Below are 115343 nucleotides of genomic sequence, written 5' to 3' on the forward strand. Positions count from 1 at the left end.
AATCCCGACAACGTGAGCAAGCTGGCCAAACTGTCTGGCGCCAAGCCTGCCGACATCCCGGTGCTGCTGCAGGGCAACGTCTACCCGCTGGCCGCCGACCAGGCCAATGCACTGGGCGCACCGACCACCCAGGCGCTGACCGACACGGCCACCTTCCTCAAGCAGCAAGGCAAGGTCGACGCGGTGCTGCCGGACTACTCGCCCTACGTCAGCGCCAAGTACCTCCCCAACTAAGCCTGTAGAAACCGACCGGAGCCTGCCATGGCCTTGCTCGAACTGGAGCGCATCAGCGCACAGTACCCCGGTGCCGAAACCCCGGTACTGGCCGACATCAACCTGAGCCTGGGGCCGCGCCAACTGCTGGTGGCCCTGGGTCCTTCCGGCAGTGGCAAGACCTCGCTGCTCAACCTCATCGCAGGCTTCGTCGCCCCCAGCGGCGGGCGCATCACCCTGGACGGCGTGCCCGTCCAGGGCCCAGGCGCCGAGCGCGGCGTAGTGTTCCAGGACGATGCGCTGCTGCCCTGGCAGAACGTGCTGGGCAACGTCGCATTCGGCCTGGAACTGGCCGGCGTGCCACGCGCCGAGCGTGAGGCCAAGGCCCGCGAAATGCTGGCCCTGGTGGACCTCGACGGCTTTGGCGAACGGCGTATCTGGCAATTGTCCGGTGGCCAGAAGCAGCGTGTTGGCCTGGCCCGGGCGTTGGCAGCCGATCCACGAGTGTTGCTGATGGACGAACCGTTCGGCGCACTTGATGCCTTCACCCGCGAGCAAATGCAGGAGTTGTTGCTGCAGGTATGGCAACGCACCGCCAAGCCGGTGTTCCTGATTACCCACGACATCGAAGAAGCCGTGTTCCTCGCCAGTGAACTGGTACTGCTGGCGCCCAACCCGGGGCGCGTGGTGGAGCGCCTGCAACTGGACTTCGGCCAGCGCTACGCAGCGGGTGAATCGGCGCGGGCTATCAAGTCCGACCCGGCTTTTATCGAAACCCGCGAGCACGTACTTGCGCGGGTGTTCTCTCAACGCCAAAGCCTGCAGGAGCGCGCATGAGCAGCCTGGACCTGCCGGTCACCGGCAAGCGCAATACCCAACCCCGGCCAGCCACCAAGCTGCGCCGCCCCCTGCCCACCCGCTGGATCAGCACCCTGACCCTGGCCAGCCTGCTGTTGGCCTGGTGGCTGGTGACCGCGGCCGGCTGGATCGAGCCGCTATTCCTGCCCTCGCCCGCCGACATCCTGGCCAAGGCCGGGACCCTGCTGACCCAAGGCTATATGGATGCCAGCCTGTGGCAGCACCTGGGTGCCAGCCTGGGGCGCATCGGCGTGGCCCTGCTTGCCGCCACCCTCACCGCCATCCCGGTGGGTATCGCCATCGGCTACAACCGCGTGGCCCGCGGCATTCTCGACCCGCTGATCGAGTTCTACCGGCCGATCCCGCCGCTGGCCTACCTGCCGCTCATCGTCATCTGGTGCGGCATCGGCGAGCTGTCCAAGGTGCTGCTGATCTATCTGGCAATCTTCGCCCCCATCGCCATTGCCACCGCTACCGGCGTGCGCACTGTCGACCCGGCCAAACTGCGTGCAGCGCAGTCACTGGGCGCGACCAAGGCCCAGCTGATCCGCCACGTGATCCTGCCCAGCGCCCTGCCCGACATCCTCACCGGCATCCGCATTGGCCTGGGGGTTGGCTGGTCGACCCTGGTGGCCGCCGAGCTGATCGCCGCCACCAGCGGCCTGGGCTTCATGGTGCAGTCGGCGGCGCAGTTCCTGGTTACCGATGTGGTGGTGCTGGGGATTTTGCTGATCGCCCTGATCGCCTTCGCACTGGAAATGAGCCTGCGTGCCCTGCAACGCAAACTGGTGCCTTGGCACGGGCAGAGCCACTGAATCCTGTTGACCACGCCAGCAGCCTGGCGCCTGATTGAAGAGACCGACATGAGCCTGACCATCACCCCCCTCAGCCCGGCGCTCGGCGCCCAGATCAGCGGCGTGGACATCAGCCGCGATATCACCGTCGAAGAACGAGACGCCATCGAGCAGGCACTGCTGCAGCACCAGGTGCTGTTCTTCCGCGACCAGCCGATCAACCCGCAGCAGCAGGCGCGGTTTGCCGCCCGCTTCGGCGACCTGCACATCCACCCTATCTACCCCAACGTGCCGGAAACCCCGCAGGTGCTTATCCTCGACACGGCGGTGACCGATGTGCGCGACAACGCCGTGTGGCACACCGATGTGACCTTCCTGCCGACCCCGGCCCTGGGCGCGGTACTCAGCGCCAAGCAGTTGCCGGCCTACGGCGGCGACACCCTTTGGGCCAGCGGCATCGCTGCCTTCGAAGCCTTGTCGGCGCCGCTGCGCGAGATGCTCGACGGGCTGACAGCCACCCATGACTTCACCAAGTCGTTCCCGCTGGAGCGCTTTGGTACCACGCCGGAAGACCTGGCGCGCTGGGAAGCAACCCGGCGGAACAACCCGCCGCTGTCGCACCCGGTGGTGCGCACGCATCCGGTGAGCGGGCGCAAGGCGCTGTTCGTCAATGAGGGGTTCACCACGCGCATCAATGAGCTGGGCGAACTGGAAAGCGAGGCACTGTTGAAACTGCTGTTCGCCCATGCGACGCGGCCGGAGTTCAGCATTCGCTGGCGGTGGCAGGAGAATGACGTGGCGTTCTGGGACAACCGCGTGACCCAGCATTTTGCGGTGGATGACTACCGGCCGAACCGGCGGGTGATGCATCGGGCGACCATCCTCGGGGATGCGCCCTTCTGATAGAGATGCATCAGCAGTGCCGGCCTCTTCGCGGGTAAACCCGCTCCCACAGGTACCGCACCGGTATTGAAGCCAGTGTTATACCCGCGAAGAGGCCGGTACAGGTTATTACCTGACCAGATGCAGAAACTGCATGTGCCTTTCGTACTGGTCGAGGATGTCGTTGATGATCTGCTCCTTGCTGTAGCCCACCAGGTCATAGTTCTGGCTGCCTTCGCTCAGGTGCACCTCCGCCCGGTAGTAGCGGCGGTTCTTCAATTCCTGAGTACCCAGCCCAGCCAGGGCGAACGATGGCGTGAAATAGCCACGCATCTGCACCTGGTAAATGAACGGCTGTTCCTCGCCATGGCCAATCTTCAGGCTGACGTTGTCGTGGCTCGGGTCGTCCTGGGTAATCAGCACCAGGCCCTTCTGCTCGAACACTTCACGCACATCGGCAATTGCCGGGCGCACCACGTCGTCCATGAAGCGGTACACCTCATCACGCGACGGGAAGTGCACCGCCTGGCTCAGGCGCTGGCGCCAGCCACCACGGCCGCGGCGTGACTGGGCGAACGGGGCCAGCGAATGCATCTGCGCGATCTGCCGTTGCGACTCCAGGTAGAACGCCTTGTGCAGCCCCCACATCATGCACAGCAGGATCAGCGAGAACGGCAATGAGGTCAGCACCACCGCCGACTTCAGCGAGTCGATGCTGCCGGCGAACAGCAGCGCGCTGGTGATCAGCGCGGTCATCGCCCCCCAGAAGATACGCAGCCAGTTCGGCCCATCCTCGTCCGCATCACCGCCCTTGGCCGACAAGGTCGACAGCACCACGGTGCCCGAATCGGCCGAGGTGACGAAGAACACAAAGCTGATGAACACCGTCACGGCGATCACCGTCTTGCTCCAGGGGTAGGTCTCCAGCAGCAGGTACAGGCTCATCGACGGGTTATCCAGCGCCGACTGGCCCAACGCTGTCATACCGTGGTTGATGACTTGGTCCAGGGCACTGTTGCCGAAGATCGACATCCACGCCAAGGTGAAGCCCAGCGGAATCAACAGCACGCCAAAGACGAACTCGCGGATGGTGCGGCCACGGGAGATGCGGGCGATGAACAGGCCCACGAACGGCGCCCAGGCAATCCACCAGGCCCAGTAGAACACCGTCCAACCGCCCAGCCAGTCGCGGTTCTCGCCGTAGGCATAAACGTCGAAGCTCTTGCGCGGCAAGGCACCCAGGTAATCGCCGAGGTTCTGGATCAGCGTGTTGAACAGGTGCTGGGTAGGCCCGGCGAACAATACGAACAGCAGCAGCGCGCAGGCCAGGAACAGGTTGATGTCGCTCATCACCCGCACGCCCTTCTCCACCCCGGCGACCGCCACGGCCACCGCCGCGCCCATCATCAGGGTGATGAGCAGCACTTGCACCCACTGGCTGTGGTCGATGCCGAACAGGTAGTCGAGGCCGGCGTTCAGGTGCAGCACGCCAAAACCCATATCGGCACCCAGGCCGAACACCGTTGCGATGATGCCGAAGCCGTCCACTGCATAACCGATCGGCCCGTTGATGCGCTTGCCGATCAGCGGGTACAACGCCGATCGCAAGGCCAGCGGCAGGTTGTGCCGATAGGCGAAGTAGGCCAGGGCCATGCCGACGAAGGCGAACACCCCCCAGCCATGCAGGCCCCAGTGCAGAAACAGGATCTGCATCGCCTGACGCCCGGCCTCGGCCGTGCCCGCTTCGCCCTGGGGCGGCTGCAGCATGTGGGTCAGGGGTTCGGACACGCAGAAGAAGAACAAGGTGATGCTGATGCCGGCGGCGAACAGCATGCCGGCCCACGACAGGTAGCTGAACTCGGGTTCGTCGTGGTCGGCACCGAGCTTGATCTTGCCGTAGCCGGACAAGGCGGTGACCACCACGAAGACCAGATACAGCGTCATCGCCAGCATGTAGTACCAGCCGACCGTGTTGGCCGCCCAGTTCTGCGCCGCCAGCAACCAGTCGCCTGCTGCTTGCGGATAGGAAATGACCACGAGGCCGAAGATGAGGATGAAACTTGCCGCGAAATAGAACACGGGGGGGTTCATGCGGATCTTGCCATTGGCAAGGGAAGGGGTCGGTGCACTCATTGGGGGCGCACCTCGTCGAATGACGTAAGGCTCGGAATGAACGGGTTCAGCAAAGGAATCCTCCTGTTGAACACCGGCAGCGGACCAGCGTTTTTTCATTGAACAAGCGTTCAAGTTAAACATGGATCGGATTTCAATGCGAATTGGGGCGCTGATTGGTGCCCTCATGTTCCGGCCCTTTCGCGGGTAAACCCGCTCCTACAGGTACTGCACAAGATTCAGAATCTGTGGGAACGGGTTTACCCGCGAAGTGGCCGGTACAGGCCAATGAAATGCCAGATCAGTTCTTGTCCTGGCAATCCAGCTGCAGGTTGGCCTGGGTAATGTTGCTTTCGGGCGGCACACTGCGGGTCAGCCACACATTACCGCCAATGGTCGAGCCTTTGCCGATGGTGATCCGCCCCAGCACCGTGGCCCCCGCATAGATCACCACATCGTCCTCGACGATCGGGTGGCGTGGCAGGCCCTTGTGCAGGGTGCCCGATTCATCGCTGGGGAAGCGCTTGGCGCCCAGGGTCACCGCCTGGTAGATGCGCACACGCTCGCCGATGATCGCGGTTTCGCCGATCACCACGCCGGTACCGTGGTCGATGAAGAAGCTCGGGCCGATCTGCGCCCCGGGGTGAATATCGATCCCAGTGGCCGAATGCGCCAGCTCCGAGCTGATCCGCGCCAGCAGCGGCAGGCCGGCCTGGTACAGATGGTGCGCCAGGCGATGGTGGATGATCGCCAGGATGCCCGGGTAGCACAGCAGCACTTCATCGACACTGCGCGCAGCCGGGTCGCCGTGATAGGCGGCCAGCACGTCTGTGTCCAGCAGCACGCGCAGCCCCGGCAGGGCGGCGGCGAATCCCTGCACCAGGCTCAGCGCATGGGCATCGACGCCGGCCAGTTCGCCCTTGCGTTGTCGTGCGGCGTAGCGCAGCTCCAGGCGGGCCTGGGCCAGCAAGGCGGTCAGGGCGGCATCCAGCGTATGGCCGACGTAGAAGTCTTCGCTTTCTTCGCGCAGGTCGACCGGGCCAAGGCGCATGGGGAACAGTGCGCCGCACAGTTGCTCCAGGATGTGCCGCATCGCTTCGCGCGAAGGCAGCTCACGCCCGCCCTGCTCGCCGCTGCTGCGGCCATTGCGGGTGCGCCATTGTTCACGGGCGCCGCGCAGGCCGGTGACGATGCTCTGCAACTGCCAGTGCCCGGATGAAGGTTGTTCGCTCACGGTTTTCTCCTGCCTGAAGAGGCCAACTATTTTTATCGCCAGGCCAGGCCTCTTCGCGGGTAAACCCGCTCCTACAGGGACTGCACAGGTTTCGATGCCTGTGCGGTCTCTGTAGGAGCGGGTTTACCCGCGAAGAGGCCGGACCTGCCTACATGCAATTCACTCTACGGCAAATCCATCCCTTGGAAAAAACAACGCTTTATTCCATCCTGCGCTAAGTCAGGCATAAGCCGTGATGACGGAGCAGGCAACCTCGCCTACCCTCAATGCAGCCAGCACCTGGCAAAAACCAAAAGGAAATAACAAAATAATTTTTTAGTATTTCCTGGCCTAAGCAGCCGACCCTATAGTCGCCACCCACTACTTACACAACAAGCGCGGGGCTCTGAAATGTCGAAATTCGCCAAACCGCTACTCAACGCCAGCCTGGCACTCCTGCTGGGTGCCGGCCTGCTCAGTCAGGCCTTCGCTGGCGAGCAGCTGAAGACCATCCAGGAAAAAGGCGTGATCAACGTCGGCCTCGAAGGCACCTACCCACCGTTCAGCTTCCAGGACGAAAACGGCAAGCTGACCGGCTTCGAAGTGGAACTGTCCGAGCTGCTGGCCAAGGAGCTGGGGGTAAAGGCCAAGGTGCAGCCGACCAAGTGGGACGGCATCCTCGCCGCACTGGAATCCAAGCGCCTGGACGTGGTGATCAACCAGGTGACCATTTCCGAAGAGCGCAAGAAGAAGTATGACTTCTCCGAGCCTTACACCATCTCCGGCATCCAGGCGCTGATCCTGAAGAAGAAGGCCGAGCAGCTGAACATCCACAAGGCCGCAGACCTGGCAGGCAAGAAGGTCGGTGTAGGCCTGGGCACCAACTACGAGCAATGGGTCAAGAAGGACGTGCCACAAGCCGATGTGCGCACCTATGAAGACGACCCGAGCAAGTTCGCCGACCTGCGCAACGGCCGTATCGACGCCATCCTGATCGACCGCCTGGCCGCGCTGGAATACGCGCAAAAAGCCAAGGACACCGAACTGGCCGGCGATGCCTTCTCGCGCCTGGAAAGCGGCGTGGCCCTGCGCAAGGGCGAGCCGGAACTGCTGGCAGCGATCAACAAGGCGCTGGACAAGCTCAAGGCTGACGGCACGCTGGCCAAGCTGTCCGAGAAATACTTCGGTGCCGATGTCACCAAATGATCGCTGAAAGCCTGCAACTCGTTGTCGACTCCGCGCCCTTCCTGCTGAAGGGCGCGGGCTATACAGTGCTGCTCAGTGTTGGCGGCATGTTCTTCGGCCTGGTGCTGGGCTTTGCCCTGGCACTGATGCGGTTGTCGAAGATATTGCCCCTGAACTGGCTGGCGCGGGTCTACGTGTCGTTCTTCCGCGGCACGCCGCTGCTGGTGCAGCTGTTCGTCATCTACTTCGGCATGCCGCAGATCGGCATCGAACTCGACCCGATCCCGGCTTCGCTGATCGGCCTGTCGCTGAACATGGCCGCCTACATCTGCGAAATCCTGCGCGCGGCGATTTCCTCGATCGACCGTGGCCAGTGGGAAGCCGCCGCCAGTATCGGCATGACCCGCGTCCAGGCCATGCGCCGGGCGATCCTGCCCCAGGCCTTGCGCACCGCACTGCCGCCGTTGGGCAACAGCTTCATCTCGCTGGTCAAGGACACTGCCCTGGCGGCAACCATCCAGGTGCCCGAGCTGTTCCGCCAGGCCCAGCTGATCACCGCACGCACCTTCGAAGTGTTCACTATGTACGTGGCGGTAGCGGTCATCTACTGGGTGTTGTGCAGCATCCTCGCGCACTTCCAGAACCGCATGGAAGCGCGAGTCAACCAGCATGACCAGGAGCATTGAGCATGATTGAAGTCAAAGGCCTGACCAAGCGGTTCAAAGGCCAGACCGTGCTCAACGGTATCGACCTGACCGTACAACCCGGCGAAGTGGTGGCCATCATCGGCCCCAGCGGCTCGGGCAAGACAACCTTCCTGCGTTGCCTGAACCTGCTGGAAACACCCGATGCCGGGCAGATTCAGATCGGCGATATCAGCATCGACGCCAACCGCCCGCTGGGTGGGCAGCAAAGTGCGATTCGCCGCTTGCGCCAGCAGGCCGGGTTCGTGTTCCAGAACTTCAACCTGTTCCCTCATCGCACCGCCCTGGAAAACGTGATCGAGGGGCCGGTGATCGTCAAGAAGACACCCCGCGAGCAGGCGATCGAACTGGGCCGGCGCCTGCTGGCCAAGGTCGGCCTGGCCGGCAAGGAAGACGCCTACCCGCGGCGCCTGTCCGGTGGCCAGCAACAACGGGTGGCCATCGCCCGCGCCTTGGCAATGGAGCCGGAGGTGATCCTGTTCGACGAGCCGACCTCGGCGCTGGACCCCGAACTGGTGGGTGAAGTGCTGGCGACCATCCGCGGCCTGGCCGAGGAGAAGCGCACAATGATCATCGTTACCCACGAGATGAGCTTTGCCCGGGATGTGGCGAACCGGGTGATCTTCTTCGACAAGGGCGTGATCGTGGAACAGGGCGAGGCCAAGGCGCTGTTTGCGGCGCCGAAGGAAGAGCGTACCCGGCAGTTCTTGCGCAAGTTCCTGGGGACTGCTGCCTCCGAGTAAACCTGCACTGGCCCTATCGCCGGCAAGCCAGCTCCCACAGATACCCCACAGTAATCAAAACCTGTGGCGTCCTGTGGGAGCTGGCTTGCCGGCGATAGGGCCAGTACATCCACAGCAAATCCCTCCTTCTATATATATTCCAAAGAGTTAGTTCATAAACTTTTTATAAAGCATTAGGGTATATAAACCGGACCACCGGACCAGCACACATCTGTCGCGATCAGCTGTTAGCGACACAATTCATTTGCGAGGTCAGGAATGGTCAGGATCACGATCACCCCAGTGCGGAACGCCAGGGCATTGAGTGCAGCCAAGGAGCGGTACTGATGTCCAGCCAACCCGATACCCAATTCCACAGCGATCTCGACAGCTCGCCCCTGCTGCTGCCGGCCAAGGTTCTACGCAACGACGCCGAAGCCTTGCAAGCAGCCCGCGAACTGGCCGAGGTCGCCCGCGAGCAGGCCGCCCGCCGCGACCAGCAACGCAAACTGCCATGGGCCGAGATCGAACTGTTCACCCGCAGCGGGCTTGGCAGCATCTGCGTACCCAAGGCACATGGCGGCCCGGAGGTGTCATTCGAGACCGTGGCTGAAGTGTTCCGCCTCATCAGCGCCGCCGACCCGGCCCTGGGGCAAATCCCGCAGAACCAGTTCGGCATGCTGCAACTGCTGCGCCTGACTGCCACCGAGGCGCAGCAGGCGGTGATCTTCCGCAGCGTGCTCGATGGCTGGCGCATCGGCAATGCCGGCCCCGAACGCAGCACCAAGGACACCCTGACCCTCAAGGCCAGGATCACCCGCGTCGGCGACAGCTATCGCATCAGCGGCGAGAAGTTCTATTCCACCGGCGCCCTGTTCGCCCACTGGGTGGCGGTCAAGGCACTGGACGACGAAGGTCGCCAGCGCCTGGCATTCGTCCGCCGAGGCAGCCCGGGGCTGCGCATCGTCGATGACTGGTCCGGTTTCGGGCAGCGCACCACTGCAAGCGGCACCGTGCTGCTCGACCAGGTCCCGGTGGATGCCGACCTGGTGATCGACAACTGGCGCCAGCGCGACATCCCCAACATCCAGGGCGCTGCCTCGCAGCTGATCCAGGCGGCGATCGATGCTGGCATTGCCGAAGCAGCGATCGAGGACGCCATCAGCTTCGTGCGCGAAAAGGCCCGGCCATGGATCGAAGCCAAGGTCGACCGCGCCAGCGACGACCCTTACGTAATCGCCGACATCGGCCGCCTGAAGCTCGAGCTGCACGCCGCCGAAGCCCTGCTGCGCAAGGCCGCGCGGGTCCTCGACGAGGTCAACGCCGAGCCGATCGATGCAGCAAGCGCAGCGCGGGCCTCGATCGCTGTGGCCGAGGCCAAGGTACTGACCACCGAGATTGCCCTGCAGGCCAGCGAAAAGCTGTTCGAGCTGGCCGGTAGCCGCGCCACCCTCGCCGAGTTCAACCTCGACCGCCACTGGCGCAATGCCCGGGTGCACACCCTGCATGACCCGGTGCGCTGGAAGTACCACGCGGTTGGCGCTTACCACCTCAACGGCACCTTGCCTGCACGGCATTCCTGGATCTGACTTGAGGGCCTTGGGGCTGCTTTGCAGCCCAATCGCCGGCAAGCCAGCTCCCACAGTTCCTGCACTGCCTTCAAGACCTGTGCGGTCCATGTGGGAGCTGGCTTGCCGGCGATTGGGGCGCGAAGCGGCCCCTAGGGTCCCGGAGAGCAATATGACGACAGCAATCATCACCAGCGACACCCAGGCCCTGAACGTCGCCGAAGAAGTCGCCCGACACCTGCGCCGCGACAGCGCCCTGCGCGACCGCGAGCGCCGTCTGCCGCACGCCGAACTGGAACTGTTCACTCGCTCCGGCCTGTGGGCCATCAGCGTACCCAAGGCCTTCGGCGGCGCCGGCGTGTCCAACATCACCCTGGCCAAGGTAATCGCCCGCATCGCCCAGGCCGACGGCTCGCTAGGGCAGATCCCGCAAAACCATTTCTACGGCCTGGAAGTGCTGCGGGTAAACGGCACACCCGAACAGCAACAGCGCTTGTACGCCGAAGTACTGGCGGGCAACCGCTTCGGCAACGCCCTGGCCGAACTGGGCACCAAGACCGCCAACGACCGCACCACGCGCCTGTCCCGCGACGGCGATGGTTTTCGCATCAACGGCCGCAAGTTCTACTCCACCGGCGCCATCTACGCCCAGCGCATTCCCACCTCGGTGGTCGATGAACAGGGCGTGCAGCACCTGGCCTTCGTCCCGGCCAACAGCCAGGGCCTGCAGGTGATCGACGACTGGAGCGGCTTCGGCCAGCGCACCACCGGCAGCGGCTCGGTGGTGTTCGATAACGTGTATGTCAGTGCCGCCGACGTGGTGCCGTTCCAGAGCGCCTTCGAACGCCCCACCCCGGTCGGCCCGCTGGCGCAGATCCTTCATGCCGCCATCGATACCGGCATCGCCCGCGCCGCATACGAAGATGCCCTGCACTTCGTGCGCACCCGCAGCCGCCCCTGGGTCGACTCCGGCCTGGACAAGGCCAGCGATGACCCGCTGACGCTGAAGAGTTTCGGCCATCTGGCGATCCGTCTGCACGCCGCCGAAGCCTTGCTGGAGCGCGCGGGCGAATATCTGGACCGCGCCCGCGACGACAGCACTGCCGAAAACGTGGCCGCCGCGTCCATCGCGGTGGCCGAGGCCCGCGCCATCAGCACCGAGATTTCCCTCGCGGCCGGCACCACCCTGTTCGAACTGGGCGGCAGCCAGGCCACACTGGCCGAACACAACCTTGACCGCCACTGGCGCAACGCCCGCGTGCACACCCTGCACGACCCGGTGCGCTGGAAGTACCACGCCATCGGCAACTACTACCTCAATGATGCCAACCCACCACGCCGGGGGACCATCTGATGGCCAAGCAGATCCTGCTCAATGCTTTCAACATGAACTGCATCGGGCACATCAACCACGGCCTGTGGACCCACCCACGGGACACCTCGACCCAGTACAAGACCCTGGACTACTGGACCAGTCTGGCGCGGCTGCTGGAGCGCGGCTTGTTCGACGGGCTTTTCATCGCCGACATCGTCGGCACCTACGACATCTACGGCCAGTCGCTGGACGTCACCCTCAAGGAGTCGATCCAGATGCCGGTCAACGACCCGCTGCTGCTGGTCTCGGCCATGGCCGCCGTCACCCGCCACCTGGGCTTCGGCCTTACCGCCAACCTCACCTACGAAGCGCCGTACCTGTTCGCCCGGCGCCTTTCCACCCTGGACCACCTGAGCCATGGCCGGGTGGGCTGGAACATCGTCACCGGCTACCTCGACAGCGCCGCCCGGGCCATAGGCCTGGCGCAGCAACCCGAGCATGACCGCCGCTACGACCAGGCCGACGAGTACCTGCAGGTGCTGTACAAGCTGCTGGAAGGCAGCTGGGCTGACGATGCCGTGGTCGCCGACCGCCAGCAGCGCGTCTATGCCAGGCCCGACAGGGTGCGCAAGGTCAACCACCAGGGCGAGTTCTACAAGGTCGACGGCTACCACTTGTCCGAGCCCTCGCCGCAACGTACTCCGGTACTGTTCCAGGCCGGCAGCTCGCAGCGTGGCCTGGCCTTCGCCGGCAACCATGCCGAATGCGTGTTCATCAGTGGCCAGGACAAGGCCGCCACCCGCGCCCAGGTCGACAAGGTGCGCGCCGCCGCCCAAGCCGCTGGCCGCGACCCGCAAGCGGTCAAGGTGTTCATGGGCATCACGGTGATTGTCGCCGCCACCGAGCAGCAGGCCCAGGCCAAGCATGCCGAGTACCTGCGCCATGCCAGCGCCGAGGCCGGGGTCGCGCACTTCGCAGCGTCCACCGGCATCGACTTCGCCGCCTACGCCCTGGACGAGCCGATTGCCTTCAGCCAGGGCAACGCCATCCAGTCGGCCACGCGCCAGTTGCAGGACAACGCCTGGACCCGACGGCGCCTGCTGCAGCAGCACGCCCTGGGTGGCCGTTACGTGACCCTGGTCGGCGCGCCCGAGCAGGTGGCCGAACAGCTGATCGCCTGGGTCGATGAAACCGGCCTGGACGGTTTCAACCTGACCCGCACCGTAACCCCGGAAAGCTTCGAGGACTTCATCGACCTGGTCATCCCGCAGTTGCAACAGCGTGGCCGCTACAAGACCGCCTACGCCGAAGGCACCCTGCGCGAGAAACTGTTCCAGGCCGACCACCCGCATTTGCCCGCCGACCACCCTGGCTCGGCTTACCGCTTTACCTCTACCCCTGCCCCGACTGGAGCCCTGCACCATGCTTGATAAACTGTTCCGGCCCGTCGCGGCCATTGCCCTCACCCTCGGCCTGTCCGCCAGCGCGCTGGCTGCCGAACCGCTGAAGATCGGCACCACCTCGGCCTTTGCCATCCCGCTGGAAGCCGCAGTGGAAGAAGCGCACAAGCAAGGCCTGGAAGTGAAGCTGGTCGAGTTCAGCGACTGGATCGCACCCAATGTCAGCCTCAACAGCGGCGACATCGATGTGAACTACTTCCAGCACATCCCGTTCCTGGAAAACGCCAAGGCGGCTGCGGGCTTCAACCTGGTGCCCTACGCCCCGGGCATCATCAACAACGTCGGCCTGTACTCGAAAAAGTACAAGAGCTTCGCCGACCTGCCCGAAGGCGCCAGCGTGGCCATCGCCAACGACCCGATCAACAGCGGCCGTGGCCTGCAGCTGCTGGCCAAGGCCGGGCTGATCACCCTCAAGCCGGGGGTCGGCTACAAGGCCACCGAGGACGATATCGTCGCCAACCCGAAAAAACTGAAGATCCTTCAGGTCGAGGCCGTACAGCTGGTTCGCGCCTATGACGACGCCGACCTGGTGCAGGGCTACCCGGCCTACATCCGCCTGGCCAACAGCTTCGACGCCGGCTCCGCACTGCTGTTCGACGGCCTGGAGAACAAGGAATACGTGATCCAGTTCGTCATTCGACCGCAAAGCAAGGACGACCCACGCCTGGCCAAGTTCGTCGACATCTACCAGCACTCGCCAGTGGTGCGCGCAGCCTTGGACAAAGCCCACGGCAACCTCTACCAGGCCGGTTGGGAGGGCTGACATGAGCCAGGCCAGCGCGCTGCGGGCGCCCACCGCACAACCACTGCCGCCAACGGCCAGGGAGCAGGCCTTGCGCCCGGAGGTCAATGAAGCCCATGTGCGCTTCATCGGCCTGGGCAAGACCTACCCGGGCCAGGCGCAACCGGCCTTGCAAGGCATCGACCTGAACATCCGCCATGGCGAGATCTTCGGCATCATCGGCCGCAGCGGCGCCGGCAAGTCATCGCTGCTGCGTACCATCAACCGCCTGGAGCAACCCAGCCAGGGGCGGGTGCTGATCGACCAGGTGGACATCGCGCCCGTCGACGAGGAGCACCTGGTAGCCCTGCGCCGGCGTATCGGCATGATCTTCCAGCATTTCAACCTGATGTCGGCCAAGACCGTGTGGCAGAACGTCGAGCTGCCCCTCAAGGTGGCCGGCGTGGCCAAGGCGGAGCGCCAGTGCAAGGTACGCGAACTGCTGGAGCTGGTGGGCCTGCGGGAAAAGCACCACGTGTACCCGGCGCAGCTGTCCGGCGGGCAGAAGCAGCGCGTGGGCATTGCCAGGGCGTTGGTGCATGACCCCGAGATCCTGCTGTGCGACGAGGCCACCTCGGCGCTGGACCCGGAGACCACTGCTTCCATTCTCGAACTGCTGCGCGACATCAACCAGCGCCTGGGCCTGACCATCGTGCTGATCACCCACGAGATGGCGGTAATCCGCGATATCTGCCACCGGGTGGTGGTGCTTGAACGTGGAGAAGTGGTCGAGCAGGGTGAGGTCTGGCGGGTGTTTGGCTCACCACGCCACGAAGTCACCCGTACTCTGCTGGCACCGTTGCAAGCCAGGTTGCCAGCCGCGCTGCAAGCCAGCCTGCGGGCCAGCCCGGCAAGCCGCGACAGTGCCGTGGTGCTGAGGCTGACCCTGCTCGGCGAACCCGAACTGTCTGCCCTGTTCAACGAACTTGGCGGCCGCGTGCGCCTGCTGCAGGGCGGTGTGGAAACCATTGGCGAGCATGCCCTGGGGCAGCTGATCCTGTCGGTGCAGCACTCAACGCACGACACCCATCAATTGCTGGAGCGCGCCCGCCGCTGGGCCGAGGACGTGGAGGTACTGGGCCATGTGGTTTGATCGCCTGCTGGAAGGTTTGCTCGATACCCTGCTGATGGTCGGCGTGTCGTCGCTGATCGCCCTGCTGGTAGGCGTACCGATGGCGGTGCTGCTGGTCACCAGCGACAAGGGTGGGATCTTCGAGGCGCCGCTGCTGAACCGGGTGCTAGGTGCATTCGTCAACCTGTTCCGCTCGATCCCGTTCCTGATCCTGATGGTCGCGCTGATCCCCTTCACCCGCTTGGTAGTGGGTACCACGTATGGCGTGTGGGCGGCAGTGGTGCCACTGACCATTGCCGCCACGCCGTTCTTCGCGCGGATTGCCGAGGTCAGCCTGCGCGAAGTCGACCACGGCCTGGTGGAGGCTGCACAGGCCATGGGCTGCCGGCGCTGGCACATCGTCTGGCACGTGCTGCTGCCCGAGGCGCTGCCGGGAATTGTCGGGGGCTTCACCATTACCCTGGTGACCCTGATCAACTCCTCGGCCATGGCCGGAGCGATCGGTGCCGGGGGCTTGGGGGATATCGCCTACCGCTATGGCTACCAGCGCTTCGACAGCCAGATCATGCTGACCGTGATTGCCATGCTGGTGGCGTTGGTGGCGTTGATCCAGCTGGGTGGCGACCGGTTGGCGAAAGGCTTGAACAAGCGCTGAATTCTTCGCGGGCACGCCCGCTCCCACAAGTACTGCACAGGGCTTGAATACAACGATATCCCTGTGGGAGCGGGCATGCCCGCGAAGGGGCCTTCAACCCCAGCGAAGATGCCCGGCAGGCACCGGCCGCCCGAACCAGTACCCCTGCCCAAGCTGACACTGCTCATGCAGCAGGAAGCTGGCCTGCTCGGCCTGCTCGATGCCCTCTGCATGCACTTGCATGCCCATGCTGCGGGCCAGGGCGATGATCACCCGAACGATCGCGATGTCGTCCTCATCCAGCGGCAACCCGGCAACGAAGCCTTGGTCGATCTTCAGCTTCTGCACCGGCAAGCGCTTGAGCCGCAGCAGCGAAGAATAACCGGTGCCAAAGTCGTCAATAGCCAAGGTCACCCCCAGCTCGCGCAGGCGATGCAACTGCTCCAGCGCCACCTCCGGGTCCTCCATCACCGCGCTCTCGGTCACCTCCAGCTCCAGCAAGGCCGGGGCCAGGCCGGTGTCGTCCAGCACCTCGGCCACCTGCTGGTACAGCTCGTGCTGGCCAAACAGGCGGCTGGAAATGTTCACCGCCACGAATGCCAACTGCCGCCCTTCACCCTGCCATCGCACCATCTGCCTACACGCCTGGCGCAGTACCCAGGCGTCGATCTCGGCAATCAGCCCGGTACGCTCGGCAATCGGGATGAACTCGCCCGGTGGCACCAGGCCGCGCTGAGGGTGCTGCCAACGCACCAAGGCTTCGACGCCGACCTGGCCGCCGGTCGCCAGGTCGTGCACCGGCTGGTAGAACACCCGCAGCTCGTCCTGCTCCAAGGCTCGGCGCAGCTCGCCGGCGGTCTCGACCCGGTGTTGGGCGTGAGCGGTCAGTTCTTCGGTGTACAGCGCATAGCAGGCCCGCCCATTGCTCTTGGCCTTGTACAACGCCGAGTCGGCATTGCGCAGCAACTGCTCGGCACTCAAGGCATCGCTGGGGAACAGGCTGATGCCCACGCTGACGCTGATGAACAGGCGGTGACCGTCGAACTGGAACGGCTCGCGCATGCGCTCGATGATGCCCTGCGCCAGCTTGCCCGCCTGGCCAACCTCATGGCAGTTTTCCGCCAGCACGCCAAATTCGTCGCCCCCCAGGCGCGCCAAGGTCACGCCGCTGCGCAGCACCTCTGCCAGGCGCTCGCCCACCAGCTTCAGCAACTGGTCGCCAATGGTGTGGCCAAGGCCGTCGTTGATGCTCTGGAAATGGTCCAGGTCCAGCAACAGCAGGGCACAACCACGCTTGTTGGCCTGGGCTGCGGCCAGCGCCTGCTCGACCCGGTCGTTGAACAGCAGGCGGTTGGGCAAGCCCGTCAGCGGGTCATGGTGGGCCAGGTAGGCCAGTTCCTGTTCAGAATGCTTGATCGCGCTGATGTCGCTGAACACCGCCACGTAATGGCTGAGCTCGCCTTGATCGTCGCGGATGGCGCAAATGGTCTGCCATTGCGGGTAGATTTCACCGCTCTTGCGCCGGTTCCATATTTCGCCGCTCCACTCGCCCTTTTCCGCCAGCGTGGCGAAGATCTGCTGGTAGAACGCCAGGCCATGGCGGCCCGACTTGAACTTGTTCGGGCGCTGGCCGATGACCTCGTCCTGCTGGTAGCCGGTGATACGCATGAAGGCACGGTTGACGTGCACGATCAGGCCATGGCGGTCGGTCACCAGCACGCCTTCGAGGGTGCTGTCGAACACTGCCGCAGCCATGCGCAGGCGTTCACGGTCTTCACCACGCATACGCGCGCCAACACCGATGAAGTCGAGCAGCCGCACCCGCGACACATAGATCAGCACGGCGCTCAGCAGCACCCAGACCACCACGTTGATCTGCCGGCCCACGGTCAGTGCCAGGGGGTCGTCGGTCATGCCGTGCAACACCACCTCGGCCAGCGTCAGCCAGAGGATCGAGAGCACCACATACAGCGCAGCCATGCGCAAGGCGTCGCGAACGGAAACAGACATGTCGGGTGCAATTGCCCATGAAAAATGATGGGGCATTATAAAGGCTGAAACATGTCGTGACTTCCTATCTGAACGGGTGACTGTATTTATTTCCTGCCCAAGGGATAATCAGCCCCTCCTCCCGCATTCCGAGGGTATTTACACCTATGTGGTACAACGGCCTGCTCGACTTGTCGGCCTGGCAACTGGTCGGCACTACCCTGCTGATGACCCACGTGACCATCGTCAGCGTCACGGTCTACCTGCACCGCTACTCCGCGCACCGGGCCCTGGAGCTCAATGGCGCGCTCAAGCACTTCTTCCGTTTCTGGCTGTGGCTGACCACGGCGCAGAACACCCGCGAATGGACCGCCGTCCACCGCAAGCACCACGCCAAATGCGAAACCCCCGACGACCCCCACAGCCCGCTGTACAAGGGCCTGGGCACGGTGCTGCGCAAGGGTGCCGAGCTTTACCGGGAAGAGGCGCGCAACCCCGAAACCCTGCGCATCTACGGCAAGAACTGCCCGGACGACTGGATCGAGCGCAACCTCTACTCGCGCTACAAGCTGGGCGGCATCGCGCTGATGGCGGTAATCGACCTGCTGCTGTTCGGCACCATCGGCATCACCATCTGGGCAGTGCAGATGATGTGGATTCCGTTCTGGGCCGCCGGCGTGGTCAACGGCCTGGGCCACGCTCTCGGCTACCGCAACTTCGAGTGCCGCGACGCCGCGACCAACCTGGTGCCGTGGGGCATCGTCATCGGTGGCGAAGAGCTGCACAACAACCACCACACCTACCCCAACTCGGCCAAGCTGTCGGTCAAGCGCTGGGAGTTCGACATGGGTTGGGCGTGGATCCGCCTGTTCTGCCTGCTGCGCCTGGCCAAGGTACAGCGCGTGGCGCCCATCGCCCACCGGGTGGCAGGCAAGGCCAGCCTGGACATGGACACCGCCATGGCCATCCTCAACAACCGCTTCCAGATCATGGCCCAGTACCGCAAGCTGGTAATCGGCCCGCTGGTCAAGCAGGAGCTGGCCCGCGTCGATGCTTCGCTGCGCCACCACTTCCGCCGCGCCAAGCGCCTGTTGTCGCGCGAGACCAGCCTGCTGGAAGACCGTCACCATGTGCGCATCGAGTCGATGCTCGCCCACAGCCAGGCGCTGAAGACCATCTACGAAAAACGCCTGGCCCTGCAGCAGATCTGGGCGCGCACCAGCGCCAACGGCCACGACATGCTGGCCGCCATGAAGGACTGGGTACACGAGGCGGAAACCAGCGGCATCCACGCCCTGCGGGACTTCGCGGCACAGCTGAAGACGTACTCCCTGCGCCCGACCAGCGCCTGACCGCCGTTGATCGGCACGCCCCTTTGGCTGGGCGTGCCGCCCGGAACTTCGCCCTCTCGTTTACACTCATATCTGGCACATCGCCCGCGTGGCGGGCCAGATGCTGGCCGCACGCTTTCACGCCGAGATCTGCTCCGTGCACATGGCCAAGAACATTCCGACGACACTGCCCGGCACCCCGCCTCCGGAAGCCGCCCAGACCTTGCTTGCGCTGTTCCACGCCCAAGGCGAGGTTGCCCGCCTGAGCGAGCGCGAACAGCTGTTCAGCTCGCTGCTCGACAGCGTCAATGCGGTGCTATGGGCCTTCGACTGGGAAACCCGTCAGGTGCTGTACGTCAGCCCCGCCTACGAGCGCATCTTCGGCCGCCCGGCCAGCCTGGTGCTGGCCGACTACAACGAGTGGCGCGACAGCATCTACCCCGACGACCTGGAGTTCGCCGAGCGCAGCCTGGCCCAGGTACTGCTCAAGGGCTCGGTGGAAGACCGCGAGTACCGCATCCTCAATGCCGACGGCCAGCTGCGCTGGCTGAGCGACAAGTGCTACATCAACCAGCAACGCGATGGCGACCGGGTGATCATCGTCGGCATCGCCGAAGACATCACCGAGAAGAAGCAGCTCGAAGGTGAACTGCAGCGCCTGGCCACCACCGACGTGCTGACCCAGAGCAGCAACCGCCGGCACTTTTTCGAATGCGCCCAGCAAGCCTTCGACAGCGCCCGCGAAGACGGTACACCACTGGCCTTCCTGCTGCTGGACATCGACGACTTCAAGCGCATCAACGACAGCTACGGGCACCAGGAAGGCGACCAGGTGTTGCAGCAGATCGCCGACAGCGGCAAGGCCGTACTACGCCGAGGTGACCTGTTCGGGCGCATTGGTGGCGAGGAGTTCGCGGCAGTGTTCCCCGGCTGTAGTGCCCAGGTCGCGGAGCAGATTGCCGAGCGCTTGCAGCGGCAGATCCAGCGGCTGAGCTTCAGCCATGGGGAGCAGACCTACGGGGTGACGGTGAGCCAGGGGGTGACCGGGCTGACTGACGAGGATGTGGCGCTGGACAGCCTGTATGCCCGGGCCGATGCGGCGATGTACCAGGCCAAGCGCCAGGGCAAGAACCAGATCGTCCGCGGCTGACTGCCTTACACAGTACTTGCTGGCCTGTACGGTCTCTGTGGGAGCGGCCTTGTGTCGCGAAAGGGCTGCAAAGCAGCCCCTGGATCTCAGCGCAGATGCACAAATGGCTGGGGCTGCTTCGCAGCCCTTTCGCGACACAAGGCCGCTCCCACAGGATCTGCGCCGGGTTCAACGAACCTAGCCCCAAGATCTCAGCCCGAAACTTCACCCTCAGCTAAAGGCGGCTCTTCCTGCTGCGGCTTCACCTCCGGGTTCTCCACCTTGCGCAACCGCCTCAGCTCCGGCAGGCCAAGCTTGAGCAGCCGCGCAGTCTTGCTGCTGGCCACCTTCTCCAGCCCCTGCTCGGCCGACAGCCGCGACAACTGCCCGGCCAGGTTCATGGCCAGGATCTCCCGCGAGTAAACCCCGCCGCCCAGCTGGTATATCGCCGCGATCAACTCGCGCAACCCCAGGGGCAACCGCCAGCGCGTACGCAGCGCCGAGCCGAACGCCGCACCGAACTCATTGAGCGACAGCTGCACCTGATCCTCATCCAGCTCGCCCCCGGCCAGCCGCCATTCCTGCAGGCAGCGCAGCACCGCCAGGTCGCCCAGGCAATGCAGCAACCCCGCGCAATAACAACGCCCTTCGTCCAGCTCAAGCATGCGTGCCAAGGTGCGGCCATATTCGGCAGCGTGCAGCGACAACTCCCAGTAGCGGGCAGCATGCTCCGCCAGCAGCGGGTCGCTGAGGCGAGCGCTGCGCTTGAGGGTCATGCCCAGGATCAGGTTCATGCTCTGGGTGCTGCCAAGCTTGTTCAAGGCCTGCAGCAGCGTCTGCACTGGTGCTTCGCGGTGCAGCGCTGCGCTGTTGGCCGCCGCAATCAGCACAGCGGTGATCTGCGGGTCGCCCTGCACTTCCTCTTCGAGCACTCTCAGGTTCAGGCCCTGGGGGTTGAGCGCGCGCTTGATCGCCACCTGCACATCGGCCAGCAGCGGCCCGCCATCGGCGGTAGCGCGACGCTGTTCGAGGTAGGCCGGCAGGCTGGCACCTGGCTGCAAGGCCGGCACCGGGCAGGCGATTTCTTCGCCAACCGCCAGCAGCAGCTCTTCCAGGCGCTTGCGAAGAGTTTCCAGGTTCAGCGGCTTGCTCAGGTAGGCAGTAGGGTGCAGGGGCAACGCCTCATGCACACTGGCACTGTCAATGCGGTTGCTCATTAGGATGAACGGCAACCTCGAGCCTTTCGCGCGTACCTTGCGCAACAGGTCGAGCCCATCGACACCTGCCAGTTCGCGCGCGGCAATGATCAGGTCGGGCTTGCTCGACAGCGCGCTCAAGGCCTGCGAGCCGTCGGCGCAGAGCTGCAGGCGGGCATCACAGCGCACGCTCAGCAGCATTTCGCTGAGCATGTCACGTACCCAGGGATCGCCCTCGACAATAAGTACGCTTGGTGGGGTGGGGTCTGCAGCATTCATCGCCAACTCCTGAATAGCCCTGCCACACGGTCCGTCGCAGCTTCCTGAGCAAATCCTCCGACAACGATAGCGCCCCAAGGCTTTCCTGGGCACAAAAAAAACCCGCCGAAGCGGGTTTTTTCTGAAGCAGGTCACATCAGGCGATTTCAGCGAAGCACTCTTCGATGATAGCCAGGCCTTTGTCCAGCAGAGCATCTTCTGCGGTAAGCGGAACCAGGATACGCAGAACGTTGCCGTAGGTACCGCAGGACAGCAGGATCAGGCCCTTCTCGCGAGCCTTGGCGACAACCTGGCCAACGGCAGCTGCGTTCGGGGTGTGAGTGCCTTTCTCGAAGACTTCGACAGCGATCATCGAGCCCAGACCACGGACGTCGCCGATGATCGGGTACTTCTTCTGGATTTCGCGCAGGCCGGTGGTCAGGCGCTCACCCACAGCTTTGCTGCGGTCCAGCAGTTTCTCTTCTTCGAACACTTCGATCACGGCCAGGGCCGCGGCGCAAGCGATCGGCGAACCGGCGTAAGTGCCACCCAGGCCGCCAGGAGCGATGGCGTCCATGTATTCGGCCTTGCCGCACACACCGGCCAGCGGGAAGCCGCCAGCGATGGATTTGGCGAAGGTGGTCAGGTCAGGCGCAACGCCCATCTGTTCCATGGCGAAGAAGGTGCCAGTACGGCCAGCGCCGGTCTGTACTTCGTCGGCGATCAGCAGGATGCCGTGCTGGTCGCACAGGGCGCGCAGGCGCTTCATCAGCTCTTTCGGCGCTGGCAGGAAGCCGCCTTCGCCTTGTACCGGCTCGAGGATGATCGCGGCGATGTCGCGCGGCTCGGCGTCGTTCTTGAAGATGCGCTCGACCGAGGCGATGGCGTCGTCAACGCTGATACCGTGCAGTTCGCTAGGGAACAGAGCGCGGAAGATGCCACCTGGCATCAGGCCCATGCCAGCGGAGTACGGCACGACCTTGCCGGTCAGGCCCAGGGTCATCATGGTACGGCCATGGTAGCCGCCGGTGAAGGCGATTACGCCAGCGCGGCCAGTGGCGGCACGGGCGATCTTGACGGCGTTTTCAACGGCTTCGGAGCCGGTGGTGACCAGCAGGGTCTTCTTGTCGAAGTCGCCTGGGACCAGCTTGTTGATCTTTTCGCACAGCTCTACATAGGGTTCGTAGGCCAGCACCTGGAAGCAGGTGTGGCTGACCTTGGTCAGCTGTTCTTGCACGGCCGCAACCACTTTCGGGTGCAGGTGGCCGGTGTTCAGTACTGCGATGCCGCCGGCGAAGTCGATCAGTTCGCGGCCTTCAACGTCGATCACGGTCGAGTTCTTCGCGGTATCGACGAAGATCGGGTGGATCTGGCCAACGCCACGTGGGACGGCGGCGACACGACGTTGCATCAAGGATTCGTTGGTCTTGCTCATAATGCCCTCATTGCGCCGGTTTGGAGTGGCGCTTTTATTCGGGGGTGGCTGGGAGTGCTCGCGAACAGTATTCGTTGATCGACTGCCGTGAACGCCCTGGCCACCAGGTACTGCGATGTAAAAAAGGCCAGCGAGACGTCGCTCTCGCGCCCCGCTGGCAGAGGTAAAGCCTTTACCGTGCTATCAGACGCTGATGCACAGGTATTTGATTTCGAGGTAGTCCTCGATACCGTACTTGGAACCTTCGCGGCCCAGGCCCGAAGCCTTGATGCCACCGAACGGTGCCACTTCGTTGGAGATCAGGCCGGTGTTGATACCTACCATGCCGTATTCCAGGGCTTCGGCAACACGGAACACACGGCTCATGTCGCGGGCGTAGAAGTACGAGGCCAGACCAAACTCGGTGTCGTTGGACATGGCGATGACTTCGGCCTCGTCCTTGAAGCGGAACAGCGGCGCCAGCGGGCCGAAGGTCTCTTCCTTGGCGACGGCAGCGGTCTTCGGTACGTCGACCAGAATGGTCGGCTCGAAGAAGTTGCCTTCGATGATCTTGCCACCGGACAGTACCTTGGCGCCTTTGCCTACGGCGTCTTCGATATGTTCCTGGACCTTGGCGACTGCCTTGCCGTCGATCAGCGGGCCAGTGGTGGTGCCTTCTTCCAGGCCGTTACCGATCTTCAGCTTGGCAACAGCGGCGGCCAGCTTCTGGGCGAACGCGTCGTAGACGCCGTCCTGCACGTAGATACGGTTGGCGCAGACGCAGGTCTGGCCGTTATTGCGGTACTTGGAGATGATCGCGCCCTCGACCGCCTTGTCCAGGTCGGCGTCGTCGAACACGATGAACGGGGCGTTGCCACCCAGCTCCAAGGAAACCTTCTTGATGTCCTTGGCGCATTCTTCCATCAGCTGGCGACCGATTTCGGTCGAGCCGGTGAAGGACAGCTTGCGGACCAGGGAGTTGCCGGTCAGTTCACCGCCAACTTCGCCAGCGCTGCCGGTAACCACGCTCAGCACGCCAGCCGGGATGCCGGCACGGTGGGCCAGCTCGACCAGGGCCAGGGCGGAGTATGGAGTCTGCGAGGCAGGCTTGAGTACCATGGTGCAGCCAGCGGCCAGGGCCGGGCCGGCTTTACGGGTGATCATGGCGGCCGGGAAGTTCCACGGGGTGATGGCCGCGGTAACACCGATTGGCTGCTTGATGACGATCAGGCGCTTGTCTGGCTGGTGGCCCGGGATGGTGTCACCGTAGACACGCTTGGCTTCTTCGGCGAACCACTCGATGAACGAGGCAGCGTAGGCGATTTCGCCCTTGGCTTCGGCCAGCGGCTTGCCTTGTTCGGTGGTCATCAGGCGAGCCAGGTCGTCCTGGTTCTCGATCATCAGTTCGAACCAGCGACGCAGCTTGGCCGAACGCTCCTTGGCGGTCAGGGCACGCCAGGCCGGCAGGGCCTTGTCGGCGGCTTCGATGGCGCGGCGGGTTTCCGCGGTGCCCATCTTCGGCACGGTACCGATGACTTCACCAGTGGCCGGGTTGGTGACCTTGATGGTCTGGCCGTTGTCCGCATCCAGCCACTCACCATTGATGTAGGCTTGCTGGCGGAACAACTGAGCGTCTTTGAGCTGCATGTCGGCTTCCCGAATTGTTGATTGTTGAAAAGCGCCCAAGGCAGGGCATCGAGCGTTTGAAATCTCAAACGAATGCTAAGCGGCTGCTGGGGTGTTGGACAATAGGCTGTTCGAAAAAAAGAACGAATGGTTGAACACCCTGGCGGAAATTTCATCATTTGCATAATGGCAACGGGCCTCTTCGCGGGCCTGCCCACGAAGAAGAGGCCAATACAGGTTAGACGACCGAGCTGTAGGAAATGAGATGGGAGGACCGACGGCCTTGCAGGAAGGGATGAATCAGAACGCCTTGTCGATTAGCAGGGCCCGGTAACCCATGCTACCTGGTTGTCGACTGTGCACCCTCAGCGCCACCAGCACCTCCCCTCCAGGCTCCCGCGCCGCACTTCGCCCTCTTCGCGGCAGAAAGTAAAAACAGCTACAGATCAAGGCGATGGACGCCATCGGATCAGATGGGTATCATGCGTGCGCGTTGCACTCGTAGCTCAGCTGGATAGAGTACTGCCCTCCGAAGGCAGGGGTCGTGGGTTCGAATCCCGCCGAGTGCGCCATACCCCTCACAAAGCCCGCCTTGCGCGGGCTTTGTCGTTTCTGCAAGACAGTGTCGGCCCTGCTCGCGTTATTTCGTTTGGCGCTCACTGAAGCTGGCTTTAGTCCTGATGGCTTTACCTGGTTAGATCCATCCGCCTAGAATAGTGGCATTATGCCTCATCCTTCAGATGGATCGTCGCAAGGTTAACCATACCCTCCAGGGAATCAGGAATGAAAATGCTGAAACACTGTCTGGCCTTGACCATCGCCGCCACCCTCGTGGGTTGCCAGGCGACCGGTGAGCAATACCAATCCGATGTGTTCGATGCCAGCCAGGTAAACACCCAGCAGGAAGCCAAGACTGTGAAAATCATCACGGTCTCGCCGACCAAGATCAAGGTCAGCAACGAGAAGAACCAGAAAGCCGCAATGATGGTGGGTGGTGTACTGGGTGCGCTGGGTGGCGCGGCGCTGGGTGCAGGCCACAACAAGGACACCGCGATCATCGGCGGCGTGGCAGGCGGTGGCGCCGGCGCACTGGCAGGATCCCTGGTCAGCGATACCTCGCTGGTGCCTGGCGTACTGATCGGCTACTCGGAAAACGGCAAGATCTACACCTCCGCCCAGGTTGGCCGCCCGTGCGATTTCGAAGTGGGGGGCATCTCCCTGATGGTCATGACCATCTCCAACGAAACCCGCATCCAGCCAAATGCGACCTGCCCAGATCCGAAAAAGAGCTGAGGCCTGAGCACATGAAGCACATTGTTCTGGGCACCGCCCTCGCACTGTCTGCCGCCACTGCCATGGCAGGCCAGTTCGATCAGCTCTACCAGATCGAACAGCAGACCAAGCAATCCGAAGCCGCTCTGGAAACCGAACGCCTGCGCCAGGCCGCCGCCGCCGAGCAGCGCGCCGAAGCTCGCGAAGCTGCTGCCCGCCAGCAGCGCGCAGCGGCCCAACGTGCCTCCGCGCAGCGTGCCGCCGAGAAACAGCAGGCGCAAGCAGCCGAGCGCAAGCGCGTGCAGACCCGCGAAGAAGCCTACGAGGACGACCTGCGTGCGCTGGAGCTGGAAGAGCGCCGCCTGGCCCTGCAAGCGAAAAAGGCAAAGGTCGCCCGCGCCAACGATTACATCGATGCCGAACTGCGCGACAGCGCCGCACGCACCGACGTGATCCAGTCCAATGCCGACTCCGCACGCAACGTCACCTCGGGCGCCAAGTCGCTGCTCGAGGATTCCGGCAAGGCCGAAGTGAAGCGCGCCGGCAGCCTGTTCGGCGAGTAACCATCCAGGTGCAGTCCCGGCCCGCCGGCCGGGCTGCCCGTTGCAGAGACAACATCATGCTACGTCTGATCATGCTGGCCACGGCCGGCCTGCTGCTGAGCGGCTGCCTGCAGGAAGAAGCCAAGTTCCCCATCGTCGACCTGCACGGTCGCCTGGTCGTAGACCAGGAAATGACCGCATCGCGTCAGGCGCAGGGCATCCAGGGCGAGTACTTCAAGCGCGTCCTCAGCGTGAATGGCCAGGACATGGCCTTCAACGACTTCGTCCAGCAATACTGCCCGGACAGCAATACCCGCAACGAAACCTGCATCAAGGCCTTCCGCATCAAGAAGATCGACGATGTCAGCGGTGCCACGAGGTTCCTGCCCAACGGGCTGTAATCACCGTTGGAAGCACTGGAAAGGCCCCGGCAACGCGCCCGGGGCTTTTTCGTTTGTGCGACATGTCGCGTTTCTGGCACTCCCGTGCCACGGGTCATTGGTGTTAGCGTGGGCGTCTTCCCGTTTCCCGACGGGTAACCCACAACAATGATTGGCGAAGGAATGCGCACAACCATGCACCTGAAAAAACTTACCGCCACCACCCTGCTGCTGGCCAGCATCGGCCTGTTCACCCAACCGGCACAGGCCAACCTTACCCAGCAGCAGTCCGCGGCCATCGTCAAAGCCTTCGACGGCAGCGACCCAAGCGACTTCAAGCAGTTCCTCGGCAAGCTCAAAGGCAGCGACCTGGCCAAGGCCGACAACCTCGCGGCGACCCTGGATGCCTACCTGGCCGGCAAGCCATTGGCCGCCGAGCAGCAGAACGAGATCAACCGCCTGCTCGGCCTGTATACCCGCATCAAGTACGGCAAGGCTGCCAGCGAAACCCTGCGTGAACTGGTGGCCATCCCCACCTTCAACGTCGAAGGCACGCCGCAGCACGAGAACCCCGAGTTCCTCAGGATCGCCGACAAGATCAAGGCCCTGGCCGACAGCTTCGGCCTGGCTTTCCGCAATATCGACAACCGGGTGTACGAGATTTCGCTGGGCAGCGGCAAGGAAGTGGTCGGCATCCATGCCCACGCCGACGTCGTGCCGGTCAACCCGGACAACTGGAAGCTGGCCGATGGCACGCGCCTGGACCCGTTCAAGGTCACCCTGGTCGGTGACCGCATGTACGGCCGCGGCACCGAAGACGACAAGAACGGCATTGTCGTGGCGATGTACGCGCTGAAAGTGGCCAAGGACGAGAACCTGCCGCTGGCCCGCCAGTTCAAGCTGCTGATCGACACCACTGAAGAAACCAGCGGTGATGCCATCCCCTACTACTTCGAGCGCAACCCCACGCCCGACTACAACCTGGCCCTCGATGGCGGCTACCCGGTGGTCATCGCCGAGAAAGGCTACGGTACGATCATGGCCAGCTTCCGTAAGCGCCAGGCCAGTGGCAAGGGTGCCGAGATCGTCAACCTGACCGGCGGCCTGGCCACCAACCAGATCCCGACAACCTCGGTCGCGACCCTGGTCACCGACAACCCGGCGAAGCTGGCCAGCCAGCTGGAAAAAGCCGGCGCCGATTACGTGAAGCGCAATGGCGGCGACTTCAGCATCGCTGCCAAGGCCGATGGCAAGCAGGTGTTGCTCACCGTGACCGGCGTTTCCGCCCACTCTTCGGAGCCGGAGTCCGGGGTCAACCCGGTGGCGCGCATGCTTGGTTTCATCAACGGCCTGGGCAAGGATGTGCCGCTCAAGCACAACCACTTCACCGATGCCGCCCGCTATGCCGCCGACAACTGGGGCCTGGACTACCTGGGCAACAAGCTCGGCGTGGCCTTCAAGGATTCGTTCATGGGCCCTCTGACCGCCTCGCTGACCTTTGTCGGGGTGGATGAAAAAGGCCTGAAACTAGCGGTGAACCTGCGCATTCCGAAAGGCAAGCCAATCGCCACGATCAAGGACGAACTGGCTGACAAGCTGGGTAAATGGACCCGGCAGAGCCATACCTCGGTGGCCTTCGAATACAGCCTGGACGAGCCGATGTACCGCAACCCCGAGGGCGAATGGGTCAAGGCCTTGCTTGACGTGGCCACCGAGAGCCTGGGCATGAAGCACGAGTTCGGTACCTCGGCGGGCGCCACCTCGGTACACGACCTGCCTAACGGCGTGCAGTTCGGCCTGGCCATGCCGGATGTGAAGTACACCGGGCACAACGACAACGAGTTCAAGACCGTGGAGCAGTTCATGCTGGACTTGCAGGTGGTGAGTGAGATGGTGGCGCGGATCGGGCAGATGCCGAAGCTCTGAGCCAACTCTACCGGCCTCTTCGCGGCTAAAGCCGCTCCCACCTCGACCGCATCGGCCTCGAGCCAGGCGCTATCCCTGTGGGAGCTGGCTTGCCGGCGATGAGGCCAGTACAGGCAACACAAGACAGTTGCTCCCACCCTGTGGGAGCGGCTTTAGCCGCGAATAGGCCGGCACAGGCGACAATTCATGACGTTTTTCAATCGACTCGATGCCGTTTCCTGCATTGCCGTGCAGAGCGCCGTGCCGGATGCTTTATTTACTCCGAGACATCGCTTTTTCCCAGCAGAGGCCCGTATGAAGACCGTCGAACAAATCCTCAAGACCAAGTCCCAGCATCAGACCGTGTACACCATCGGCCCGGATGACTCGGTACTCGACGCACTGAAAATGCTGGCGGAAAAAAACGTCGGTGCACTCCCGGTGGTCGAGGCCAACCAGGTGGTGGGTATCGTCAGTGAACGGGACTATGCGCGCAAGCTGGTACTCAAGGGCCGCTCGTCCGCCGCCACCCCTGTGCGCGAGATCATGAGTGCGCCGGTGGTCACCGTGGAACCGAAGCAGAACCTCGAGTACTGCATGAACCTGATGACCAACCGCCACCTGCGCCACCTGCCGGTGGTCAGCAATGGCGAGCTGCTCGGCCTGCTGTCGATCGGTGACCTGGTCAAGGAAACCATCGCCGAACAGGCAAACCTGATCCTGAAACTGGAGCAATACATCCGCGGTGAATGAAGCGCCTCAATGGTAGGCGCGCTCCAGTTCGTCCAGCTGATGGTCGAAGCTGCGCAGGCGCGCCGACCAGGTGTACACCAGCACTTCCAGATCCCGATTGAGCACGGCAGTGTTGCCGTTGCCGCTGCGGGTTGGTTCGCCCAGATCCAGCTGGTAGCGTTCACGGGCCATGGCCTGGGCCACGCTGGACAGGTCGCGGGCATTGGCCAGCCAGTGGTGATGGTGGTCATGGACTTCGCGGTCAAGCAACCGGCACTGGCGTTTCAGGGCATCCAGGCTCTGCTCCAGCGGCGTGCCCTTGAGCTCGCCCATGACCTCTTCGAAGGTGCGCCCCGAATGCCAGTAGCTGCCCCAGAAGTAGCGGTCGAACACCGTCTCGACGCGGCGCAGCGCAACTTTGGTGTTCCAGATGGTCAGCAACGTTCGCCCCTGCACCACCTCGCGCTTGTTCAGGTGCAATTGCTGCCAGGCGATCCAGGTCAGCGCCACCAGTGCAACCGCCACGGTGACAGCGGCAGCGGCATACAGGAAGTGCACTGCCTGGTTCATCTGTTGCGTTTGCCGTATGCCGTAGAAATAACTGGCCGTCAACGTGCCCAGGATCGTCACGGAGCACCAGAAGCCCGGTGCGTAGGGATCTTTCATCGCGCTATCCCCTTGTTGTTTTCCTGAGCATAGCAACGGCCAATCACTCGTCAGGCACCACTCGGCGCTTTATTTTTTGCGCAGGTGCAGCGCCTCGTTCAGTTGGTCGATCATCGGAATCCAATCGTCATCAGCGATGTACTTCTCTTTCAGGAAATCGCGCTGGGAATCGCTCCAGAAAGGCGCATCAACCAGCTTTATATCGTCATCGAGCGGCGAATGGGTGGTGATGAAACGGTCGATATCGACCGGATCGTCAGACAGCCCCAGCTGTTTGAAAATCTCAGACAAAGGATGAATCGTATTATCCATGGTTCCTCCTCGTCGCCAGACCGGTCGTCGACGATGCCGGCCCGGCATGGGTTGAGAGCATCAGCTGAGCTCACGCACTTCGGCGCGCGGCACCAGCTTCAGATATTGCTCCATGCTCATGTGGATCAGGTGATCGTGATCACCCGCCTCCAGATAGACATCGCCTTGGCGGGTAAGACTCGAATCAAGCAGCATCTTTATCTGGTAGGCATCGCCCAGCGCCGGTACGGCACCGCGCTCGCAGTCGCCGAACAGGCTCGGCAGGCCGCTTTCACGGGTCAGTTGCCAGGCCCCGGACATGCGCACCTTGGTCATGTCCAGATGCCGGTTGGCCGGTAGCACGGCCATGATGTAGTTGCCATGACGGTCATCGAGCATCACCGACTTGGCGACCCGCTCGGCGGGCACGCCGGCCGTACGGGCCGACTCCAGGCTGGTGGCCGAATGTGGATGGGGAATGATGTCGTAATCGCAGTTGGCCTTGTCCAGGCGATCCTGCAGGGTCTTTGCCATACGCATGATGCACCTCCGGTTTCGCCCCCCAATTTCCAATTTTAGGCCGGGTACCAGCAGGCAGGGCTAAACTTGTGCAATAGAGGCAAACGAGGTGACGACAGGTGATCGCCCGCTGCTGGCGCTGGCTATTGCTGCTGTTGCTGCTTGGTATCACGCCAGGCGGTCAGGGAGCGCCTGGTGCAGTCTGGGTATTGGGTGTCGATGACGCCATCGGCCCTGCCAGCGCCGACTACCTGGTGCGCAGCCTCGACCAGGCCAAGGCACAGGGTGCACAACTGGTGGTTATCCGCATGGACACCCCGGGCGGGCTGGACAGCGCCATGCGCCAGATGATCAAGGCGATTCTCGCCAGCCCAGTGCCGGTCGCAACCTTCGTCGCCCCCAGCGGAGCCCGCGCCGCCAGCGCCGGCACTTACATCCTCTATGCCAGCCATGTCGCGGCCATGGCGCCCGGTACCAACCTGGGGGCCGCAACCCCCGTGCAGGTCGGTGCTCCGCCAGGCACGCCCAAGGATGACAAGGCCAAAGGCAGCGATGACGATACCCTCGCGCGCAAGCAGGTCAACGATGCGGCAGCCTACATCCGTGGCCTGGCGCAGCTGCGCGGGCGCAATGCCGACTGGGCGGAGAAGGCCGTGCGCGAGGCGGTCAGCCTGTCCGCCAGCGAGGCCTTGAGGCTTGACGTTATCGACCTGATGGCCGATGACCTGAGTGACCTGCTGCACAAGCTCGATGGCAAAACGCTCACTGTCGCTGGCCAGCCCCAGCAACTGCAGACTGCCGGCGCCAGCCTCATCGAGCACCTGCCGGACTGGCGCACACGGGTGCTCGCAGTCATCACCAACCCCAGCGTGGCGCTGATTCTGATCATGATCGGTGTGTACGGCCTGCTGTTCGAATTCATGAATCCCGGCTCGACGGTCGGCGGCGTGATCGGCGGTATATGCCTGCTGCTGGCGCTATATGCCCTGCAGCTGTTGCCGGTGAGCTTCGCCGGGGTGGCGCTGATATTGCTCGGCATCGCCTTCATGATTGCCGAAGCCTTTCTGCCCAGTTTCGGCGTGGTCGGCTTTGGCGGCATTGTCGCCTTCGTGGTCGGCGCGCTGATCCTGATCGACACTGACGCCCCCGGTTTCGGTATCCCGTTGACCCTGATCGGCATCCTGGCGGTGTTCTCGGCGCTGCTGATCGGCGGCGTGCTGGGCATGGCCCTCAAGGCCCGCCGACGGGCGCTGGTCAGCGGTGACGCCGGCCTGGTCGGCAGCCTGGTCACCGTCACACAGGTGATGGCGGGCAACCCGTTCTGTGGCTTTGTGCTGGCCCAGGGCGAGCAATGGCAGGCGCAGTGTGCAACGCCACTGCAAGCGGGCCAGAACGTGCGGGTGACCGCGCGCCATGGCGTCATGCTGGAAGTGAGCGCCGCCGCGCCCGCGGCGCAAGGAGAATGACCATGTTCATGCAATTGGGCTTCGGCGCGGTGCTGATCGTGCTGGCGATGCTGTTGCTGTCGGCGTTCCGCATCCTGCGTGAATACGAGCGCGGCGTGGTGTTCCAACTGGGGCGCTTCTGGCAGGTGAAGGGGCCGGGGCTGATCCTGCTGATCCCGGTAATCCAGCAAATGGTGCGGGTCGACCTGCGCACCGTGGTGCTGGATGTACCACCTCAGGATGTGATCACCCGCGACAACGTCTCGGTCAAGGTCAACGCCGTGCTCTACTTCCGAGTGCTCGACCCGCAGAAGGCGATCATCCAGGTCGAAGATTTCCTCGTGGCGACCAGCCAGCTGGCCCAGACCACGCTGCGCGCGGTGCTCGGCAAGCACGAACTGGATGAACTGTTGGCCGAACGCGAGCAACTGAACTCGGACATTCGCCAGGTGCTCGATGCACAGACCGATGCCTGGGGTATCAAGGTGGCCAACGTCGAGATCAAGCACGTCGATCTCAACGAATCGATGGTGCGCGCCATTGCCCGCCAGGCCGAGGCCGAGCGTGAAAGGCGGGCCAAGGTGATCCATGCCGAGGGTGAGTTGCAGGCGTCGGAGAAGTTGATGCAGGCGGCGCAGATGCTGAGCAAGGAGCCAGGGGCGATGCAGTTGCGCTACATGCAGACGCTGGGGACGATTGCCGGGGACAAGAGCTCGACCATCGTCTTTCCACTGCCGGTGGATTTGCTCAAGGGGCTGGTGGACAAGCAGAAATAGAGGTGGCCCATTCGCGGGCAAGCCCGCGAATGGCCTACATACGGTCTGTCAGACTGGCGCGCGACGCAGAGTCGCCAGGAAGGTGGCCGCGCCAATGAACAACCCGGCGAAAGTCCGGTTCAAACGCTTCTGCTGTTTGGGCGTACGCAGCAGGCGCAACACCCGCGCAGCCAACCCGGTATACCCCGCCATCACCAGCATATCCACGGCGACCATGGTCACGGTGATCGCCACATACTGGGGCAACAGCGGTTCATGCGGATTGATGAACTGCGGCAGCACCGCCAGCATGAACACCAGCGCCTTGGGGTTGCTGACGTTGACCAGGAAACCACGGAACACCAGGCTAAGCGGTTTGCCGATCGGACGCACGGCGGATTCATCGCTCATGTCCAAGGGCAGCGCACGCCACTGTTTGTAGGCCAGGTAGACAAGGTAGGCGACACCGAACCATTTGATGATCTGGAACGCCGTGGCCGAGGCAGCCAGAACAGCGCCGACGCCGGCGGCGATGATGGCGATCTGCAGGATCAGGCCCAGTTGCAGGCCCAGGGCGTTCCAGTAACCACGCCAAAAACCGTATTGCAGGCCACTGGACATCGAGGCAATCGCCCCGGCGCCGGGTGAAAGGCTGATCACCCAACAGGCGGCAAAGAAGCCCAACCACACTTCCATCGACATCACACACCTCGCTCGGACATTTGTTGCAAAACGTTAAGCTAAGGTGTTGGTGAAAAAATAACCAGCGATTTCTGAAGGATTTGTATTGCCTGTGCTGGCCTCTTCGCGGGTAAACCCGCTCCCACAGGTATCGCGCAATCCCCAAGGGCTGCGGAATTCCTGTGGGAGCGGGTTTACCCGCGAAGAGGCCGGTGCAGGTTCAGTCAGCCTCTACAGGCGACTCTTTGTGCATGGACTGCACCTCAGCCCCGCGCCAGCGCCGTACTGACTTCTGGAAGAACTGGCTATTGGGCACCTGCACCAGCGCCCCGCCCGCCTCGGGCATTTCCATCAGCGTGGTGAACAGCAGGTTGATGGCAATCACCCGGCCCTTGACGCCCGGCTTGTCGAGGGTGTCGACCAGTTCGACCACATCACCAATACGAAACGGCCCGACGGTGAAGATCAGCACCGCGCACAGCAGGTTGGACAGCACGCTCCACATGGCGAAGAAAGCCACTGCCGCCACCGCGACGAAGCCGGACAGTGCTGTCCACAGCACGGTCGCCGACACACCCAGGCGCTCCAGCACAAACAGCAACGCGCTGCCCATGATCAGCCAGCGCAGGCCGCCACGCACCGGCACCAGCAATTCCGGCGGCAACGGGTAGCGCTGGCCCAGGCGGCTCAGCCCGCGTGCAACAATGCGCTGCAGAACGAAGGCCGCTACCAGGATCAACAGGATCTGCAAGCCCAGCCAGAAGGTGTCCATCCATTGCCCTGGCAGCAGCGAACGCAGTTCCTCCATCAGGACAGCGCCTCGAGCTCGGCCTGCATGCTTTCGAGGGTTTCCAGCGCTTCCATCCAGGCCTCTTCCAGTTCGCCTTCGCGCTGCTTCAGCTTGGTCTGGCGCGCCAGCAGGTCACGCAACTCGTCCTTGCGCGAAGCGTCGTAGAGGCCACCATCACCCAGCGCGGTCTCGATCTCGGCCAGTTGCGCGTGCACCTGGTTGAGCTCGGCTTCCAGCTTGTCGGCAGCCTTCTTGTGCGGGGCCAGTTGCTGACGCAAGGTTGCGGCAGCCTGGCGTTGGGCCTTCTTGTCGGTCTTGTCCGGGTTGACCGGGGCGGTACTGGCCGGCGCGCTGCGCTGGCGATACTCGACCAGCCAGCGGCTGTAGTCGTCCAGGTCACCATCGAAGATGTCGACCTTGCCGTCGGCCACCAGCAGGAACTCGTCGGTGGTGCTCTTGAGCAGGTGACGGTCGTGCGACACCACCACCACGGCACCGGCAAACTCCTGCAGGGCCATGGTCAGCGCCAGGCGCATTTCCAGGTCGAGGTGGTTGGTCGGTTCGTCGAGCAGCAGCAGGTTCGGTCTTTCCCACGCGATCAGGGCCAACGCCAGGCGGGCCTTCTCACCACCGGAGAAGTTCACCACCGGCTCGTCGACGCGATCGCCATGGAAGTCGAAGCCGCCCAGGAAGTCGCGCAGGGTCTGCTCACGCTCGGTGGGGGCAATGCGCTGCAGGTGCAGCAGCGGGCTGGCCTTGTCGTCCAGCGAATCCAGCTGGTGCTGGGCGAAGTAGCCCACGGCCAGGTTCTCACCCCGTACCAGGCGGCCCGATAGTGGCTCGAGCTCGCCAGCGAGGTTCTTGATCAGGGTCGACTTGCCAGCGCCGTTGGGGCCGAGCAGGCCAATGCGCGCACCGGGGGTGAGCTGCAGCTTGACCTTGTCGAGGATCGCCTTGTCACCGTAGCCCAGGCGGCCTTCGGACAGGCTCAGCAGCGGGCTGGAGATTTTCTGCGACTCGCGGAAAACGAAGTCAAACGGCGAATCGACATGCGCCGCCGATAGCTCCTCCATGCGCTCCAGGGCCTTGATCCGGCTCTGTGCCTGGCGGGCCTTGGTGGCCTGGGCCTTGAAGCGGGCAATGTACTTTTCCATGTGCGCACGCTGGGCCTGCTGTTTCTCGTAGGCCTGCTGCTGTTGCGCCAGGCGCTCGGCCCGGGTGCGCTCGAAGGCAGTGTAGCCGCCCTTGTACAGGTTCAGCTTGCGCTGCTCGACGTGCAGCACATGGTCGACCACGGCATCGAGGAAGTCGCGGTCGTGGGAGATCAGCAACAACGTCCCGGGGTAGCCCTTGAGCCAGTCCTCCAGCCACAGGATAGCGTCCAGGTCCAGGTGGTTGGTGGGCTCGTCGAGCAGCAGCAGGTCGGACGGGCACATCAGGGCCTGGGCCAGGTTCAGGCGCATCCGCCAGCCACCGGAGAAGTCGCCGACGCGGCGGTCCATCTGTTCGTTGGTGAAACCAAGGCCGGCCAGCAACTTGCGTGCGCGGGCGTCGGCGGTATAGCCGTCGGCGCTATCCAGCTCAATGTGCAGGCGCGCCAGGGCGGTACCGTCGTGGGCCTGCTCGGCCGCAGCCAGTTCGGCCTGGACCTTGCGCAGGCGCACGTCACCGTCGAGCACATAGTCCACGGCCAGGCGGTCGAGGGTATCGACCTCCTGGCGCATGTGGGCGATGCGCCAGTCACCGGGCAGCTGGCAATCGCCGGCATCGGGCGACAGCTCACCGCGCAGCAAGGCGAACAGGCTGGATTTTCCGGCGCCGTTGGCGCCGATCAGGCCGGCCTTGTGACCGGTGTGCAGGGTCATCTCGGCGCCTTCTAGCAAGCGCTGCGGACCACGCTGTAAAGTGAGGTTGGATAGTCTGATCATGATGGTCGCGGAGTCTACCAGCTTCCTCGGCCCATAGCGCGAGTGGAACCATGCACACCGACCTGTGGAATCACGCCCTGGCCCTGTACGCCAGGCCCGGCGTGGAAGCCGCCTGCCTTGAACTGCAGGCGCTGGGTGGCGATGTCTGTCTGCTGCTGTGCGCAACCTGGCTGCAGGCGCGTGGCGTGGCCGTGCGGGACGAACGCGTACAGGCATTGCGCGAGGTTACCGAGCCCTGGCAGCGCGAAGTGGTCAACCCATTACGTAGTTTGCGCCAACAGTGGCGAGCAGCAGCGCAAAGTGATGCGCAGCTGGCGGCGTTGCGTGAGCAGGTGAAGGGATTGGAATTACAGGCCGAGAAAACCTTGCTGGAACGCTTGCAGGAGCGTTCGCGACAATGGCCGGCAAGCGCCCATGAGCCCATGGACGACTGGCTGGCACGGCTGGCGCCAGACCAGGCCCGCCACCACGACGCGCTGGTTCGGTTGCGCGTCGCGGCGGCAGCGCTTCAGGACGCCGAAGACGGTGCCTGAGCCGGGGTGCTGGCAGGTGCCGATGGCGCTACCGAAGCTGCCGGGGTGGCCGAGTTGGTCGCGGCGGCCGGAGTGCTGGCGGCTGGCGTAGCCGGTTTGGCTTCGGCTGGCTTGCTGGCAACAGGCTTGGCAGCTGCTGGCTTGGCGGCGGGTTTGGCAGCCGTACGTGCTGGGGCCTTGGCGGCAGCTGGTTTCGCGGCCGGCTTGGCAGCAGCGGCTTTGGCTGGCGTTTTGGCCGCCGCTGGCTTGGCTGCAGGTTTAGCGGCTGCGGTGGCCTTGGCAGCCGGCTTGGCTGCAGGTTTGGCAGCAGCAGTGGCCTTGGCGGCTGGCTTGGCCGCAGGTTTGGCAGCAGCAGTGGCCTTGGCAGCCGGCTTGGCTGCAGGCTTGGCAGCAGCAGTGGCCTTGGCAGCCGGCTTGGCTGCAGGTTTGGCAGCAGCAGTGGCCTTGGCAGCCGGCTTGGCCGCAGGTTTGGCAGCAGCAGTGGCCTTGGCGGCTGGCTTGGCTGCAGGTTTGGCAGCAGCAGTGGCCTTGGCAGCCGGCTTGGCCGCAGGTTTGGCAGCAGCAGTGGCCTTGGCAGCCGGCTTGGCCGCAGGTTTGGCAGCAGCAGCGGCCTTGGCGGCCGGCTTGGCTGCAGGTTTGGCCGCAGCAGCCTTGGTGACGGGTTTGGCGGCTGCCGGTTTGGAGGTCTTGGCAGCACGCTGGTCAAGCGCCTTGGCTGCAGCTTCGCGAACCTTGCCTACACCTTGGGCCAGCTTGAGGCTGTCCTGGGCATCGCGCTTGAGTTGCTGGATATAAGAACGAGTCTGGGTTTGACGTTCCTTGAGGGAGTCGAGCAGTTCTTCAAGTTCGCCAATGACTTTTTGCGCCTTGGTCTGCGCCTTGGCTTTACCTGCCTTGGCCGCGTCTTGCAGTTTCAGGCGACCGTTGTGCAGTTTTTCCTGGGCCTTGCCACGCTGCTTTTCCAACTTGGCCAGCAGTTTTTCCGCATCAGCCAGCGCTTGCGAGCAGGCATCTTCCAAGTGTTCGAGCAAGCTGCCCGAAAGTTGCTGGAGCAGGTGTAACGGCGTGCTTACTGGCTTCTTTTTAGCCGACATGGTTTACCTCCTGGCTGACGAGATTGCGGCTCATACTATGCTTCTGCTGCTACCGCCGCTAGGGCATGTTGACAGTATTGTTTACGCCGCGTTGCATGCCTGGGCAAAGTTGTTATCTTGCAGCTCCGAGCAAGTGTAGTTGCTGAATAAATCATTGCTGATATTTGGCAGTTATCTGTATTGCACAGCCCCCTGTAGGAGCGGCCTTGTGTCGCGATGGGCTGCGAAGCAGCCCTGGACTTCAGCACCACCGCAGATATTGCCGGGGGCTGCTTTGCAGCCGTGTCGCGACACAAGGCCGCTCCTACAAGGACCGCGAGCACACAATACAAAACGGAACACTGGCATACTTCCCCGCTCATTGGCGCAGGAACTGACCATGCCTCGATATCTTGTTTTAGGTTTATGCCTGCTGGCACCCATCGCCCTGGCCGACAGCGAAGAACATGACCTCGCCTACAGCATCGGCGCCAGCCTGGGTGAGCGGCTGCGCCAGGATATACCGGGCCTGCAGTTGGATGCGCTGGTAGAAGGCCTGCGCCAGTCCTACCAGGGGCAACCGCTGAAACTCGACAAGGCACGCATGCAGGCTTTGCTCCAGCAGCAGGAAGCACAGGAAGGCGATGCCGCCATGCAGAAGCTGCAAGCTGCCGAAACACGCTTCCTGGCCAACGAGCGTGGTCGTTATGGCGTGCACGAACTACCGGAGGGCGTGCTCTACAGCGAACTGCAAGCAGGTACGGGCGCGCAGCCCAAAGCCGGTGGCAAGGTGCAGGTGCGCTATGTGGGCAGGCTGCCAGACGGCTCGGTGTTCGACCAGAACCAGACGCCCCAGTGGTTCAGCCTGGACTCAGTCATCGAAGGGTGGCAGGTGGCCTTGCCAAAGATGCACGCTGGCGCCAAATGGCGCCTGGTGATCCCGTCGGCGCTAGCGTATGGCGCCGAGGGTGCGGGCGACCTGATTGCACCCTACACCCCCTTGGTGTTCGAGATAGAACTGCTGGCGGTTGGCGACTGACGCCAACACTCACGCCGGTAATGCGCCTTCTTCCTTGTGCGCGTTGTGCAACACTTCGATCAGGCAGTCTTCCAGTTCGAAGCGCTCGTGCAGCAGGCCACCCAGCTTGCCCAGCTTTTCGGCAAAGCGCTCGGTGTCCTTGCACTCACCCTTGGCGCAATGGTCATTGAAGGCCAATGCGACCTGAGTACTGTCGTTGATCCGTGGGTTGATCTCTTCGGCCAGCTTCAGCGCCTTCTCGTCGCCGAAGGCCTTGGCCTCACTGACCAACTGCTCGCAGACTTCGAAATGCCACGCCGAAACGTAGTCAACGAGGAGCGCGCAAAAGTCCCCGTTCGTGTCCTTGTCGGCGAAGGCCGGCTTGGCATCGCGCAGCGCGCGGAAAGCCTGCACCAGTTCCTGGCGCTCCTCCAGCCAGCGGTCGATCAGTTTGTGAACCCCACCCCAGCGTTCCTGAGCGTTCTGACAACTATCGAGCATGGCAATCTCTTCCCTTCTGGGTAGATGCCGCTGCACCTCGCACCACGACCGTGCAGCACAAAGGTGACATCAGCAGGCGGCATCGAGCAGTTGTGTTTTCGGTATGCGTGCTGGGAGATTATTCCCGCGCGTGCTGCCCTTCAAGGTACGCAGCGGACAAAGTTCATACAAGTGTTTAATACCCTGTTACACGGCCATTGGTCGTGCCATTGGCGCAACCTTGCGCCAGGTCATGTTCTCGCCAGGGTGCGGAAACGATACGCCAGCAGGCAACTCAAGGGCAGCACCGCCAGCAGCAGGAAGGCCAGCAGGCTCCACTCGGGCAGGGTCAGGTCGAGAAAGCTCCAGGTGAGCGAGTTGCAATCCGGGCCGCCGAACAACAATTGGCGGGCCGCCTCGCCCCAGGATTGCTCGAACAGCCGCCCGAGCGGCACCGGGCAGACTGGAATGGCCCCGTCATCCCCTTGCAACCAGACATGCCGCGCTGCCAGCAGCGCCCCGGCCAGCGAACAGCCCAGCGTCGCCCGCGCGTAACAGCGAATGCCCGCCGTACCCGGTGCCTGCAGCACCGCCGCCAGGCACAGCAGCGCGTACAGGCCAAGCAGCAGGCGCTGGCTGAAACACAACGGGCAGGGCACCAGCCCGAGGACGCTTTCCAGGTGGAAGGACGCGGCCAGTACCGCCAGTGCAGCAAGGCAGGCAGGTAGGAAAAAGGTGCGCAAACGGGCCGGCAACATGGGCGGTGAAGGTCCCGGGATAATGAAGTGGCCTGAAACGGTAGAGGAAAGACGCGCTTTGTTTCAAGGCGCGACAGCAACGACAAGTCGCTGAATCACGAAGGAAATTTCCAACCGTGCAGTAGGAAACGTCTGAAGAAATGGACTGCAGATCTAACTTACATCGAGAGAAAAGTTACCCGTCCCCGGAGCCCGCGCCTTTGCGCGGGCCCTGGGGTAGGTCAGGCGCGTACGCCTTCGGGCAAAGGCAGGGCCAGCAGGCGCTCGTCCAGCAGGCCGAGGCCCTCCTGGAACAGCTGGTTGCTGCGCTCGGTCTCGCCAAGGCCGGCGAGCAGGCGCGCCAGCTCAGCACAGGCCTCGGGGTTGCGTTCCATGCGCAGGCTGCTTTCCAGATAGTCCCGCGCCTTGCCCCACAAGCGGTTCTGCAGGCTCAGACGGCCCAGGGTTAGCAGCAGGCTGGCATCTTGCGGGTGGGCCTTGAGCCAACCTTCGGCTGTTTGCAGCTGGCGCGCCGGGTCATCGCCGCGCACCAGGCCGTACAGGCGTGCCAGGTGGCTTTCGTATTCACGCTTGAGGGCGGTGCGAAGCACTTGTTCCGCTTCGCTCTGGGCGCCCACCTGACGCAATTGCTCGGCATAGGCCAGCACCAGTTGTGGCTCCTGGCGCTGGGCAGCAGTCAGTTGCTGCCAGGCGCGCTCCAGAGCCTGACGGGCGCTTTGCGCATCCTCGCCACGGGTGGTGGCCAGGCTCAGGTTCTGGCCCCAGGCACGTTGCTCCAGGGCAGCCAGCTCGGCGGCCGGCAGCACCTTGCCCTTGCGCAGGTCAGGCAGCAGGCGGATCAGGGCAGACCAGTCGCCGCGTTCCAGGTGCAGCCGCTGCAGTAGGCGCAGCACCTGGCCGTTGTGCGGGTGGCGCTCCTGCATGGCCAGCAGGGTTTCCAGCGCGCCGTCGCTTTCGCCACGGTCCATCTGCAATTGCGCATGGGTCAGGGCAATAGCCAGCTCCGCTTGCGGCTGGCGCTCCAGGGCACGTTCCAGCAGGTTGTCGCTGTCTTCGGTTCGGCCTTGCTCGTTGGCGGCACGCGCGGCACCGAGGTAATACAGCAACGGCTGGCGCTCGGCCTCGGCGGCACGGTGCAGATGGCGCTGGGCACTGGCCCAACGGCCCTCGGCGAGGTCCAGCTGGCCCTGCTCGATGGCCAGACGAACACGCCGGCTGCGATTACGCCGCGACCACGGGTTGACCACGCCACTGGAAGTCAGCACCAGGCCGACCAGGTAGCGCACCAGCCACAGCAACAGCACCACAACCAGCAAGCCGGCCAGGGCCGCCCACAGCCCCGACTGGTAGCGGAAGCTGCCATAGGAGATCAGCACGTAGCCGCTGTGCTTGGCGACCGCGATACCTAGCGCCGCGGCGACCACGATCGCCAGCACGGCCAGCAGGTAGACACGCTTCATGGCTTGCCCCCTTCAGCATCGGCCGGCAGGTGGCGGCGCTGGATATAGGCCTGCACTGCAGCCAGACTTTCGCTGAGGTCAGGGGTAACCACCGACACCGGCTGTTCGGCCAAGGCATTGAGGCTGTCAAGCATGGCCTTGCTTTGCGGGTTGTCGGCGTTGAAGTTGGCCAGCAGCACGCTGCGGGCGTCGTCCAGCGCCTGGGTGTAGACCTTGCTATCGCCATTGAGCGCTGCCCACTGGGCCTGTTCGATGGTCAGGCTCAGGGCCAGGCGCAGCTGGTTCAGTTGCTGCCCGGCCAGCAGCGGACGCACGTTGTCATCGGCGTTGAAGTCGATCTGGAAGTACTTGGAGATCTCGGCCCACCACTGGGACAGGCGACTGGCGCCGTCACCATCGGCGGTGAGCGCGCCCAGGGCATCGGCATTGGTGTCGAACTCCGGCGACTGGGCGCTGAGTTGCTGCACCAGCTCGCGCTGAGCGGCCAGTTTCAGGAACAGGCCAGTACGGTCCGGTTGCTGGGTGCTGTTGAGCGTGGCCAAGCTGCGCGCCAGTTGCTCACGGGCGGCGAAGGCACCCGGATCGCTCTGCTCGCGCAGGATCTCGTCCGCCCCCTCGACCAAGGCCTTGGCACTGGTGATGTCCTGCAGCGCAGACAGGCGCAGGGTGGCCAGGCGCAGCAGGTGCTCGGCCTCGGCCAGGCGCCATTCCTTGCGGCTTTCGCCCAGTACGGTTTCCAGGCGCTGGCTGAGGCGTTGCTGGTCGCCTTGCAACTGCGCCACCAGGCGGCGGCGGTCTTCCAGCTCGCTGGCCGCCGGCAGGCTGGCCAGCTGCGCGCTGATCTGCTGTTCACGCTGCTGCAGGGCCTCGGCGCGCTGGTTCAGCGCCTCGATGTGCTGGCCCTGGTTGAATTCGCTGCCTTGCAGTTGACGCACCTGCCAGACACCCCAGCCACCTACCGCCACCCCGGCCGCGCCCAACAGCAGGGCCAACGTTGCCAGGCCACTGCCGGAGCGCTTGGCAGGTGGGGTGGTGACGGGTTCCGCCGGCGCCTGTGCCGACGGCTGATCGTTATTGGACAAGACAGTCTCGCTCACGTATCCATCCTTTGCATGGGGGCGCATCGCGTTCAGCTTAGCGCCTTAAGAGGCAGGTGCAGCGCTGCGCTGCACGGCTGCCAGCAAGGCCGTGGCACTGGCGCCACGGCAATCCACAACCTGTTGGGCCCCGGCGGCCCTGGCCTGCTCGGCAACCCGAGGGCTTGGCACGAACAGCGGCAGACGCGCCAGCTGCGGCCAATCGGCGCCGGCCATCTGCTGCAAGTGTTCAAAACCCTGCCCACTGCTGACCACCAGGCCATTGAGGCGTTCCGCTTCGATGCGGCGCATCAGGGTGCCCGCTGGGTAAGCCGGCAGGCAGCGACGATACAGTTCCAGATAATCGACACTAGCACCTTGCTCTGCAAGACGCTCTGCCAGCAGTTCGCGACCTCCGACGCCACGAACGATCAAGATCCGCGGTGCCGGCACGGCAATTGCCTGGCGCAGGGCTGGCAGCGCCAGCAACGCTTCGCTGTCATCGCCACGCGGGGGGAAGCTCACCGCCAGGCCCGCACCCTGCAGCACGGCGGCAGTTGCCTCGCCCACAGTGAACCAGCCTTGCACGGGTGGCTGCAGGCCGGCCTTGGCCAGTCGCTCAAGCAACAAGCGGGCAGCCGGCTTGCTGACCACGATGATCGCCTGGAAGCCCTGCAGGCCTTCCAGCAACAGGCGTTGCTGGTTATCCACAACGACGGGCTCGATTGCCAGCAGCGGCAGGCAGCTGCTGTCTACCCCCGCCGCTGCCAGGCTTTGCGCCAGTGCCGCACAGTCCTCGGCAGGCCGGGTCAGCAACAGGCGCCACGAACTCACGGGTGGCCGGCCTCGCCGTAGACTTCCTTGAGGATGGCCTCGGCGCCCTGCCCCAGCAGGTCCTCGGCCACCTGCACGCCCAGGGTTTCGGCGGCAGTACGTGGGGCGCGGGCATCGGCCACCAGCAGGGTACCGCCGCTGGGCTGGCCGACCAGGCCACGCAGCCACAGCTGGTCACCTTCCAGCACCGCATAGCAGGCAATCGGTACCTGGCAGCCACCATTCAGGCGTTTGTTCAGGGCGCGCTCGGCCACCACCCGGTCGGCGGTATCGGCATGGTGCAGCGGCGCCAGCAGCGCGTGGATTTGCTGGTCGGCGCTGCGGCATTCGATGCCCACCGCGCCCTGGCCGCCAGCCGGCAGGCTGTCATCGACGCTGATGGTGGAGGTGATGCGGTCTTCGAAGCCCAGGCGGATCAAACCAGCGGCGGCGAGGATGATGGCGTCGTACTCACCGGCATCCAGCTTGGCCAGGCGGGTGTTGACGTTGCCGCGCAGGAAGCGGATCTGCAGGTCCGGGCGACGCGCCAGCAACTGGGCCTGGCGACGCAGGCTGGAGGTACCGACGATGCTGCCGGCAGGCAGCGCATCGAGGCTGTCAAAGGTATTGGAAACGAAGGCATCGCGCGGGTCTTCGCGCTCGCAGATGCAGTACAGGCCCAGGCCTTCGGGGAAGTCCATGGGCACGTCCTTCATCGAATGCACGGCGATGTCGGCTTCGTTGTCCAGCAGGGCGGTTTCCAGTTCCTTGACGAACAGGCCCTTGCCACCAATCTTTGCCAGCGGCGCGTCGAGCAGCTTGTCGCCACGGCTGACCATGGGCACCAGGGTCACCAGCAGACCGGGGTGGGCCTGCTCGAGGCGGGCTTTGACGTATTCGGCCTGCCACAGGGCCAAGGCACTTTTACGGGTGGCAATGCGGATTTCGCGAGTGGACATGGAACGCCCCGATCCAGAGAAATGCTGTCGATGATAACAGCATCGCCGGTATCGCTAGCAGATACGGATCAACAGGCCATGCGTGGTTTGCTGTGGGAGCGGCCTTGTGTCGCGAAAGGGCCGCACAGCGGCCCCAGGATTTCGGCAGTGATGCATGATTTGCTGGGGCCGCTTTACGGCCCTTTCGCGACACAAGGCCGCTCCCACAAGGCCCAAGCAAATCCACAGACTTGCGCAAAGGGCTCAGAGGGTTTGCATCATCTTGCGCACACCGGCCACATGGCGCCGGCTGACGGTCAGGGCGTCACCGTCCAGGCCTTTCAGGTATAGCTGGAAATGCCCCAGCGGCGTGCGCTGCAGGCGTTCGATACGCTCACGGGCGACCAGGGCATTGCGGTGGATACGCACGAAGCGTTCGCCAAACTCGTCTTCCAGGGCCTTGAGCGGCTCGTCGAGCAACACTTCCCCGGCCTCGTGGCGCAAGGTCACGTACTTGTGGTCGGCAATGAAGTAGATGACCTGGGGCAAAGGGATCAGCTCGATGCCTTTGCGCGTGCGGGCACTGATGTGGCTACGCGGGCCGCCGCCTTCGTTGGCCGGCCTGGTGAGCGCCGCCAACTGGGCGCGGTTGGGCTTTTCGGCCTTGCGCAGGGCATCGCGCAAGGCCTGGGCCTGGAAAGGTTTGGTCACATGGCTGAGGGTACTGTCCTTGAAAGCCTCGGCACCGTATTCATCGTCCCCGGTGCAAAACACCACCGCCGGAGGCGCCTCGCGCTCGCACAGGCGAGCAGCAACCTGCAGGCCATCCAGGCCTGGCATGCCGATGTCCAGCAGGACCACATCGGGCTTGAGGCTTTCGATCAGCGCCAAGGCCTCCTCGCCGTTGGTGGCGCTAGGCTCCAGCACGGTGTAACCCTCCAGTTCGCCGAGCAGCCGGCTAAGGCGCTCACGGCCTTGGGGTTCGTCATCAACGATCAGGACATTCATAATTGCGCTGGATTCCTGAATGAGTCTCGCACAGGTATAGCGTAGACAGGTATGGTTCGAGCGACACTAAGGTCACGCTCTAGACCGGTGCGAAGGCCAAAGATTCACTCGGCCGGCAGATTCACTGCCAGTCCTCTGTCCAACTGTAGACGGTCCGTGGAACACTGCCGTTCATTCCTGCAAATCCTTCTCTATCGTTTTCCGCGCATTTCTGTCGACCAGCGCCCTGCGGCGGCCGGCCCAAACCCTGCTATCATCGGCGCCACTTTTTCGTTCACGCCTGCAATGAGTGAATCCATGAGCACCGACAAGACCAATCAGTCCTGGGGCGGCCGCTTCAGTGAACCCGTCGACGCCTTCGTCGCCCGTTTCACCGCCTCGGTCGATTTCGACAAGCGCCTGTACCGCCACGACATCATGGGTTCGATCGCCCATGCCACCATGCTGGCGCAGGTCGGCGTGCTCAGCGATGCCGAGCGCGACACCATCATCGATGGCCTGAAGACCATCCAGGGCGAGATCGAAGCCGGCACCTTCGACTGGCGCGTCGATCTCGAAGACGTGCACATGAACATCGAGGCACGCCTGACCGACCGTATCGGCATCACCGGCAAGAAGCTGCACACCGGCCGTAGCCGCAACGACCAGGTGGCCACCGACATTCGCCTGTGGCTGCGCGACGAAATCGACCTGATCCTGGCCGAGATTACTCGCCTGCAGCAGGGCCTGCTGGAGCAGGCCGAGCGTGAAGCCGAAACCATCATGCCCGGCTTCACCCACCTGCAGACGGCACAGCCGGTCACCTTCGGCCATCACCTGCTGGCCTGGTTCGAAATGCTCAGCCGCGACTACGAGCGCCTGGTCGACTGCCGCAAGCGTGCTAACCGCATGCCCCTGGGCAGCGCCGCGCTGGCAGGCACGACCTACCCGATCGATCGCGAGCTCACCTGCAAGCTGCTGGGCTTCGAAGCCGTGGCCGGCAACTCGCTGGACGGCGTGTCGGACCGCGACTTCGCCATCGAATTCTGCGCCGCCGCCAGTGTGGCGATGATGCACCTGTCGCGCTTCTCCGAAGAGCTGGTGCTGTGGACCAGCGCGCAGTTCCAGTTCATCGACCTGCCAGACCGCTTCTGCACCGGCAGCTCGATCATGCCGCAGAAAAAGAACCCGGACGTGCCGGAACTGGTACGTGGCAAGAGCGGCCGTGTGTTTGGCGCCCTGACCGGCCTGCTGACCCTGATGAAAGGCCAGCCGCTGGCCTACAACAAGGACAACCAGGAAGACAAGGAACCGCTGTTCGACGCTGCCGACACCCTGCGCGACTCGCTGCGTGCCTTTGCCGACATGATCCCGGCAATCAAGCCCAAGCACGCCATCATGCGTGAAGCGGCCCTGCGCGGTTTCTCCACTGCCACCGACCTGGCCGACTACCTGGTACGCCGTGGCCTGCCGTTCCGTGACTGCCATGAGATCGTGGGTCACGCGGTGAAGTATGGCGTGGACACCGGCAAGGACCTGGCCGAAATGAGCCTGGACGAACTGCGCCAGTTTAGCGACCAGATCGAGCAGGACGTGTTTGCCGTGTTGACCCTGGAAGGCTCGGTGAATGCCCGTAACCACATTGGTGGTACCGCACCGGCGCAGGTGCGTGCGGCCGTCGCCCGCGGCAAGGCGCTGCTGGCTTCGCGTTAAGGCCCATTGCGAGGGCTTCGCCCTCGTTCGCGGGCACGCCCGCTCCCACAGGTACAGCGTTTCCCTGTGGGAGCGGGCGTGCCCGCGAATGCCCCAACACTATTCTCAGCGTTTACCGCTGCGAATCATCTCCATGAAGGCCGGCATCGCCGCCTCCTTGTCCGCCACGATCCGCGCCATGTGCGGGTTGTCACCCATCAGCTGCAGCAACGCCTTGGCCTGCGGGAAGTCCGCCAGGAAGTCGATGTTCAGCACCTTCTTGCCCACCGCGTAGGCCAGGTCGACCGAGAAGCAGAACATCAAGTCTGCCAGGGTCAGTTGCTCACCCGCCACATAGGGTGCGAAGCGGCCGTTACGCTTGAGCGTGGCAAAACCGGCCAGCAGGTCGGCACGGGCTTTTTCCTTTATCAGCGGCTCGACCTGCATACCAAAGAAAGACTCGGCATAGCAGGTACGCGCCGGCAGCTCGATGTAGAGCTCGATTTCCTTGAGCAGCTCACGCACCTTGGCCTGCCCGAACGGGTCGGCAGGTAGCAGCGCCTTGCCGCCCTGGGTCTGCTCGATATAGTCGAGAATCACACTGGTTTCGCTGAGGAAGCCGTGTTCGGTCTCCAGCACCGGCACCTTGCCTCGCGGGCTCACTTGCAGCGCCTGTGGCGCCTGGCCGCCATAGAAGATGACTTCTTCGAAGGGCAGGCCTTTTTCCAGCAGGGCCAGCTTGACCATGTTGTAGTAGTTGCTGACCGAGAATCCATGAAGCTTGAGCATGAGGTAACAGCCTCCAGGCCGTAAGGGGTTGGCCCGGCTTTTATAGACCGTACGACCGCCTCCTGACCAGCGTCATGCACCCTGTCAATGCCCGGGCATTGCCGCCACGGGCGTGGCACACTGTGCATCCCATCACAGGAGTACCGCCATGAGCGAGCCCACCGAAATCGACAATGACGACGACGAAGCCTTCGCCGAGGCAACGCTGACCCAGGCCATCGAGAACCAGATCGAAAGCGGCGACCCGGCGGCGGCGAAAGCCACGTTCAACAAACTGACCCTGGTCGGTTACGAGCGCGAAGACATTCTCAACCTGATGGCCCATGTACTGGCCTTCGAAATTGACAACATGCTGGTGGAAGACCGCGAGTTCGACCGCGAGTGGTACGAGAGCGCCCTGCGTGCGCTGCCCGAGCTGCCACCTGAGATGGATCAAGGCGAGGACGAATAACCCGGCTACACTCGAAGATCAGGCACCGTAGAACGGTGCCGTCATCCTTGTCTGGAAGTCAGGAGTCGCCATGCCTTTTACCCCCGATCTGATCGCTGAACTGGAAGTACTTTCGCTGTTCAAGCACGACAGCAGCCAGGAAGGCATCAAGATTCACAAGAACGCTTCCCCTGCCCTGGTAGCCGCCGCGCAACGCCTGCATGAAAAAGGGCTGACCGATCAACCTGATGGCGGCTATCTGACCAGCCTGGGTCATGACGCTGTCGAAAGTGTCCAGTTGCTGCAGAACATTCTCAAGGCGCCACAGCCGGCTTGAATGGCGGTCTTGCTCAAACTTTGAAACTCGCGCGGTCCCTGTGGGAGCGGCTTTAGCCGCGAACACCGGCGAAGCCGGTGCCATACACCGCGCCGCTTGCTTCGCGGGTAAACCCGCTCCTACAGGGGGCCGCGCCAGCCTGTCAGGCGATCAATTGGCCGCTGCCCTGCGCCTTTCCGCCAGGCGCGAGCGCCCGTACAAGAACACGATGGCCAGCAAGGCCACCGCCTGCGCTGACAGCGAGTAGGCGTCGGCGTGGATCCCCAGCCAGTCGAATTCGAAGAACGCCACTGGGCGCGTGCCCAGCACCCCTGCCTCTTGCAGCGCCTTCACGCCATGCCCGGCGAACACCACCGACAAAGCACATAGCAGCGCGGCGTTGATACTGAAGAACAGCGACAGCGGCAGCTTGGCCGAGCCACGCAGGATTACCCAGGCCAACCCCACCAGCAGCACCAGCGCCGTGGCGCCACCCGCCAGCACCGCCTGGTGCCCGGCTGGGCCGGCCTGCAGCCACAGGGTTTCGTAGAACAGGATCACTTCGAACAGTTCGCGGTAAACCGAGAAGAACGCCAGCACGGCAAAACCGAAACGTCCGCCACCACTGACCAGGCTGCTCTTGATGTAATCCTGCCAGGCGGCAGCATGGCGGCGGTCGTGCATCCACACGCCAAGCCACAGCACCATCACCGCGGCGAAAAGCGCCGTGCAGCCTTCCAGCAGCTCGCGCTGGGCGCCACCAACGTCGATCACGTAGGCTGCCAGCGCCCAAGTTGCGAAACCGGCCACCAGCGCCAGGCCCCAGCCGATATTGACGCTGCGCACCGCCGACTGCTGGCCGGTATTGCGCAGGAAAGCCAGGATCGCCGCCAGCACCAGAATCGCCTCCAGGCCTTCGCGCAGCAGGATCAGCAAGCCGGATACAAAGCTCAGCGACCAGCTCAGGCCATCGCTGCCCAGCAGTTTGGAAGCCTGCTCAAGCTTGGCCTTGGCTTCGCTCAGGCGTTGCTCGGCCTGGGCCACGGGCAAGCCGTCCTGCAGCGACTGACGGTAGGCCATCAGCGATTTTTCGGTGTCCTTGCGCGCTTGGGTGTCGATGTTGTCCAGCGAGCTTTCCACCAGCTCGAAGCCCTCCAGGTAGGCCGCCACTGACAGGTCATAGGCCTGGTCGTGATCACCTGCGCGGTAGGCCGCCAGGCTCTTGTCCAGAGTGCTGGCGGTGTATTCGAGCAATTGCGCCGGGCCACGCTTGACCTGCGGCGGCTGGGCGCGCTGGGCGCGGAACGCCTCCACGGCCGTGGCACCTTCGCTGGCGGCGACTTCGGCCGGGGTCTGGCGGGCCAGGTCGGCGATGTTCCAGGTCTTGTCGCCTTTGCCGGCTTCTGGCTTGGCGGTGAAGCTGGCGATGTAGGCAGCCACATCCCAACGCTGGCGGTCGTCCAGTTGGTCGGCAAACGAAGGCATCTCGGTGCCATCGATGCCCAGGGCCAGGGTGTTGTAGAGGTCGAACAGGCTCAACTGGTCGAGGCGCGAAACATCGCGCAGGTTGGCGGGTGCAGGCTCCAGGCCCACGCCGGCCGGGCCGTCGCCGGCGCCAGTTTCGCCGTGGCAGATCGAGCAGTTTTGCGCATACAGCGAAGCGCCACGGGCCGGGTCCGGGGTAATCACCGGAGCCTGACTGACCTCATAGGCTACCGCCAGGCGAGCACCCAGCTGGCGGGCCTGCCTGGCAACAGCCGGGCCGTCCTGGCGCTGGTCGATGGCCTGGCGCAGCGCCTGGACGCCCTGCTCCAGGGCTGCTTGTTCTGCATGCGCAGGCAGGCCTTTGACCAAGTCGGCCAATACCGCGCTGAACTCCTGCTGCTCGCGGTATTCACCATCGTCGATCACCTTGCCGTCTTGCACGGTGGGCGGGTAGTCGGCGCCAATGTAGTCCAGCAGGTGCAGGGCCTTGGTGGCCTCGGCGGGGGCTTCGGCCAGCGCCAGGGTGCTGCACAGCGCCAGCACCGGGCCGAGCAAAATAACCGGCAGCCAGGCAAGCAGACGGGAACGGGTTTTCATGGCCAGTCTCGAAGGGAATGCGAAAGAGAACATTGTTCACTCCCACTTTGCTTCACTCAAGGGTGCTGGGCGGATTTCATGAAAAATCTTGCTACAAATCAGATGAAGAGGGGGAATGCGCTGAACCTGTGGGAGATTCTGTCTTGTGTTGCCTGCCCACAGGTATTGCACATGGCTTGAGGGAGATGCGGTCGAGGTGGGAGCTGGTTTGCCGGCGATGGGCCGCATAGCGGCCCCGGGGTCTTTAGGGTTATTGAAGAACCTTGTTCATCCCCCGCTCCATATCATCGATCAAGGCCTTGGCCATCTCGCTTAGTATCCGCGCAGCGCTACCGGCAATGCGGTCGTTTTCCATTTCCGCTTCGGTGGTCAGGTGGCGAATACAGCCCAGCAGCACAGATAGCTGCGAGAAAGCATGGCTGAACGGCACATTTGGCTGCAGGCGGAACAAGTCGAAGGTTTCCACACCTGCGGTTGCAGAGTCTCTTGGATCATCGCTCATCGGGTCGCTCCTTGATCGTGGCGGGTTGCATGGGTGCGGTCGCACACGGCATTGATCAGACGGCAGAGCAATCGAATATTCATGCCCATGGCATTTCGCATGTCGCCGGGAGGGTTGTCGAGCAGGACTGTGGTGGTGTGGTCGATGGTCAGGGTGATGGCGCTGATCAGCTCTTCGCAGTCTTTGGGGGTGAGTGGATCGATTAGTGAGAGTGCGGGAGGGTCGAGCAGAAGCAGATCGGTAACTGGTGGATCGGGGACGAGCTTGTTCATGGCGGAACTCCGTATGGGGGATTGAACTGCTCTCCTCCTTGTCTCACGAAGTTGGGTGGCAGTCGTGCACGGTGTGAGACACGGGACATACGGTAACCCCGGCCAGGCCGAAGCCTGTCCGCACACGACCGCCATAAAGCGGTGCTACCGAATGAAATCCGGGTGTCTCACGCCCGATCGCCTTGCGAGGCGACCCCACGACAGTATTCCGGGAACACTTTCCAGCCAAGACAGCACCTTCCGACAGGTGCTGTAGGATAATTCGACAGAGCATCCAAACTGAAGCATTTGGATTCAGGTTCGGAAATGTCTTACAGCTCTAGGGCCTAGGCGAGGGCTTTGCCCTCGATCGCCGGCAAGCCAGCTCCCACAGGTGAACCACAGGCCTCGAAAGCAGCGCAGTACATGTGGGAGCGAGCGCGCCCGCGAAGAATCCAACGCGGTGCATGGCACCGGCTGCGCCGGTGTTCGCGGGCACGCCCGCTCCCACAGGGTCCCCGCTAAATCAGTAAGTTATGTGCAGCTCTATGGGAGCCGGCTTGCCGGCGTTTGGGCCTCAAGGCTTGGCGGTATCCTTCCAGCCCCCACCCAACGCCAGGAACACGCCAATCTGCCCCAACGCCACCTGGCTATTGGCCGCTGCCAACTGCGCACGCATATCGGTATAAGTCCGCGTCGCCTGCAAATCCGCCAGGAACGATTCACGCCCCGCCTGGTAATACCGGTGCGTCTGGTCCGCCGCTTCCTTGGCCGACTTCTCCGCCTCGGCCAGCGCGTCACGCCGGTCCAGCAGGGCGCTGTACTGCGCCAGGCGGGTCTGGGTCTCGCGAATGGCGTTCAGCACTACCCCATCAAAATTCGCCAGGGCTGCCTGGGTCGAGGCTTCGGCCATGCGAATGCGGGCACGGGTGCCATTGGTGGGGATGGTCCAGCTGATCTGCGGGCCAAAGCCCCAGCGGTTGGTCGCCGGCTCGCCAAGGTTCTCGAGGATACCAATGGTGCCAACCTGGGCGCCGATGCTGATGTCCGGGTACAGGGCGCCGGTGGCCACGCCGATGTAGGCAGTGGCAGCGGCCAGCTGCCGTTCGGCCTGACGCACGTCGGGACGGCGCTTGAGCAACGCCGCGCCATCGCCCACCGGCACCAGCTGGTTCAGGTGCGGCAGCTCGGCACAATCGGCAGTGCCGGCAGGCAGCTGGTCGACCGGTTTTGCCAACAAGGCAGCCAGTGTGTACATGCCGGTCTCGCGCTCCGCCTTGAAGCGTGGCAGCTCGGCACGCAGGGATTTGAACTGGGTCTGCGAGCGGGTGACCTGGGTTTCGTCGCCACGCCCGGCATCACGCAGGCGCTGGTTGAGCTTCACGCTCTGCTCCTGCAGGTCGAGCGACTCGCGGGCAATGTGGTATTCCTCGTTGGCCGAGCACACTTGGGTATAGGCCTTGACCACGTCCGCCACCAGGGTGATGCGGGCAGTATCGGCGGCGGCCTGCACTGCGTCGGCATTGGCCTTGGCCGCCTCGGTGCCACGCTTGAAAGTACCCCACAGGTCGAACTGGTACGACGCACTGATGATGGCTTCGCCGATGTTGGCCACCGGCACTTTCTCTGGCAGCAGGAAGGCCTCGCCCGATTCCTGCAGGCGCTGGGCGCCAAGTTTGACGCCGCCGTTGAAGCCACCTTGCGACTCAGCCACTTCGACCTGGGCGCGCGCCTTGGCAATGTTGGCGGCAGCCACGCGCAGGTCGGTGTTGGCACTCAGGGCCTGGCGCACCAGCTCGTTCAGCCGTTGATCCTGATACAGCTGCCACCAGTCCTCAGGCACCGGTGCCGATACCACGCTGTCGGCATCCTGGCGCAGCGGGCCGTTGAGCTCGCTGCGTTGCACCGCCGCGTCCTTCGGCACCTCATAGTCGGGGCCGACCATCATGCAGGCCCCCAACGACAGGCACAGCCCCGCCAGGATCAGCTGTTTCATGGGCGCTGGCCCTCGATGATCGACACCGTGGCGGTTCGCCCGGCAATCATGCGGAAGTCTTGCGGCACTTCATCAAAGGCGATGCGCACCGGAATACGCTGGGCCAGGCGCACCCAGCTGAATGCCGGGTTGACGTTGGGCAACAGGTTGGCACCACTGCTGCGGTCGCGGTCTTCGATGCCGGCGGCAAAGCTTTGCACATGGCCACGCAGGCGGGTGTTGTCGCCCATGACGCGAATGTCCACGGCATCGCCGATGTGGATACCGCCAAGCTTGGTTTCCTCGAAGTAGCCATCGACGTGGTACGAGGCGCTGTCGACCACCGACAGCACCGGGCGGCCGGCGGTGACGAATTCGTGATTACGCGGTGCTCGGTCGTTCAGGTAACCGTCCACCGGGCTGCGCACCACCGAGCGGTCGAGGTTGAGCTGGGCGGTATCGACGGCCACCTGTGCTTCGCTGACGGCCGAACGGGCACGGGCCTCGCGGGACTGGCTTTCTTCCACCTGTTCGGCGGCCACCAGATTGCCAAGCTTGCGGTTGCGCTGCGCTTCGCGGGTGGCCTGGGCCAGGGTTTCCTGGCGTTCACCCAGGGTCGCCTTGGCTTGGCGCAGGGCCAGGGTGAAGCGGTCCTGATCGATGGTGAACAGCACATCCCCGCGCTTGACGGTCTGGTTGTCACGCACCTCGACCTTCTGGATCAGCCCGGATACGTCCGGAGCAATCTGGATCACGTCGGCGCGGATGTGACCGTCGCGGGTCCAGGGGGCGAACATGTAGTACACCACCATCTGCCACACGAGCACGGCGGCGAAGGTCACTACCAGCAAGGTCAGGACCACGCGGCCCAAGGTCAGCAAAGGTTTTTTCATGGCAGCATCAGGTTTCGGCAAAAGTGGTCCACCGCACCAAGCAGCACGGCATACAGGGCAACGTTGAACAACGCCCGATGCCAGACCAGGCGGTAGAAATGCAGGCGCACCAGCACCGCGTGCACCCCGAGGAACAGCAGGTAGGTGCCAAACATCATCACCAGCAGCGTGGGCAGGAATACCCCGCTGATATCCAGTTCACCAATCACAGGGGTGCTCCGTCGAGGCCGGGGGGCAGTTGCGGTTGTTCGGCTGGCTCGAGCATCACCTCCACGCCCGGCAGCAGTGCCAGGCGCAGGCCGCTCAGTGCGTGCAGCAGGTGGGTGCGGGCATCGCCGCGCTCGTACAGCTCATCCAGGTTCAGCGCCAGGCGCGCGCGCTCCATGTTGCGCAGCAGCGCGGCCGGGGCGTGCAGGCGCTCGCCGGCGCGCAGGCAGGCAGCGTAGTGCGCGCCGACTTCCTCGACTACCGTGTTCAGCCGCTCACGAGCCTGCTGCCCGGCACGCGGCATGTAGGCCAGCAGGTCGAGCAGGTTCAACCCCACCCGCAGGTCGCGCAGTGCCACGCCGCTGTCCTGCCCGGTTTGCGACAAGCGCGGCAGGTGCTGCATCAGGCGGTCGAGCATCTGCACACCGACCTGGCGGTGCTCGGCCAGGGTGGCCGGCTCGGTCATTTCAACGATGTCGCGCCAGGCGAAGCGGGTCATGCGCTTTGCCGCCAGCTCCACGCCGAACGGGCGCATCACCAAGGTCCAGATGAAGGCGAACAGCAGCCCCACGGGGCCGGCGAGGTTGGAATTGAGGAAAGTGAAGAAGTCAGCATCGTAGGCGCCCTGGATGCTGATGAAGGTCGAGGTGTTGACGATGGTCAGCAAGGTACCCAGGTAGAAACGCGGCTGCACGGTCAGGGTGCCAACGCAGATGAACGGCACGGCAAAGGCCAGCACCAGCATCGGGAAATCGTGCAGGTTGGGCAGTACCAGGAACAGGTAAAGGCTGGAGAAGATGACCGACATCAGCGTCCAGAAGAAGAACCTGTAGATCTGCGGCGCCGGGTCGTCCATGGCGGCGAAGAAGCTGCACGACACGGCGGCGAGGATCACTGCGCTGGCGCCGTCGTTCCAGCCCAGGCCGATCCACAGGCCGCAGGCGACAACGATCGCCAGTACGGTTGAGGCCACCGAATACAGCATCAGGCCACGGTCGAAGAACGCCGTCAGGCGGCCCAGGCGCCAGTGGCGGTACACCGCGCGCCAGGGTTTGGAATCGTCGCTGCGCAGGGCATGTTGCAGGCTGCAGCAGTCCTGCCACAGGTCGGCCCATTCGGTCAGGCGGTACAGAGCGTTGGACAGTAGCAATTCGGCGCGCTGGTCGAGGGCAGCGGCGCCCTGCTGCAGGCGCTCGATCTGTTCGTGCAGGGCGGTCCAGCGGGCGACCGAGGCGCTGTCAACGGTGCCCTTGAGCCATTCGCGGGCGGCATCGAGCAACGGTTGCAACTGGGCGAACTGTGCCGGGGCGCGGCCTTCGAGGGCGACCAGGGCGTCGTCGAGGGCATCGATCACGGGCAGCAGGTGGATCATGCGCCCGCGCAACTCGCGGGCATTCTTCAGGGTGTGCGGACCGGCGCCTTCATGGCCGAGCTGGCCGATCATCAGCTCCAGCGAGTTGAAGGTGGCAACCATCGCCCCGCGCATGCCGCCAACCTGGTCTGCGCTGGCTTGGCGGGCCAGGTAGGTGTCGCTGTAGCGGATCGCTTCGGTGAACCAGCTACCAGTGGCACCGACTACAACTGGCGCCAGCCGCCGTGGCCAGAAGATCGCCCCGACCACCGCCGCACAGACGATCCCCAGGCAGATTTCCTGGGCGCGGGAAGACGCCACGTCGAACACAGCAAGCGGGTTGTCGACCACCGCCAGGGCAATCATCGGCAAGGTGTAGCCGGCCAGCATCAGCACATAGTTGTTGGCGGTGCGCAGGTTCAGCGAAAGGAACAGCAAGGTGCCGGTCCACAGGGCGATGGCGATGCTCAGCAGCAACGGCGACTGCACCAGCGGTGGTACCAGGAAAATCGCCCCGCCGGCACCGAGCAGCGTGCCCACGGCACGGTACAGGGCCTTGGAGCTGGTGGGGCCAAGGAACGGGCTGGAGACGATGTACACCGTGGCCATGGCCCAATAGGGGCGCGGCAACTGCATGAGCAGGGCGATGTACAGGGCCATCATGGAGGCGGCAAAGGTACGCACGCCATAGAACCAGTCGCGGGCCGGGGGCACCGAGCTGAAAAAACCGTTCATGCTGCCCCGCCTGTGTTGCCCAGGCCGGCGGCTTCGAAGGCACGCAGCACGCGCAACGCGGCTTCCAGGTCGGCCTGGTCGATGCCATGCAGCACCTCGCGGCGCAGGCGCACCAGCTCGGCTTCGATGGACTCGACCAGGGTGCGGCCTTCGGCGGTCAGGCTCAGGGCCTTGGCGCGGCGGTCCAACGGGTCTTCGCTGCGACATACCAGGCCAGCCTTGCACAGCTGGTCGAGCAGGCGCACCAGCGAGGGGCTTTCCAGGCCGGCGGCCTGGGCCACAGCCACCTGATGTACGCCGTCACCCAGGCGCACGATCATCAGCAAAGGCGCGGCGCAGGCCTCGGAAATGCCGTAACCGGTCAGGGCGGTATGGCAGATGCGCCGCCAATGGCGGGCGGCAACCACCATGCCACTGCTGACTTGCAGGCGCAGGAGATCAAGGGACATGACAGGAACCAAGGATATTCATAGTTTGCTAACTATCAATATACGCCTGTGCCTCCCCCTGTCGTCAACCGGGGGGATGGATGAATTGTTGTTCATGCTGGGGCTTCTGGCCTGCCTGTGCCGGCCTCTTCGCGGGTAAACCCGCTCCCACAGGTGCTGCATAGGATTCAAGCCATGCGCGGTACCTGTGGGAGCGGGTTTACCCGCGAAGAGGCCCGGACAGGCAACAGAGCATTCAGGGCTGTATCTGGTCTTCCAGCTTCATGGTCAAGGCCAATGTACTGCCCATCTGCACCGCCCGGTCACGCCACTCCTGGTAGCGGCCCTCGTCACGGCTGCTGAAGTGTACCGCCAGCTCTTCGGCCGCCTGCACCACCCCCGCAGCTGCCGCCAGTTCCAGCCAGTACAGTGCGGCCTTGAGATCAGCCTCCACGTACAGCCCGTGCATCAACCGGTAGCCCACCTCGAAACGGCAGCGTGCCTCGCCCTGCTCGGCCCCGCGCAGGAACCACTGGTACGCCTGTACAAGATCTACCTGCCACTGCAGGCTGCCATCGCACACTTCTTCCTCGTACAGGTCACCCAGGGCAGCAGCGGCATGCAGCATGCCCCGCTCGAAAGCTTGCCGGTAGCACTCCGCCGCCTGTAGGTAAGAGGGTTCGATACCTTTGCCGAAGTAATGTTGCTGCCCAAGGTTGAACCACGCCGCGGCATTGCCTTGCAGGGCCGCCATGCGCAACAGGTGGCCGGCCAACACGGTGTCAGCACGCCAGTATTTGCCGTTGAGCCAGATCCAGCCAAGGTCGTTGAGCGCCGCCACATTGCCTTGCAAGGCCTGGCGGCGCAGGTCGACGTAAACCGCCTGCAAGTCGCTGGCTTCGTCCAGGCGACTGACCAGCATCGAGCGCTGGCTGGGCAACCCGATCCCGGCAAACAGTCGCTGTCGCCTCCCGACAGCGGCCGGTGGGGCAATGACCCGCTCGGGCAAAAGGCGGGCAAGCAGCGAATGGATATTGCTGGCAGCAGACATGTTCATCCTCATTGAACGACACACAACCCCAACCTTCGGCTGTGATGAGGCGTGATTCTGCGTGACGTAACGTCAAAACCTGTCGCGAACGATTCGGCACCAGGCAACCAAATGCGACTTCCTTGATCTGAGCAGGCTGTGGCCAATTGCCATGACCCACGCCTGCCGCCATCCTATTGCGGCAAGCCTAGACAAGGACGTTATCTTTTGCCGTTCGCCACCACTCGCGCCACCCTCAGCCGACAGTGGGCGCTGCTACGCCAGCTGCCCAGCCGTTCCCCTGGCATTACCAGCGCCGAATTGGTCTGGCGCCTGCGTGACGTGGGCTTCACCGTCAGCAAACGCACTGTCGAGCGTGATCTCAATGAGCTGTCGCTGATATTTCCGCTGGAGCGCAATGACAAGAGCATTCCGTTTGGCTGGCACTGGTCGGCGAACGTTGCTGGCGAGTTGCGTGGGAATTTCGATCTGCAGGGTTTTTTGCGCGGTGGTTCGCTGCAGCCGGCGCAAGGTGAAGGGGTCGAGCTACAGGCCTGGGTCAGCGACCTGCTGGCCCGACAGTTGCGTGAAGCGCCGTTGAGTGTCGATATGCAGCTGACAGCGCTGGAGCAGGGCCATCGGCTGCGGGCCACCGTGGAGGATGGCTGGGGGTTGCGCTGGTGGGTGCTGAGCCAGGGAGCAGGCGTGGTGATCGAACAGCCCAGCCAGCTACGCATGGAGATTGCCAGGACACTCGTTGAAGCGGCGGCACAGTATCAGGATGTACATCGAGTTTGAGCATCAATACGCAAAGTCATGGGCTGTGTTATTTCACTCGGCTCCTGGCTCAAAGAAAAAAAACCAAGCCCGAAGCCCCAGCACGGCCAACACTTCGATGGTCAATGCTAGCCATAGGCCGACTAAAACCCGCTTCATAGCTCTCGGAAAGTTCTTCATTTCCTCGGGATTCACGAATCCGCGCCGCAGGTAAGGTCCCGGTAGAGTCAACAAACATGCAATATTGCACGTACGGAGAACTTTGCCCGGCAAGCCCGCCTGGGAAAAGTTTTCCTTTACACCTCTTACATAGTGAGATCTTTCAAGCAAGGCTTCAATCACATTGATGTACCTATGAGATACATATACAAGGACAGCCATCGTTATTGATATCAAGCCAAAGACAACCAGCACAACGAAACCCGGCTCAAATGCTATCATTCTGAAGCTCCGAACCCTATCCATGAGGACACCATGAAATTAAAATGCAAGTCACTTATAACAGCATAGCCCTTGCCCGCCCTAGCAAAGAACTCTTTGAGAGCGAATTCAACTTGACAAACTTAAAACTTTAAAATATTGTGCAAAACAAAAAATAGAATGGTAGAAGCCATTAACCCTCCCCAAGAAATTAGCATCTTAATTTTAATACGCCTTGGGAACCGCGATATCTCGGAAGCATCCGCGACTCCTCTGCGCACAAAGATCCCAGGCATCATAAGCATGTTTGAGGCTAGGCAGGTGCGCAACAACCTTCCTAAAAATCCCGCCGATGAGAAATTTAGCTGATTATCACGCACATAACTGCATCCTGAGAGCTCCGACTCAATCAGATCGAGATATCTGCATGCCAAATAAATCATAAGGCTCACGCCGATCATCATCCAGACTAGCAATATAGACATTCCTATTACTTCAACTGTTTCATTCAATCCTCTTTCCACACACTCGCCTCCCAAGCGGATCAAACCAACAACAGTGTTGCTCCCATCATCTCGGCAAGCTTCTTCAGACAAGGTGCAATGGAGCACCGCGCATCACACTGCAGCCTGCGCGCTTCCTCCAAACACTTTCTTAAAAAGACCCGAGCGCGAGGAATGCGACTGAAGAAATACACATTGTGCACCACGTTACTATGAGCAGTCTTTTCATACGCGCCGGAAAGTTCTGCAGTTGCGCCTCGTCAACCAATCCCTTGCGAGCAAATAGGTATGGCGTGCTCAGAAGTGTTGATATGGTACAGATACGCATAATTTTACCGAGGATGCCCGCATGCAAATAAAGTTTCCTATTCCCCGATACAAAATCACTTTTCCATAGCAGCCCTTCAATCTCATCAAGATATCTTATGGCGATATATATTTGCACTAAAAGCGCGACTATACCCAAGAAGAAAAAACAAATCGCAACCACATTCATCTCAAATGAGCTCATGGCTTAATGCTCTCGTAGAGAATTTCCCCAAGCCACTCACCACCCTCTTTACCATTTTCACCACCAATCTTTCCACCTACGGCTCCACCGACCACCGCGCACGCTAATGCACCGGCCCCTCCACTAGGTATTCCGAGTACTACAGCGCATACAAGGGTACCTGCGGCACCTCCGACAGCCCCCATTACGGTGCTTCCACTCAAACCTCCGACCAAACCACTTCCCTCCACATATTTGGCCTTTCTACATTCTTCTTCTCGGCCAATGGTGCACGCCTTATGAATGGACAACCCTGTCGCCGCCACATCCAATGCAACCCCAATGTAGGCCCCTTTCTTGATCAGATTCGCAGCCTTCGCCACTCCCGTTACCTTCTCTGCATACCCGGAAATCTCCCCGGTACTCAGATAACGCTTGGTAGAAAGCTGCAGCATCCGCTTGATCGATCCTTGATTTCGTAATCCAGAACCTTAAGCGGCGGTCCTCCCCAGCTGTTCGTCCAACGTCCTGAACAGCTCCACACGCTTGGCATAGAACTCTTCCCGCGCCCTGAACGCACCACCACTCATATGCTCGCGGTGCAGTTGCTCGATCTGTTCCAGCGTCTTCTTGATTGCATCCAGATACCTGGCCCAGCCATCGCTCGCTGCCCCTGCCCCCATCGATGCATGGGCCAGTAGACTTTGCAGCATCTCGAAGTTATCCAGCATGAAACCGTCAACACCGCCCCCGTTGAGCATGATGTCGCGGTGGATGCCAGCCGCCTTGCCCATGAGAAAGGCTTCATGGCTGGTGCAGGAAGAAGTATCGGGGTCACCGACGATCACCAGTTCGCCGGCCAAGACCACGGTGTTGACGATATGCCCATTGAGCACATCGAACTTGGCCTGCTGGTTGGCGTTCATCGGTGTACCGTTCTTCAGCGTCGCGTAATTCTGTGCCTTGGGATTTATAAAGCTGCGTGCCTTGGACATGGTCGGTCCTCACGCAAACTTCTTGTTGGCAATCCGGTCCCAGCCACCGGTCACATTGCCGCCGGCACTACCATCGACACGCTGCTGCCGGGTGTAGGTGGTCTTGATACGGCCGTAGTCGAGCTGAATTATTTCAGTCGGTACGCCGGCATGCGCGCTTTGTGCGTAGTCGGCGATGATCACTTCTTCGAGCACCACTTCGTAGTACTTGAGTTTATCGCCGCCAGCGCGGCAAACGACCAGCCTCACCTCTTTCAGGTGCTGCCCGGCGCAACTGGCTTCGAGCAGTTTGCAACTGGCGTTGTCCAGGTACTTGGTGAAGGTGAGGTTGCTCAGGGTGGTACGCCCGGAAGTGGCGCCGCCTGCGGAACTGTCGGTGGCGGAGGCGCTTTGGCTGCTGCCGAACGTGTAGCCGAGGATTTCGATCCAGTTACTGTACTGCTCGTCCTTTGCTTCGCCAGCGATTTCCGCGATTTGAATATAAGCGTCGAAAGCCATGGTTACTGTTCCTTGTAAACAATTGAGCGGAACAGGCTAGGCACGGAAAAACTCCAACGCAATCGTTCTGCGCAGATCGATGCTAAATTAGGAATTTTCTTACAAGTTATGCGACAAGTCGGCTTGAAACATTTGAAAGTGTTTCAGGGTTACGCCATTTGGGCCGACAACATTAGCCGGATCACCGGCAAGCCGGCGATCGGGCCAACCAAGCACATGCGCGTCAGCGCTGCATCCCCCAGCGGCGAACGGTCAACCGCTCCAGCGTGTTGAACACCAGCCCCTCCACCAGTAAACCGATCAGGATCACCACCGCCAACCCGGCAAACACCTTGTCGGTGTACAGCTCGTTGCGGTTCTGGAAGATGTACCAGCCCAACCCGCCTTTGCCACTGCTGGCCCCGAACACCAGCTCGGCAGCGATCAGTGTTCGCCAAGCGAATGCCCAGCCGATCTTCAGCCCCGACAGGATTGACGGCAGCGCCGCCGGGACAAGGATATGCAGTACCAGCCGCAGCCCTTTCAGGCCGTAGTTGCGCCCGGCCATGCGCAAGGTCTCCGACACGCCTAGGAAGCCCGCATAGGTATTCAGCGCCAGCGCCCAGAGCACCGAGTGCACCAGCACGAAGATCAGGCTGTTGTCGCCCAGCCCGAACCACAGCAAAGCCAGGGGCAGCAGGGCAATCGCCGGCAACGGGTTGAACATCGAGGTCAGGGTGCCCAGCAGATCACGACCGAGCTGGGTCGACACCGCCAAGCTGGTGAGGCCGAAGGCCAGGATGATCCCCAGCAGGTAACCCTTGAGCAGAATCACCAGCGACACGCCAACCTTGGCCGGCAACTCACCGCTGACCATGCCGTCCCACAGCGCCGTGGCCGTCTGCAGGAAGGTCGGTAGCAGCAGATCGTTGCCCTGGTAGCGGGCAATGGCCTCCCACAGCACGGCGATCACCAGCAGGATGACCGCCTTGCGCAGCCAGCCGTGCTGCCACAGGCGCTGAGCCAAAGGCAGGTTGCGCTCCACAGGCACACTGAGCAAAGGCTCCAGCTGCACCTCGTATTCCTGGCGTACAGGTGTAGTGGTCATGGCTGAAGCTCCTGTCAGTAGGCGATACGGATATCGTTGAAACCAAAATCGTTGGGCTGTTCGGGGGCATCCACCTCATCGAACAGCAAACGATGGATGCGCCGGGCACTGGCCTGGAAGTCGCTACCACCCAGGCTGCCCAGGTCGTACTGGTGGCTGTGCACTTCGGCACGCACCCGCCCCGGGTGGGGTGACAGCAGCAGGATGCGGTTGCCGACCACCAGCGCTTCTTCGATGGAGTGGGTAACGAACAGCAGGGTAAAACGCACCTCCTCCCATAGCAGCAGCAGTTCTTCCTGCATCTTGCGCCGGGTCAGCGCATCAAGTGCCGCGAACGGTTCGTCCATCAGCAGGATCTTCGGCTGCGTGGCCAAGGCCCGGGCAATCGCCACGCGCGCCTTCATACCGCCCGACAGGGTGTGTGGGTAGGCATCGGCGAAGGCGGCCAGGCCGACTTTTTCCAGGTAGTGCAGCGCCCGCTCCTCGGCCTCGGCGCGTTTCAGCTGGCCCGACACCAGCAGAGGGAACATGACGTTCTGTTTCACCGTCTTCCATGGCGGCAGCTGGTCGAACTCCTGGAACACCACGATGCGGTCGGGGCCAGGGCCGTTGACCGGCTGGCCTTGCAGCAGAATCTGCCCTTCCTGGGGCGAGATGAACCCGGCCACGGCCTTGAGCAAGGTGGACTTGCCGCAGCCGGAGGGGCCGAGCAGCACGAAACGGTCAGCACGGTCGACTTCGAAGCTGACCTGGTGGGTGGCCCGCACCACGCGTTGCGCGGTGCGGTATTCGAGGCTGAGGTTATCCACCTTGAGCAAAGGTGGTGTTGCGACACGGCTCAGGTTGCTGGCCGTGTGGCCTGGCAATGGGGCAGTCATGATCGGTCAGCTCCCCTGCAGTGGGCGTTCATCCTGGAAGAAGTAGTCCTTCCACGATTCCGGCTTGTGCTTGATGGCGCCTACCCGATAGAGGAAGTCGGCCAGCTTGTAGGTGTTCTTTGGCGTGACGGTGAATTCGTACTGCGGGCTGTCGATCAGCTTGATCAACGTATCGCGGTCGATCTTGGCCTTGGTCACGCGAATGTAGGTGTCGGCGGCGGCCGCCTTGTCCTTCTGGGCGAAGTCCGCGGCTTCAGCCAGTGCATCGACGAAGGCCTTGTAAGTCTTGGGGTTGTCCTTGCGGAATTTTTCAGTGGCGAACAGCAAGGTCGGCGAGTTGGGGCCGAGCAGGTCGTAGCTGTTGAGCACCACGTGCACGTTCTTGTTGGCCAACACCTGGTCCTGAAACGGCGGGTTGGAGAAGTGCCCGTTGAGTTCGGTGCCGCCGGCCAGCAGCGCGGCAGTGGCATCCGGGTGCGGCACGGCCAGGGTGTACTTGTCGAGGCGGTTGTATTCCTTGTCGCCCCATTGCTGGGCGGCGGCGTACTGCAGGAAGCGCGACTGCACCGAAACGCCTACCGCCGGCACGGCGATGCGGTCCTTGTCGGAGAGGTCGGCAATGGTCTTCACGTTGGGGTTGCTGCTGACCAGGTAGTACGGGAAGTTGCCCAGCGAGGCCACGGCCTTGACGTTCTGTCGGCCCTTGGTACGGTCCCACACGGTCAACAGTGGACCGACGCCGGCACCGGCGATGTCCACCGAACCGGACAGCAGTGCGTCGTTGATGGCCGAGCCACCCGACAGCTGGGCCCAATCGACTTCGATGTCGATGCCCTGCTCCTTGCCATGTTTTTCGATCAGATGCTGGTCACGCACTACGTTCAGCAGCAGGTAGACGATACCGAACTGTTCGGCGATGCGAATCTTGCCTTCTGCTTGCGCCGCGGTGGGGGCCGCCAGGCTGCCGACGACAAGGCTTGCGCCCAGGGCGATGCTTGCCGCCAGGCGGCTGATGGATTTGCGCATGATGATGTCCTCAGTCGTCAGAACGGGGCGTCGCCCTGGATGGTGGTGCGGTACAGCTTGCGGCGCAGGTGTGCGGGGCAGCCGGCGGCCAGGTGGATCAGCGAGCGATTGTCCCAGAACACCAGGTCGTGGGGCTGCCATTGATGGCGGTAAATGTTCTGCTCCAGCACGCTCAGGGCGTACAGCTGTTGCAGCACGTCGCGGCTTTCATCGTCTGGCAGGCCGACGATGCGGGTGGTGAAGCCTTCACTGACAAACAGCGCCTTGCGGCCGTTTTCCGGGTGGGTGCGGACCACCGGGTGGATAACTTCCTGTACCTGCGCCAATTGCTCGGCGGTCAGGTTCGGGCGCCAGTTGCCTTCGAATTTGGTTTCGGCGTAACGGGCGGTGTAGGAGTGGGCAGCACTGCGGCCCTCGACCAATTTACGCAGGGCGTCGGGTACGGCGTCCCAAGCTTTGTGCATGTCGGCGAACAGCGTGTCGCCGCCTTCGCTGGGCAGCTCTTGGGCATGCAGCATGGAACCAAGGCTGGGCAGCGCTTTGTACGACAGGTCGGAGTGCCAGAACTTACCCGCATCGCCCAGGCCGATGTTCTGGCCGTTTTCGATGATGTTGGAAACGATCAGGATCTCGGGATGGCCTGTAAGCAGGAACTGCTTGAGCACATGGATCTGCAACTCACCAAAGCGGCGGCTGAAGGCAATCTGCTGTTCCGGGCTGATGCGCTGGTCGCGAAAAACCAGCACATGGTGGTCGAGGTGGGCGCGATGGATACGGGCGAAATCCTTGGCGTTGACCGGCTCGGCCAGGTCCAGGCCGATGATCTCGGCGCCTACGGCACCGGAGAACGGACGGATTTCGAAAACTTGCGGCTGGGCGCTGTCGATGGTCGACAAGGCGTTCGAGGCGGCTGACATTTATCACTCCCACGCAGTGCGCGACTTCAATGGCGCGCAACGATCAGAAACGCACGGGGTTTTCCCGTGTGGGTTCAAGTCGTGCGGCACATCGATTGGTCGACGGGTACGCAGTGGTAGTGACTATAAAGTCATAAGCGGGATATTTTAAATACCTTTAAGGAATATACATATCACTGAGTTCTGTCGCCCTGCGATCAGATCAGCCCGCCCTGCTCTTCTTCATCGATCAGGTTGTTCAAGCTGCTGAGCGCCTTGCGCGCCGTAGAGCGGTTAAGCAGTTTGGCCTGGGCACCTGGCGGCAAGTCGGTGATCTTGAATACACCTTTGGCGGTCAGCACATCGATCAGGTCCTCAAGCACGCGGATCATGTCCAGGTCGCTTTGCTTGAGCTGGTTGAGGCTGTTTTCCACGACGTCGTCGGCAAACCATTCCTGGATCTCGGCATGGTCAGCGGGGAGCATTTCGGTGAACTCGTCAAAAGCGGCTGCTTCTACCCGCAGCAACTGGCCGGTGGCGTCGCGTTGCACGTAGAACATGGCGGTGTCCCTCGTCACGTTGATTCCTTGTTGGTAGACAGCAGCATAGGCAAAGATCGCCGGGCGCGCAGGCCCGGCGCAAGAGTATGCGCTGTGGTGGGGGTTGCGGGAAAGAGCCGATAAGGGCCCTGCCTGACTAACGCGATCCCTGTAAGAGCGGGCTTGTGTCGCGACCGGGCCGCGCTGCAGCCCCGCCGATCTCGGCATTACTGCTGAAACCGTGGGGCCGCTGCGCGTCCCGTTCGCGACACAAGGCCGCTCCTACAACGGACCCGTGTCAGCCAGTGATGGGCGATTGGGCTGCAGAGCAGCCCGCTAGCGCATCAGTTGTCCTTGTTATCGATGCGGATCAATGGGTCGCTACCGGTGATTAACGAGTTGATCGAATTGCCCGACCAGTTCACACCCTCAAGCTGGCTTTCGGGATCGTGACAGTAGCGACGCCAGTGAAGTCCTGACCGTCCTTGGCGGTGCCGCTGTAGCTTAGGGTAACGGTGACGTCATCTTTAGCTTCGTGGCTGAGGGTCAGCGTGTAACGGCCGGTTTCGCCTTCAGTCAACGACGTGGTGCCAGTGATGCCAACTGTAGACACATCGCCTTGGTTGCCTGGGCCCGAGGTACCCACGCCGGCCTCGTCCTTGACGATGGTGGTCACCGCGGTCTTGTTCAGGGTCAGCTGCTCGAACTTGCTGGCACCTGCACCGGCCACCGATTCCAGGCTGTTGGTTACGGTGGTCTGGCCGATGTACACGTTGTCCGGCGCCGGCACAGTCACCGAGCCAGTGGTAGCGTTGGCCGCCACGTTGATAACGGTCTTGTCCGCCAGGGTGAAGGTCATCGCGCCGTGGTTGTTGATCGGCAAGCCAGTCGGGCCGGTCAGGGTCACGGTGTAGGTGATGGTGCCACCTTCGGTCGCTTCGGCCGACGCGGTCAGCTTGGCCACGACTTCGGTCAGGGTGTCCTTGATTTCGACGCTGGCCGAAGACTGGGTCAGCACCAGGTTCTCGAACTGGCGGCCATCCGGCACGCTCGTACCGGTGATGCTGACAGTCAGCGGGCCGCCATCGACGTAGACGTCTTCGCCCTGTACATCATGGGTGAAGGTAGCGGACAGCTTGCCTTTCTCGATCACCACCGACTGGTTTTCACTCAGGCGTACGGTGAGGTCCTGGTCCAGGGCCTCTTTGATGCTGATGGTGAAGGTCGGCTTCTCGTTCTCGTACACCGACGTCTGGTTGGCAACGATGCTCAGTTCAACCTTGTCGCCTTGGTTGCCTGGGCCCGAGGTACCCACGCCGGCCTCGTCCTTGACGATGGTAGTCACCGCGGTCTTGTTCAGGGTCAGCTGCTCGAACTTGCTGGCACCTGCACCGGCCACCGATTCCAGGCTGTTGGTTACGGTGGTCTGGCCGATGTACACATTGTCCGGCGCCGGCACAGTCACCGAGCCAGTGGTAGCGTTGGCCGCCACGTTGATAACGGTCTTGTCCGCCAGGGTGAAGGTCATCGCGCCGTGGTTGTTGATCGGCAAGCCAGTCGGGCCGGTCAGGGTCACGGTGTAGGTGATGGTGCCACCTTCGGTCGCTTCGGCCGACGCGGTCAGCTTGGCCACGACTTCGGTCAGGGTGTCCTTGATTTCGACGCTGGCCGAAGACTGGGTCAACACCAGGTTCTCGAACTGCCGGCCATCAGCCAGCTGAGTGCCTGTAATGCTCACAGTCAGCGAGTCGCCATCGAGGTAGACGTCTTCGCCCTGCGCGTCGTTGGTCCAGATCGCAGAAGTCTTGCCTTTCTCGATGACCACCGACTTGCCTGCACCCAGCTGCACGGTGAGGTCCTGGTCCAGGGCCTCTTTGATGCTGATGGTGAAGGTCGGCTTCTCGTTCTCGTACACCGATGTCTGGTTGGCAACGATGCTCAATTCAACTTTGTCGCCATGGTTGTTGTCGCCTGGAATACCCACGCCCGGCTCGTCGACCACCTTGGTGCTGGCAGCCTTGTCATCCAGCTTGAGGTCTTCGAAGCGGCTTACACCTGGGCCGTCCACCGACTTCAGCGACAGGCTGACGTTGGTGTCGCCGATGTACACGTTGTCCGGCGCAGCCACGCTCACACTGCCGCTGGTTTCGTTAGCCGGTACGGTGATGGTGGTTTTGCCGTCGCTCAGGGTGAAGGTCAATGCACCGTGGTTGTTGATCGGCAAGCCGGTCGGGCCGGTCAAGGTGACGGTGTAGACGATGTTGCCGCCTTCGGTCACTTGCTCGGTAGCCGTCAGCTTGGCCACGACTTCGGTCAGGGTGTCCTTGATTTCGACGCTGGCCGAAGACTGGGTCAACACCAGGTTCTCGAACTGGCGGCCATCAGCCAGCTGAGTGCCTGTAATGCTCACAGTCAGCGAGTCGCCATCGACGTAGACGTCTTCGCCCTGCGCGTCGTTGGTCCAGATCGCAGAAGTCTTGCCTTTCTCGATGACCACCGACTTGCCTGCACCCAGCTGCACGGTGAGGTCCTGGTCCAGGGCCTCTTTGATGCTGATGGTGAAGGTCGGCTTCTCGTTCTCGTACACCGATGTCTGGTTGGCAACGATGCTCAATTCAACTTTGTCGCCATGGTTGTTGTCGCCTGGAATACCCACGCCCGGCTCGTCGACCACCTTGGTGCTGGCAGCCTTGTCATCCAGCTTGAGGTCTTCGAAGCGGCTTACACCTGGGCCGTCCACCGACTTCAGCGACAGGCTGACGTTGGTGTCGCCGATGTACACGTTGTCCGGCGCAGCCACGCTCACACTGCCGCTGGTTTCGTTAGCCGGTACGGTGATGGTGGTTTTGCCGTCGCTCAGGGTGAAGGTCAATGCACCGTGGTTGTTGATCGGCAAGCCGGTCGGGCCGGTCAAGGTGACGGTGTAGACGATGTTGCCGCCTTCGGTCACTTGCTCGGTAGCCGTCAGCTTGGCCACGACTTCGGTCAGGGTGTCCTTGATTTCGACGCTGGCCGAAGACTGGGTCAACACCAGGTTCTCGAACTGGCGGCCATCAGCCAGCTGAGTGCCTGTAATGCTCACAGTCAGCGAGTCGCCATCGACGTAGACGTCTTCGCCCTGCGCGTCGTTGGTCCAGATCGCAGAAGTCTGGCCTTTCTCGATGACCACAGACTTGCCTGCACCCAACTGCACGGTGAGGTCCTGGTCCAGGGCCTCTTTGATGCTGATGGTGAAGGTCGGCTTCTCGTTCTCGTACACCGACGTCTGGTTGGCAACGATGCTCAGTTCAACCTTGTCGCCATGGTTGTTGTCGCCTGGAATACCCACGCCCGGCTCGTCGACCACCTTGGTGCTGGCAGCCTTGTCATCCAGCTTGAGGTCTTCGAAGCGGCTTACACCTGGGCCGTCCACCGACTTCAGCGACAGGCTGACGTTGGTGTCGCCGATGTACACGTTGTCCGGCGCAGCCACGCTCACACTGCCGCTGGTTTCGTTAGCCGGTACGGTGATGGTGGTTTTGCCGTCGCTCAGGGTGAAGGTCAATGCACCGTGGTTGTTGATCGGCAAGCCGGTCGGGCCGGTCAAGGTGACGGTGTAGACGATGTTGCCGCCTTCGGTCACTTGCTCGGTAGCCGTCAGCTTGGCCACGACTTCGGTCAGGGTGTCCTTGATTTCGACGCTGGCCGAAGACTGGGTCAACACCAGGTTCTCGAACTGGCGGCCATCAGCCAGCTGAGTGCCTGTAATGCTCACAGTCAGCGAGTCGCCATCGACGTAGACGTCTTCGCCCTGCGCGTCGTTGGTCCAGATCGCAGAAGTCTGGCCTTTCTCGATGACCACAGACTTGCCTGCACCCAACTGCACGGTGAGGTCCTGGTCCAGGGCCTCTTTGATGCTGATGGTGAAGGTCGGCTTCTCGTTCTCGTACACCGATGTCTGGTTGGCAACGATGCTCAATTCAACTTTGTCGCCATGGTTGTTGTCGCCTGGAATACCCACGCCCGGCTCGTCGACCACCTTGGTGCTGGCAGCCTTGTCATCCAGCTTGAGGTCTTCGAAGCGGCTTACACCTGGGCCGTCCACCGACTTCAGCGACAGGCTGACGTTGGTGTCGCCGATGTACACGTTGTCCGGCGCAGCCACGCTCACACTGCCGCTGGTTTCGTTAGCCGGTACGGTGATGGTGGTTTTGCCGTCGCTCAGGGTGAAGGTCAATGCACCGTGGTTGTTGATCGGCAAGCCGGTCGGGCCGGTCAAGGTGACGGTGTAGACGATGTTGCCGCCTTCGGTCACTTGCTCGGTAGCCGTCAGCTTGGCCACGACTTCGGTCAGGGTGTCCTTGATTTCGACGCTGGCCGAAGACTGGGTCAACACCAGGTTCTCGAACTGGCGGCCATCAGCCAGCTGAGTGCCTGTAATGCTCACAGTCAGCGAGTCGCCATCGAGGTAGACGTCTTCGCCCTGCGCGTCGTTGGTCCAGATCGCAGAAGTCTGGCCTTTCTCGATGACCACCGACTTGCCTGCACCCAGCTGCACGGTGAGGTCCTGGTCCAGGGCCTCTTTGATGCTGATGGTGAAGGTCGGCTTCTCGTTCTCGTACACCGACGTCTGGTTGGCAACGATGCTCAATTCAACCTTGTCGCCATGGTTGTTGTCGCCTGGAATACCCACGCCTGGCTCGTCAGTGACTTCGGTGCTGACCGGAGTCTTGTCCAGGACCAGGTTTTCGAACTTGCCGGCGCCGGTGACCGAAGCGATGGACTTGACCACCGCCTCGTTGGTACCGGTGTAGACGTTGTCCGGCGCGGTTACAGTGACCGAACCGGTGGTGCTGCCTGCCGGGATGATGATCTTGGTCTTGCCGTCATCCAGGGTGAAGGTCAGCTGGCCGTGGTCGCCCATCGCCAGCTTGGCTTCGTTGCTCAGGGTAATGGTGTAAGTGATCGAGCCACCTTCAGTGACCGACTCGGTCGCAGTCAGCTTGGCCACCACGTCATCGATGGTGTCCTTGACCTTGACCGAGGCTTCGTCGGTGCTCAGTTGCAGGTTCTCGAAGCCACGGTTGTCTTCATCCACCGCGCCTTTCACGCTCAGGGTGATGGTTTCGCCGTCTTTGTAGACGTCATCGCCCTGTGCCGCGTGGGTGTACTGCGCACTGGTGTCGCCGGCCTTGATGGTGACCTTGGCATCGTTGCTCAGGGTCACGATCAGGTCGTGGTCCAGCTTGGTATTGATCTTGACGGTGAAGGTCGGTTCTTCGTTTTCCAGGACCGACTTCTGATCCGCCACGATGCTGACCTGGACCAGGTCGCCTTCGTTCGGGGTGCCAGGTGTACCTGGGGTACCCGAGCCAGGCTCGTCAGTGACTTCAGTGCTGACCGGAGTTTTATCCAGGACCAGGTTTTCGAACTTGCCGGCGCCGGTGACCGAAGCGATGGACTTGACCACGGCGTCGTTGGTACCGGTGTAGACGTTGTCCGGCGCGGTTACAGTGACCGAACCGGTGGTGCTGCCTGCCGGGATGATGATCTTGGTCTTGCCGTCATCCAGGGTGAAGGTCAGCTGGCCGTGGTCGCCCATCGCCAGCTTGGCTTCGTTGCTCAGGGTAATGGTGTAAGTGATCGAGCCACCTTCAGTGACCGACTCGGTCGCAGTCAGCTTGGCCACCACGTCATCGATGGTGTCCTTGACCTTGACCGAGGCTTCATCGGTGCTCAGCTGCAGGTTTTCGAAGGTGCGATCACCGATGTCTGCTGCGCCTTTCACGCTCAGGGTGATGGTTTCGCCGTCTTTGTAGACGTCATCGCCTTGTGCCGCGTGGGTGTACTGCGCACTGGTGTCGCCGGCCTTGATGGTGACCTTGGCATCGTTGCTCAGGGTCACGATCAGGTCGTGGTCCAGCTTGGTATTGATCTTGACGGTGAAGGTCGGTTCTTCGTTTTCCAGGACCGACTTCTGATCCGCCGCGATGCTGACCTGGACCAGGTCGCCTTCGTTCGGGGTGCCAGGTGTACCTGGGGTACCCGAGCCTGGCTCGTCGGTGACTTCGGTGCTGACCGGAGTCTTGTCCAGGGTCAGTTTCTCGAACTGGCCGGCGCCGGTCACGGATCCGATCGATTTCACGATTGGGTCGTTAGCACCGGTGTAGACGTTGTCCGGCGCTTTAACAACGACCGAGCCGATCGCGGTGCCCGCCGGCACGATGATCTTGGTGATGCCATCGCTCAGGGTGAAGGTCAGCTGGCCATGATTGTTGAGTGGCAGGCCTTTTTCGTTGGTCAGTTCGATGGTGTAAGTGATCTCACCACCTTCGGTAACCGACGGCGTAGCGGTGAGCTTGGCCACCACTTCGTCGATGGTGTCCTTGACCTTGACCGAGGCTTCGTCGGTGCTCAGTTGCAGGTTTTCGAAGGTGCGATCACCAATGTCTGCTGCGCCTTTCACGCTCAGGGTGATGGTTTCGCCGTCTTTGTAGACGTCATCGCCTTGTGCCGCGTGGGTGTACTGCGCACTGGTGTCGCCGGCCTTGATGGTGACCTTGGCATCGTTGCTCAGGGTCACGATCAGGTCGTGGTCCAGCTTGGTATTGATCTTGACGGTGAAGGTCGGCTCTTCGTTTTCCAGGACCGATTTCTGATCCGCCGCGATGCTGACCTGGACCAGGTCGCCTTCGTTCGGGGTGCCAGGTGTACCTGGGGTACCCGAGCCTGGCTCGTCGGTGACTTCGGTGCTGACCGGAGTCTTGTCCAGGGTCAGTTTCTCGAACTGGCCGGCGCCGGTCACGGATCCGATCGATTTCACGATTGGGTCGTTAGCACCGGTGTAGACGTTGTCCGGCGCTTTAACAACGACCGAGCCGATCGCGGTGCCCGCCGGCACGATGATCTTGGTGATGCCATCGCTCAGGGTGAAGGTCAGCTGGCCATGATTGTTGAGTGGCAGGCCTTTTTCGTTGGTCAGTTCGATGGTGTAAGTGATCTCACCACCTTCGGTAACCGACGGCGTAGCGGTGAGCTTGGCCACCACTTCGTCGATGGTGTCCTTGACCTTGACCGAGGCTTCGTCGGTGCTCAGTTGCAGGTTTTCGAAGGTGCGATCACCAATGTCTGCTGCGCCTTTAACGCTCAGGGTGATGGTTTCGCCGTCTTTGTAGACGTCATCGCCCTGCGCCGCGTGGGTGTACTGCGCACTGGTGTCGCCGGCCTTGATGGTGACCTTGGCATCGTTGCTCAGGGTCACGATCAGGTCGTGGTCCAGCTTGGTATTGATCTTGACGGTGAAGGTCGGTTCTTCGTTTTCCAGGACCGATTTCTGATCCGCCGCGATGCTGACCTGGACCAGGTCGCCTTCGTTCGGGGTGCCAGGTGTACCTGGGGTACCCGAGCCAGGCTCGTCAGTGACTTCAGTGCTGACCGGAGTTTTATCCAGGACCAGGTTTTCGAACTTGCCGGCGCCGGTGACCGAAGCGATGGACTTGACCACGGCGTCGTTGGTACCGGTGTAGACGTTGTCCGGCGCGGTTACAGTGACCGAACCGGTGGTGCTGCCTGCCGGGATGATGATCTTGGTCTTGCCGTCATCCAGGGTGAAGGTCAGCTGGCCGTGGTCGCCCATCGCCAGCTTGGCTTCGTTGCTCAGGGTAATGGTGTAAGTGATCGAGCCACCTTCAGTGACCGACTCGGTCGCAGTCAGCTTGGCCACCACGTCATCGATGGTGTCCTTGACCTTGACCGAGGCTTCATCGGTGCTCAGCTGCAGGTTTTCGAAGGTGCGATCACCGATGTCTGCTGCGCCTTTCACGCTCAGGGTGATGGTTTCGCCGTCTTTGTAGACGTCATCGCCTTGTGCCGCGTGGGTGTACTGCGCACTGGTGTCGCCGGCCTTGATGGTGACCTTGGCATCGTTGCTCAGGGTCACGATCAGGTCGTGGTCCAGCTTGGTATTGATCTTGACGGTGAAGGTCGGTTCTTCGTTTTCCAGGACCGACTTCTGATCCGCCACGATGCTGACCTGGACCAGGTCGCCTTCGTTCGGGGTGCCAGGGGTATCTGGGGTACCCGAGCCTGGCTCGTCGGTAACCTGGGTTTTCACCTCGGTCTTGTCCAGGGTCAGCTGTTCGAACTTCCACTCGTCAGCACCGCTGACCGATGCAATGGCGTTGACCACAGGCGGATTGGTACCGGTGTAGACGTTGTCCGGGGCGGCGACAGTGGTCGAACCGGTGGTGCTGTTGGCCGCGACCACAATGTTGGTGCCGTCGGCCAGCTTGAAGTACAGCGGCGCGTGGTTGTTGATCGGCAGACCATCTTTGTTGGTCAGCGTGATGGTGTAGGTGATCTCGCCGCCTTCGGTTACCGAAGGGGTAGCCGTCAGCTTGGCGATCACTTCGCTGGTGGTGTCTTCGACTTTGACCGACGCTGGATCACCCAGCTGCAGGTTCTCGAAGGTCGCACCCGTGGCATCAACGGCCGACTTGAGGCCCAGGCTGATTTCGCCGGCGTCTTTGTAAACGTCGTCACCTTGTTCAGCGTGGGTGTACTGCGCACTGGTGTCGCCGGCCTTGATGGTGACCTTGGCATCGTTGCTCAGGGTCACGATCAGGTCGTGGTCCAGCACGGTGTTGATCTTGACGGTGAAGGTCGGCTTCTCGTTCTCGAGAACCGACGTTTCGTTGGCTTCGATGGTGACCTTGACGATGTCGCCTTCGTTGCCCGGAGTACCCGGCTCGTCGGTAACCTGGGTCTTGACCTCGGTCTTGTCCAGGGTCAACTGTTCGAACTTCCACTCGTCAGCACCGCTGACCGATGCAATGGCGTTGACCACAGGCGGATTGGTACCGGTGTAGACGTTGTCCGGGGCGGCGACAGTGGTCGAACCGGTGGTGCTGTTGGCCGCGACCACAATGTTGGTGCCGTCGGCCAGCTTGAAGTACAGCGGCGCGTGGTTGTTGATCGGCAGACCATCTTTGTTGGTCAGCGTGATGGTGTAGGTGATCTCGCCGCCTTCGGTTACCGAAGAGGTCGCAGTCAGCTTGGCGATCACTTCGCTGGTGGTGTCTTCGACTTTGACCGACGCTGGATCACCCAGCTGCAGGTTCTCGAAGGTCGCACCCGTGGCATCAACGGCCGACTTGAGGCCCAGGCTGATTTCGCCGGCGTCTTTGTAAACGTCGTCACCTTGTTCAGCGTGGGTGTACTGCGCACTGGTGTCGCCGGCCTTGATGGTGACCTTGGCATCGTTGCTCAGGGTCACGATCAGGTCGTGGTCCAGCACGGTGTTGATCTTGACGGTGAAGGTCGGCTTCTCGTTCTCGAGAACCGACGTTTCGTTGGCTTCGATGGTGACCTTGACGATGTCGCCTTCGTTGCCCGGAGTACCCGGCTCGTCGGTAACCTGGGTCTTGACCTCGGTCTTGTCCAGGGTCAACTGTTCGAACTTCCACTCGTCAGCACCGCTGACCGATGCAATGGCGTTGACCACAGGCGGATTGGTACCGGTGTAGACGTTGTCCGGGGCGGCGACAGTGGTCGAACCGGTGGTGCTGTTGGCCGCGACCACAATGTTGGTGCCGTCGGCCAGCTTGAAGTACAGCGGCGCGTGGTTGTTGATCGGCAGACCATCTTTGTTGGTCAGCGTGATGGTGTAGGTGATCTCGCCGCCTTCGGTTACCGAAGGGGTAGCCGTCAGCTTGGCGATCACTTCGCTGGTGGTGTCTTCGACTTTGACCGACGCTGGATCACCCAGCTGCAGGTTCTCGAAGGTCGCACCCGTGGCATCAACGGCCGACTTGAGGCCCAGGCTGATTTCGCCGGCGTCTTTGTAAACGTCGTCACCTTGTTCAGCGTGGGTGTACTGCGCACTGGTGTCGCCGGCCTTGATGGTGACCTTGGCATCGTTGCTCAGGGTCACGATCAGGTCGTGGTCCAGCACGGTGTTGATCTTGACGGTGAAGGTCGGCTTCTCGTTCTCGAGAACCGACGTTTCGTTGGCTTCGATGGTGACCTTGACGATGTCGCCTTCGTTGCCCGGAGTACCCGGCTCGTCGGTAACCTGGGTCTTGACCTCGGTCTTGTCCAGGGTCAACTGTTCGAACTTCCACTCGTCAGCACCGCTGACCGATGCAATGGCGTTGACCACAGGCGGATTGGTACCGGTGTAGACGTTGTCCGGGGCGGCGACAGTGGTCGAACCGGTGGTGCTGTTGGCCGCGACCACAATGTTGGTGCCGTCGGCCAGCTTGAAGTACAGCGGCGCGTGGTTGTTGATCGGCAGACCATCTTTGTTGGTCAGCGTGATGGTGTAGGTGATCTCGCCGCCTTCGGTTACCGAAGAGGTCGCAGTCAGCTTGGCGATCACTTCGCTGGTGGTGTCTTCGACTTTGACCGACGCTGGATCACCCAGCTGCAGGTTCTCGAAGGTCGCACCCGTGGCATCAACGGCCGACTTGAGGCCCAGGCTGATTTCGCCGGCGTCTTTGTAAACGTCGTCACCTTGTTCAGCGTGGGTGTACTGCGCACTGGTGTCGCCGGCCTTGATGGTGACCTTGGCATCGTTGCTCAGGGTCACGATCAGGTCGTGGTCCAGCACGGTGTTGATCTTGACGGTGAAGGTCGGCTTCTCGTTCTCGAGAACCGACGTTTCGTTGGCTTCGATGGTGACCTTGACGATGTCGCCTTCGTTGCCCGGAGTACCCGGCTCGTCGGTAACCTGGGTCTTGACCTCGGTCTTGTCCAGGGTCAACTGTTCGAACTTCCACTCGTCAGCACCGCTGACCGATGCAATGGCGTTGACCACAGGCGGATTGGTACCGGTGTAGACGTTGTCCGGGGCGGCGACAGTGGTCGAACCGGTGGTGCTGTTGGCCGCGACCACAATGTTGGTGCCGTCGGCCAGCTTGAAGTACAGCGGCGCGTGGTTGTTGATCGGCAGACCATCTTTGTTGGTCAGCGTGATGGTGTAGGTGATCTCGCCGCCTTCGGTTACCGAAGAGGTCGCAGTCAGCTTGGCGATCACTTCGCTGGTGGTGTCTTCGACTTTGACCGACGCTGGATCACCCAGCTGCAGGTTCTCGAAGGTCGCACCCGTGGCATCAACGGCCGACTTGAGGCCCAGGCTGATTTCGCCGGCGTCTTTGTAAACGTCGTCACCTTGTTCAGCGTGGGTGTACTGCGCACTGGTGTCGCCGGCCTTGATGGTGACCTTGGCATCGTTGCTCAGGGTCACGATCAGGTCGTGGTCCAGCACGGTGTTGATCTTGACGGTGAAGGTCGGCTTCTCGTTCTCGAGAACCGACGTTTCGTTGGCTTCGATGGTGACCTTGACGATGTCGCCTTCGTTGCCCGGAGTACCCGGCTCGTCGGTAACCTGGGTCTTGACCTCGGTCTTGTCCAGGGTCAACTGTTCGAACTTCCACTCGTCAGCACCGCTGACCGATGCAATGGCGTTGACCACAGGCGGATTGGTACCGGTGTAGACGTTGTCCGGGGCGGCGACAGTGGTCGAACCGGTGGTGCTGTTGGCCGCGACCACAATGTTGGTGCCGTCGGCCAGCTTGAAGTACAGCGGCGCGTGGTTGTTGATCGGCAGACCATCTTTGTTGGTCAGCGTGATGGTGTAGGTGATCTCGCCGCCTTCGGTTACCGAAGAGGTCGCAGTCAGCTTGGCGATCACTTCGCTGGTGGTGTCTTCGACTTTGACCGACGCTGGATCACCCAGCTGCAGGTTCTCGAAGGTCGCACCCGTGGCATCAACGGCCGACTTGAGGCCCAGGCTGATTTCGCCGGCGTCTTTGTAAACGTCGTCACCTTGTTCAGCGTGGGTGTACTGCGCACTGGTGTCGCCGGCCTTGATGGTGACCTTGGCATCGTTGCTCAGGGTCACGATCAGGTCGTGGTCCAGCACGGTGTTGATCTTGACGGTGAAGGTCGGCTTCTCGTTCTCGAGAACCGACGTTTCGTTGGCTTCGATGGTGACCTTGACGATGTCGCCTTCGTTGCCCGGAGTACCCGGCTCGTCGGTAACCTGGGTCTTGACCTCGGTCTTGTCCAGGGTCAACTGTTCGAACTTCCACTCGTCAGCACCGCTGACCGATGCAATGGCGTTGACCACAGGCGGATTGGTACCGGTGTAGACGTTGTCCGGGGCGGCGACAGTGGTCGAACCGGTGGTGCTGTTGGCCGCGACCACAATGTTGGTGCCGTCGGCCAGCTTGAAGTACAGCGGCGCGTGGTTGTTGATCGGCAGACCATCTTTGTTGGTCAGCGTGATGGTGTAGGTGATCTCGCCGCCTTCGGTTACCGAAGGGGTAGCCGTCAGCTTGGCGATCACTTCGCTGGTGGTGTCTTCGACTTTGACCGACGCTGGATCACCCAGCTGCAGGTTCTCGAAGGTCGCACCCGTGGCATCAACGGCCGACTTGAGGCCCAGGCTGATTTCGCCGGCGTCTTTGTAAACGTCGTCACCTTGTTCAGCGTGGGTGTACTGCGCACTGGTGTCGCCGGCCTTGATGGTGACCTTGGCATCGTTGCTCAGGGTCACGATCAGGTCGTGGTCCAGCACGGTGTTGATCTTGACGGTGAAGGTCGGCTTCTCGTTCTCGAGAACCGACGTTTCGTTGGCTTCGATGGTGACCTTGACGATGTCGCCTTCGTTGCCCGGAGTACCCGGCTCGTCGGTAACCTGGGTCTTGACCTCGGTCTTGTCCAGGGTCAACTGTTCGAACTTCCACTCGTCAGCACCGCTGACCGATGCAATGGCGTTGACCACAGGCGGATTGGTACCGGTGTAGACGTTGTCCGGGGCGGCGACAGTGGTCGAACCGGTGGTGCTGTTGGCCGCGACCACAATGTTGGTGCCGTCGGCCAGCTTGAAGTACAGCGGCGCGTGGTTGTTGATCGGCAGACCATCTTTGTTGGTCAGCGTGATGGTGTAGGTGATCTCGCCGCCTTCGGTTACCGAAGGGGTAGCCGTCAGCTTGGCGATCACTTCGCTGGTGGTGTCTTCGACTTTGACCGACGCTGGATCACCCAGCTGCAGGTTCTCGAAGGTCGCACCCGTGGCATCAACGGCCGACTTGAGGCCCAGGCTGATTTCGCCGGCGTCTTTGTAAACGTCGTCACCTTGTTCAGCGTGGGTGTACTGCGCACTGGTGTCGCCGGCCTTGATGGTGACCTTGGCATCGTTGCTCAGGGTCACGATCAGGTCGTGGTCCAGCACGGTGTTGATCTTGACGGTGAAGGTCGGCTTCTCGTTCTCGAGAACCGACGTTTCGTTGGCTTCGATGGTGACCTTGACGATGTCGCCTTCGTTGCCCGGAGTACCCGGCTCGTCGGTAACCTGGGTCTTGACCTCGGTCTTGTCCAGGGTCAACTGTTCGAACTTCCACTCGTCAGCACCGCTGACCGATGCAATGGCGTTGACCACAGGCGGATTGGTACCGGTGTAGACGTTGTCCGGGGCGGCGACAGTGGTCGAACCGGTGGTGCTGTTGGCCGCGACCACAATGTTGGTGCCGTCGGCCAGCTTGAAGTACAGCGGCGCGTGGTTGTTGATCGGCAGACCATCTTTGTTGGTCAGCGTGATGGTGTAGGTGATCTCGCCGCCTTCGGTTACCGAAGAGGTCGCAGTCAGCTTGGCGATCACTTCGCTGGTGGTGTCTTCGACTTTGACCGACGCTGGATCACCCAGCTGCAGGTTCTCGAAGGTCGCACCCGTGGCATCAACGGCCGACTTGAGGCCCAGGCTGATTTCGCCGGCGTCTTTGTAAACGTCGTCACCTTGTTCAGCGTGGGTGTACTGCGCACTGGTGTCGCCGGCCTTGATGGTGACCTTGGCATCGTTGCTCAGGGTCACGATCAGGTCGTGGTCCAGCACGGTGTTGATCTTGACGGTGAAGGTCGGCTTCTCGTTCTCGAGAACCGACGTTTCGTTGGCTTCGATGGTGACCTTGACGATGTCGCCTTCGTTGCCCGGAGTACCCGGCTCGTCGGTAACCTGGGTCTTGACCTCGGTCTTGTCCAGGGTCAACTGTTCGAACTTCCACTCGTCAGCACCGCTGACCGATGCAATGGCGTTGACCACAGGCGGATTGGTACCGGTGTAGACGTTGTCCGGGGCGGCGACAGTGGTCGAACCGGTGGTGCTGTTGGCCGCGACCACAATGTTGGTGCCGTCGGCCAGCTTGAAGTACAGCGGCGCGTGGTTGTTGATCGGCAGACCATCTTTGTTGGTCAGCGTGATGGTGTAGGTGATCTCGCCGCCTTCGGTTACCGAAGAGGTCGCAGTCAGCTTGGCGATCACTTCGCTGGTGGTGTCTTCGACTTTGACCGACGCTGGATCACCCAGCTGCAGGTTCTCGAAGGTCGCACCCGTGGCATCAACGGCCGACTTGAGGCCCAGGCTGATTTCGCCGGCGTCTTTGTAAACGTCGTCACCTTGTTCAGCGTGGGTGTACTGCGCACTGGTGTCGCCGGCCTTGATGGTGACCTTGGCATCGTTGCTCAGGGTCACGATCAGGTCGTGGTCCAGCACGGTGTTGATCTTGACGGTGAAGGTCGGCTTCTCGTTCTCGAGAACCGACGTTTCGTTGGCTTCGATGGTGACCTTGACGATGTCGCCTTCGTTGCCCGGAGTACCCGGCTCGTCGGTAACCTGGGTCTTGACCTCGGTCTTGTCCAGGGTCAACTGTTCGAACTTCCACTCGTCAGCACCGCTGACCGATGCAATGGCGTTGACCACAGGCGGATTGGTACCGGTGTAGACGTTGTCCGGGGCGGCGACAGTGGTCGAACCGGTGGTGCTGTTGGCCGCGACCACAATGTTGGTGCCGTCGGCCAGCTTGAAGTACAGCGGCGCGTGGTTGTTGATCGGCAGACCATCTTTGTTGGTCAGCGTGATGGTGTAGGTGATCTCGCCGCCTTCGGTTACCGAAGAGGTCGCAGTCAGCTTGGCGATCACTTCGCTGGTGGTGTCTTCGACTTTGACCGACGCTGGATCACCCAGCTGCAGGTTCTCGAAGGTCGCACCCGTGGCATCAACGGCCGACTTGAGGCCCAGGCTGATTTCGCCGGCGTCTTTGTAAACGTCGTCACCTTGTTCAGCGTGGGTGTACTGCGCACTGGTGTCGCCGGCCTTGATGGTGACCTTGGCATCGTTGCTCAGGGTCACGATCAGGTCGTGGTCCAGCACGGTGTTGATCTTGACGGTGAAGGTCGGCTTCTCGTTCTCGAGAACCGACGTTTCGTTGGCTTCGATGGTGACCTTGACGATGTCGCCTTCGTTGCCCGGAGTACCCGGCTCGTCGGTAACCTGGGTCTTGACCTCGGTCTTGTCCAGGGTCAACTGTTCGAACTTCCACTCGTCAGCACCGCTGACCGATGCAATGGCGTTGACCACAGGCGGATTGGTACCGGTGTAGACGTTGTCCGGGGCGGCGACAGTGGTCGAACCGGTGGTGCTGTTGGCCGCGACCACAATGTTGGTGCCGTCGGCCAGCTTGAAGTACAGCGGCGCGTGGTTGTTGATCGGCAGACCATCTTTGTTGGTCAGCGTGATGGTGTAGGTGATCTCGCCGCCTTCGGTTACCGAAGAGGTCGCAGTCAGCTTGGCGATCACTTCGCTGGTGGTGTCTTCGACTTTGACCGACGCTGGATCACCCAGCTGCAGGTTCTCGAAGGTCGCACCCGTGGCATCAACGGCCGACTTGAGGCCCAGGCTGATTTCGCCGGCGTCTTTGTAAACGTCGTCACCTTGTTCAGCGTGGGTGTACTGCGCACTGGTGTCGCCGGCCTTGATGGTGACCTTGGCATCGTTGCTCAGGGTCACGATCAGGTCGTGGTCCAGCACGGTGTTGATCTTGACGGTGAAGGTCGGCTTCTCGTTCTCGAGAACCGACGTTTCGTTGGCTTCGATGGTGACCTTGACGATGTCGCCTTCGTTGCCCGGAGTACCCGGCTCGTCGGTAACCTGGGTCTTGACCTCGGTCTTGTCCAGGGTCAACTGTTCGAACTTCCACTCGTCAGCACCGCTGACCGATGCAATGGCGTTGACCACAGGCGGATTGGTACCGGTGTAGACGTTGTCCGGGGCGGCGACAGTGGTCGAACCGGTGGTGCTGTTGGCCGCGACCACAATGTTGGTGCCGTCGGCCAGCTTGAAGTACAGCGGCGCGTGGTTGTTGATCGGCAGACCATCTTTGTTGGTCAGCGTGATGGTGTAGGTGATCTCGCCGCCTTCGGTTACCGAAGAGGTCGCAGTCAGCTTGGCGATCACTTCGCTGGTGGTGTCTTCGACTTTGACCGACGCTGGATCACCCAGCTGCAGGTTCTCGAAGGTCGCACCCGTGGCATCAACGGCCGACTTGAGGCCCAGGCTGATTTCGCCGGCGTCTTTGTAAACGTCGTCACCTTGTTCAGCGTGGGTGTACTGCGCACTGGTGTCGCCGGCCTTGATGGTGACCTTGGCATCGTTGCTCAGGGTCACGATCAGGTCGTGGTCCAGCACGGTGTTGATCTTGACGGTGAAGGTCGGCTTCTCGTTCTCGAGAACCGACGTTTCGTTGGCTTCGATGGTGACCTTGACGATGTCGCCTTCGTTGCCCGGAGTACCCGGCTCGTCGGTAACCTGGGTCTTGACCTCGGTCTTGTCCAGGGTCAACTGTTCGAACTTCCACTCGTCAGCACCGCTGACCGATGCAATGGCGTTGACCACAGGCGGATTGGTACCGGTGTAGACGTTGTCCGGGGCGGCGACAGTGGTCGAACCGGTGGTGCTGTTGGCCGCGACCACAATGTTGGTGCCGTCGGCCAGCTTGAAGTACAGCGGCGCGTGGTTGTTGATCGGCAGACCATCTTTGTTGGTCAGCGTGATGGTGTAGGTGATCTCGCCGCCTTCGGTTACCGAAGAGGTCGCAGTCAGCTTGGCGATCACTTCGCTGGTGGTGTCTTCGACTTTGACCGACGCTGGATCACCCAGCTGCAGGTTCTCGAAGGTCGCACCCGTGGCATCAACGGCCGACTTGAGGCCCAGGCTGATTTCGCCGGCGTCTTTGTAAACGTCGTCACCTTGTTCAGCGTGGGTGTACTGCGCACTGGTGTCGCCGGCCTTGATGGTGACCTTGGCATCGTTGCTCAGGGTCACGATCAGGTCGTGGTCCAGCACGGTGTTGATCTTGACGGTGAAGGTCGGCTTCTCGTTCTCGAGAACCGACGTTTCGTTGGCTTCGATGGTGACCTTGACGATGTCGCCTTCGTTGTTGCCGCCTGGGTTGCCTGGAGTGCCTGGCTCGTCGGTAACGGTGGTGCTGACCGGCGTCTTGTCCAGGGTGAGCTGTTCGAACTTGCCGACATCAGCGCCAGCAACAGTCGCGATGGAGTTAACCACTGCAGGGTTGGTACCGACGTAAACGTTGTCTGGAGCGGTGACAGTGATCGAACCGGTAGCGCCATTGGCCGGCACGGTGATAACGGTTTTGCCGTCGCTCAGCGTGAAAGTCAGGGCGCCGTGATTGTTGATCGGCAGACCGTCTTTGTTGGTCAGCGTGATGGTGTAGGTGATCTCACCGCCTTCGGTCACCGAAGGGGTCGCGGTCAACTTGGCCACGACTTCGTCGGTGGTGTCGGTCACTTGAACAGTAGCCGCACCGCCCAACTGCAGGTTCTCGAAGGTAGCGCCGGTGGCGTCTACAGCCGAGTTGATGCCCAGGCTGATCTGGCCAGCGTCATTGTAAACGTCGTCACCCTGTGCAGCGTGCTCGTAAGGCGCGCTGGTTTCACCCGCCTTGATGGTGACTTGGGCGTTGTTGCTCAGGGTCACGACCAGGTCGTGGGCCAGTGGCTGGTTCACGTGCACGGTGAAGGTCGGTTTGACGTTTTCCGCCACCGAAGTCTGATCGGCGGTGATGGTGACCTTGACCAGATCGCCTTCGTTGCCTGGGGTGCCTGGCTCGTCGGTGACCTGGGTGCTGACCGGGGATTTGTCCAGGTTCAGGTTTTCAAACTTCCACGCATCCGCGCCGCTGACGGCATCGATGGCATTGACCACCGGCTGGTTTGTACCGACATAAACGTTATCCGGTGCGGTTACAGTGGCCGAACCGCTGGTGCTGTTGGCAGCCACAACGACCGTGGTGCCATCGGTCAGCTTGAAGTACAGCTCCGAATGGTTGTTGATCGGCAGGCCGTCTTTGTTGGTCAGGGTGATGGTGTAGGTGATCTCGCCGCCCTCAGTCACCGAAGGCGTCGCGGTCAGCTTGGCCACTACCTCGTCGATGGTGTCGGTCACTTTGACCGAGGCATCACCGCCCAACTGCAGGTTCTCGAAGGTAGCGCCAGTGGCGTCCACCGCCGACTTGATGCCCAGGCTGATCTCACCGGCATCCTGGTAAACGTCATCGCCCTGTGCAGGGTGCTCGTATGGTGCGCTCGTCTCGCCAGCCTTGATGATGACCTGGGAGTTGTTGCTCAGGGTCACGACCAGGTCGTGGGCCAGTGCGGTGTTGATGTGCACGGTGAACGTCGGTTTGACGTTCTCGGCGACCGATACCTGGTCAGCCGTAATGGTGACCTTGACGATGTCGCCTTCGTTGGTGCCGCCTGGGTTACCGGGAGTACCTGGCTCGTCAGTGACCTGAGTGCTGACCGGAGTCTTGTCCAGGTTCAGGTTTTCGAACTTCCACGCATCCGCGCCACTGACGGCGTCGATGGCATTGACCACCGGCTGGTTTGTACCGACATAAACGTTATCCGGTGCGGTTACAGTGGCCGAACCGCTGGTGCTGTTGGCAGCCACAACGACCGTGGTGCCATCGGTCAGCTTGAAGTACAGCTCCGAATGGTTGTTGATCGGCAGGCCGTCTTTGTTGGTCAGGGTGATGGTGTAGGTGATCTCGCCGCCCTCAGTCACCGAAGGCGTCGCGGTCAGCTTGGCCACTACCTCGTCGATGGTGTCGGTCACTTTGACCGAGGCATCACCGCCCAACTGCAGGTTCTCGAAGGTAGCGCCAGTGGCGTCCACCGCCGACTTGATGCCCAGGCTGATCTCACCGGCATCCTGGTAAACGTCATCGCCCTGTGCAGGGTGCTCGTATGGTGCGCTCGTCTCGCCAGCCTTGATGATGACCTGGGAGTTGTTGCTCAGGGTCACGACCAGGTCGTGGGCCAGTGCGGTGTTGATGTGCACGGTGAACGTCGGTTTGACGTTCTCGGCGACCGATACCTGGTCAGCCGTAATGGTGACCTTGACGATGTCGCCTTCGTTGGTGCCGCCTGGGTTACCGGGAGTACCTGGCTCGTCAGTGACCTGAGTGCTGACCGGAGTCTTGTCCAGGTTCAGGTTTTCGAACTTCCACGCATCCGCGCCACTGACGGCGTCGATGGCATTGACCACTGGCTCGTTAGCGCCGACATAGACGTTATCCGGCGCGGTTGCAGTGGCCGAGCCGGTGGTGCTATTGGCGGCCACAACGACCGTCGTGCCATCGGTCAGCTTGAAGTACAGCTCCGAATGGTTGTTGATCGGCAGGCCGTCTTTGTTGGTCAGGGTAATGGTGTAGGTGATCTCACCGCCTTCGGTGACCGAAGGAGTGGCGGTCAGCTTGGCCACCACTTCACTGATAGTGTCCGAGATCTCAACGGTGGCCGGGCCACCCAAGGCCAGCTTCTCGAAGGTGGCGCCCGGAACTGTTGCGTCGGTAACGCTGAGGGTAATAGAGCCAGCATCGAGATAGACGTCATCGCCCTGAGCCGGAGTCTTGTACTCGACTTCGGTCTTACCGGCTTCGATCGTCACGGTGTCGCCATTCGACAGGGTTACGGTCAATGGACGATCCAGCGCCTGGCTTACTTTCACAGTAAAGGAAGGCTGCTGGTCTTCGGTCACATTGCCATTGCTGACGATGCTTACGGTGACGGTATCGATACTGTCACTGATGACAGTCGAAGCTGGAGTCGGATTCGGGGTCAGCTGCTCGAAGTTACCGCCCGTGGCATTCTCGATGGTTACGCTGACGGTCGAGCCGTTGTTGTAGACGTCGTTCGCCGGGGTCTGGAAATCAATGCTGCCCTGGGTTTTGCCGGCTTCAACGGTGATGGTCTGGCCGTTGGACAGGGTCACGGCCACCGGAGTCTGGGCAGGGTTGCTCAGGGTCACGGTGTAGGTGATTACGCCACCTTCGGTCACGCTCGGCGATGCAGTCAGTGTCGCAGTGGTGTTATCGACCGAGTCATTGATCGTGGTCTGAGCTGGAGTCGGATTCGGGGTCAGTTGCTCGAAGTTACCGCCCGTGGCGTTCTCGATGGTGACGCTGACGGTAGAGCCATTGTTGTAGACGTCGTTCGCCGGGGTCTGGAAGTCGACGCTGCCCTGGGTTTTGCCCGCTTCAACGGTGATGGTCTGGCCGTTGGACAGGGTCACGGTTACCGGAGTCTGGGCAGGGTTGCTCAGGGTCACGGTGTAGGTAATTACGCCACCTTCGGTCACGCTCGGCGATGCAGTCAGGGTCGCAGTGGTGTTATCGACCGAGTCGTTGATCGTGGTCTGAGCCGGGGTTGGGTTCGGCGTCAGTTGCTCGAAGTTACCGCCAGTGGCGTTTTCGATGGTGACACTGACGGTCGAACCGTTGTTGTAGACGTCGTTAGCCTGGGTCTGGAAATCAACGCTGCCCTGGGTCTTGCCCGCCTCAACGGTGATAGTCTGGCCGTTGGACAAGGTCACGGTCACCGGAGTCTGGGCAGGGTTGCTCAGGGTCACGGTGTAGGTGATCACGCCACCTTCAGTGACGCTTGGCGATGCAGTCAGGGTCGCAGTGGTGTTATCGACCGAGTCGTTGATCGTGGTCTGAGCCGGGGTTGGGTTCGGCGTCAGTTGCTCGAAGTTGCCGCCGTTAGCGCCGGTGATCGTTGTGCTGACGGTAGAACCGTTGTTGTAGACGTCATTCGCCGGGGTCTGGAAGTCGACGCTGCCCTGAGTCTTGCCAGCCTCGATGGTGATTACCTGCCCATTGGACAAGGTCACAGTCACCGGCGTCTGGGCAGGGTTGCTCAGGGTCACGGTGTAGGTGATCACACCGCCTTCGGTCACCGACGGGCTCGCCGTCAGGGTCGCGGTGGTGGTGTCGACCGAGTCGTTGATCGTGGTCTGCGCCGGGGTCGGGTTCGGCGTCAGTTGCTCGAAGTTGCCGCCGGTGGCGCTCTCGATGGTTACGCTAACGGTCGAGCCGTTGTTGTAGACGTCGTTCGCCGGCGTCTCGAAGTCAACGCTGCCCTGGGTCTTGCCAGCTTCAACGGTGATGGTCTGGCCGTTGGACAAGGTCACGGTCACCGGGGTCTGGGCCGGGTTGCTCAGGGTCACGGTGTAGGTGATCACGCCGCCTTCAGTGACGCTTGGCGAAGCGGTCAGGGTCGCAGTGGTGGTGTCGACCGAGTCGTTGATCGTGGTCTGGGCCGGGGTCGGGTTCGGCGTCAGCTGTTCGAAGTTGCCGCCGGTCGCACCGGTAATCGTGGTGCTGACAGTCGAGCCGTTGTTATAGACGTCGTTGGCCGGGGTCTCGAAGTCGACGCTGCCCTGGGTCTTGCCAGCTTCCACGGTGATGGTCTGGCCGTTGGACAGGGTCACGGTTACCGGGGTCTGAGCAGGGTTGCTCAGGGTCACGGTGTAGGTGATCACCCCGCCTTCGGTCACCGACGGAGTGGCCGTCAGGGTCGCAGTGGTGGTGTCGACCGAGTCATTGATCGTGGTCTGGGCCGGGGTCGGGTTCGGGACCAACTGCTCGAAGTTGCCACCGGTCGCACCGGTAATCGTGGTGCTGACGGTCGAGCCGTTGTTGTAGACGTCGTTCGCCGGGGTCTCGAAGTCGACACTGCCCTGGGTCTTGCCGGCTTCGACGGTGATGGTCTGGCCGTTGGACAGAGTCACGGTCACCGGAGTCTGGGCCGGGTTGCTCAGGGTTACGGTGTAGGTGATCACGCCGCCTTCGGTCACCGACGGAGTGGCCGTCAGGGTCGCGGTGGTGGTATCGACCGAGTCGTTGATCGTGGTCTGGGCCGGGGTCGGGTTCGGCGTCAGCTGTTCGAAATTGCCGCCGGTCGCACCGGTAATCGTGGTGCTGACAGTCGAGCCGTTGTTATAGACGTCGTTCGCCGGGGTCTCGAAGTCAACGCTGCCCTGGGTCTTGCCAGCTTCGACAGTGATGGTCTGGCCGTTGGACAGGGTCACGGTCACCGGGGTCTGGGCAGGGTTGCTCAGGGTTACGGTGTAGGTGATCACGCCGCCTTCAGTCACCGACGGAGTGGCCGTCAGGGTCGCAGTGGTGGTGTCGACGGTATCGGTAACCTGAGTAACCGCTGGTGTTTGCGGCACAATCACTGTCAGCCCGCTGCCCCCGGTGGTGCCCGTTACGGTCGCCGAAATCTGGCCACCGTCGATATAGGGGGTATCGTTCGCGGGGACCACGACGTTTACGCTACCAGTGGTCTGCCCGGCCGGAATCACAATCACGGCACCGTTGGACAGGGTGACCAACAGGTTTGTGGCCGGCGCCTGGCCAACTGTAGCGGTATAAACGATTACGCCACCCGCCTCGCTGATGGAAGAGGTAGCGTCAAGAACCAGGTCAGTAGAAACGTTGGTGTCGGTCGTCGGTGTAGTCAACTGGTTGTTGCTGGTGGTATCCAGCACGCCAACCTCTTCGCCATCGAGCACGGCAGCAAAGCCCAGCCCATCAGTCGGAAAGCCGACGGTAGGGTCGACCCGGCCTGCGGTTTCTTCGAGCATGACAAAGCTGTGGCCACCGCCAAGTGCGCCACCACCGCCCGACGACGACGGGCCAGCCGCAGTAGCCTCAAGTTCGGTAGTCGGGTCGACACCGGCAGCGATCGCCTGTTGCAGCTCTTCCACCGACGGCGCGGCCTGCGCGGTAGCCTGACTCAGGTCGGTGCTGCTGTCCGGCGCATCAGCGCTCCACTGGCTGTCTCGACCCAGATCCAGCAAACGGCCATCGGCCAGTTCCAAAGTAATTGCACCGCCTGGGCCAGTGAGCACTTCCTCACCGACCAGCAGGCGGTCCCCTTCGATCAGAACACGCCGAATGCCCTCAGGGGATACCGCAATAACCTGGCCAACAATACTTTTGACGATGGCTACAACGCTGCTCATTGGACTCTCCGTGTGACCCGATAGGTACTTCCCTGCCAGAGCGGCACTCGCAGACCACTTCAGGCGGAACTATGTTGATGATCTTTCGACGCTTACCGGCGTCAATATTCCGTCTATGACTTATTAGGCTCGACTGAATGCCAAACTATTGACCCGCATTCTGCCATCCTAAACAATCGGCAATGTAATGTCACATTGATATTCGCATATTAACCATGTGCTTTTTAGGGACAAGTGCCATACATCACCTAAAGCGCGCTCACCGCGACATTTAGAGCATCTTTCTCGGCGCTTAGGTGATGGTATCGGATGGGTCAGGACACCCTTTCATCGGCAATTGTCAAAATTCGAGCGTCAATTTCCAAATCACCTTCCGCTCGCTCAAATAATAGCTTTTTCAGAAGCACAAACCTTGCCTAAAGGGAGCCAGACGGTGACTGGAGGCCACGCAGAACCTGGGCCTTGTGACAGTTCGCGGCTGTCAGTAGCCAGTACAGTTGCACAATAAGGGTGTCAATTTGCCGCAGATCAAAGAGATAGCGAACCACAGCGTAAATACTGCCAGCCCGAATATAAGAAAGCGTTACCGTTGTATAGACCAGGCTTGTCAGAGAACGCTTTGCTAATAGATGAATTTTGCCTAATTAGTCGCGCAAGTTCGTCAACAAATCAGCGCCTGTTTCTTGACAATGGTGCAGAGCAATACCGCAACACCTCTGTCGCCAGCTGGATGGCAGGCTATGCTGAAAACTGATTCGACCTGGATGCTGACTGGATCAAAAATGAAACATCCACCACCCAGCACCGTCTGCCAGGAATGAAGACCGCAGAACTGTTTACTCAATACCGATTCAAGGCGACCATTAGCCGGTTGCCCAAGCGCCAGGGTGCCGTAGCCTCATGACCACTGCCTGGCAGCACGGGTGAGCCAGCCTGAACGGCGGCACACCCACCCCACTCACCACAAGGATGAAGAGAGCGCCGCGTGGAATCCGAAGTCAGTCGAGTCCAACTCAGCCACGATCCACGCAGTCAGCATGACGATCCCCTGCTGGATAGTCTGTTGAGCCTGTGTGTCCTGCACCAGAAACCAGCAAGCCGGGTCATGCTGACCACCGGCCTGCCGTTGCCGGCCCAGCGCCTGAGCCCCGAGTTGCTGCCCCGCGCTGCCGCCAGGGCCGGGCTGCAGGGGCGCCTGCTGCAGCGTAAGCTGGAGCAGATCCCGAGCATCGCCATGCCAGCCATGTTGCTGCTCAAGGAAGGTCGCAGCGCCGTCCTGCTGGGCTGGGAGAACGAAGACACCGCACGCCTGTTGCTTAGCGAGAGCGATGGCGGCGAGGTGCATGTCAGCCGCGAAGCCCTGCAGAGCGATTACAGTGGCCGGGTATTCTTTGCCCAGCCGCAGCACAAGTTCGACGTCAACCACGGCAACCTCATCCCGCGGGCGAAGTCGTGGTTCCGCGATACCTTGCTGCGCAGCAAATGGCTGTATATCGACGCCATCGCCGCCAGCCTGGTGATCAACCTGATCGCCCTGGCCGCGCCACTGTTCGTGATGAACGTATATGACCGGGTGGTACCCAACCAGGCCACCTCGACCCTCTGGGTACTGGCCGTCGGCATCGCCGGCGCCTACATCTTCGACCTGATCCTCAAGGGCCTGCGCGGCTTGTGCCTGGACCTGGCCGGCAAGAAGACCGACCTGATCATTTCGGCAACGCTGTTCGAACGTATCGTCGGCATGTCGATGAAGTACCGCCCTGCCAGGGTCGGCAGCTTTGCCCAGAACATTCATGAGTTCCAGGGCCTGCGGGACTTCCTCGCCTCGCTGACCCTGACCAGCCTGATCGACCTGCCCTTCACCGTGCTTATCCTGATCGTCATCGCCATCATTGGCGGGCATCTGGTGTGGATACCGATCATCGCCTTCCCGCTGGCCCTGGGCATCGGTTATGCACTGCAACGGCCACTGATGGCGACGATGGAACGGACCATGGCCCTGGCTTCGGAGCGCCAGTCCAGCCTGATCGAGACCCTTGCCGGCCTGGATGCGGTAAAGGTCAACAACGCCGAAAGCGAACGCCAGTACATGTGGGAGCAGACCCTCGGTACCCTCAGCCGCCTTGAACTGCGGGTGAAAGTGCTGTCTAGCCTGGCGATGAACATCACCCTGCTGATCCAGCAACTCGCAGGCGTGGCAATGATCTGTGTCGGCGTATACCTGATCATCGACGGCAACCTGAGCATGGGCGGCCTGGTAGCCTGCTACATGCTCAGCGGCCGCGCCCTCGGGCCGCTGGGCCAGCTCAACGGCCTGCTCGCCCGCTATCAGCAAGCCAAGGTGACCATGGTCTCCACCGACCACATGATGGAACTACCGCAAGAGCGCAACTTCGAAGAACGCCCACTGAGCCGCAAGGTGCTGCAGGGCAGCGTCGAGTTCCGCGGGGTCGATTTCACCTATCCGAACCAACAGAACCAGGCCCTGAAGAACATCAACCTCACCATCCGTCCCGGCGAGAAGGTGGGTATTATCGGCCGCAGTGGCTCGGGCAAGAGCTCGTTGGCCAAGCTCATCGTCGGCCTGTACGAGGCCGACGGCGGCTCGCTGCTGGTCGACGGCGTGGACATTCGCCAGATCGACGTCAGCGAACTGCGCCACAACATCGGCTACGTGCCGCAGGACATTCAGCTGCTGGCCGGTACCCTGCGCGATAACCTGGTCAGCGGGGCCCGCTACATCGAGGATGAGTTGATCCTGCAGGCTGCCGAACTGGCAGGCGTACATGAATTCGCCCGGTTGCACCCGGACGGCTACGAGCTGCAGGTGGGTGAGCGCGGGCAGAACCTGTCCGGCGGCCAGCGACAGAACGTCGCCCTGGGCCGCGCGCTGTTGCTCAACCCGCAGATCCTGCTGCTGGACGAACCGACCAGCGCCATGGACAACACCGGCGAAGAACGCCTCAAGCAGCGGCTGCAGGCGGTAGTGGAAGGCAAGACGGTGCTGCTGGTCACTCACCGTGCCTCGCTGCTGTCACTGGTGGACCGACTGATCGTGATCGATCGCGGGCAGATTGTCGCCGACGGCCCGAAAGCCGCGGTCATGGATGCGCTGAAGAAGGGGCAGATCAGTGTTGCATAAGCTGGATGTAGGGCAATTCAAGGAAGGCCTGCGGCGCTATTTCAAAGGGTCCGATTCACTGGGCGGGCAGCCGCTGCCAGAGGTCAACAAGGCCCTGATCGAGGATGCGCCGCGAGTCGTGCGGCTGACCATCTGGGGCGTAATCCTGTTCTTCGTGTTCCTGATCGTGTGGGCCAGCGTCGCGCCCATCGACGAAGTTACGCGGGGTGAAGGCAAGGCCATTCCGTCGTCCAAGGTGCAGAAGATTCAGAACCTGGAGGGGGGCATAGTCGCCGAGATCTTCGCCAAGGAAGGGCAGATTGTCGAAGTGGGCCAGCCATTGCTGCGCCTGGATGAAACCCGATTCGCCTCCAACGTGGGTGAAACCGAGGCCGACCGCCTGGCCATGGCTTTGCGCGTCGAGCGCCTGAGTGCCGAAGTGGGCGACACCCCGTTGAAGATCGATGAGGAACTGCGCAAGGCCGCGCCAAGCCAGGCAGCAAGCGAAGAGTCGCTGTACCAGAGCCGGCGCCAGCAACTGCAGGACGAGATTGGTGGCTTGCAGCAACAACTGGTCCAGCGCCAGCAGGAGCTGCGCGAGTTCAGTTCAAAGCGCGCCCAGTACGCCAACAGCCTGGAACTGTTGCGTAAAGAGATCAGCATGTCCGAGCCACTGGTGGCAACCGGCGCAATCTCGCAGGTTGAAGTGCTGCGCCTGCGTCGTGCCGAGGTGGAGAACCGCGGTCAGCTGGACTCCACAGCGCTGGCTATCCCGCGTGCCGAGGCGGCCATTCGCGAGGTGCAAAGCAAGATCGAAGAGACCCGTGGCAAATTCCGTAGCGAAGCGCTGACCCAGCTGAACGAAGCGCGCACAGAGCTGAACAAAGCCACGGCGACCAGCAAGGCGCTGGATGATCGCGTGCACCGTACCATGGTTACTTCGCCGGTACGCGGTATCGTCAAGCAACTGCTGGTGAATACCATTGGCGGGGTGATCCAGCCGGGCAGCGATATCATAGAAATCGTGCCGCTGGACGACTCACTGGTTATCGAGGCGAAGATCCTGCCCAAGGACATCGCCTTCCTGCACCCTGGTCAGGAAGCGACGGTCAAGTTCACGGCCTATGACTACACCATCTACGGCGGGCTGAAGGCCAAGCTGGAGCAGATCGGTGCCGACACCATCACCGATGAAGACAAGAAGACCACCTATTACCTGATCAAGCTGCGCACCGACCGCAGCCACCTGGGCACTGACGAGAAGCCGCTGCTGATCATTCCGGGGATGGTGGCGACGGTCGATATCATGACCGGCAAGAAGACCATCATGAGCTACCTGCTCAAGCCGATAATGAAGGCGCGTTCGGAGGCGTTGCGCGAGCGTTGACCGCCATTCCTACCGTGTTCGCTGTAGGAGCGGCCTTGTGTCGCGAAAGGGCTGCACAGCAGCCCCAGCTATTTATGCGTCTTTGCTGAAATCCTGGGGCCGCTGTGCGGCCCTTTCGCGACACAAGGCCGCTCCTGCAAGGGACCGCATACCCTCAGCGCCAGGGGGCAGGCTCACCAACCAACTGCCCCTGAATCCCGCCTACACCCATCTCCCGCAACACCAACCGCTCACCTTCCGTCTCGACCCGCTCGGCAATCAGCGGCAGGTCGATACTGTGTGCGGCACGCTGGACCGCCTCGATGAACAGCCGCTTGTGCTGCTCTTGGTCAATGTTACGGATGTAGCTGCCATCGATCTTCAGGTATGCCAGGCCCAGGTGCGCCAGGTTGCCGATCATGCTGAAACGCCCACCAAAGCGTTGCAGCGCCAAGCCGAAGCCAAGCGCGTGCAGGCGCCGGGTGAGTTGTTCCAGAACCGCCTGCTCAGGCAACTGTTCCTCGCCAATTTCGAAAACCAGCCGCGGGCCAAGCGCCGTGTTCTGGCCCAGAAGCTCGAAGACACGCTGGAGGGCCTTGGGGTCGGCCAGGGTGGCGGCGGACAGGTTCAGCGCCAACACCTGTTCATGCCCTCGAAGGTGCGCCAGCACCTTCTCCAACACCAGCACATCAAGCCGCGGCATCCAGCCGAAGCGCTCCAGCCAGGGCAGGAAGCGACCTGCCGGCAGCGCCTCGCCATGGCCATCCTGCAAACGCGAAATCACCTTGTGGTGCAATACCCGTTGCACAGAAGCGCAATCTACCACTGGCTGGAAGAACAGTTCGAAATGCCCATTGTTGAACGCCTGGTCCAGCCGCTCATGCCAGACATGCTGGCTATCCGCAGCAACTGCAGCCACACCTTGCTCAAGGCATACCCAACCCGGTGTTGGCTGGTTCTCGGCGCGCGCCAGCGCCTCGTCGGCAAGCTTCAGCAATGCCTGTGGTGAATCACCGGGGCTGAACGGCGCCAGGCCGATACAAGCCACCGGGTCGATATCACTGGCGCCTGTTTCGTGCAGACTGTGCAGCGTTGCTTCCAAGGCCTGGGCAAGCTGTACCGCCTCCTCATGCACCATGCCCGGCGCCAACACGGCAAACTCGCCCCCGCGGCTACGGGAAATCAGATCGTTGGTTTCCGGATAGCTGGCACAGGTGCGACGCAACTGCTCACCCACAGCCTGTAGCAACTGGTCGGTACGCTGGCCGCCAAGACGGGCGTTCAACCCCGCCAACCCCTGGACCCGCAGCAACAGCAGGTAACCGGCGCGCGCTTCTTCCAGGTTGCTCACACGCATGTTCAACTGCATCTCGAAATAACGGCGGTTGGAGAGCCCGGTCAGGCTGTCCTGGTAAGACTCGGCACGCAGCCGCTCGCTGCGCTCGGCCTGCTCGGTGAACAGTGCCTTGAGCTTCTCGACCATCTGGTTCATCGCCTGCACTACCCGACGCAGCTCCGGTGTGCGCGGCAACTCGGGCAGGCTGAGGAATTCGCGGCGGGCAATGGCGTGGGACTGCTCGACCATGTAGTCCAGCGGCCGCAACTGGCGACGCAGGAGCAAGGCGCCGAGTACCGCACTGGCCGCGCCACACAGCAGCAGCCAACCCAGGCTGCCCAGGGCGCTTTGCCAGAGCTTGGCAATGGCGAACATCGGGTGGCTGATCACCTCAACGCGCGCAGCCTGCTGCCAGCCACGGCTGACGATGGCGTCGCCGCCGGCAGCCTCCAGGCCGATCAGGCCCACGAACCAGCGCGGTACACCGCCGGGGTCCGGCTCGTCATGGCGCTCTACCAGCACAGCATTGGAGCCTAGGTCGACAACCTTGATGCTTGAGTAGTAACCACTGTCGAAGATCGAACTGACCATCAGCTCGACCATCGCCGGATCATCGATATTCGGCGTCAGCGACAGCGCCAGCGCTGTCGCCGCATCCTGGGCGTGCGAGCGCAACTGGTTGACGTACTGGCTGCGCGAGCTTTCCAGGCTGACCATGAAACTGCCACTGAAGGCGACCACCAGGAACAGGCAAATGGCCAACAGCAATTGTTTGAACAGTGACATCTGTGCTCCTTCAGTAAACCGGCTCGGCCGGGAACCCTTCGGCCTGCATTTTCTTCAGCAAATCCTGCCAGCGTGATAACCGCTTGGTATCGCCGACCTTCTTGTTGCCTGCGGCGCCCGTCAGCCACAATCCCTCACCATTGAAGGCGTACACCGGCAGCAGGTCGGTACGCTGGCTCGCCGGCTTGATGGCATCCATCAGGCTGTCGAGCACCAATGGTTGTGCCTGTGGGCTTGAATAATAGGTCAGGACCATGTGCGCCCGGTTCTGCCGCAGCGCCTTTACGTAGGTGATGCGCAGCTTTTCACTGGGAATACCCATGCGCCGCAGGCTGAAATACTTGGCGATGGCGTAGTCCTCGCAGTCCCCTGCACCCTTGATCAGCGCCTGCACTGGCGTGGCCCAATAGTCGACCTCATGCCACAGGTCGATGTCCTCTACATAGCGCAATTGCTGGTTGAAGAAGCGGTTGACCACCTGCAATCGCTCAAGCTCCGTCCCCTGCTTCTGCGTAGCCATCAGGCTCTGCCAGGCATCGATACGGCCCTGCCCGGCGCCCAAGGGGCCATACAGGGCCTGCGACTTGCGGCTGATCTGGGAAAAGTCCCAATCCGCGTGCAAGCCGCCCAGCAGCAGGCTGCCCAGCAGCGCAGCAAGGCCGACACGTTGCACAACGGTTTTGAGCATCCAGGATTTCGCCACTGCCAAGCCCTGCTCAGGCCAGTCGAAAGCAGCGATGGTGCGGCCTGCAACGGCAAAAGACAATGGCATCCTGCAATCATGCACCCGCCGTTCAGTCGACCTACACTTTCTGGTTATAACCTTGTGTGGGCCGCTTCCTTTGCCCTTCGACTTCATCCACCATAGCCGCGCTTTTGGGGGCGCCTGCTCATTAGATGTACAGGTTTGACACCCTCAAGAGCTGTTACTAGCTTCATTGGATCCAACTTTAGTCATCGTTGAGGCAGACGTCGCGTGGCCGAGAAAATCAAATTGAGCAATGTGCTGGCCAGCGAGCAGCTGTTGCCGCACCAGGCCCGTGGCGTGATCGAAGAACGCCTGCGCAGTGCCATTCTTGATGGCCGCTTGCCTCCAGGTACTGCCGTAAGACAACAAGAGCTCGCCACCTTGTTCGGTGTCAGCCGCATGCCCGTGCGCGAGGCCCTGCGCCAGCTCGAGGCGCAATCGCTGCTGAAAGTGGAAATGCACAAGGGTGCGGTGGTTGCGCCGTTGATCGGCGAGGACGCGGTGGACACCTATGCCCTGCGCGTGCTGCTCGAGACCGAGGCGCTGCGCCAGTCCATTCCGCTGCTCGATGCCAGCGACATCGCCAGCGCCCGCGGGTATATCCAGCAACTGGAAAACGAAACCCGTCACGCTGAAATCGGCCGCCTCAATCGCCTGTTCCACATGTCGTTGTACAACAAGGCGCCGAACAAGAAACTGCTGCGCCTGATCGAGGACGAACTGAACGAGGAAGAACGCTTCCTGCGGTTTCATGTTTCGTCCATGGGCCTGGGCAAGCTCACCCAGGACGATCACAACGCACTGGCGGATGCGGCTGGCGACAAGCTGGTGGACGAAGCGGTAGCCGTGCTGGAACGGCACCTGAATAACGCATCGCGGGTAATCCGCAAGTATCTGGATACGCAACTGGGGCGCTAGCGAGTAGTGACTGCACGCATGGTGCAGTCGGCTGGGTTGCAAATTGATCGGCTACCGCCAACAATGAGACTAATTATCATTCATGTCCATTGATAGCAGCGCCCTCACCCATGCCCAGCAACGATTCCGTGCAAACGCTCTACAGTGACCACCACGGCTGGTTGCATGCCTGGCTACGCAGCAAGCTGGGCAACGCCGCCGATGCCGCAGACCTGGCCCAGGACACCTTCGTACGCCTGTTGCAACGTCGCGAACATCTGCAACTGAACACACCCAGGGCTTTCCTGAGAACGGTTGCGCGTGGGCTCGTGATCGACCACTGGCGGCGCGAGGAACTGCACAGGGCCTATCTCGAGGCGCTGGCACAGTTGCCGGAAGCGCAGGCCCCTTCGGCCGAAACCCGTGAGCTGCTGCTGGAATTGCTGGAGCGCATCGCGCGCATGCTCGAAGGCCTGAAACCCAAAGTATGTCGTGCATTCCTGCTTGCCCAATGCGAGGGGCTGAAGCACCAGGCGATCGCCGACCAGATGGGGATCTCGGTGCGTACCGTGGAGCGCTATATCGCCGACGCGCTCTACCATTGCTACTTGCTGCGCTACGCCGACGAGTGTTGACGCAATGACCGCTTCACAGCCCGGCGCAACAGCAGTCAAGCAGGCCATCCAGTTGATGCTGAGGCTGCGCGAGAGCGGGCATGCCCCTGCCCTGCAACAAGAGTGCAGGCAATGGCGCACTGCCCACCACGAACACGAGCAGGCTTGGCAACGAGTAATTCACCTGCATCAGGACCTCGACCTGCGTGCCATACCCGGTGCCGGGCTGGCTTTGCAAACCCTGGAGACCAGCCAGCGCCGCCTGCATCGTCGGCAGGCGCTGAAACTGCTTGGCGGCGTTGCCATGGTAGGGACGGCGGCATGGCTGGGAAAAGACCTCGATGCGGTCAACGACTGGACATCAGACTACACCACCGGCACGGGCGAACGACGCAGCTTTGCGCTTCCCGATGGCTCGCAGATGCAACTCAACACCCGCAGTACCGTCGACCTGGCCTTCAATGACCAGCAGCGCCTAGTCCGCCTGAAGCAGGGGGAAGTGATGATTGCCTGCAACACGCAGCGTTCCTTGCTTGTAGAAACTCGTGACGCGTTACTGGAAGGGTTCGAAGGACGCTTTGTGGCGCGTCAGGACAGCGACTGCACGCAGGTCAGTGTCAGCCATGGCAGGGTGGCGATACACCGGCCTGACAATGGCCAGCTGCAATGGATCGAAAGCGGCCAGAACTGGCGTCTGGATGCGTTAGGCACACACCGGCTCGAGCAGGTGGACATGGATGCGATGGCCTGGACAGAAGGCCTGATCGTCACCCGGAACATGCGCCTTTTCGACTTCCTTGCGCAGGTCAGCCGTTATCGCCATGGTTATCTGGGCTGCAGCGACGGCATTGCCGATTTGCGCCTGTCGGGTGTATTCCGCCTCGAAGACCCGGAGCAACTGCTACAGCTGCTACCACGGACGCTACCCGTACGGCTTCGCCAACGTACACGCTGGTGGGTGCGCGTGGAGGGGCTGGCCTGAGCTGACGGCGGCTTTTGCGTTCAGGGCTGCTATGCAGCCCATCGCCGGCAAGCCAGCTCCAACAGAGATCGCACAAGGCCTTAGGGCTATGCAATACCTGTGGGAGCTGGCTTGCCGGCGATGGGGCGCGTAGCGGCCCCAATAACTTTTTTGACGGGTATTGAATGTCGGTCCGGCTAGGACAGTAAGCGACACCTCCTGCTCTCTCACTTCAACGGACCCCACATGCCTACCGCTCCCGTGCATATGCCCACATTCAATGCGAATGATTTTCGACCTGTCTTGCACTCAGTGCTTTTACGCAAAGCAGTCCGGGCTGCCCTGTTTGGCACCGTCTTGGGCCTGACAGCCGTAACACAACTTTCCATAGCAGCTGAAACGGCCCAGGTGGGCCACCGCTATGCGATCCCGGCAGGTCAGTTGGATGATGTGCTCAACGAGTTCGCCCGCCAGGCTGGCATCACCCTGTCGAGCACACCCCAGCTCACCCAAGGCTTGCAGTCGAACGGCCTGCAGGGGCTGTACTCTACCGATCAGGCACTGCGCCAGTTGCTAAATGGCAGCGGCCTGGAAGCCGTCAACCAGAACGGCCGCAGCTACGTGCTGCAGGTACAACCCCAAGGCGCTGCATTGTCATTGCCAGACACCGATGTCCGTAGCTTCACCCTTGGCAATGCATTGGGCAGCATGGAGGGTTACAACGCTACCCACAGCCAGGTGGCGACCAAGACCAGCATGCCGCTGGTAGAAACATCACAATCGGTCTCGGTGGTTACCCGTCAGCAGATGGACGACCAAGGCTCACAAACCGTTGCCCAAGCCATGCGCTACACACCTGGGGTACTGACCAACCCCTATGGGGCGACCCACCGTTATGATTATGTAGCCCTGCGAGGCTTCAACGACGGCTCGGTAGACAACATCTACGTGGACGGGCTCAAGTCGATGGGAGACAACGGGACCTACAGCACCATGCAGGTGGACCCATACTTCCTTGAGCGCATCGATATTCTCAAGGGACCGTCTTCAGTACTGTATGGCCGTAGCTCGCCAGGAGGCCTGGTGGCACTGACCACCAAGAAGCCGCTGTTCACCCCCTACCACCAAGTCCAGGCCACCCTCGGTACCCAAGGCCAGCGTGGCATGGGTTTCGATTTCAGCGGCCCCGTGGATGACCACAAGCGTATCGCTTATCGCCTGACAGGCCTGGCGGATGCTTCCGATACGCAGTTCGACCACAACAAGGAAGAACGCTACGCCATCGCGCCGGCCGTCAGCATCGACTTCAGCGAAGACACTTCACTCACCCTGCAGGCCTACCTGCAACACGATCCCAACGGCGGCTATCACGGCGGTAACCCCGCAGATGGCATGCTGCACAAGCGCAACGGATTGCGCCTGTCTGACCACTTCTTCGAAGGCGAGCCGGGTATCGACAACTACGAGCGTACCCAACAGTCCTTCAGTTACCAGTTCGAGCATCGCTTCAACGATGTGTTCACGGCACGCCAGAACTTCCGTTACCAGGATTCCGACGTGTCGATGGATCAGGTGTATTCCGCCGGTTGGGCGGATGCCGACAGCAATATCCTCAACCGCGCCTATACCGGTGGCGACGAACGCCTGCATTCGTACATCATCGATAACATGCTGCAGGCGGAATTCTTTACCGGGGCCGCCAAACACACCCTGCTGCTGGGCGCCGACTACCAGCGACGCAAGGCCGACGTAGCCTGGCGTTATGGCACAGTCGATCCGCTGGACGCCGGCAACCCGCAGTACGGCAACGGCAACCTTCAGGTGCTGGGCGAGAACCGTTACCAGCGGCGCCTGCAACAAACGGGCGTTTACCTGCAGGACCTGGTGGAGCTGGACCAATGGCGCTTCTCGTTGGGACTGCGCCAGGACTGGGTAAAGGTGTCCGAGGAGAATCGCGACAGCAACATCAAAGTCAGTGACCAGCGCTCCAGATTCACTACTCGCGCAGGGGTGCTCTACCTGTTCGAGAATGGCATTGCGCCCTATGTCAGCTACTCGGAGTCGTTCAACCCCAATACCGTGTCCGATCAGCAAGGCCGCCCTCTGGCACCGACCGAGGGCACTCAATGGGAGGCTGGTATCAAGTATCAGCCGCCGGGTAGCGACAATCTGTTCACCGCATCGGTGTTCCGCATCGAGCAAGAGAACCTAGCCTCGAAGCAGCCTGACGAGGACTTCTATCGCCCTGTAGGGCAAGTTCGCTCACAAGGGCTTGAACTGGAGGCCCATGTGCAACTGACCGACAGCTTGAAGCTGCTGGGCGGCTATACCTTTACCGATATCGAGTACGCAAAGTCGATGCCCAGCCTGGTGTCCGGCAACCTGGATAACAAGGGCAATTCGCCAACCCAGGCACCGAAACAGATGTTCTCGCTTTGGGCTGACTACAACTTCCACCAGGGGGCCCTGGATGGCCTGCGCTTGGGTGGTGGGGTGCGGTATGTGGGGTACAGCTGGGTGGATGCGGAAAACAGTATGAAGGTGCCCTCCTATACCCTGTTCGACGCCTCAATCGGCTATGACCTGGGCAAGGTCGGGCTGCGGGGGATGGATGTGCGCTTGAACGCCAACAACCTTACCAATGAAAGCTACATCACTTCGTGTGCCAGCTTGAACTACTGCTACATGGGTGAAGAGCGCAATGTCAGTGCCACGGTCAGCTATCAGTTCTGACCTGATTGCGACGCACACAAGCCCTGGGTTTTTTGGGCCTGAAAGACAAAGCCCCTGTCTGCATCGCAGACAGGGGCTTTGGATTTGAATCTTGACGATGACCTACTCTCACATGGGGAAGCCCCACACTACCATCGGCGATGCATCGTTTCACTGCTGAGTTCGGGATGGGATCAGGTGGTTCCAATGCTCTATGGTCGTCAAGAAATTCTGTGTGCTGGCCCGTCCCTCGGACGTACCTGCGAATCTCTGTAGTTCCTACTTAAAGACAAAACCCCTACCTGCACGTGCAGATAGGGGTTTTGCGAAATGAATCTTGACGATGACCTACTCTCACATGGGGAAACCCCACACTACCATCGGCGATGCATCGTTTCACTGCTGAGTTCGGGATGGGATCAGGTGGTTCCAATGCTCTATGGTCGTCAAGAAATTCTGTTGCCAGAATGTCCAGATGGACAGCCCAGCGAATCCGGATATGCGATATTTGTGATGTTGCGAACTTTCGGTTGTTTCGTCTTCACCACCGCAATCTGCGCTAGCAAATTGCTTGGGTGTTATATGGTCAAGCCTCACGGGCAATTAGTATTGGTTAGCTCAACGCCTCACAGCGCTTACACACCCAACCTATCAACGTCGTAGTCTTCGACGGCCCTTTAGGGGATTCAAGATCCCAGTGAGATCTCATCTTGAGGCAAGTTTCCCGCTTAGATGCTTTCAGCGGTTATCTCTTCCGAACATAGCTACCCGGCAATGCCACTGGCGTGACAACCGGAACACCAGAGGTTCGTCCACTCCGGTCCTCTCGTACTAGGAGCAGCCCCTCTCAAATCTCAAACGTCCACGGCAGATAGGGACCGAACTGTCTCACGACGTTCTAAACCCAGCTCGCGTACCACTTTAAATGGCGAACAGCCATACCCTTGGGACCGGCTTCAGCCCCAGGATGTGATGAGCCGACATCGAGGTGCCAAACACCGCCGTCGATATGAACTCTTGGGCGGTATCAGCCTGTTATCCCCGGAGTACCTTTTATCCGTTGAGCGATGGCCCTTCCATACAGAACCACCGGATCACTAAGACCTACTTTCGTACCTGCTCGACGTGTTTGTCTCGCAGTCAAGCGCGCTTTTGCCTTTATACTCTACGACCGATTTCCGACCGGTCTGAGCGCACCTTCGTACTCCTCCGTTACTCTTTGGGAGGAGACCGCCCCAGTCAAACTACCCACCATACACTGTCCTCGATCCGGATAACGGACCTGAGTTAGAACCTCAAAGTTGCCAGGGTGGTATTTCAAGGATGGCTCCATGAGAACTGGCGTCCCCACTTCAAAGCCTCCCACCTATCCTACACAAGCAAATTCAAAGTCCAGTGCAAAGCTATAGTAAAGGTTCACGGGGTCTTTCCGTCTAGCCGCGGATACACTGCATCTTCACAGCGATTTCAATTTCACTGAGTCTCGGGTGGAGACAGCGCCGCCATCGTTACGCCATTCGTGCAGGTCGGAACTTACCCGACAAGGAATTTCGCTACCTTAGGACCGTTATAGTTACGGCCGCCGTTTACCGGGGCTTCGATCAAGAGCTTCGCTTGCGCTAACCCCATCAATTAACCTTCCGGCACCGGGCAGGCGTCACACCCTATACGTCCACTTTCGTGTTTGCAGAGTGCTGTGTTTTTAATAAACAGTCGCAGCGGCCTGGTATCTTCGACCGGCATGGGCTTACGGAGCAAGTCCTTCACCCTCGCCGGCGCACCTTCTCCCGAAGTTACGGTGCCATTTTGCCTAGTTCCTTCACCCGAGTTCTCTCAAGCGCCTTGGTATTCTCTACCTAACCACCTGTGTCGGTTTGGGGTACGGTTCCCAGTTATCTGAAGCTTAGGAGCTTTTCTTGGAAGCATGGTATCAACCACTTCGTCGCCTGAAGGCAACTCGTCATCAGCTCTCGGCCTTGAAATCCCGGATTTGCCTAAGATTTCAGCCTACCACCTTAAACCTGGACAACCAACGCCAGGCTGGCCTAACCTTCTCCGTCCCTCCATCGCAATAACTGGAAGTACAGGAATATTAACCTGTTTTCCATCGACTACGCTTTTCAGCCTCGCCTTAGGGACCGACTAACCCTGCGTCGATTAACGTTGCGCAGGAAACCTTGGTCTTTCGGCGTGCGAGTTTTTCACTCGCATTGTCGTTACTCATGTCAGCATTCGCACTTCTGATACCTCCAGCAAGCTTCTCAACTCACCTTCACAGGCTTACAGAACGCTCCTCTACCGCGTCATCAAAGATGACACCCGTAGCTTCGGTGCATGGTTTGAGCCCCGTTACATCTTCCGCGCAGGCCGACTCGACTAGTGAGCTATTACGCTTTCTTTAAAGGGTGGCTGCTTCTAAGCCAACCTCCTAGCTGTCTAAGCCTTCCCACATCGTTTCCCACTTAACCATGACTTTGGGACCTTAGCTGACGGTCTGGGTTGTTTCCCTTTTCACGACGGACGTTAGCACCCGCCGTGTGTCTCCCATGCTCGGCACTTCCAGGTATTCGGAGTTTGCATCGGTTTGGTAAGTCGGGATGACCCCCTAGCCGAAACAGTGCTCTACCCCCTGGAGTGATACATGAGGCGCTACCTAAATAGCTTTCGAGGAGAACCAGCTATCTCCGAGCTTGATTAGCCTTTCACTCCGATCCACAGGTCATCCGCTAACTTTTCAACGGTAGTCGGTTCGGTCCTCCAGTCAGTGTTACCTAACCTTCAACCTGCCCATGGATAGATCGCCCGGTTTCGGGTCTATACCCAGCGACTAAACGCCCTATTAAGACTCGCTTTCGCTACGCCTCCCCTATTCGGTTAAGCTCGCCACTGAATATAAGTCGCTGACCCATTATACAAAAGGTACGCAGTCACCTAACAAAGTAGGCTCCCACTGCTTGTACGCATACGGTTTCAGGTTCTATTTCACTCCCCTCTCCGGGGTTCTTTTCGCCTTTCCCTCACGGTACTGGTTCACTATCGGTCAGTCAGTAGTATTTAGCCTTGGAGGATGGTCCCCCCATATTCAGACAAAGTTTCTCGTGCTCCGTCCTACTCGATTTCATTGACAAGAGATTTTCGTGTACGGGGCTATCACCCACTATGGCCGCACTTTCCAGAGCGTTCCACTAATCTCAAATCAACTTAAGGGCTGGTCCCCGTTCGCTCGCCACTACTAAGGGAATCTCGGTTGATTTCTTTTCCTCAGGGTACTTAGATGTTTCAGTTCCCCTGGTTCGCCTCTTGCACCTATGTATTCAGTACAAGATACTCAGCTTATGCTGAGTGGGTTCCCCCATTCAGAGATCTCTGGATCACAGTCTGTTTGCCGACTCCCCAAAGCTTATCGCAGGCTACCACGTCTTTCATCGCCTCTGACTGCCAAGGCATCCACCGTATGCGCTTCTTCACTTGACCATATAACCCCAAGCAATCTGGTTATACTGTGAAGACGACATTCGCCGAAAATTCGCATGTTGCTCTTTCGAGCAGAACTCACAAATTTTACCTTAGCCTGATTAACCAGCAGTGAAACTGGCCATCAGTCTATATCTATCACATATCCGAATTTTTAAAGAACGATCTGACAAAAGTCAGAAATCAACATTCGAGCTGAATGTTCATTTCTAAGTTCTGACAAGCTACTGCGTACGGCGAAAATGGTGGAGCCAAGCGGGATCGAACCGCTGACCTCCTGCGTGCAAGGCAGGCGCTCTCCCAGCTGAGCTATGGCCCCGTGTATTCTACGGCTGAACCATGTAATGGTAGGTCTGGGCAGATTTGAACTGCCGACCTCACCCTTATCAGGGGTGCGCTCTAACCAACTGAGCTACAGACCTATAACAGGGTTGCGTTACAGCATCGTCTTCTACAATGAATCAAGCAATTCGTGTGGGAGCTCATCAGTAGGCTGATGTCGTCGATTAAGGAGGTGATCCAGCCGCAGGTTCCCCTACGGCTACCTTGTTACGACTTCACCCCAGTCATGAATCACACCGTGGTAACCGTCCTCCCGAAGGTTAGACTAGCTACTTCTGGTGCAACCCACTCCCATGGTGTGACGGGCGGTGTGTACAAGGCCCGGGAACGTATTCACCGCGACATTCTGATTCGCGATTACTAGCGATTCCGACTTCACGCAGTCGAGTTGCAGACTGCGATCCGGACTACGATCGGTTTTGTGAGATTAGCTCCACCTCGCGGCTTGGCAACCCTCTGTACCGACCATTGTAGCACGTGTGTAGCCCAGGCCGTAAGGGCCATGATGACTTGACGTCATCCCCACCTTCCTCCGGTTTGTCACCGGCAGTCTCCTTAGAGTGCCCACCATAACGTGCTGGTAACTAAGGACAAGGGTTGCGCTCGTTACGGGACTTAACCCAACATCTCACGACACGAGCTGACGACAGCCATGCAGCACCTGTGTCAGAGTTCCCGAAGGCACCAATCCATCTCTGGAAAGTTCTCTGCATGTCAAGGCCTGGTAAGGTTCTTCGCGTTGCTTCGAATTAAACCACATGCTCCACCGCTTGTGCGGGCCCCCGTCAATTCATTTGAGTTTTAACCTTGCGGCCGTACTCCCCAGGCGGTCAACTTAATGCGTTAGCTGCGCCACTAAAATCTCAAGGATTCCAACGGCTAGTTGACATCGTTTACGGCGTGGACTACCAGGGTATCTAATCCTGTTTGCTCCCCACGCTTTCGCACCTCAGTGTCAGTATCAGTCCAGGTGGTCGCCTTCGCCACTGGTGTTCCTTCCTATATCTACGCATTTCACCGCTACACAGGAAATTCCACCACCCTCTACCGTACTCTAGCTCGCCAGTTTTGGATGCAGTTCCCAGGTTGAGCCCGGGGCTTTCACATCCAACTTAACGAACCACCTACGCGCGCTTTACGCCCAGTAATTCCGATTAACGCTTGCACCCTCTGTATTACCGCGGCTGCTGGCACAGAGTTAGCCGGTGCTTATTCTGTCGGTAACGTCAAAACAGCAAGGTATTAGCTTACTGCCCTTCCTCCCAACTTAAAGTGCTTTACAATCCGAAGACCTTCTTCACACACGCGGCATGGCTGGATCAGGCTTTCGCCCATTGTCCAATATTCCCCACTGCTGCCTCCCGTAGGAGTCTGGACCGTGTCTCAGTTCCAGTGTGACTGATCATCCTCTCAGACCAGTTACGGATCGTCGCCTTGGTGAGCCATTACCTCACCAACTAGCTAATCCGACCTAGGCTCATCTGATAGCGCAAGGCCCGAAGGTCCCCTGCTTTCTCCCGTAGGACGTATGCGGTATTAGCGTTCCTTTCGAAACGTTGTCCCCCACTACCAGGCAGATCCCTAGGCATTACTCACCCGTCCGCCGCTGAATCAAGGAGCAAGCTCCCGTCATCCGCTCGACTTGCATGTGTTAGGCCTGCCGCCAGCGTTCAATCTGAGCCATGATCAAACTCTTCAGTTCAATACTGCTTGGGTTTTTAAGAAACCCTAAACTTGGCTCAGCAATCTCAAATGACTATGTGATTTCTCGCATGGCCACTTGTGATGCTGATAATCTTTGTGACTATCAGTCCGTACTCACAAGCACCCACACGAATTGCTTGATTCGATTTGTTAAAGAGCGTTTGGTTAAGAGCGTTTCGTCTCAACCGAGGCGCGCATTCTACGCTTTCCTCATTTGCTGTCAAGTGTTTATTTTGAAGTTTTTTGCGAGAAACTCGTTTAGCTTCAAACACTTGGCTCGCTTCGATCTCTCGTCGCGGGAGGTGAATAATACAGCATTCGAAAACGCTGTCAACCACCTTTTTCATCCCCAGCTGGCCGTTCAGCCTACCAGGAGAAGCGATAGCTTCTACTTAAAGACAAAACCCCTACCTGCATGCGCAGATAGGGGTTTTGCGAAATGAATCTTGACGATGACCTACTCTCACATGGGGAAACCCCACACTACCATCGGCGATGCATCGTTTCACTACTGAGTTCGGGATGGGATCAGGTGGTTCCAATGCTCTATGGTCGTCAAGAAATTCTGTTGCCAGAATGTCCAGATGGACAGCCCAGCGAATTCGGATATGCGATATTTGTGATGTTGCGAACTTTCGGTTGTTTCGTCTTCACCACCGCAATCTGCGCTAGCAAATTGCTTGGGTGTTATATGGTCAAGCCTCACGGGCAATTAGTATTGGTTAGCTCAACGCCTCACAGCGCTTACACACCCAACCTATCAACGTCGTAGTCTTCGACGGCCCTTTAGGGGATTCAAGATCCCAGTGAGATCTCATCTTGAGGCAAGTTTCCCGCTTAGATGCTTTCAGCGGTTATCTCTTCCGAACATAGCTACCCGGCAATGCCACTGGCGTGACAACCGGAACACCAGAGGTTCGTCCACTCCGGTCCTCTCGTACTAGGAGCAGCCCCTCTCAAATCTCAAACGTCCACGGCAGATAGGGACCGAACTGTCTCACGACGTTCTAAACCCAGCTCGCGTACCACTTTAAATGGCGAACAGCCATACCCTTGGGACCGGCTTCAGCCCCAGGATGTGATGAGCCGACATCGAGGTGCCAAACACCGCCGTCGATATGAACTCTTGGGCGGTATCAGCCTGTTATCCCCGGAGTACCTTTTATCCGTTGAGCGATGGCCCTTCCATACAGAACCACCGGATCACTAAGACCTACTTTCGTACCTGCTCGACGTGTTTGTCTCGCAGTCAAGCGCGCTTTTGCCTTTATACTCTACGACCGATTTCCGACCGGTCTGAGCGCACCTTCGTACTCCTCCGTTACTCTTTGGGAGGAGACCGCCCCAGTCAAACTACCCACCATACACTGTCCTCGATCCGGATAACGGACCTGAGTTAGAACCTCAAAGTTGCCAGGGTGGTATTTCAAGGATGGCTCCATGAGAACTGGCGTCCCCACTTCAAAGCCTCCCACCTATCCTACACAAGCAAATTCAAAGTCCAGTGCAAAGCTATAGTAAAGGTTCACGGGGTCTTTCCGTCTAGCCGCGGATACACTGCATCTTCACAGCGATTTCAATTTCACTGAGTCTCGGGTGGAGACAGCGCCGCCATCGTTACGCCATTCGTGCAGGTCGGAACTTACCCGACAAGGAATTTCGCTACCTTAGGACCGTTATAGTTACGGCCGCCGTTTACCGGGGCTTCGATCAAGAGCTTCGCTTGCGCTAACCCCATCAATTAACCTTCCGGCACCGGGCAGGCGTCACACCCTATACGTCCACTTTCGTGTTTGCAGAGTGCTGTGTTTTTAATAAACAGTCGCAGCGGCCTGGTATCTTCGACCGGCATGGGCTTACGGAGCAAGTCCTTCACCCTCGCCGGCGCACCTTCTCCCGAAGTTACGGTGCCATTTTGCCTAGTTCCTTCACCCGAGTTCTCTCAAGCGCCTTGGTATTCTCTACCTAACCACCTGTGTCGGTTTGGGGTACGGTTCCCAGTTATCTGAAGCTTAGGAGCTTTTCTTGGAAGCATGGTATCAACCACTTCGTCGCCTAGAGGCAACTCGTCATCAGCTCTCGGCCTTGAAATCCCGGATTTGCCTAAGATTTCAGCCTACCACCTTAAACCTGGACAACCAACGCCAGGCTGGCCTAACCTTCTCCGTCCCTCCATCGCAATAACTGGAAGTACAGGAATATTAACCTGTTTTCCATCGACTACGCTTTTCAGCCTCGCCTTAGGGACCGACTAACCCTGCGTCGATTAACGTTGCGCAGGAAACCTTGGTCTTTCGGCGTGCGAGTTTTTCACTCGCATTGTCGTTACTCATGTCAGCATTCGCACTTCTGATACCTCCAGCAAGCTTCTCAACTCACCTTCACAGGCTTACAGAACGCTCCTCTACCGCGTCATCAAAGATGACACCCGTAGCTTCGGTGCATGGTTTGAGCCCCGTTACATCTTCCGCGCAGGCCGACTCGACTAGTGAGCTATTACGCTTTCTTTAAAGGGTGGCTGCTTCTAAGCCAACCTCCTAGCTGTCTAAGCCTTCCCACATCGTTTCCCACTTAACCATGACTTTGGGACCTTAGCTGACGGTCTGGGTTGTTTCCCTTTTCACGACGGACGTTAGCACCCGCCGTGTGTCTCCCATGCTCGGCACTTCCAGGTATTCGGAGTTTGCATCGGTTTGGTAAGTCGGGATGACCCCCTAGCCGAAACAGTGCTCTACCCCCTGGAGTGATACATGAGGCGCTACCTAAATAGCTTTCGAGGAGAACCAGCTATCTCCGAGCTTGATTAGCCTTTCACTCCGATCCACAGGTCATCCGCTAACTTTTCAACGGTAGTCGGTTCGGTCCTCCAGTCAGTGTTACCTAACCTTCAACCTGCCCATGGATAGATCGCCCGGTTTCGGGTCTATACCCAGCGACTAAACGCCCTATTAAGACTCGCTTTCGCTACGCCTCCCCTATTCGGTTAAGCTCGCCACTGAATATAAGTCGCTGACCCATTATACAAAAGGTACGCAGTCACCTAACAAAGTAGGCTCCCACTGCTTGTACGCATACGGTTTCAGGTTCTATTTCACTCCCCTCTCCGGGGTTCTTTTCGCCTTTCCCTCACGGTACTGGTTCACTATCGGTCAGTCAGTAGTATTTAGCCTTGGAGGATGGTCCCCCCATATTCAGACAAAGTTTCTCGTGCTCCGTCCTACTCGATTTCATTGACAAGAGATTTTCGTGTACGGGGCTATCACCCACTATGGCCGCACTTTCCAGAGCGTTCCACTAATCTCAAATCAACTTAAGGGCTGGTCCCCGTTCGCTCGCCACTACTAAGGGAATCTCGGTTGATTTCTTTTCCTCAGGGTACTTAGATGTTTCAGTTCCCCTGGTTCGCCTCTTGCACCTATGTATTCAGTACAAGATACTCAGCTTATGCTGAGTGGGTTCCCCCATTCAGAGATCTCTGGATCACAGTCTGTTTGCCGACTCCCCAAAGCTTATCGCAGGCTACCACGTCTTTCATCGCCTCTGACTGCCAAGGCATCCACCGTATGCGCTTCTTCACTTGACCATATAACCCCAAGCAATCTGGTTATACTGTGAAGACGACATTCGCCGAAAATTCGCATGTTGCTCTTTCGAGCAGAACTCACAAATTTTACCTTAGCCTGATTAACCAGCAGTGAAACTGGCCATCAGTCTATATCTATCACATATCCGAATTTTTAAAGAACGATCTGACAAAAGCCAGAAATCAACATTCGAAACGAATGCTCATTTCCAAGTTCTGACCAGGAACAACACAAGACCCATACAGGATCTTGATCGTCTTCAACCATGAATCAAGCAATTCGTGTGGGAGCTCATCAGCAGGCTGATGTCGTCGATTAAGGAGGTGATCCAGCCGCAGGTTCCCCTACGGCTACCTTGTTACGACTTCACCCCAGTCATGAATCACACCGTGGTAACCGTCCTCCCGAAGGTTAGACTAGCTACTTCTGGTGCAACCCACTCCCATGGTGTGACGGGCGGTGTGTACAAGGCCCGGGAACGTATTCACCGCGACATTCTGATTCGCGATTACTAGCGATTCCGACTTCACGCAGTCGAGTTGCAGACTGCGATCCGGACTACGATCGGTTTTGTGAGATTAGCTCCACCTCGCGGCTTGGCAACCCTCTGTACCGACCATTGTAGCACGTGTGTAGCCCAGGCCGTAAGGGCCATGATGACTTGACGTCATCCCCACCTTCCTCCGGTTTGTCACCGGCAGTCTCCTTAGAGTGCCCACCATAACGTGCTGGTAACTAAGGACAAGGGTTGCGCTCGTTACGGGACTTAACCCAACATCTCACGACACGAGCTGACGACAGCCATGCAGCACCTGTGTCAGAGTTCCCGAAGGCACCAATCCATCTCTGGAAAGTTCTCTGCATGTCAAGGCCTGGTAAGGTTCTTCGCGTTGCTTCGAATTAAACCACATGCTCCACCGCTTGTGCGGGCCCCCGTCAATTCATTTGAGTTTTAACCTTGCGGCCGTACTCCCCAGGCGGTCAACTTAATGCGTTAGCTGCGCCACTAAAATCTCAAGGATTCCAACGGCTAGTTGACATCGTTTACGGCGTGGACTACCAGGGTATCTAATCCTGTTTGCTCCCCACGCTTTCGCACCTCAGTGTCAGTATCAGTCCAGGTGGTCGCCTTCGCCACTGGTGTTCCTTCCTATATCTACGCATTTCACCGCTACACAGGAAATTCCACCACCCTCTACCGTACTCTAGCTCGCCAGTTTTGGATGCAGTTCCCAGGTTGAGCCCGGGGCTTTCACATCCAACTTAACGAACCACCTACGCGCGCTTTACGCCCAGTAATTCCGATTAACGCTTGCACCCTCTGTATTACCGCGGCTGCTGGCACAGAGTTAGCCGGTGCTTATTCTGTCGGTAACGTCAAAACAGCAAGGTATTAGCTTACTGCCCTTCCTCCCAACTTAAAGTGCTTTACAATCCGAAGACCTTCTTCACACACGCGGCATGGCTGGATCAGGCTTTCGCCCATTGTCCAATATTCCCCACTGCTGCCTCCCGTAGGAGTCTGGACCGTGTCTCAGTTCCAGTGTGACTGATCATCCTCTCAGACCAGTTACGGATCGTCGCCTTGGTGAGCCATTACCTCACCAACTAGCTAATCCGACCTAGGCTCATCTGATAGCGCAAGGCCCGAAGGTCCCCTGCTTTCTCCCGTAGGACGTATGCGGTATTAGCGTTCCTTTCGAAACGTTGTCCCCCACTACCAGGCAGATTCCTAGGCATTACTCACCCGTCCGCCGCTGAATCAAGGAGCAAGCTCCCGTCATCCGCTCGACTTGCATGTGTTAGGCCTGCCGCCAGCGTTCAATCTGAGCCATGATCAAACTCTTCAGTTCAATACTGCTTGGGTTTTTAAGAAACCCTAAACTTGGCTCAGCAATCTCAAATGACTATGTGATTTCTCGCATGGCCACTTGTGATGCTGATAATCTTTGTGACTATCAGTCCGTACTCACAAGCACCCACACGAATTGCTTGATTCGATTTGTTAAAGAGCGTTTGGTTAAGAGCGTTTCGTCTCAACCGAGGCGCGCATTCTACGCTTTCCTCATTTGCTGTCAAGTGTTTATTTTGAAGTTTTTTGCGAGAAACTCGTTTGGCTTCAAACACTTGACTCGCTGCGATCTCTCGTAGCGGGAGGCGAATCATACAGCGTTTAGAAACGCTGTCAACCATCATCTCAACCGCTGACAATCATTCGACCGAAGCGCTCCTGACACTACCTGAATCGCCCAACTAATTGATTTGCAAGAAGTTTTGCGCTTCGACTACGTCAGAAGTGGGGCGCATTATAAGGGGATTCGAAACCGCGTCAACACTTAATTTCAAGAAACTTTGATATCGCTGAAAAGCAAAGCGGGAAGGCCTGACGGCCTCCCCGCTTTCACCAAGACCACAGGCCCTTAAAGGACGCCGGCACTGCGTAGCCGTTGCACCTCACCGGCACCCAGCCCCAATACATCCTCCAGCACCACCTCGGTATGCTCACCCAGCAGCGGCGGCGCCCGACGGTACTCCACCGGCGTCTCCGACAGCCGTATCGGGCTCGCCACCTGCGGCACGCTTCCCGCCAACGGATGCGGAATGCTCACCGCCAACCCGCGCGCCAGCACTTGCGGGTCCTGGAACATCTGCGCCAGGTCATTGATAGGCCCGCACGGCACCCCCGCAGCCTCCAACTGGCTCACCCACTCCGCTGTGGTCTTGAACACCGTGGCCTGGCGAATCAGAGGAATCAACTCGGCCCGGTTGGCAACCCGCAGCTTGTTGGTAACGAAACGCGGGTCGTCCGCCCACTGCGGCTGCCCGGCCACCTCGGCGAATTTGCGGAACTGGCTATCGTTGCCCACGGTAAGGATGAAGTCGCCATCCGCCGTCGGAAAATCCTGATAAGGCACGATATTGGGGTGCGCATTACCCAGGCGACGAGGCGGGTTGCCCGTAGTCAGGTAGTTCATCGCCTGATTCGCCAGGCAGGCCACCTGCACATCGAGCAACGCCATGTCGACATGCTGGCCCACTCCAGTCTGCTCGCGATGGGCGAGGGCAGCGAGGATCGCCACCGTGGAATACAACCCGGTAAGGATGTCGGTCAGCGCCACCCCTACCTTGACCGGGCCCGCACCTTCCTCACCTTCCGGGCGGCCGGTCAGGCTCATCAGCCCGCCCAACCCCTGGATCATGAAGTCATAACCCGCGCGCCTTGCATAAGGCCCGGTCTGGCCGAACCCGGTGATGGAACAATAGATAAGCCGCGGGTTGATCGCCTTCAAGCTCTGGTAGTCCAGACCGTAGGCAGCCAACCCACCAACCTTGAAGTTCTCGATGACGATATCGGACTTCGCCGCCAACTCACGCACCAGGCGCTGCCCCTCGGCCTGTGTGAAGTCGATGGTAACCGAGCGCTTGTTGCGGTTGGCCGACAGGTAATAGGCCGCCTCACTGGTGTTCTCACCCTCGGCATCCTTGAGGAAGGGTGGCCCCCATGAGCGGGTATCGTCACCACTGCCAGGGCGCTCGACTTTGATCACATCGGCACCAAGGTCAGCGAGAATCTGGCCAGACCATGGGCCGGCCAACACGCGAGAAAGGTCCAGCACCCGCAGATGTGATAGCGCGCCCATGGGCTGACTCCTTATCAATAGAAGGCCTGGATGCCGGTCTGCGCGCGCCCCAGGATCAGTGCATGCACATCGTGAGTACCTTCATAGGTGTTGACCACCTCCAGGTTGACCAGGTGACGAGCCACGCCGAACTCATCGGAAATGCCATTGCCACCAAGCATGTCACGCGCCATGCGGGCAATATCCAGCGCCTTACCACAGGAGTTGCGCTTCATGATCGACGTGATCTCCACTGCAGCCGTGCCTTCGTCCTTCATCCGCCCCAGACGCAGGCAGCCCTGCAGTGCCAGGGTGATTTCCGTCTGCATGTCGGCCAGCTTCTTCTGGATCAACTGGTTGGCAGCCAACGGGCGACCGAATTGCTGACGGTCCAGGGTGTACTGACGCGCGGTGTGCCAGCAGGCTTCCGCAGCGCCCAGCGCACCCCAGGAGATACCATAGCGGGCGGAGTTCAGGCAGGTGAACGGGCCTTTGAGGCCGCGCACATCCGGGAAGATGTTTTCCTCCGGCACGAACACGTTATCCATGACGATTTCGCCAGTTATCGAGGCGCGCAGGCCGACCTTGCCGTGAATCGCCGGCGCGCTGAGACCTTGCCAACCCTTTTCCAGAACAAAGCC

76 protein-coding genes, 3 tRNA genes, 7 rRNA genes and 1 pseudogene (2 of these 87 only partly in view) are annotated in these 115343 nt (G+C 60.9%); 35 read left to right on the forward strand and 52 right to left on the reverse strand.

Features of this window, described 5'->3' with window-relative positions; genetic code table 11:
• The 4 genes in view from tauA to tauD are tightly spaced (at most 48 nt apart) and all read left to right on the forward strand, a layout consistent with a single transcriptional unit that may run on beyond the window.
• A protein-coding gene (gene tauA, locus QN085_RS24615) for a taurine ABC transporter substrate-binding protein (protein WP_041506346.1) crosses the window boundary here: on the forward strand, positions 1-234 show its 3' portion. Its footprint begins 738 nt before the window's first position; 234 of the gene's 972 nt are visible here — the last part of the coding sequence; its start codon lies beyond the left edge, outside the window; it ends in the stop codon at positions 232-234.
• Between the two features lie 27 nt (positions 235-261).
• Positions 262-1050 carry a taurine ABC transporter ATP-binding subunit gene (gene tauB / locus QN085_RS24620; protein WP_023660883.1) on the forward strand — a complete coding sequence of 263 codons (789 nt, stop codon included), beginning with the start codon at positions 262-264 and terminating at the stop codon, positions 1048-1050.
• On the forward strand, positions 1047-1886 hold the full coding sequence (gene tauC, locus QN085_RS24625) for a taurine ABC transporter permease TauC (protein WP_023660882.1): 840 nt from the start codon (positions 1047-1049) through the stop codon (positions 1884-1886). The genes tauB and tauC overlap by 4 nt, the downstream gene beginning before the upstream one ends.
• Positions 1887-1934: 48 nt before the next feature.
• The gene (gene tauD / locus QN085_RS24630) at positions 1935-2768 is read left to right on the forward strand and encodes a taurine dioxygenase (protein ID WP_015268590.1); all 834 of its coding nucleotides are present in this window, start codon (positions 1935-1937) and stop codon (positions 2766-2768) included.
• A gap of 108 nt (positions 2769-2876) precedes the next feature.
• Here tauD and betT read toward each other — a convergent pair whose 3' ends face one another.
• Positions 2877-4838, reverse strand: coding sequence for a choline transporter BetT (gene betT / locus QN085_RS24635; protein WP_164842874.1), 1962 nt, complete (start codon positions 4836-4838; stop codon positions 2877-2879).
• A gap of 322 nt (positions 4839-5160) precedes the next feature.
• A complete protein-coding gene (epsC, locus tag QN085_RS24640; RefSeq protein ID WP_023660881.1) occupies positions 5161-6093 on the reverse strand; it encodes a serine O-acetyltransferase EpsC in 933 nt (310 codons plus the stop codon).
• Between the two features lie 390 nt (positions 6094-6483).
• On the opposite strand from epsC, the gene tcyJ reads away from it, so the two are divergent.
• The 9 genes from tcyJ to QN085_RS24685 all read left to right on the forward strand — a co-directional run bounded on the left by tcyJ (position 6484) and on the right by QN085_RS24685 (position 15534).
• On the forward strand, positions 6484-7278 hold the full coding sequence (tcyJ, locus tag QN085_RS24645) for a cystine ABC transporter substrate-binding protein (protein WP_015268587.1): 795 nt from the start codon (positions 6484-6486) through the stop codon (positions 7276-7278).
• Complete coding sequence (gene tcyL, locus QN085_RS24650) at positions 7275-7943, forward strand: cystine ABC transporter permease (RefSeq protein WP_003255849.1); 669 nt, start codon at positions 7275-7277, stop codon at positions 7941-7943. The genes tcyJ and tcyL overlap by 4 nt, the downstream gene beginning before the upstream one ends.
• 2 nt (positions 7944-7945) lie before the next feature.
• Positions 7946-8704, forward strand: a complete 759-nt coding sequence (gene tcyN / locus QN085_RS24655; RefSeq protein ID WP_013970435.1) for an L-cystine ABC transporter ATP-binding protein TcyN — start codon at positions 7946-7948, stop codon at positions 8702-8704.
• 326 nt (positions 8705-9030) lie between these two features.
• Positions 9031-10272 (forward strand): SfnB family sulfur acquisition oxidoreductase, encoded by a 1242-nt coding sequence (locus QN085_RS24660; RefSeq protein WP_023660880.1) that lies wholly within the window; start codon positions 9031-9033, stop codon positions 10270-10272.
• Between the two features lie 151 nt (positions 10273-10423).
• Positions 10424-11605 (forward strand): SfnB family sulfur acquisition oxidoreductase, encoded by a 1182-nt coding sequence (locus QN085_RS24665; RefSeq protein WP_041506345.1) that lies wholly within the window; start codon positions 10424-10426, stop codon positions 11603-11605.
• A complete protein-coding gene (locus QN085_RS24670) occupies positions 11605-12996 on the forward strand; it encodes an LLM class flavin-dependent oxidoreductase (RefSeq protein WP_041506344.1) in 1392 nt (463 codons plus the stop codon). Before QN085_RS24665 ends, QN085_RS24670 begins: the two co-directional genes overlap by 1 nt.
• Entirely contained in the window at positions 12989-13789 is an 801-nt protein-coding gene (locus tag QN085_RS24675) for a MetQ/NlpA family ABC transporter substrate-binding protein (RefSeq protein WP_041506343.1), read from the forward strand. Before QN085_RS24670 ends, QN085_RS24675 begins: the two co-directional genes overlap by 8 nt.
• Position 13790: 1 nt before the next feature.
• Entirely contained in the window at positions 13791-14900 is a 1110-nt protein-coding gene (locus tag QN085_RS24680) for a methionine ABC transporter ATP-binding protein (RefSeq protein WP_023662092.1), read from the forward strand.
• Complete coding sequence (locus tag QN085_RS24685) at positions 14890-15534, forward strand: methionine ABC transporter permease (RefSeq protein ID WP_008096606.1); 645 nt, start codon at positions 14890-14892, stop codon at positions 15532-15534. Before QN085_RS24680 ends, QN085_RS24685 begins: the two co-directional genes overlap by 11 nt.
• Before the next feature lie 93 nt (positions 15535-15627).
• Here the strand turns inward: QN085_RS24685 and dibA are convergent, their stop codons facing one another.
• Positions 15628-17523, reverse strand: coding sequence for a phosphodiesterase DibA (gene dibA / locus QN085_RS24690; RefSeq protein WP_024087991.1), 1896 nt, complete (start codon positions 17521-17523; stop codon positions 15628-15630).
• Positions 17524-17669: 146 nt separating this feature from the next.
• Between dibA and desA the strand changes: the two genes are divergently transcribed.
• On the forward strand, positions 17670-18854 hold the full coding sequence (gene desA, locus QN085_RS24695; RefSeq protein WP_023662093.1) for a delta-9 fatty acid desaturase DesA: 1185 nt from the start codon (positions 17670-17672) through the stop codon (positions 18852-18854).
• Between the two features lie 100 nt (positions 18855-18954).
• Positions 18955-19983, forward strand: coding sequence for a GGDEF domain-containing protein (locus tag QN085_RS24700; RefSeq protein ID WP_023662094.1), 1029 nt, complete (start codon positions 18955-18957; stop codon positions 19981-19983).
• A 191-nt stretch (positions 19984-20174) separates the two neighbouring features.
• Here QN085_RS24700 and QN085_RS24705 read toward each other — a convergent pair whose 3' ends face one another.
• The 3 genes from QN085_RS24705 to gabD all read right to left on the reverse strand — a co-directional run bounded on the left by QN085_RS24705 (position 20175) and on the right by gabD (position 24477).
• Positions 20175-21437: a response regulator gene (locus tag QN085_RS24705; protein ID WP_023662095.1), complete on the reverse strand. Its 1263-nt coding sequence runs from the start codon at positions 21435-21437 to the stop codon at positions 20175-20177.
• Between the two features lie 136 nt (positions 21438-21573).
• Positions 21574-22851, reverse strand: coding sequence for a 4-aminobutyrate--2-oxoglutarate transaminase (gene gabT / locus QN085_RS24710; RefSeq protein ID WP_023662096.1), 1278 nt, complete (start codon positions 22849-22851; stop codon positions 21574-21576).
• A 183-nt stretch (positions 22852-23034) separates the two neighbouring features.
• The gene (gene gabD / locus QN085_RS24715; RefSeq protein WP_015268576.1) at positions 23035-24477 is read right to left on the reverse strand and encodes an NADP-dependent succinate-semialdehyde dehydrogenase; all 1443 of its coding nucleotides are present in this window, start codon (positions 24475-24477) and stop codon (positions 23035-23037) included.
• A gap of 474 nt (positions 24478-24951) precedes the next feature.
• On the opposite strand from gabD, the gene QN085_RS24720 reads away from it, so the two are divergent.
• From QN085_RS24720 to QN085_RS24745, 6 genes are all read left to right on the forward strand, one after another.
• Positions 24952-25028 (forward strand) — tRNA-Arg (locus tag QN085_RS24720).
• Positions 25029-25245: 217 nt separating this feature from the next.
• Entirely contained in the window at positions 25246-25749 is a 504-nt protein-coding gene (locus tag QN085_RS24725) for a hypothetical protein (RefSeq protein ID WP_015268561.1), read from the forward strand.
• A gap of 11 nt (positions 25750-25760) precedes the next feature.
• Positions 25761-26291 (forward strand): DUF5384 family protein, encoded by a 531-nt coding sequence (locus tag QN085_RS24730; protein WP_041506342.1) that lies wholly within the window; start codon positions 25761-25763, stop codon positions 26289-26291.
• A 56-nt stretch (positions 26292-26347) separates the two neighbouring features.
• On the forward strand, positions 26348-26671 hold the full coding sequence (locus QN085_RS24735) for a hypothetical protein (protein ID WP_023661299.1): 324 nt from the start codon (positions 26348-26350) through the stop codon (positions 26669-26671).
• Between the two features lie 174 nt (positions 26672-26845).
• Positions 26846-28576, forward strand: a complete 1731-nt coding sequence (locus tag QN085_RS24740) for a dipeptidase (protein ID WP_023661300.1) — start codon at positions 26846-26848, stop codon at positions 28574-28576.
• Positions 28577-28870: 294 nt separating this feature from the next.
• Positions 28871-29308: a CBS domain-containing protein gene (locus QN085_RS24745; protein WP_003260233.1), complete on the forward strand. Its 438-nt coding sequence runs from the start codon at positions 28871-28873 to the stop codon at positions 29306-29308.
• Between the two features lie 6 nt (positions 29309-29314).
• Here the strand turns inward: QN085_RS24745 and QN085_RS24750 are convergent, their stop codons facing one another.
• The 3 genes from QN085_RS24750 to QN085_RS24760 all read right to left on the reverse strand — a co-directional run bounded on the left by QN085_RS24750 (position 29315) and on the right by QN085_RS24760 (position 30784).
• A complete protein-coding gene (locus QN085_RS24750; protein WP_023661301.1) occupies positions 29315-29953 on the reverse strand; it encodes a hypothetical protein in 639 nt (212 codons plus the stop codon).
• A gap of 69 nt (positions 29954-30022) precedes the next feature.
• Positions 30023-30265: a DUF2789 domain-containing protein gene (locus QN085_RS24755; protein WP_003260231.1), complete on the reverse strand. Its 243-nt coding sequence runs from the start codon at positions 30263-30265 to the stop codon at positions 30023-30025.
• Positions 30266-30325: 60 nt separating this feature from the next.
• Positions 30326-30784 carry an aminoacyl-tRNA deacylase gene (locus tag QN085_RS24760; protein WP_003260230.1) on the reverse strand — a complete coding sequence of 153 codons (459 nt, stop codon included), beginning with the start codon at positions 30782-30784 and terminating at the stop codon, positions 30326-30328.
• A gap of 98 nt (positions 30785-30882) precedes the next feature.
• On the opposite strand from QN085_RS24760, the gene QN085_RS24765 reads away from it, so the two are divergent.
• Entirely contained in the window at positions 30883-32229 is a 1347-nt protein-coding gene (locus QN085_RS24765) for an NfeD family protein (RefSeq protein WP_041506341.1), read from the forward strand.
• 2 nt (positions 32230-32231) lie between these two features.
• Positions 32232-32984: a slipin family protein gene (locus QN085_RS24770; RefSeq protein WP_015268552.1), complete on the forward strand. Its 753-nt coding sequence runs from the start codon at positions 32232-32234 to the stop codon at positions 32982-32984.
• A 48-nt stretch (positions 32985-33032) separates the two neighbouring features.
• On the opposite strand, the gene QN085_RS24775 is transcribed toward QN085_RS24770, so the two are convergent.
• From QN085_RS24775 to QN085_RS24785, 3 genes are all read right to left on the reverse strand, one after another.
• Positions 33033-33665 carry a LysE family transporter gene (locus QN085_RS24775; protein ID WP_015268551.1) on the reverse strand — a complete coding sequence of 211 codons (633 nt, stop codon included), beginning with the start codon at positions 33663-33665 and terminating at the stop codon, positions 33033-33035.
• Positions 33666-33864: 199 nt separating this feature from the next.
• Positions 33865-34452: a mechanosensitive ion channel family protein gene (locus QN085_RS24780; protein ID WP_023662001.1), complete on the reverse strand. Its 588-nt coding sequence runs from the start codon at positions 34450-34452 to the stop codon at positions 33865-33867.
• Positions 34452-36362: an ATP-binding cassette domain-containing protein gene (locus tag QN085_RS24785; protein ID WP_041506340.1), complete on the reverse strand. Its 1911-nt coding sequence runs from the start codon at positions 36360-36362 to the stop codon at positions 34452-34454. The genes QN085_RS24780 and QN085_RS24785 overlap by 1 nt, the downstream gene beginning before the upstream one ends.
• Before the next feature lie 50 nt (positions 36363-36412).
• Between QN085_RS24785 and QN085_RS24790 the strand changes: the two genes are divergently transcribed.
• Positions 36413-36895 (forward strand): TIGR02444 family protein, encoded by a 483-nt coding sequence (locus tag QN085_RS24790; RefSeq protein ID WP_038408527.1) that lies wholly within the window; start codon positions 36413-36415, stop codon positions 36893-36895.
• On the opposite strand, the gene QN085_RS24795 is transcribed toward QN085_RS24790, so the two are convergent.
• Entirely contained in the window at positions 36871-37989 is a 1119-nt protein-coding gene (locus QN085_RS24795; protein ID WP_041506339.1) for an AlgP family protein, read from the reverse strand. The two genes, QN085_RS24790 and QN085_RS24795, sit on opposite strands and share 25 nt — an antisense overlap.
• Positions 37990-38368: 379 nt before the next feature.
• On the opposite strand from QN085_RS24795, the gene QN085_RS24800 reads away from it, so the two are divergent.
• On the forward strand, positions 38369-39007 hold the full coding sequence (locus QN085_RS24800) for an FKBP-type peptidyl-prolyl cis-trans isomerase (protein WP_023662698.1): 639 nt from the start codon (positions 38369-38371) through the stop codon (positions 39005-39007).
• A 9-nt stretch (positions 39008-39016) separates the two neighbouring features.
• On the opposite strand, the gene QN085_RS24805 is transcribed toward QN085_RS24800, so the two are convergent.
• The 7 genes from QN085_RS24805 to QN085_RS24835 all read right to left on the reverse strand — a co-directional run bounded on the left by QN085_RS24805 (position 39017) and on the right by QN085_RS24835 (position 45519).
• A complete protein-coding gene (locus QN085_RS24805; RefSeq protein ID WP_023662697.1) occupies positions 39017-39487 on the reverse strand; it encodes an Rsd/AlgQ family anti-sigma factor in 471 nt (156 codons plus the stop codon).
• A gap of 230 nt (positions 39488-39717) precedes the next feature.
• Complete coding sequence (locus tag QN085_RS24810; protein WP_038408525.1) at positions 39718-40224, reverse strand: disulfide bond formation protein B; 507 nt, start codon at positions 40222-40224, stop codon at positions 39718-39720.
• A gap of 221 nt (positions 40225-40445) precedes the next feature.
• Positions 40446-41684 carry a heme biosynthesis protein HemY gene (locus tag QN085_RS24815; RefSeq protein ID WP_015268543.1) on the reverse strand — a complete coding sequence of 413 codons (1239 nt, stop codon included), beginning with the start codon at positions 41682-41684 and terminating at the stop codon, positions 40446-40448.
• Complete coding sequence (locus QN085_RS24820) at positions 41681-42781, reverse strand: uroporphyrinogen-III C-methyltransferase (RefSeq protein ID WP_041506338.1); 1101 nt, start codon at positions 42779-42781, stop codon at positions 41681-41683. The genes QN085_RS24815 and QN085_RS24820 overlap by 4 nt, the downstream gene beginning before the upstream one ends.
• Before the next feature lie 45 nt (positions 42782-42826).
• Positions 42827-43594, reverse strand: coding sequence for a uroporphyrinogen-III synthase (locus QN085_RS24825; protein WP_023663115.1), 768 nt, complete (start codon positions 43592-43594; stop codon positions 42827-42829).
• Positions 43591-44532 (reverse strand): hydroxymethylbilane synthase, encoded by a 942-nt coding sequence (hemC, locus tag QN085_RS24830; protein ID WP_025337275.1) that lies wholly within the window; start codon positions 44530-44532, stop codon positions 43591-43593. Before hemC ends, QN085_RS24825 begins: the two co-directional genes overlap by 4 nt.
• 243 nt (positions 44533-44775) lie before the next feature.
• Positions 44776-45519, reverse strand: a complete 744-nt coding sequence (locus tag QN085_RS24835) for a LytR/AlgR family response regulator transcription factor (RefSeq protein WP_015268539.1) — start codon at positions 45517-45519, stop codon at positions 44776-44778.
• A 297-nt stretch (positions 45520-45816) separates the two neighbouring features.
• Between QN085_RS24835 and argH the strand changes: the two genes are divergently transcribed.
• Positions 45817-47211: an argininosuccinate lyase gene (gene argH, locus QN085_RS24840; RefSeq protein WP_025337274.1), complete on the forward strand. Its 1395-nt coding sequence runs from the start codon at positions 45817-45819 to the stop codon at positions 47209-47211.
• Between the two features lie 105 nt (positions 47212-47316).
• On the opposite strand, the gene QN085_RS24845 is transcribed toward argH, so the two are convergent.
• Positions 47317-47979, reverse strand: coding sequence for a glutathione S-transferase (locus QN085_RS24845; protein ID WP_023661319.1), 663 nt, complete (start codon positions 47977-47979; stop codon positions 47317-47319).
• Between the two features lie 148 nt (positions 47980-48127).
• Between QN085_RS24845 and QN085_RS24850 the strand changes: the two genes are divergently transcribed.
• Entirely contained in the window at positions 48128-48430 is a 303-nt protein-coding gene (locus tag QN085_RS24850) for a hypothetical protein (RefSeq protein WP_023661318.1), read from the forward strand.
• Positions 48431-48500: 70 nt separating this feature from the next.
• Positions 48501-48746: a TIGR02647 family protein gene (locus tag QN085_RS24855; RefSeq protein ID WP_015268535.1), complete on the forward strand. Its 246-nt coding sequence runs from the start codon at positions 48501-48503 to the stop codon at positions 48744-48746.
• Positions 48747-48896: 150 nt separating this feature from the next.
• Here QN085_RS24855 and QN085_RS24860 read toward each other — a convergent pair whose 3' ends face one another.
• The 9 genes from QN085_RS24860 to QN085_RS24900 form a co-directional block, all read right to left on the reverse strand.
• Positions 48897-50840, reverse strand: coding sequence for an FTR1 family protein (locus tag QN085_RS24860; protein WP_041506337.1), 1944 nt, complete (start codon positions 50838-50840; stop codon positions 48897-48899).
• Positions 50841-51057: 217 nt separating this feature from the next.
• Positions 51058-51309 (reverse strand): DUF3077 domain-containing protein, encoded by a 252-nt coding sequence (locus QN085_RS24865; RefSeq protein WP_023662451.1) that lies wholly within the window; start codon positions 51307-51309, stop codon positions 51058-51060.
• The gene (locus tag QN085_RS24870) at positions 51306-51581 is read right to left on the reverse strand and encodes a hypothetical protein (RefSeq protein ID WP_023662452.1); all 276 of its coding nucleotides are present in this window, start codon (positions 51579-51581) and stop codon (positions 51306-51308) included. Before QN085_RS24870 ends, QN085_RS24865 begins: the two co-directional genes overlap by 4 nt.
• Positions 51582-52137: 556 nt before the next feature.
• A complete protein-coding gene (locus QN085_RS24875) occupies positions 52138-53556 on the reverse strand; it encodes an efflux transporter outer membrane subunit (protein ID WP_041506336.1) in 1419 nt (472 codons plus the stop codon).
• Positions 53553-54428, reverse strand: a complete 876-nt coding sequence (locus QN085_RS24880; RefSeq protein ID WP_023662453.1) for an efflux RND transporter periplasmic adaptor subunit — start codon at positions 54426-54428, stop codon at positions 53553-53555. Before QN085_RS24880 ends, QN085_RS24875 begins: the two co-directional genes overlap by 4 nt.
• Positions 54425-54637 (reverse strand): DUF1656 domain-containing protein, encoded by a 213-nt coding sequence (locus QN085_RS24885; protein ID WP_003255905.1) that lies wholly within the window; start codon positions 54635-54637, stop codon positions 54425-54427. Before QN085_RS24885 ends, QN085_RS24880 begins: the two co-directional genes overlap by 4 nt.
• On the reverse strand, positions 54634-56721 hold the full coding sequence (locus tag QN085_RS24890; protein ID WP_041506335.1) for an FUSC family protein: 2088 nt from the start codon (positions 56719-56721) through the stop codon (positions 54634-54636). Before QN085_RS24890 ends, QN085_RS24885 begins: the two co-directional genes overlap by 4 nt.
• Entirely contained in the window at positions 56718-57170 is a 453-nt protein-coding gene (locus QN085_RS24895) for a MarR family winged helix-turn-helix transcriptional regulator (protein WP_023661407.1), read from the reverse strand. The genes QN085_RS24890 and QN085_RS24895 overlap by 4 nt, the downstream gene beginning before the upstream one ends.
• 235 nt (positions 57171-57405) lie before the next feature.
• The gene (locus QN085_RS24900) at positions 57406-58200 is read right to left on the reverse strand and encodes a tetratricopeptide repeat protein (protein ID WP_031324551.1); all 795 of its coding nucleotides are present in this window, start codon (positions 58198-58200) and stop codon (positions 57406-57408) included.
• A gap of 207 nt (positions 58201-58407) precedes the next feature.
• Between QN085_RS24900 and QN085_RS24905 the strand changes: the two genes are divergently transcribed.
• On the forward strand, positions 58408-58977 hold the full coding sequence (locus tag QN085_RS24905; RefSeq protein ID WP_023661410.1) for a WCX domain-containing protein: 570 nt from the start codon (positions 58408-58410) through the stop codon (positions 58975-58977).
• Positions 58978-59519: 542 nt separating this feature from the next.
• On the opposite strand, the gene QN085_RS24910 is transcribed toward QN085_RS24905, so the two are convergent.
• The 9 genes and pseudogenes from QN085_RS24910 to QN085_RS24950 all read right to left on the reverse strand — a co-directional run bounded on the left by QN085_RS24910 (position 59520) and on the right by QN085_RS24950 (position 89437).
• Positions 59520-59972: a hypothetical protein gene (locus tag QN085_RS24910; protein WP_128637109.1), complete on the reverse strand. Its 453-nt coding sequence runs from the start codon at positions 59970-59972 to the stop codon at positions 59520-59522.
• Between the two features lie 414 nt (positions 59973-60386).
• A pseudogene (locus tag QN085_RS24915) lies at positions 60387-61364 on the reverse strand (hypothetical protein).
• Between the two features lie 9 nt (positions 61365-61373).
• On the reverse strand, positions 61374-61862 hold the full coding sequence (locus QN085_RS24920) for an Hcp family type VI secretion system effector (protein ID WP_023661414.1): 489 nt from the start codon (positions 61860-61862) through the stop codon (positions 61374-61376).
• 223 nt (positions 61863-62085) lie between these two features.
• On the reverse strand, positions 62086-62949 hold the full coding sequence (locus QN085_RS24925; RefSeq protein ID WP_015268522.1) for an ABC transporter permease: 864 nt from the start codon (positions 62947-62949) through the stop codon (positions 62086-62088).
• Between the two features lie 14 nt (positions 62950-62963).
• Positions 62964-63827: an ABC transporter ATP-binding protein gene (locus tag QN085_RS24930; RefSeq protein ID WP_023661415.1), complete on the reverse strand. Its 864-nt coding sequence runs from the start codon at positions 63825-63827 to the stop codon at positions 62964-62966.
• A 6-nt stretch (positions 63828-63833) separates the two neighbouring features.
• Positions 63834-64853 carry an ABC transporter substrate-binding protein gene (locus QN085_RS24935; protein ID WP_023661416.1) on the reverse strand — a complete coding sequence of 340 codons (1020 nt, stop codon included), beginning with the start codon at positions 64851-64853 and terminating at the stop codon, positions 63834-63836.
• A gap of 17 nt (positions 64854-64870) precedes the next feature.
• Positions 64871-65770, reverse strand: coding sequence for a TauD/TfdA dioxygenase family protein (locus QN085_RS24940; RefSeq protein ID WP_023661417.1), 900 nt, complete (start codon positions 65768-65770; stop codon positions 64871-64873).
• Between the two features lie 197 nt (positions 65771-65967).
• Positions 65968-66309, reverse strand: coding sequence for a hypothetical protein (locus QN085_RS24945; RefSeq protein WP_023661418.1), 342 nt, complete (start codon positions 66307-66309; stop codon positions 65968-65970).
• 400 nt (positions 66310-66709) lie between these two features.
• Positions 66710-89437: a retention module-containing protein gene (locus QN085_RS24950; protein ID WP_285688880.1), complete on the reverse strand. Its 22728-nt coding sequence runs from the start codon at positions 89435-89437 to the stop codon at positions 66710-66712.
• 985 nt (positions 89438-90422) lie between these two features.
• On the opposite strand from QN085_RS24950, the gene QN085_RS24955 reads away from it, so the two are divergent.
• Positions 90423-92579, forward strand: coding sequence for a type I secretion system permease/ATPase (locus QN085_RS24955; protein WP_023661998.1), 2157 nt, complete (start codon positions 90423-90425; stop codon positions 92577-92579).
• On the forward strand, positions 92569-93945 hold the full coding sequence (locus tag QN085_RS24960) for an HlyD family type I secretion periplasmic adaptor subunit (RefSeq protein WP_015268515.1): 1377 nt from the start codon (positions 92569-92571) through the stop codon (positions 93943-93945). The genes QN085_RS24955 and QN085_RS24960 overlap by 11 nt, the downstream gene beginning before the upstream one ends.
• 154 nt (positions 93946-94099) lie before the next feature.
• Here QN085_RS24960 and lapD read toward each other — a convergent pair whose 3' ends face one another.
• Positions 94100-96046, reverse strand: a complete 1947-nt coding sequence (lapD, locus tag QN085_RS24965) for a cyclic di-GMP receptor LapD (RefSeq protein ID WP_023661997.1) — start codon at positions 96044-96046, stop codon at positions 94100-94102.
• 10 nt (positions 96047-96056) lie between these two features.
• Entirely contained in the window at positions 96057-96818 is a 762-nt protein-coding gene (lapG, locus tag QN085_RS24970) for a cysteine protease LapG (RefSeq protein ID WP_023661996.1), read from the reverse strand.
• A 204-nt stretch (positions 96819-97022) separates the two neighbouring features.
• Between lapG and QN085_RS24975 the strand changes: the two genes are divergently transcribed.
• The 4 genes from QN085_RS24975 (at position 97023) to QN085_RS24990 (ending at position 101999) form a co-directional block, all read left to right on the forward strand.
• Positions 97023-97712 carry a GntR family transcriptional regulator gene (locus tag QN085_RS24975; protein ID WP_023661995.1) on the forward strand — a complete coding sequence of 230 codons (690 nt, stop codon included), beginning with the start codon at positions 97023-97025 and terminating at the stop codon, positions 97710-97712.
• Positions 97713-97822: 110 nt separating this feature from the next.
• The gene (locus QN085_RS24980) at positions 97823-98326 is read left to right on the forward strand and encodes a sigma-70 family RNA polymerase sigma factor (RefSeq protein ID WP_023661994.1); all 504 of its coding nucleotides are present in this window, start codon (positions 97823-97825) and stop codon (positions 98324-98326) included.
• A 4-nt stretch (positions 98327-98330) separates the two neighbouring features.
• A complete protein-coding gene (locus QN085_RS24985) occupies positions 98331-99287 on the forward strand; it encodes a FecR family protein (RefSeq protein WP_023661993.1) in 957 nt (318 codons plus the stop codon).
• Between the two features lie 246 nt (positions 99288-99533).
• Positions 99534-101999 carry a TonB-dependent siderophore receptor gene (locus QN085_RS24990; protein WP_052484821.1) on the forward strand — a complete coding sequence of 822 codons (2466 nt, stop codon included), beginning with the start codon at positions 99534-99536 and terminating at the stop codon, positions 101997-101999.
• 89 nt (positions 102000-102088) lie between these two features.
• On the opposite strand, the gene rrf (QN085_RS24995) is transcribed toward QN085_RS24990, so the two are convergent.
• The 11 genes from rrf (QN085_RS24995) to QN085_RS25045 all read right to left on the reverse strand — a co-directional run.
• Positions 102089-102204: ribosomal RNA gene (gene rrf / locus QN085_RS24995) — 5S ribosomal RNA — on the reverse strand.
• A gap of 109 nt (positions 102205-102313) precedes the next feature.
• Positions 102314-102429, reverse strand: a 5S ribosomal RNA gene (gene rrf / locus QN085_RS25000).
• Positions 102430-102560: 131 nt separating this feature from the next.
• Positions 102561-105452 (reverse strand): 23S ribosomal RNA (locus QN085_RS25005).
• 243 nt (positions 105453-105695) lie between these two features.
• Positions 105696-105771, reverse strand: a tRNA-Ala gene (locus QN085_RS25010).
• Positions 105772-105797: 26 nt separating this feature from the next.
• Positions 105798-105874, reverse strand: a tRNA-Ile gene (locus tag QN085_RS25015).
• Positions 105875-105959: 85 nt separating this feature from the next.
• Positions 105960-107496: ribosomal RNA gene (locus QN085_RS25020) — 16S ribosomal RNA — on the reverse strand.
• A 446-nt stretch (positions 107497-107942) separates the two neighbouring features.
• Positions 107943-108058: ribosomal RNA gene (gene rrf / locus QN085_RS25025) — 5S ribosomal RNA — on the reverse strand.
• Positions 108059-108189: 131 nt separating this feature from the next.
• A 23S ribosomal RNA gene (locus QN085_RS25030) occupies positions 108190-111081 on the reverse strand.
• 317 nt (positions 111082-111398) lie between these two features.
• A 16S ribosomal RNA gene (locus QN085_RS25035) occupies positions 111399-112935 on the reverse strand.
• Together the 16S, 23S and 5S rRNA genes with 2 tRNA genes alongside form the textbook arrangement of a ribosomal RNA operon.
• 567 nt (positions 112936-113502) lie before the next feature.
• On the reverse strand, positions 113503-114723 hold the full coding sequence (locus tag QN085_RS25040; RefSeq protein WP_023662931.1) for a CaiB/BaiF CoA transferase family protein: 1221 nt from the start codon (positions 114721-114723) through the stop codon (positions 113503-113505).
• 14 nt (positions 114724-114737) lie between these two features.
• Positions 114738-115343: the 3' portion of an acyl-CoA dehydrogenase gene (locus QN085_RS25045; protein WP_003252907.1), read on the reverse strand. The gene runs 576 nt beyond the window's last position; only the last 606 of its 1182 coding nucleotides appear in the window; its start codon lies off the right edge, out of view — the gene reads right to left on this strand; it ends in the stop codon at positions 114738-114740.

Origin of the sequence: Pseudomonas sp. M2(2023) (assembly GCF_030263955.1) — a bacterium.
In the GTDB taxonomy this organism is placed as follows: domain Bacteria; phylum Pseudomonadota; class Gammaproteobacteria; order Pseudomonadales; family Pseudomonadaceae; genus Aquipseudomonas; species Aquipseudomonas asiatica.

What these genes read in the sequence shown, in the direction of transcription:
- tauB (WP_023660883.1), top strand. Translation starts at nt 262, where the DNA reads ATGGCCTTGCTCGAACTGGAGCGCATCAGCGCACAGTACCCCGGTGCC.
- tauC (WP_023660882.1), top strand. Translation starts at nt 1,047, where the DNA reads ATGAGCAGCCTGGACCTGCCGGTCACCGGCAAGCGCAATACCCAACCC.
- tauD (WP_015268590.1), top strand. Translation starts at nt 1,935, where the DNA reads ATGAGCCTGACCATCACCCCCCTCAGCCCGGCGCTCGGCGCCCAGATC.
- betT (WP_164842874.1), bottom strand. Translation starts at nt 4,838, where the DNA reads ATGAACCCCCCCGTGTTCTATTTCGCGGCAAGTTTCATCCTCATCTTC.
- tcyJ (WP_015268587.1), top strand. Translation starts at nt 6,484, where the DNA reads ATGTCGAAATTCGCCAAACCGCTACTCAACGCCAGCCTGGCACTCCTG.
- tcyL (WP_003255849.1), top strand. Translation starts at nt 7,275, where the DNA reads ATGATCGCTGAAAGCCTGCAACTCGTTGTCGACTCCGCGCCCTTCCTG.
- tcyN (WP_013970435.1), top strand. Translation starts at nt 7,946, where the DNA reads ATGATTGAAGTCAAAGGCCTGACCAAGCGGTTCAAAGGCCAGACCGTG.
- QN085_RS24660 (WP_023660880.1), top strand. Translation starts at nt 9,031, where the DNA reads ATGTCCAGCCAACCCGATACCCAATTCCACAGCGATCTCGACAGCTCG.
- QN085_RS24665 (WP_041506345.1), top strand. Translation starts at nt 10,424, where the DNA reads ATGACGACAGCAATCATCACCAGCGACACCCAGGCCCTGAACGTCGCC.
- QN085_RS24670 (WP_041506344.1), top strand. Translation starts at nt 11,605, where the DNA reads ATGGCCAAGCAGATCCTGCTCAATGCTTTCAACATGAACTGCATCGGG.
- QN085_RS24675 (WP_041506343.1), top strand. Translation starts at nt 12,989, where the DNA reads ATGCTTGATAAACTGTTCCGGCCCGTCGCGGCCATTGCCCTCACCCTC.
- QN085_RS24680 (WP_023662092.1), top strand. Translation starts at nt 13,791, where the DNA reads ATGAGCCAGGCCAGCGCGCTGCGGGCGCCCACCGCACAACCACTGCCG.
- QN085_RS24685 (WP_008096606.1), top strand. Translation starts at nt 14,890, where the DNA reads ATGTGGTTTGATCGCCTGCTGGAAGGTTTGCTCGATACCCTGCTGATG.
- dibA (WP_024087991.1), bottom strand. Translation starts at nt 17,523, where the DNA reads ATGTCTGTTTCCGTTCGCGACGCCTTGCGCATGGCTGCGCTGTATGTG.
- desA (WP_023662093.1), top strand. Translation starts at nt 17,670, where the DNA reads ATGTGGTACAACGGCCTGCTCGACTTGTCGGCCTGGCAACTGGTCGGC.
- QN085_RS24700 (WP_023662094.1), top strand. Translation starts at nt 18,955, where the DNA reads ATGCTGGCCGCACGCTTTCACGCCGAGATCTGCTCCGTGCACATGGCC.
- QN085_RS24705 (WP_023662095.1), bottom strand. Translation starts at nt 21,437, where the DNA reads ATGAATGCTGCAGACCCCACCCCACCAAGCGTACTTATTGTCGAGGGC.
- gabT (WP_023662096.1), bottom strand. Translation starts at nt 22,851, where the DNA reads ATGAGCAAGACCAACGAATCCTTGATGCAACGTCGTGTCGCCGCCGTC.
- gabD (WP_015268576.1), bottom strand. Translation starts at nt 24,477, where the DNA reads ATGCAGCTCAAAGACGCTCAGTTGTTCCGCCAGCAAGCCTACATCAAT.
- QN085_RS24725 (WP_015268561.1), top strand. Translation starts at nt 25,246, where the DNA reads ATGCTGAAACACTGTCTGGCCTTGACCATCGCCGCCACCCTCGTGGGT.
- QN085_RS24730 (WP_041506342.1), top strand. Translation starts at nt 25,761, where the DNA reads ATGAAGCACATTGTTCTGGGCACCGCCCTCGCACTGTCTGCCGCCACT.
- QN085_RS24735 (WP_023661299.1), top strand. Translation starts at nt 26,348, where the DNA reads ATGCTACGTCTGATCATGCTGGCCACGGCCGGCCTGCTGCTGAGCGGC.
- QN085_RS24740 (WP_023661300.1), top strand. Translation starts at nt 26,846, where the DNA reads ATGCACCTGAAAAAACTTACCGCCACCACCCTGCTGCTGGCCAGCATC.
- QN085_RS24745 (WP_003260233.1), top strand. Translation starts at nt 28,871, where the DNA reads ATGAAGACCGTCGAACAAATCCTCAAGACCAAGTCCCAGCATCAGACC.
- QN085_RS24750 (WP_023661301.1), bottom strand. Translation starts at nt 29,953, where the DNA reads ATGAAAGATCCCTACGCACCGGGCTTCTGGTGCTCCGTGACGATCCTG.
- QN085_RS24755 (WP_003260231.1), bottom strand. Translation starts at nt 30,265, where the DNA reads ATGGATAATACGATTCATCCTTTGTCTGAGATTTTCAAACAGCTGGGG.
- QN085_RS24760 (WP_003260230.1), bottom strand. Translation starts at nt 30,784, where the DNA reads ATGCGTATGGCAAAGACCCTGCAGGATCGCCTGGACAAGGCCAACTGC.
- QN085_RS24770 (WP_015268552.1), top strand. Translation starts at nt 32,232, where the DNA reads ATGTTCATGCAATTGGGCTTCGGCGCGGTGCTGATCGTGCTGGCGATG.
- QN085_RS24775 (WP_015268551.1), bottom strand. Translation starts at nt 33,665, where the DNA reads ATGTCGATGGAAGTGTGGTTGGGCTTCTTTGCCGCCTGTTGGGTGATC.
- QN085_RS24780 (WP_023662001.1), bottom strand. Translation starts at nt 34,452, where the DNA reads ATGGAGGAACTGCGTTCGCTGCTGCCAGGGCAATGGATGGACACCTTC.
- QN085_RS24785 (WP_041506340.1), bottom strand. Translation starts at nt 36,362, where the DNA reads ATGATCAGACTATCCAACCTCACTTTACAGCGTGGTCCGCAGCGCTTG.
- QN085_RS24790 (WP_038408527.1), top strand. Translation starts at nt 36,413, where the DNA reads ATGCACACCGACCTGTGGAATCACGCCCTGGCCCTGTACGCCAGGCCC.
- QN085_RS24795 (WP_041506339.1), bottom strand. Translation starts at nt 37,989, where the DNA reads ATGTCGGCTAAAAAGAAGCCAGTAAGCACGCCGTTACACCTGCTCCAG.
- QN085_RS24800 (WP_023662698.1), top strand. Translation starts at nt 38,369, where the DNA reads ATGCCTCGATATCTTGTTTTAGGTTTATGCCTGCTGGCACCCATCGCC.
- QN085_RS24805 (WP_023662697.1), bottom strand. Translation starts at nt 39,487, where the DNA reads ATGCTCGATAGTTGTCAGAACGCTCAGGAACGCTGGGGTGGGGTTCAC.
- QN085_RS24810 (WP_038408525.1), bottom strand. Translation starts at nt 40,224, where the DNA reads ATGTTGCCGGCCCGTTTGCGCACCTTTTTCCTACCTGCCTGCCTTGCT.
- QN085_RS24815 (WP_015268543.1), bottom strand. Translation starts at nt 41,684, where the DNA reads ATGAAGCGTGTCTACCTGCTGGCCGTGCTGGCGATCGTGGTCGCCGCG.
- hemC (WP_025337275.1), bottom strand. Translation starts at nt 44,532, where the DNA reads ATGTCCACTCGCGAAATCCGCATTGCCACCCGTAAAAGTGCCTTGGCC.
- QN085_RS24835 (WP_015268539.1), bottom strand. Translation starts at nt 45,519, where the DNA reads ATGAATGTCCTGATCGTTGATGACGAACCCCAAGGCCGTGAGCGCCTT.
- argH (WP_025337274.1), top strand. Translation starts at nt 45,817, where the DNA reads ATGAGCACCGACAAGACCAATCAGTCCTGGGGCGGCCGCTTCAGTGAA.
- QN085_RS24845 (WP_023661319.1), bottom strand. Translation starts at nt 47,979, where the DNA reads ATGCTCAAGCTTCATGGATTCTCGGTCAGCAACTACTACAACATGGTC.
- QN085_RS24850 (WP_023661318.1), top strand. Translation starts at nt 48,128, where the DNA reads ATGAGCGAGCCCACCGAAATCGACAATGACGACGACGAAGCCTTCGCC.
- QN085_RS24855 (WP_015268535.1), top strand. Translation starts at nt 48,501, where the DNA reads ATGCCTTTTACCCCCGATCTGATCGCTGAACTGGAAGTACTTTCGCTG.
- QN085_RS24860 (WP_041506337.1), bottom strand. Translation starts at nt 50,840, where the DNA reads ATGTTCTCTTTCGCATTCCCTTCGAGACTGGCCATGAAAACCCGTTCC.
- QN085_RS24865 (WP_023662451.1), bottom strand. Translation starts at nt 51,309, where the DNA reads ATGAGCGATGATCCAAGAGACTCTGCAACCGCAGGTGTGGAAACCTTC.
- QN085_RS24870 (WP_023662452.1), bottom strand. Translation starts at nt 51,581, where the DNA reads ATGAACAAGCTCGTCCCCGATCCACCAGTTACCGATCTGCTTCTGCTC.
- QN085_RS24875 (WP_041506336.1), bottom strand. Translation starts at nt 53,556, where the DNA reads ATGAAACAGCTGATCCTGGCGGGGCTGTGCCTGTCGTTGGGGGCCTGC.
- QN085_RS24880 (WP_023662453.1), bottom strand. Translation starts at nt 54,428, where the DNA reads ATGAAAAAACCTTTGCTGACCTTGGGCCGCGTGGTCCTGACCTTGCTG.
- QN085_RS24890 (WP_041506335.1), bottom strand. Translation starts at nt 56,721, where the DNA reads ATGAACGGTTTTTTCAGCTCGGTGCCCCCGGCCCGCGACTGGTTCTAT.
- QN085_RS24895 (WP_023661407.1), bottom strand. Translation starts at nt 57,170, where the DNA reads ATGTCCCTTGATCTCCTGCGCCTGCAAGTCAGCAGTGGCATGGTGGTT.
- QN085_RS24900 (WP_031324551.1), bottom strand. Translation starts at nt 58,200, where the DNA reads ATGTCTGCTGCCAGCAATATCCATTCGCTGCTTGCCCGCCTTTTGCCC.
- QN085_RS24920 (WP_023661414.1), bottom strand. Translation starts at nt 61,862, where the DNA reads ATGGCTTTCGACGCTTATATTCAAATCGCGGAAATCGCTGGCGAAGCA.
- QN085_RS24925 (WP_015268522.1), bottom strand. Translation starts at nt 62,949, where the DNA reads ATGACCACTACACCTGTACGCCAGGAATACGAGGTGCAGCTGGAGCCT.
- QN085_RS24930 (WP_023661415.1), bottom strand. Translation starts at nt 63,827, where the DNA reads ATGACTGCCCCATTGCCAGGCCACACGGCCAGCAACCTGAGCCGTGTC.
- QN085_RS24935 (WP_023661416.1), bottom strand. Translation starts at nt 64,853, where the DNA reads ATGCGCAAATCCATCAGCCGCCTGGCGGCAAGCATCGCCCTGGGCGCA.
- QN085_RS24940 (WP_023661417.1), bottom strand. Translation starts at nt 65,770, where the DNA reads ATGTCAGCCGCCTCGAACGCCTTGTCGACCATCGACAGCGCCCAGCCG.
- QN085_RS24945 (WP_023661418.1), bottom strand. Translation starts at nt 66,309, where the DNA reads ATGTTCTACGTGCAACGCGACGCCACCGGCCAGTTGCTGCGGGTAGAA.
- QN085_RS24950 (WP_285688880.1), bottom strand. Translation starts at nt 89,437, where the DNA reads ATGAGCAGCGTTGTAGCCATCGTCAAAAGTATTGTTGGCCAGGTTATT.
- lapD (WP_023661997.1), bottom strand. Translation starts at nt 96,046, where the DNA reads ATGTCACTGTTCAAACAATTGCTGTTGGCCATTTGCCTGTTCCTGGTG.
- lapG (WP_023661996.1), bottom strand. Translation starts at nt 96,818, where the DNA reads ATGCCATTGTCTTTTGCCGTTGCAGGCCGCACCATCGCTGCTTTCGAC.
- QN085_RS24980 (WP_023661994.1), top strand. Translation starts at nt 97,823, where the DNA reads ATGCCCAGCAACGATTCCGTGCAAACGCTCTACAGTGACCACCACGGC.
- QN085_RS24985 (WP_023661993.1), top strand. Translation starts at nt 98,331, where the DNA reads ATGACCGCTTCACAGCCCGGCGCAACAGCAGTCAAGCAGGCCATCCAG.
- QN085_RS24990 (WP_052484821.1), top strand. Translation starts at nt 99,534, where the DNA reads ATGCCCACATTCAATGCGAATGATTTTCGACCTGTCTTGCACTCAGTG.
- QN085_RS25040 (WP_023662931.1), bottom strand. Translation starts at nt 114,723, where the DNA reads ATGGGCGCGCTATCACATCTGCGGGTGCTGGACCTTTCTCGCGTGTTG.